Genomic DNA, 115,343 nt, shown 5'->3' with positions numbered 1-115,343 from the left:
CCGAAGGGGCGGTGCTGGACATCCAATGGATTCCCATCAGGTGCCGCTGCCGGGACTGCGGGGCCGAGTACCAATCGGACCAGCTGGACCTCACCTGCCCCCGATGCGGCATCTTAAGCGGCCAGATAATCGACGGCCGGGAGATGTTCATCGACAGCATCGAAATCGATAATTGAATTCACCGCATATGACCGAGATCAAGATCCTGAAAAATATCCTGGACCAGAACCGCCACCGGGCGGATGAGAACCGGGCAGTGTTCCAAAAACACGGCATCCTGGCGCTTAATTTCATCGCCTCGCCCGGGGCCGGCAAGACCACCCTGCTGGAGAAGACCATCTCCGGTCTGAAGGGCAGACTGGGGTTTGCGGTGATCGAGGGCGATATCACCGGCGACTACGACGCCCGGCGGCTGGCGGCCCTGGGCATTCCGGTGGTGCAGATAAACACCGAGGGCGGCTGCCACCTGGATGCCGGGATGGTGCACCGGGCCTTTCAGGATTTTCAGCTTGATAAGACGGATATCCTGGCGGTGGAGAACGTGGGCAACCTGGTCTGTCCGGCCGAATTCGACCTGGGCGAGGCTTTTAAGGTGGTGGTGCTCTCGGTGCCGGAGGGCGACGACAAGCCGGCCAAATATCCCCTGATCTTCTCCGAGGCCGGGGCGGTGATTTTTTCCAAGATTGACCTGCTGGAAGCGGTGAACTTCGATCTAGAGAAGGCCCGGGCCGACGTCCGGAGGATAAACCGGGAGGCTCCCATCTTCAAACTGTCGGCCGCCACCGGGCAGGGCATGGCGGAATGGGTGGACTGGCTGGCCGCCAGGGCCGCTGAACAGGGGAAATCCAAAACGGGATGAGACGGTGAACAGATATATCGATATTATCGGCGGCGGGCCGGCCGGGATGATGGCGGCCATCATCGCCGCCGGGAAAGGCGGCCGGGTGCGGCTCTGGGAGAAGAACGGCTCCTTGGGCCGCAAACTTTTAGCCACCGGCAACGGGCGCTGTAACTTTGCCAATCAGAACATCTCCTTGGATAACTTTCACGGCGGCCACCTGCAACTGGCCGGCGGCATCCTTGATAATTTCAAAGTGAAGAACACTCTGGAATTTTTCGAGGGCCTGGGACTGTCGTTTTATGCCGACAGCCGGGGGAGGTATTTCCCCCGCAGCAACGAGGCTTCCGCGGTGCTGTTCTGCCTGGAGCAGGAGATGGAACGGCTGGGGGTGGAGGTCAACCTGCGGTCCGAGATCGTGGCCCTGGGGAGGGTTTCCTCCGGCTGGGAGGTCCGCCAAAGGGGGCCTGGGCATGGATCCGCTGCGGTGATCCTGGCCTGCGGCGGGGCGGCCAGTCCGCAGTTCGGCTCCACCGGGCAGGGCTACGAGATGGCATCGAAACTTAACCATGCCATCGTCGCCCCGGAGCCGGCCCTGGTGCCGCTGATGCTGGCCGGGAACTGGTTCCATAAGCTCCAGGGATTGAGGATGGACCTCAGGCTGACCATCAGCCGGGGCGGCCAGACAGTTTTTGAGATCGTCGATGAAGGATTGTTCACCCACTACGGGCTGTCCGGACCGCTGGCCCTGAAGGCCAGCCGAATGATGAAAGGTCCGGGACTTGAGTGCCGGCTCAATTTCCTGCCCTATACCAATCAAACAGAGGTCATCACCCAACTGAGGGCCAGAAGGGAAAAACTGGCTTCCCGTCTGACCAGGGATTTTTTGACCGGACTGCTGCCGGAGAAGCTGGGACTGGTCATGATGATCCAAAGCAAATTGAACCTCGATGCGTCATGCCGGGAGATATCGGATGAACAATTGCCGGTGCTGCTGGAAAATCTCTGCCGCTGGCCGGTTCAGATAAATGGCCCGCGGCCTTTCCAGGAGGCCCAGGTCACGGCCGGCGGGGTGGACTGCCGGCAGGTTTTCCCGGGAACGTTGATGTCCAAAAAGGCTCCCGGGCTGTTCTTCTGCGGGGAAGTGCTGGATGTGGACGGGGATACCGGCGGCTACAACCTCCAGTGGTCCTGGAGCTCGGGATATGCGGCCGGGAAGGCCGCGGCCGAGTACGTGATCAAGAAGCAGTAAATCCTATTGATCTATTATCGCTCCGGGAATATAATAAAACATGTATCATCTAGTTAAAAATATCTTTGCCGCATCTTTTAAAAGGATTTCGACATCACCCCGGCTGGGGCTGTGCCTGCTGATCATGTCCCTTGGGGCGCCAGCTGCCCGGATATCTGGGGCATCTTTCCGGCCCGTTGAGATCGACACCACGCTGACCCTGAAGCAGATCGCCCGCCGGAACCAGGTCCCGGCGGAGAAACTGCTGAAATACCTTAATTTGGATCCCCGGCAGGGATCAGCCAGGCCGATGCAGGCAGATTGCAGTATTGCCCAGATTGAAAAAGCCGTGGTAAATATCCGCTCGTTGAATGCCAACCAGGCTTCCAACCACTGGTTCTTTGCCCTGGCCAAGTTTGCCAAATGGGCCTTAAAATTAATCGCTAAGGTGTTTATAGAGTAATGAGAAAAATCAGCCTTGTCGTTATCCTGCTTATCGCCGCGGGGACGGCCCGATCGGCCCCCCAAATAGACCTGGTCTATCCTCCGGAGGGAGCCGATATCGGGCCGGTCTCCTGGTCGTTCATAATGGGATCGGTAACTCCCGGCAGCCAGCTTTCGGTCAACGGCCGCAAGGTGGAGGTCTACAAGACAGGGGCCTTTCTGGCCTACATCCCGTTCGATCCGGGAGAATTCATCATCCAGCTGTCGGCTTTGGATGCCTCGGGCATCGCCACCCTGGATCGCAAGGTGAAGGTGGCTGCGGGCAAAAAGAACATCCGGCCTGACAGCCTGTGCATCCTGCACGGCTCGATCAACCCCAATTACAGATTGAGCCTGCCGGCAGGAGATCGTCTTTATGTCTCATTCCAGGGGACACCCGGCGGCAAGGCCAGCTTCTCGGTGGGCCGGAACATAGGTATCCCGATGCTGGAACAGAATGCCGCCACCGAGGCCGATGACAAGGTCCTGGCCTTTTCCGATTCATCCATCGCCGACACCGCGGTGGTGCCCGGCATCTACGGCGGATCCTGTCTGATAAGGGGAGATGAGGGCTGGGAAAGCCGGCGAATATATTTTTACCTGGTTGACCGGGAAGGAAATTCCGTAATTGATTCCACCGGGCCAATTCTCAGCAATTGGGACGATGCCCGCCAGGTCTTTGCCAAAGTGAAGGATTCCCTTGCGGTGCTCAAGACCGCCCCGGACCTGGGCTATGAGATGTTCCTGCCCCGGGGAACGATCCTGCAGATAAGCGGGATCCACGATCAGTATTACCGGCTGAAGCTTTCGGAGGCCAAGGAGGCCTGGGTCAAACAGAACTCGTTGGAACTGTTTCCGGCGGGGAAAATATTCCCTGCCGCCAAGCTGGCTTTGGTCAAGACAGCCAGGGAACCCCGCGGCAGCCTACTGAGCATCTTGCTGTCACGGCCTTCGGTCCATCAGGTCTTTCCCGGAGCCGATGGACGGAGTCTGAAGATGGTGCTTTACGATGTCCGGGCCGACATGGACTGGGTGCGCTACGATCCGGCCGACGGTTTTGTCAACGATATCCGCTGGAGGCAGGTTGACAGCCGGACGGTGGAGCTGGAGGTGTCTCTGGCCGGCAAATTGTGGGGCTATAGCACTGCCTATCAGAACAACAACCTGGTGCTGTCTTTAAAGGCCCCGCCGGCCATCAACCATAAACTCCCATTCAAAAATTTAAAAATAGCCCTGGATCCCGGGCACTCCCCGGACAACGGCGCAGTGGGCCCCTTGAGAACTTTGGAGAAGGACATCAACTGGCAGATCAGCCAGCGGCTGGGCCGGATGCTGAAGAAGGAGGGGGCCTCGGTTCTCTACACCCGGGAGGGGTCTGAGGGGGCCGGCATCTACCAGCGCCCCAGCCGGGCGGCTGGCTGGAAGGCGGATATTTTGATCAGCATCCACAACAACGCCTCGCCGGACGGAGCCAATCCGCTGTTGAACAGCGGATATTCCACCTATTACTACCAGCCTTACAGCCGGGGGCTGGCCGAGACGGTCCACCGTCAGTTTCAGAAGACGCTTCCGCTTAACGACCACGGGCTGTTCTACGGCAACCTGGTGCTGTGCCGGGCCACCGAATTTCCCTCCATCCTGGTGGAGCCGGCTTTCATCATCGTCCCCCGCGAGGAAGCCCTTTTATTGGACGAAGTTTTCCAGGAGAGGATCGCCAGGGCCATCTTTATCGGGATGAAAGAATTTCTTTTGAAAGTAAAATGACCTCCCCTTAATACCCTCCTTGATCAAGGAGGGGAAGGGGTGGTCATAAATAGCATCTAACCTCAATTTCTTAAATGATTATGACCGATCAGACCGAAATATTTCCCGACAGATCGGCCGAGGCCAAATCCGTCCCCCTGGCCGACCGGATGCGGCCCCGCACCCTGGACGAGGTGGTGGGGCAGGAGCATCTGATCGGGCCCGGACGGGTGCTGCGCAAGATCCTGGAATCCGGCGAGGTGCCGTCGCTGATCTTCTGGGGTCCGCCCGGATCCGGCAAGACCACCCTGGCCCGGATCATCGCCAGCTCGGTCAAGGCCAATTTTCTGGAGTTCTCGGCGGTGATCTCCGGCATCAAGGAGATCAAGGAGGTCATCAAGCAGGCCGAGGCCAAGCGCAGCCACCAGGGCCAGCGCACCATCCTTTTCGTGGATGAGATCCACCGTTTCAACAAGGCCCAGCAGGACGCCTTTCTGCCCTACGTGGAGCGGGGGACCATCGTGCTGATAGGGGCCACCACCGAGAACCCATCCTTCGAGGTGATCTCGGCCCTGCTGTCCCGCAGCAAGGTGCTGATCTTAAAAGGCCTGGGCGAGGAGGACATCAAGGGCATCCTGGAGCGGGCCCTGACCGTTGAGAAGGGATTGGCCGAGCTCCATCCGGCGGCCGATGCCAAGGCCCTGGAATTCATCGCCCAGTCCTCCTACGGCGACGCCCGCACCGCCCTCAACGCCCTGGAGCTGGCGGTCAGCACCGTCAAGCCGGACCAGGACGGGAAGAGAACGGTGACCCTGGCCGATGCCGAGGAGGCCATGCAGAGGAAATCCCTGCTGTACGACAAGGCCGGGGAGGAGCATTACAACCTGATCTCGGCCCTGCACAAATCCCTGCGGGACTCCGATCCCGACGGCTCATTATACTGGCTGGCCCGGATGCTGGCCTCGGGCGAGGACCCGTTGTATGTGGCCCGGCGGATGATCCGCTTCGCCACCGAGGACATCGGCAACGCCGATCCCAACGCCTTGCTGATAGCCAACCAGGCCAAGGAGGCCTATCATTTTCTGGGCACGCCGGAGGGCGAGCTGGCCCTGGCCCAGGCGGTGATCTACCTGGCCCTGGCCCCCAAGAGCAACGCGGTCTACAAGGCCTATGGGTCGGTGATGCGGGAGATAGACCGTTCCGGCTCCCTGCCGGTCCCGTTGGTGATCCGCAACGCCGTCACCAAGCTGATGAAGGAGGTGGGCTACGGGGCCGGCTACCGCTACGCCCACGATGAGCCCGACGCCAAGCTGGACCAGCAGCACCTGCCGGATGAGATCAGGGACAAGAAATTCTACTTCCCCACCGAGCGGGGCTGGGAGGGCCGGAAGAAAAAGGAAGGCGGCAATAAATAAATGTAAAAGTTTAATTCATCCTTTGGGTTGACATTGGGCCTTTCAGTGTTTATAATTGATTCAGGAAGTAACCATTACATAAATATAAAATGAGGTAACTATTCATGGGTAAAAGCTCAATAGTGCGATTACTTTTGGTCGTGGCGATACTGTCATCAACGATCGGACTGTTGTTTGCCATGCCGCCCCGGGAAGGGATCCAGGAGCCCGAAGCCCTGAAGGCCATGCGCCTGAAAGGCATGGACAGTCCGGAACGGGGCCTGATCTTTCAGCTGAGGGATATCAAAGGCTCCGATGCCAAGATCGCAGGCAGCCGGGAGTATCCGGTGATCATGGGTTATTTCACCGATCTGGCGGCCATCAACACCCAGGCCGAATTCCAGGGCATGCTGTTCAACACCGGGACCAACAACAAATCGGTCAACAACTACTACCGCGACATGTCCTACAATACCATGAGCTGTTCCGGCGCGGTCGACAACTGGCGCACCAGCAACAACACCGTCGCCTATTATTCTGCAGGTTCTGGTCTTAATGGTGGTACCACAGCCAACACCTACGAATTCATCATCAAGACCCTGGCCCATGCCGATTCATTCGTCAACTTCGCCGATTCCAGCTACGACCAGAACCACGACGGGTATGTAGACGTGCTGTGGGTGGTCCACGCCGGCAAGGGGGCAGAAGAAGGCGCCACCGCCATCTGGTCACACAGCTTTTATTTATCGGGCTTTGGCAGTGGGGCCACCTATTATACCACCGGCGACATTAGCCCCTTCACCGGCAATCCGGTCCGGATCAACGAATATATCATCATGCCGGAGAGGACCAACTACGCCGACGGCAACGGCGGCACCACCGAGATGATCGGCTGCGGAGTATTCTGCCACGAGTTCGGGCATGCCCTGGGCCTGCCCGACCTTTATGATACTGATAATTACGATTACGGCGCCGGCTCGGGCATCGGCAAATTTTCGCTGATGGCCGGCGGTTCCTGGGGCGGCAACGGCACCACCAATGCCCGCCCGGTGTCCTTGGATGTCTGGTGCCGGCGGTTCCTGGGCTGGGCCAGCCCCACCCTGGTCACTGCCAACAATCTTTATACCGTCAACAACATAATGACCACCGCCGCCAACAGCAGCTATAAGCTGGCCTTTTTGGGCACCGATACCACCAAGCAGTTCTGGCTGGTGGAGAACCGCTATGAACTTGGCATGGGTCCGGTCAGCAGCGTACGTTGGGACTCCCTGCTGCCGTCAACCTCGCCGGGCGGTTTGGCCATCTATCATATCGACAGCACCTATACTACCAGCACCTATTTGAGCAACAATACGGTCAATAACAAATACACCAGTGGCGGGGTGGCCAGGCCGTACGGAGTGGCCGCGGAGGAAACGGACATGAGCACCCCCGGGTACTCCTCGGAACTCTGGACCGGCACCAACGACGGCGATGCGGCCGACTATTGGACCAGCGGCACCCAGGCCAGCTTCGACAGCTCCGGCACCGCCTACCCGGTCAGCTATTACAACGGTGCCACCTCCACCACCGGCGGCGCCCATGCCGGGGTGGCGGTGCGCCAGATCCCGGCCGGCTCATCGGCCATGACCTGCAGCCTGATCGTCAAGCCGGAAGGCGCTCCCACCGGGCCGGCCATGGCCCTGGACCACACCTATTATGATGTCAACGTTCCCCAGAACGACAGCCTGGACCAGACCCTGGTGATCGGCAACACCGGCGGTATGGATCTGGACTGGAACCTGACATATTTAAATACCGGCATTGGAAGTTACGACAATGCTGACAATGGTGATGCCATAGGAAATGGCGGCACAACCTTTACCACCGCAATCCTGCTGACCAGCACCGAATTAGCTTCTTATTACGAAACCTATGAACTATATGCCGTAAAGGCTTTGATCATCCTGCCCATTACCAATGTGACCGTTAAAGTGTGGCAGGGCGGGACCACCTCTCCGACTACTGAAATATATTCCGCTGATGTTACTGCGTTGACAGCCGACGGATGGAACACCTACCAGCTACCCTCGCCGATAACCCTTCAGACCGGCATCAATTACTGGGTAGGGTACAGCGTGGGGCATGTCAATGGCGAATTCCCGGCGTCGGTGGATAACGGCCCGGCCATAGACGGCAAGGGGGATTGGGTCGAAGCCGGCGGTTGGGCGGAATTGCAAACCTACGCACTTGACTACAATTGGAACCTTAAGGCCATGCTGGGCAAAAAGCTGGCCGACTGGATCACCATCGATCCCACCTCGGGAACAGTGGCCGCGGCCGGCAATAGCAATGTCACCTTCAGCTTTAATGCTACGGGATTATCCTTGGGCACTTACAGCGACACGGTCTGCCTGGCCAGCAACGATCTGGCCAACAACCCCAAGAAGATCCCGGTCTCCATGACCGTGGGCGCCTCCGGGGTAAGCGGCAAACCGCAGGCCGGGAACCCCGCAGTCTTCGCCCTGCACAACGCCTGGCCCAATCCGGCCCGGGGGCAGGTCAACTTCAGGTACCAGCTGCCCAGGGCCGCCCAGGTGGACATCAAGGTCTACAATGTGCTGGGCCAGACGGTCAAGAGCTTCGACCGGGGCCTGCAGGAGCCGGGTCACTACTCGCTGAAATGGAGCGATGCCAATGTGGCCGAGGGGGTCTATTTTGTCAGACTGCAGGCCGGGAATTACCGGGCCACCAGGAAATTCGTGGTGGTGCAGTAGATCATAGGAAAAACCCAGGGCGAAGTGTCTTCACTTCGCCCTTTTTTCATTTGACAGGGGGCTTTTTTTAAAGTAAACTTAATACTTCAAATTTTGCTTATCATTTTGATCGGGGCACAAGGTATAGGGCGGCAAGTGTTCACCCGTTCGGCTTGCTTGGTATTGCTGCTTTCTCAGGGTGACAAATCATGTCATCCCGGGGAATCTCCGAGGTAACACAGGTTGAAGGATGGATCACAGTCCCCCATTCAATATTCAGGGCAAGTTAGATTACTCAGGGTGACAAAACGAATGTCATCAAAAATAAAATTTTGAAACATATAGAGTTATGAAGAAGAAAGTAAAGTTCATATTTGTGACCGGCGGGGTGGTCAGCTCGCTGGGCAAGGGCATCGCCTCGGCCTCGCTGGGCTACCTGCTGAAGGCCCGGGGCCTGAAGGTCAACATCCAGAAGTTCGACCCCTACCTGAATGTCGATCCCGGGACCATGAGCCCCTTCCAGCACGGGGAGGTGTTCGTCACCGACGACGGGGCGGAGACCGATCTGGACCTGGGCCATTACGAGAGGTTCATCGACCGGCCCCTGACCCGGGACAACAACCTGACCTCCGGGCAGATCTACGAATCCATCATCACCAAGGAACGGAGGGGCGATTACCTGGGCAAGACCGTCCAGGTGGTGCCGCACGTCACCAACGAGATCAAGGCCCGGATCCACAAGCTGGCCGAAAGCGGCGACGTCGACGTGCTGATCACCGAGATCGGCGGCACGGTGGGCGACATCGAGAGCCTGCCGTTCATCGAGGCCATCAGGCAGTTCCGGCTGGACGTGGGGCGGGAGAACTGCGCCTATATCCACCTGACCCTGGTGCCGTATATCCACGCCTCCGGCGAGCTTAAGACCAAGCCCACCCAGCATTCGGTCAACAAACTGCGGGAGATCGGCATCCAGCCGGACATCATCATCTGCCGGACCGAGCAGCCCCTGGACAAGGAGCTCAAGGAGAAGATCGGCCTGTTCTGCAACGTCTCGGCCGAGTCGGTGATCGAGGCCATCGACGTGGAGAGCATCTACGAGGTGGCCCTCAGATTCCACAACGATGGATTGGATGAGATCGTGGCCCATCTGCTGGGGGCCGGTTTTCACAAGCCGGACCTGTCCGCCTGGAGCCAGATGATCGAAAAACACAAGAATCCCGAATCCGAAGTGCGGGTGGCCATCTGCGGCAAGTATGTCGACCTGCACGACGCCTACAAGAGCATCATAGAATCATTCGTCCATGCCGGCATCGCCAACCGGGCCAAGGTCAACCTGGACTGGATAGATACCGAAAGCCTGGCCCCGGAGAATGTATCCCAACGCTTCGATAACTGCCACGGCATCCTGGTCTGCCCCGGCTTCGGCGAAAGGGGCATCGAGGGCAAGATCCTGGCGGCCCGGCACGCCCGGGAAAAGAAAATGCCGTATTTCGGCATCTGCCTGGGGATGCAGGTGGCCACCATCGAGTTTGCCCGCAACGTCTGCGGCATGAAGCAGGCCCATTCCACCGAGTTCGACGACAAGACCCCGCATCCGGTGATAGACTACCTGCCGGAACAGAGGAACATCAGCAACCTGGGCGGGACCATGCGGCTGGGGGCCTACCCCTGCGTCATCACGCCCGGCACCAAGGCCCATCAGGCCTACCAGACAGAACAGGTGTCGGAACGCCACCGCCACCGCTACGAGGTCAACAACAGCTATGTGGCAAAATTGGAGGAGAAGGGCATGGTGTTCTGCGGCCGGTCGCCGGACGGGATGCTGGTGGAGATGGTGGAGCTGAAGGACCATCCCTGGTTCCTGGGATGCCAGTTCCATCCCGAGTTCAAGTCCCGGCCCATGAAGCCACAACCCCTGTTCCGCGATTTCATCAAAGCGACCAAGGAATACCGGGACGGGAAAAAATAATTTCATGGGCTGAGAGATCAGCCCATTTTTAACAGCCAACCCGTTTCAAAGGGACAAACATGAAAAAAATTCCAAAGTTATTCTGGGTACTGGTGCTGTCCAGTCTGCTGGCACTGGCTGGCTTGAGCTTCTTCATCGTCAAACAGCGGGAGATGGTACTGGATCAGGCCCAAAAGATCACCCAGGCCGGAGAGGCCGAAAGCCTTGACCGGGCGGAGGGCGACATCAAGGGGATGAAGTTCATCACCAGGGAACAGCGGCTGGGGCTGTATACCATGCTGGCCGGCCGTTTCGCCCAGATAGGCAACCAGCCGAGGATGTATGAGGTCTTCGAGTCCGTTCTGAAGATGGACCCCGAGAATGCCGAGGTGCTCAACAATCTTTCCTATGAGTGGGCCAAGCAGGGGATCAACCTGGAACAGGCCGAGCAATACTCCAGAAAAGCGGCGGCCCTGGCCCACAAGAGATCATCCGGCCAGAAGCCGGCCGGCCTGTCGCGGGAACGCTGGGAAAACATCCTCCGGATGGAGAGGGGAAATTATCTGGACACCTACGGCTGGGTGCTGTACCAAAAAGGAAAATATAATTCGGCCCTGGGGGAGCTGCGGAAAGCCTTCAAACTGGCAGAGGACCCGACCATCCAGTATCACTTGGGGATGGCATTATACCGGACGGGCGATTTGGACGGGGCCATAGAGAACCTGGCCGCCAGCCTGGCCGGACGGCTGGAGGACCCGGCCAAGACCAAAGCCGAGCTGGAGGCCGTCTATAAGGAAAGATACCGGACCCTGAAAGGATTGGACAAAATTTTGCAGCAGGCGGCGGAGAAAACCTTGGCCCGCCAGCAGGCCGAGGATGAGGCCGACGCCGCCAGAATAGTCGGCCGGCCGGCCCCCGACTTCAGCCTGCCGGACCTGGACGACCAGCCCTATCAGCTTTCCCAGTTCCGGGACCGGGTGGTGATCCTTGATTTTTGGGCCACCTGGTGCGGTCCCTGCAAGCTGGCCATGCCGCTGATCGACCAGGTCTTCCTGGAATACCAGGGGAAAGGCCTGGTGGTGCTGGGCATCAACCTGGAGGGCCGGGACAAGAACCAGTTGGTGAAACAGTTCGTAGAGAGGTCGGGTCATCAGTTCGTCATTTTGCAGGGCGGGATGATGGGCGTCGGCATCGACCGGGTTTACGGCGTGAGCGGGATCCCCACCACCTTTGTGATAGACAAACAGGGGGTCATCAGATACCGGCATATAGGCTACCGCGAGAATCTGGATCAGATGCTGGCCCGCGAAGTCGAGGAGCTTTTGAAGCAGTGATCCCGTGCAGCATTTGATCTATATCGCCCTGGGCGGCATGACCGGGGCTTTGGCCCGTTACGGGCTTTCCCGGCTGGTCCAGCTGTCGGTCAATGAGATATTTCCCTGGGGGACCTTGTTTGTCAATCTTTCCGGCTCTCTGGCCATCGGGGTGTTCTTTGAATTATTCGACCGGGCCATGATCCCCCCCGACCTGAGAAGCTTTATCGCCATCGGTTTTTTGGGGGCCTACACCACCTTCTCCAGCTACTCCCTGGAAACCATCAATCTGCTGCGGGAGGGCGAGATCAGGCTGTGCCTGACCAATGTGCTCCTGAACAATATATTGGGACTATTGTTGGTGGTGGCAGGGATATATGCCGCTAAAACAGTGATCAGATTATTTTAACCAGGGAGGATCGGCGGATGAAACTTCCGGAGCAGGCAGTGCTGTTAAGGGTGTTTATCGGCGAAAACGACAAGCATAACGGCAAGCCTTTGTACGAACAGATAGTGCTCAAGGCCCGCGAATTGAACCTGGCCGGGGCCACGGTCCTTAGGGGCATCCTGGGATTCGGGGCCGACAGCCGGCTTCACAGCGCCAAATTATTGAACCTGTCGGAGGACCTGCCGGTGGTCATCGAGGTGGTGGATACCAAGGAGAATATCGACCGGCTGATGCCCTTCATCGACCAGAACGTAACCGAGGGACTGGTGACCCTGGAGGATATCCGGGTGATAAAATACCGTCACAGCTAAAAACAATGCGCCATATATGTTTTGCAGTTCAAGCCCTGCATTTTGCGGGGCTTTTTTAATGGATTTTCTTTGCTTGATTTTAAACCCGATCTGTGCTATAATACCAAGTTGTTTTATTATAACCGATTGATAAACCTATAGTTGGAGAAATGCCATGATACCCCAGCCCAGGGAGAATATCGGTTCCATCAGCCCTTATATTCCCGGCAAGCCCATCGAAGAAGTGCGCCGTGAACTGGGGCTCAAGGGCAGGATAATAAAACTGGCCTCCAACGAGAATCCATTGGGCCCGTCAAAGCTGGCGGTCAAGGCCATCCGCCAGGCGCTAAAGGAGATCAATCTGTATCCCGATGACGGCTGTTATGCCCTGGGCCAGAGGCTGTCCGATCACCTGGGAGTAAGCGAAAACCAGCTGATATTCGGCAACGGCTCGGTGGATATCATCGAATTTATATTCAAATCCTTCGTGGCGCCTAAAGATCATGTGGTAATGGCCGAGCAATCTTTTGTGATGGGCAAGATAGCGGCCAAAATGACCGATGCCGACCTTACCGAGGTCCCTTTGAAGAATTATACCCCTGATCTGGAGGCCATGGCCCGGGCGGTCATTCCGCAGACCAAGGTGGTCTATATCGCCAATCCCAACAATCCCACCGGAACCATGATCAACCACGACCAGCTCAAGGCTTTTATCAAAGCCGTTCCCGGGAGCTGTGTCATAATATTGGATGAGGCTTATTCCGAATATATAACCCGAAGCGATTTCCCCAGAAGCCTGGAACTGTTAAAGGATCACTCGAATATAATCATCCTGCACACCTTCTCCAAGATATACGGTCTGGCTGGCCTTCGGGTGGGCTATGGCATCGGCCATTCGGATTTGATCGCCTCGATAAGAAAGGTCCGGCTGCCGTTCAATATAAGCTTGTTGTCCCAGGCAGGCTGCCTGGCCGCCTTGGACGACGTCCAGCACCTGGAGCGCAGTCGCCGGGTGAACGATGCCGGCAAGGAATATTTATACCGCCAGTTCGAGAAGATGAAGCTGTCCTATGTCCCGTCGGAGGGTAATTTCATACTTGTCGATCCCCAGCTGGACTCGATGGAGGTCTTCGCCCGCCTGCAGAAGCGAAGCATCATCATCCGGCCGGTCAAGAACTACGGGCTGCCCACCGCCTTGAGGGTCACCATCGGGTCCGAGAAGCAGAATAAAAAGCTGGTGGTGGCTTTGAAAAAGGTCATTAAAGAGGTCCGCCGATCGCAGTAGCGGGCAGGAGAATGGTCATAGCCATTGACGGTCCGGCGGCCTCTGGCAAAAGCACCACCGCCAAGCTGGTGGCTCGGGAGCTGGGATATCTCTATATTGATACCGGGGCCATGTACCGGGCCATGGCTTTGAAAGCTTTTCGGGGAAAGGTGTCTCTGAGCGACAGTGCGGCCGTGGCCAAGTTGGTCGAATCCACCACCATAGACCAAAAGCCCGGCCCGGACGGGATCCGGACAATATTGGACGGCCGGGATGTCAGCCAGGATATCAGGACCCCGGAGATTTCGCGGGCCGCCTCGGATATCTCGGCCATCTCGGTGGTCCGCCAAAGGCTGGTCAAACTACAGCAGGAGATGGGCCGCCAGGGCGGGGTGGTGATGGAGGGCCGGGACATCACCACCGTGGTGTTTCCCGATGCCGATGTCAAGGTGTTCATGAAGGCCGGCATCACCCAGCGGGCCCGGCGCCGGATGGAGGAACTGACAGCCAGGGGCGCCCATTGCCGACTGGAGGATATAGAGAGGCAGATAGCCGAGCGCGACGCCCAGGACAGCCAGAGGGCCGATAGCCCGCTGCTCTGCACCCCCGATTCGCTGGTGATAGACACCTCGGCCCTGAGCATCGGACAGCAGGTGGAGCAGGTGCTGGCGGCCGTCAGGCAGAAAGCGGGGACAGCATGATATGGGACAGCCGGGCTTTTAATTCCCGCTTCTACCGGATGGTCTGGCACAGTCTGAATTTCGGGCTGAGGCATTTTTTGGGACGCCGGGTCACCGGCTGGGAGCATGTTCCGCTCCAAGGGGGCTGCATAATCGCCTCCAACCACATCGCCCTGGTCGATCCTCCGTTTCTGGGCACCGCCGCCCCCCGGGAGGTGACCTTTGTGGCCAAGCAGGAATTGTTCCGATTCTTCCTGCTCCGCTGGCTGATAACATCCCTGAACGCCATGCCGCTCCGGCGCCAGGGCGGGGATGCGGCGGCCATCAAGCTGATCCTGAAGAAGCTGGAGCAGGGCTGGGCGGTGGTGATGTTTCCCGAGGGCACCCGCAGCCGCACCGAAAATTTCCTGCCGGCCAAATCCGGGGTGGGTCTGATAGCCAGGCGCAGCCTGGCCCCGGTGGTGCCGGCTTACATCCAGGGCACCAACCGGAAGCTGTCCCACCTGCTTAAGGGGCGGTATGAACTGCTGGCCAGGTTCGGCCCGCCCATCACCGCCGCCGAGATAGCAAAGTATCCCGACAGCAGGGAGGGGCACCAGCAGATCAGCCAGCTGGTGATGGACCGGATAATCCGGCTGAAAGAGGGCCGATGAAGATAGAGGTTGCCAAAAGGGCCGGTTTCTGTTTCGGGGTCAAGCGGGCGGTCAAGCTGGCTTACGAGACCGCGGCCAAGAGCCGGCAGGCGGTCTGCACCCTGGGGCCCATCATCCATAATCCCCAGGTGGTGAAGGATCTGGAGAGCTGGGGGGTCAAGGCCATAGAAAAGCCGTCCCGGGTAAAAAACGGCGTCCTGATCATCCGCTCCCACGGGGTGCATCCCCGGGTGCTGCAGCAGCTGAGAGCCAAAAAGGGCCTGACCATCATTGATGCCACCTGCCCCTTCGTCACCAAGGCCCAGAAGGCGGCGGCCTGCCTGCGGGACGAAAAACGACAGGTGATCATCATCGGCGAGAAGGAGCACCCCGAGGTGATAGCCCTCAAGGGCTACGCCGGGCGGGATTCGATGGTCTTCAACCACAAATCGGTCAAGGTGGGGCCGCGGATAGGGGTGCTGGCCCAGACCACCCTGTCCACCGACGATTTCGTAAAGGCCCTAAAGTACCTGGGGTCCAAGACCAACGACATCCACCTGATAAACACCATCTGCCGGGCCACCCAGGTGCGCCAGCAGGATACCATGCAGCTGGCCAAGCGCTCGGATCTGATGATCGTGGTGGGCGGCCGGAACTCGGCCAACACCTCCCGGCTGGCCGAAATGTGCCGCAAGGTGGGAAAGCCCACCTACCATGTGGAGACCGAGGACGAGCTGAAAGCCCGATGGTTCTCCAAAGCCGGACTGGTGGGCGTCACCGCCGGGGCCTCCACCCCAGACGCCCTGGTGCGGAAGGTGGTCAGCAGGATAAGGGACATCACGGCCAAGAAAGAGAAACCTGTGAAGGGTTTAAAGGTTCAAAAAGTTCAATAGGGTTAAGAGGTTTATAGTTTTTCGCGCGTTTTGCGGGCAAAAGTGAAAATTTCAAGGCTGGCATTGGTCGGCCTATTCTATACCAAAAGGAGTAACACAAAACATGGTCAAAACCAAAAAGCTTCGTCCGGAGGACGAGAAGGACGAGTTCCTGACGGAGGAGGAATCCCAGGATTCGGGTGAATTCAGGGCCCTGCTGGATGAGTATTTCCATCAGAAAACATTCGAGGAGGGCGAGATCATCACCGGCAGGGTCCTCCGCATCAGCGGGGACTCGGTGATGGTGGACGTGGGTCTTAAATCAGAGGGGATCGTTCCCCTGATGGAGCTGTCGGATCCGGAGTCCATCAAGCCGGGCGACGTGCTGGATCTTTACCTGGAGACGATGGAGAACGAGGAGGGCCAGATGGTGCTCTCCAAATCCAAGGCCGATTTCATCCGGGTGTGGGACAAGGCCAAGGAGTATCTGGACAACGAATCGCAGATCGAGGGCAAGGTGGTCAAGCGGATCAAGGGCGGCCTGATAGTGGACCTGATGGGGGTGGATGCCTTCCTGCCCGGTTCCCAGATAGGCCTGCGGCCGCTGGAGACCATGGACAGCCTGCTAGGCCAATTTGTCCCCCTGAAGATCGTCAAGATCAACAAGAAACGCCGCAACATAGTGGTCTCCCGCCGGGCGGTGCTGGACGCCGAGCGCGACAAGCTGCGCACCGCCATCCTGGCCGAGATCGACAAGGGACAGCTGCGCGAGGGCATCGTCAAGAACATCACCGACTTCGGGGTGTTCATCGACCTGGGCGGGCTGGACGGCCTGCTGCACATCACCGACATGTCCTGGGGCCGCATCAACCACCCCTCGGAGCTGGTCAAGCTGGGCGAACGGCTCAAGGTCAAGATCCTGGAATACGACCGCGAGAAATCCCGGGTCTCCCTGGGCCTCAAGCAGCTGACCCCGCATCCCTGGGAGGATATCGAGACCAAGTTCCCGGTGGGGGCCACCATCAAGGGCAAGATCGTATCCATCGTGGATTACGGGGCCTTCATCGAGCTGGAGAAGGGGGTGGAGGGTTTGATCCACATCTCCGAGATGTCCTGGACCAAGCAGGTCAAGCATCCCTCCAAACTGGTCTCCATCGGGGCCGAGGTGGACGCGGTGGTGCTGAAGATAGACAAGAACGAGCAGAAGATATCTTTGGGTCTGCGCCAGCTGGAGCCGGATCCCTGGGACACCATCGAGCAGAGATATCCCATCGGCTGCAAGGTCAGCGGCAAGGTCCGCAACATCACCAATTTCGGGGTGTTCGTGGAGCTGGATGAGGGCATCGACGGTCTGATCCACATCTCCGACATCTCCTGGACCAAGCGCATCAAGCATCCCAGCGAGGTGGTCAAGAAGGGCGACAGCATCGACATCATGGTAACCAACATAGACAAGGACAACCGCCGGATCTCCCTGGGCATCAAACAGCTGGAGGACGATCCCTGGGCCGACATCGGCAGCAAGTTCTCCATCGGGCAGGACCTCAAGTGCAAGGTCAACCGCCCGCTGGAGCGGGGCCTGCTGGTTGACATGGATCACGGCTTCGAGGGATTCGTGCCGGTCTCCGAGCTGGAGGGGATCACCGAGGACAAGCTGGCCGAGACCTTCAAGGGCGGCGAGGAGCTGGACCTCAAGATCATCGAGATCGACTCCTCCAACCGCCGGATAGCCCTGTCCCAGAAGATCCTCAAGGCCGAGCAGGAGTCCGGGGAGATCAAGCCTTACCTTAAGGCCGAACAGTCTTCGACCGGCACGGCCTTCGGCGATGCCTTGAACCAGGCCATCAAAGGCAAGAAGGAAGAGAAGAAAGAAGACGAAAAGGGTGGGGAAGAAAAGCCCGAGGCCACCGCGTAAACAGACCTAACCCCCAACCCCCTTCCCCACGAGGGAAGGGGGTTTTATTTATTCCTGTCTTCCGTGTCATTCCTGCGAAGGCGGGAATCCATGCCCGTGCCGGGCCCAATATTGTAGGAGAGGATTTGAAACCCACCCTACCTGCATGCCCGGCTGGTTGACCGCCCCCAACCCCCTCCGATGCGGAGGGGGAATTTTATTCCCCTCTTGCATTTTCCCTGACTATTTGCGATAATACCCCAAATGCCGGAAAAGACACAAAATACTTATCCCCGCCGGAGATCCCAGCCGGTCAAGGTGGGGAATCTGGCCATCGGCGGCAACGCCCCGGTGTCCATCCAGTCCATGACCAACACCGACCCCTGCGATGTTAAGGCCACATTGGCCCAGATCAAAAAACTGGAGAAGGCCGGGTGTCAGATCGTCCGCCTGGCGGTGCCGGATAAAAAGTCTGCCACCGCCCTGGTCCGTATCCGGCAGGGGACAAAGATGCCGCTGGTGGCCGATATCCACTTTGATCACCGCCTGGCCCTGATCGCCCTGGATGCCGGGGTGGACAAACTGCGGATCAACCCAGGAAATATCGGCTCCAAAGATAAGATCAGACAGGTGGTCAAGGCTGCGGCCGGCAAAAAGGTTCCCATCCGCATCGGGGTCAACGCCGGCTCGCTGGAGAAGGATATTCTGGCCCGGGACGGCCATCCCACCGCCCGGGGCATGGTGGACAGCGCCCTGCGGCACGCCCGGATACTGGAGGACCTGGGGTTTGACGATATCGTGATCTCCCTCAAAGGCTCGGATGTGCCCATGACCATCGAGGCTTATAGGAAAATTTCCCCCATGGTTCCCTATCCTCTGCATCTTGGCATCACCGAGGCCGGGACCCCGGCCGCCGGGGCCATCCGCTCGGCGGTGGGCATGGGAACCATTTTGGCCGAGGGCATCGGTGACACCATCCGGGTGTCGCTGTCCGGGGATCCGGTCAAGGAGATCCCGGTGGCCCGGGAGATCGTTCAGTCATTGGGGCTGGGGACCTTTGGCCCGGTGGTCCATGCCTGTCCCACCTGCGGCCGCTGCAAAATAGACGTGGCCGGGATCGCCGCTCAGGTGGAGCGGAGAATAGCCGGGATAAAGAAACCGCTGAAGATAGCGGTGATGGGCTGTGCGGTCAACGGGCCGGGCGAGGCCCGGGAGGCCGACCTGGGGATCGCCGGCGGAGACGGATTGGGCCTGCTGTTCCAAAAGGGCAAGATCATCTCCAAGGTCAAAGAGAAGGACATGGTGAGCCAGTTGGTGACGTTAGCCAAAAAAATGAAATGAATTATTTTGGACGCTGATAAACGCTGATTTCCGGGATCTTATTACAATAAATAAAACAGCGGGAATCTGCGAAAATCTGCGTCCTATGAACTCCGGTATATTCGGATTGTTAATCAGGAGTGTTCGATGAAGAAAAAAGGGCTGTTCATAACCCTGATCGCGGTTGCGGTGCTGATGTTCGCCGTCATCTTCGTAGGCGCCATCGTGATGGCGGTCTCCAATGAAGGTCATATGGAACTTTCCTACGGGAAATCGGTGGGGCTGGTGGAGATAGTCGGTCCGATAGTCTCCTCCGATAACGCCGTCCGGCAGATAAAGAAATACCGCGACAATAACTCCGTCAAGGCCATCGTGGTCCGGCTGGAGACCCCGGGCGGCGGGGTGGCCGCTTCCCAGGAGATATATGAGGCCCTCCGAAACGCCCGGACCAAAAAACCGGTGGTCTGCTCCATGGGTGAGGTGGCGGCCTCCGGCGGGTATTATATCGCCTGCGGCTGCGACTCCATCGTGGCCAACCCCGGCACCCTCACCGGCTCCATCGGGGTAATTTTAAGCTACGCCGTGTTGGAGGAGCTGTTCCGCAAGATCGGCATCGGCTACGAGGTGATCAAAGCCGGGGCGGTCAAGGATCTGGCCTCGCCATTCCGCCAGATGACGCCCCAGGAGCGGGCCCTGTTGCAGTCGATGATCGACGATGTGCACCTGCAGTTCATGGAGGCGGTATCGGAAGGGCGCGGCATTCCGCTGGACTCGGTAAAGCTATTTGCCGACGGCCGGGTCTTCTCCGGCCGGCAGGCCTATAATCTTAAACTGGTTGACCGGCTGGGAACCCAGGACGATGCGGTGATAATGGCCGGCACCATGGCCGGGCTCAAGGAAACCCCCAAGGTGATCAGGGAGAGGAAACGCCGGCCGTCGATATTGGACCTGCTGACCGAAAGCGCCGAGACCCTGTCCGATCTGAACCGATCCTCCCGGACCAAGCTGGAGTACCGGCTGGGGAACTAGGCTGAAAAGGGATCTTCTTGACAGGCGGGGCCGAAAACTGGTAAAATCAGCTTATTGATATTTGAGGCGGCTTAGCCAAGTGGTAAGGCGACGGTCTGCAAAACCGTTATTCAGCGGTTCGAACCCGCTAGCCGCCTCCAGTTAAATGGATATAAATAAAGTGGGTCATTCCCGCGAAGGCGGGAATCCATGTTCCGACTGGATACCTGCTTTCGCAGGTATGACAAAATGCAAGTAGACGAGTACGAAACAAAATGCCGGGGTGGCGGAACTGGTAGACGCAAGGGACTTAAAATCCCTCGTTCCTCAAGAACGTGTCGGTTCGATTCCGACCCTCGGTACCAGTACAAGGCAGGACTGCTGAAAAGCATCCTGCCTTTTTGATTTAAAATTTATAATATTCATTCATTTTAAAACAAGTGTTTGACATAGAGGATTAATTTTGTTATATTTAGAATATGAATAAGTTTGCAATGTCTCTAGTAGCAATATTACTGCTTTTGGGTTGTACATCGTATGTCAAAGAAAAGGCGCCGGTAAGCAGAAGGATAACAAGGAGGAAATTGCCAGCCGTAGTAGCACTTGATACATCAGAGTATCAATGTTTTTTATTCTATGAAACCATCAGGGTGAAAATCAAGATGAGCTATGATGCTGTTTCCAGGTTTGCATCTGCGGATACAATAGGTGATAAAGAAAGGATAAAATTTGCAAAGCGTTACAGGGATACCATTAAAACATTGATGGACCAAAAGATCGATTCTGTCAATTTGGCTAAATTTAAAAAAAGAAATTTTTATAAATATTCTGTATTGGTATTAGAAAGTCTTTTAGATGAAGGAGCCGTGAAGATATTTGATGCATATAATAAGGAGTATGCGGACAGCATTTATATATCGCAGTATACCGAAATGTATGACCAGTTTTGCGGTGTATCGGGGCGGAGGTTTAGCCTGAAAGGCAATAGGATGATATATGAAACGGTCGATATGGTTCACTAAAACGCAAACGATTCCGACCCTCGGTACCAGTACAAGGCAGGACTGCTTAAGCAGTCCTGCCTTTTTTACCCCGCCCATATTCCCTCCCCTCGAGGGGAGGGAAGCCGTAAGGCAGGGAGAGGTTAATAAAAAAGGACAGGCTTTTAAAGCCTGTCCTGATATTTACTGGAGCGGGCGATGGGATTCGAACCCACGACGTCTACCTTGGCAAGGTAGCACTCTAGCCACTGAGTTACGCCCGCAATCAACGGTAATTATATATAAATATCCGGCGGGTGTCAAGGGTTTTGTTATATACCACACAGGAGCAGAAAATAAATTTAAACTTGCGTTTTGGCGATATTAAGGTTAAACTTAGGCAAATATAACGATCGATAACAGATATGAAAAACCCCAGTCCAAATATCAAGGACCGCTTGCTATGGCAGCTTCAGGAACGGGTCAAGGAACTGACCGCTTTGCATAAAGCTTCGGCCATCCTGCAAAACGACCGGAAGAGTGTTGAGAATATCCTCGGGGAATTCATCAAAATACTGCCGGCGGCCTGGCAGTACCCCCGGGATACCGCCGCCCGGATAGTGGCCGGGGATCTAAGCCTCGCCACTCCGAACTATGCGGCCACCCGGTGGAAACAATCCAGCTTCTTCGGCATTGGCGGCGGGGAAAAAGGCCGGATAGAGGTTTACTATCTGATCAAGCAAAAGGCAGCATTTGAGGGACCGTTCCTCAAAGAGGAACGGCAGTTGATTGATTCGCTGGCCAAAATGCTGCATGCTTTTTACCAGAAGAGGTCGGCCCAGCAGGCTATTCACGATGCCCTGGATCATCTGGAAGAGAAGGTCGTCAAACGGACCTCTTTGCTGAACGATGCCAACCTCAAACTTAAAGCTGAAATTGCCGAGCGCAAGCGGACGGAGCAGACGGTCAAAAGATATCAGCAGAAGCTGAAAAAACTTGCTTCGGAGTTGACGCTGACCGAAGAGAGGGAAAGGCGGGCCATTGCCTCCGACCTGCACGACCATATCGGCCAGGCCCTGGCTATGATCCGGGTGAAACTTAAGAACCTGGAGGGCAACGCGGTCTTCAGCGGGGCGGAAAGGGATCTGGAGGAGATCCGGATGCTGCTGGAGCAGACCATTAGCTACACCAGGAACCTGACCTTTGAATTAAGCCCGCCGGTGCTGTACGATCTGGGGTTTGAGGCCGGGCTGGAGTGGCTGGCCGAGCAGACCCGCCGAAAATACGGGAAAGCGGTCGAACTGTCATGCCCCGGCCCAAAGCTGCAGCTGCCTGAAGATCTGAAGGTCACCTTGTTCCGGTCGGTTCGCGAGCTGATGATCAACATCATCAAACATGCCGGGGCCGATAACATTTCGATCGTCTTGACAAACTCCGGCGGGAGGCTGACCATCGAAGTCTCCGACGACGGGATAGGGCTGGTTGAAAAAGGAGCCGGGGAAACGGCGGAACCCGGAGGCTTCGGCCTGTTCAGCATCCGGGAGCAATTGGGTTGTTTCGGAGGCCGGCTGAGCTTGGCAGCGCTTCCGGGCCGCGGCACCAAGGCGGTCATCATCTGCCGGACGAACGGAAAGGGGGTGGGATGACGCTTAAGATCATCATTGCCGACGACCACAAGATCGTGCGGGAGGGCTTGAAAACCCTGCTGGAAAAACAATCCGGGATAAAGGTGGTGGCGGAGACCAGCGACGGGCTGGCGGTGGTCAAACTGGCCCAGGAGCACCTGCCCGACCTGGTGATCATGGACATAACCATGCCGGGGCTGAACGGGATAGGGGCGACCCGGAGGGTTAAGGAAATCTGCCCGGCAGCAAAGATAATGATCTTATCCATGCATGCTGACCGCCGCTATGTGGTGGAAGCCCTCAAGGCCGGGGCCAGGGGCTATCTGCTAAAGGACTCGGCCTTTGAGGAACTCATTCAGGCGATAAAATCCATTGTTAAGGGAAAGATATATTTAAGTTCCGATATCACCGATGTCCTGGTCCGGGACTATCTCATCAAGGAGCGCGATGCCGACCCCGGCGTTTATTCGCTATTATCGGCCAGGGAAAGAGAGGTATTGCAGCTGCTGGCCGAGGGAAAGAGCACCAGACAGACGGCCGATAAGCTGTCCATCAGCGTCAAGACGGTGGAGACCCACCGCCAGCAGCTGATGCAAAAGCTCAATCTTCACGGCATCGCCGAACTGACCAAATATGCCGTCAGGGAAGGCTTGACGACCTTGTGATCGCTGGCGACCGCAGGATCTCCCGGCCCTGTTGACAGGGGCCGGGATTTTCATGCTGGCTATTATCAGGTTTTGCGAAGCCCTTTTTCAGGGATATCCCTATGGCAGAATCCCCCGGCATATTTTAAACTGTAGCCAGTGATCAACAAACCATCAAAACGATAAGGAGCAAAATATGTTCGATACTGGCAATACCGGGTTCATGCTGGTGGCCACCAGTCTGGTCATGTTGATGACCCCCGGACTGGCATTCTTTTACGGCGGTCTGGTGGGCCGCAAGAACGTGCTGGCGATCATGCTTCAGAGTTTTGTGTCCATGGGGTGGACCTCGGTCCTGTGGTTCGCTTTCGGTTATTCCATGTGCTTTTCCGGCACCATGGCCGGGGGAACCGATATCGCGGGGATAATCGGCAATTTCAACATGGCCTTCTTCAAGGGGATCGACGTCATGACCCCTCTGGCCGGAAACAACATCCCGCTGTTCGTCTTCATTGCCTACCAGATGATGTTTGCCATCATCACCCCGGCGCTGATAACCGGGGCTTTTACCAATCGCATCCGTTTCGTTCCTTACCTGATGTTCCTGACGGTCTGGCTGATTTTCGTTTATTTCCCGATGGTCCATATGATCTGGGGCGGCGGCCTTCTGCAAAGCTGGGGGGTGCTGGATTTCGCCGGCGGAATAGTGGTGCATGCCATAGCCGGGATGGCGGCCCTGGCCTCGGTGTTCTACGTGGGGCGCCGCCGGGTGGCCGAGCGCGGCCCTCACAGCATCCCGCTGGTGGCCCTGGGAACCGGCCTGCTGTGGTTCGGATGGTACGGCTTCAACGCCGGAAGCGAATTGCGGGTGGATCAGATCACTTCGCTGGCTTTTTTGAACACCGATACCGCCGCGTCATTCGCCGCCATCACCTGGCTGATAATGGCCTGGATCTTTGAAAAGAAACCGAAGCTCTTGGGTCTGCTGACCGGATCGATCGCCGGGCTGGCCACCATAACCCCGGCCGCCGGCTATGTCACCGTCCAGACAGCAGCCATGATAGGCATCATTGCCGGGATGGTATGCTACGGCGCCATAAACCTTAAAAACAAGCTGGGCTGGGATGATTCCCTGGATGTCTGGGGGGTTCACGGCGTCGGCGGGACCATCGGTGTCCTCCTGCTGGGATTGTTCGCCACCACTACGGTTAATGCCAACGGGGCCAACGGATGGTTCTACGGCAATCCCGGGTTTTTTGTCAAGCAGACCGTGGCCGTGGTGGGCGCTTCGATATATGCTTTTCTTTTCTCCTACTTGGCATTGATCGTCATCAACAAGTTTTCACCGGTTAGAACCACCGAGGCCGAAGAGATGAACGGCCTTGATGCCAGTTTGCATGGCGAGGAAGCATACATTCACGATTAATAAACGAATTCTTCGGTTATTTAAAGAGGTTGTTAAGGCAGCCTCTTTTTTATTTCCCTTGAAAATCCTGTTCAATTCTGATACAATAAAAGGGCCTTGTTTACCGTCAATTAAAATCATCAATATATAATTTCAGGAGGTCCACTATGCCAGAAATCAGGGTCGATGAGACCCGCTGCAAAGGATGTGAACTATGCACCAAGGCCTGTCCCAAAAGCTGCATAGAGATGTCCGATACCTTCAGCGTCACCGGTTATTACCCGGCCAAGCTGGCCAAAACTGAGTGCTGCATAGGCTGCGGCCTGTGCGCCCAGATATGCCCCGATCTGGCCATCGCCGTGTGGAAGTGAAGCGTTGAAAATCCTTACCCACACCGTCTTTGTTAAAGTAAAACTTTTAGGAGAAAATAAATGGGTGAAAAGATCTTAATGAAGGGCAATGAAGCCCTGGCCGAGGGCGCGGTCCTGGCCGGGTGCCGCTTCTTTTCCGGGTATCCCATCACTCCGCAGAACGAGGTGCCGGAGTATATGTCCTGGCGCCTTCCCGAAGCGGGCGGGACATTTGTCCAGGCCGAATCCGAGGTGTCGGCCATCAATATGATCTACGGAGCTGCGGCCACCGGGATCCGCACCATGACCTCGTCCTCCAGCCCGGGCATCAGCCTCAAACAGGAGGGGATCTCCTACTGCGCCGGGGCCGACCTGCCGATATTCTTCGCCAACGTGGTCCGGGGAGGCCCGGGGCTGGGCAACATCGCCGCCTCCCAGGGCGACTACTATCAGTCGGTCAAGGGCGGCGGACACGGCGATTACCACACCATCGTGCTGGCCCCCAACTCGGTGGACGAGATGGGCAATTTCCCCAAGAAATGCTACGAACTGGCCGAAAAATACCGGATGCCGGCCATGATCCTGGCCGATGGCATCCTGGGGCAGATGATGGAACCAGTGGAATTCAAATTCACGCCGGTGGATCCGTCAACCTTAAAGAAACCCGATTGGTCCCTGGGCAACGCCGCCGGAAGAAAGAAGAGGATCGTCCGTTCCTACGATCTCCGGGAGGGGGAATTGGAGAAGATGAACTGGGCCCGGGCCAAAAAATTCCAGGAGATCGAGGACCGCGAGGTCCAGTTCGAGGAAAAGAACATCCAGGACGCCCGGCTGGTGCTGGTGGCCTACGGCACCTCCTCCCGCATTGCCGCAGCCGCCATGAAGATGGCCCGCGACAAGGGGCTCAAGGTCGGGCTGTTCCGGCCCATCACCCTGTGGCCGTTCCCCAAGAAACAGCTGGCCAAATTGGCCCAACGGGTGGAGAATTTCCTGGTGGTGGAAATGAGCCAGGGACAGTTCGTGGACGATGTTCGTCTGGCCGTCAATGGAACTGCCCAGGTCGATCTCTACGCCCGGCCGGCCGGGATCCCCTCGGGCGAGGAAGTGTTCGCCGTGGTGGAGAAGCTTTACAGGAGCATCAAGCCGACGCTGACGGCTAAAAAAGCTGAAAAGACCAAACCGGCCCAAAAGGCCAAAACCCCCAAGAAGGCCAGGCCGACAAAGAAGCCCAAGCCGGTTAAAAAAGCCAAAGCAATCAATAAGAAAACGGTGAAAATAAAGACTGCCAAAAAATCGACCAAGAAAGGAGGGCGTAGATAATGGAGCTTGTCAATAAAAAGCCATCCAGCCTGGTCGACATTAAAATGCATTACTGCCCGGGCTGCGGCCACGGGATAGTGCATAGGCTGATCGCCGAAGTGATGGACGAACTGGGTATCCGGGAAAGGACCGTAGGGGTGGCCCCGGTGGGCTGCGCGGTGTTCTCCGACGATTATTTCAACTGCGACATGATCCAGGGGCCGCATGGCCGCGGCCCGGCCATCGCCACCGGCATCAAACGCTCCCAGCCCGGCTGCATCGTGTTCTCCTACCAGGGGGACGGCGATCTGGCCTCCATCGGAATGGCCGAAACGGTCCATTCGGCGGCCCGCTCCGAGAACATCACCATAATCTTCATCAACAACGCCATCTACGGCATGACCGGCGGACAGATGGCCCCCACCACTCTGGTGGGCCAGACGGCCACCACCTGTCCCAAGGGGCGCGATCCCAAGGTCAACGGCTACCCTATCAAGGTCTGCGAACTGCTGTCCCAGCTGGAGGGAGCCAGATATCTTGAGCGGACCGCGGTCAGCAGCGCCCAGGGAGTGATCAAGACCAAGAAGGCCATCAAAAAGGCCTTTCAGAATCAGGTCGAGGGAAAAGGCTTTTCGCTGGTGGAGATACTGTCCATGTGCCCCACCAACTGGGGAATGACCTCCCTGCAGGGAGCAAAATTTGTGGACGAGAAGATGATGCCGTTGTATCCGCTGGGCGTGTTCCGCTCCACGGAGCAGGAAGGAGGGCAGAAATAATGTATCAAGGAATTAGAATCTCCGGTTTCGGCGGACAGGGCGTGATCTCGGCCGGCATCCTGCTGGCCCAGGCCGGCCTGCTGGAGAGCAAGAACGTCTCCTGGTTCCCGGCCTACGGGGCCGAGATGCGCGGCGGCACCGCCAATTGCTCGGTGGTCATCGCCTCCGAAGAGGTTTCCAGCCCGGTGGTCTCCCGCCCCGACACCGTCATCGTGATGAACGAACCGTCCCTGGCCAAGTTCGAGCCGTTGATAAAACCCGGCGGATTGCTGATCATCAACAGTTCGCTGGTAAATTCCCGGCCCAAACGGTCCGACATCAAGGTGGCCTACGTGCCCTGCAACAAGATCGCCGAGGAGATCGGCACCACCAAGATCGCCAACATGGTGGCCCTGGGGGCCTATGCCGGGCTGACCGGAGCATTATCGGTCGAATCCATTGCCAAGGCCCTGGGCAAGGTCTTCAAGCGGGCCAAACCGGAGATGTTGGAGCTTAATATCAAGGCCCTTAAAAAGGGCGCGGAAACAAGGATATAAGGAAATTTCAAGAACAAGCGGGTTTTATCAACCCGCTTGTTCTGCAATACCCCTAAAATGAAATTATCAAGATTCAAAGACAATATCATTCTTACCATTTCCGATGCTACAGCCGTCCGGCAGGGCTGCAGTTTTTATCCTTTTTCCGTTCATAACCGGCGGACCGAGGTCCTGGCCAAGACCGGTGATTGGAATGAGGCAGAGTCCCAGTATTCAAAGATACTTGAGATGGTGCGGAGAGCCGGCACCGGAGATATGATAGCCGAGATAACAAACCACTTGGGATTTCTGCTGATGCAGAGGGGCCGGTTCCAGGAGGCTTTGCCTTTATATCAGGAGTCCCTGGATATAAGCGAGAAAGAAGGATACCGGCACCAGGTCTGTACTACCATGGGAAACCTGGGAAACCTCTACCGCAACACCGGAGATTACCAAAAGGCCGGCCGGTTTTTCGACCAAGCCCTGCATCAAGCCAGGCAGCTTGGTGACCGGCAGTCGATGAGCATCATCCAGGGCAACATGGGCCTGATGTACTGGTATATGGGAGAGCATGACAGGGCCATGGAGTGCAATGAGCAGAAGATGAAGATCGATCTGGAGGATAACAATCTGCAGTTGATCGGCACCGATTATGCTAACCTGGGAGGCATCCATTTCTCCAGGGGCGATTATGACCTGGCGGAGGAATGCTACCAAAAGCAGATAACCATTGCCAAACAGATCGGCGATAAATACTCGCTTAGGGTGGGCCTCAACAACCTGGCCGCCATATACGACCACCGAGAGGATTACGAAAAAGCCCTAGCCTGCTATTACCAAAGCCTGGATATCGCCAGGGAGATGGGGAACTTGGGCGGCGAGAGGGTGGTGAACAACAACATCGGAAAGGTCCTTTCGTACCGGGGGGATTTCGGCCAGGCCCTGTCCCTGGTCGGCAAGAGCCTGGATATAGCCCGCCAGATGGGCGACCGCAGGGGAGAGGCGATAGTCTGTTTTACCAGGGGAAATATTCTGGCAGATAAAGGGGAGTACCGGCTTGCAATGGATGATTACACCGCAGCCAGGAATATGTTCGAGGAACTTTTGGTCAAGGAATACCTGTGCGAATGCCTGGGGGATATGGCCAAGTCTACCCTGGCCCTGGGCGAGAAAGCACTAGCCATGGAATATGTCAGCCAGGCACGCCAGCTGGCCGAATCTATGAACCGCCAGGAATACCTGGCCGGACTGTCCAAAACCGAAGCCGAGATACGCCTGGCTACGGGAGAAATGTCCCGGGAAGACTATGAGTCGGCATTAGAGCCGCTGGTCAAGGCAGCTTCCATCAAGATACAGGCCGAGATGCTTTATCGGCTGTACCGGGTGACAGGGAAAAACAGGTATGGAAAGGAAGCCAAGGGCATCATTCTTTCCCGTCCCGGCTGGCAGTTCCGGAAGGATTACCGGGAGTGGATGAAGGAACTGGAAAGCATTTCATTGGAATAATGTCGGAAAGGATCAAATGATGAACGAAAACAAGCTGCAGAGGGAACAGATCATCAAGACCGTGGTTGACGCCCTGGAACCGTTGAATTATGTCCACACCCTGTGGCAGGGCGGGGCGGCGGCCTTCGGCCGGGTGGACCAGTGGAGCGACATAGACTTCATGGTCATCGCCGACCGGGAAGCCATAACAAAGGTCTTTGAGGCTGTCGAATCTGCATGGGATAAGATGATCGGCATCGAAAAAACATTTGAAGTGCCGCAGCCCACTTCCCACGGGTTCTTTCAGAAATTCTACAGGTTGAAGAATACCAGCCCCTTCCTATTGATCGATTTTGCCGTGGGGGACCTTGATAAGCCTGACAAGTTCCTGGAGCCGGAGATCCACGGCAATCCCATCGTCCATTTCGACCGGAAGAACATAATCGCCTCCCAGCCGCTGGACAGGGAAAAATTCCGGAAGAATATGATGTTGGTCCTGGAACGCAACAAGGCCAAGATGGATATCTTTGAATTGTTCTTCGACAAGGAATTCAACCGGGGGAATTACGTGGACGCTTTCGATTTTTATTACAACTTCGCCCTGGGCGGACTGCTGGCGGTCCTGCGGATGAAGCATTCACCATATCATTACACCTTCAGGACAAAATATATCAATTACGACCTGCCGCCTGAAGTGGTGAAAAGGCTGGAGGACCTCTGTTTTGTAAAAGACCCGGAGGATATGAAAATAAAGTATCGACAGGTAAGGGATTGGTTCCAATCGGCCATTAAGGAAGTGAAATAATAAAAACGGGCGCTGATTTCAGCGCCCGTTTTCTGTTCGCCCCCGGAGTTACCTCCGGCCCTTGCCGGATTTCTTGTTATCTTTGTCTTTCTTGTCCTGGTCGTCCTTCAGGTTCTGCTTTTCTGCCTTGTTATCCTTCTTCATCTCTTTTTTGTCCTGCTTCTTCTCCCAGCGCTTCTCCTTTTCCCACTGCTTCCAGTTCTTCTTGACTTCATTGTATTTGAAGCCGGAATGGTCTATGGCCATCTTGCGCCACTGGGGGGAGAGTTTGAAGAACGGGGCCGGGACATACTTGTCCTTGCGGTATTTCCAGGGACCGTTGTAATGGTGGGCCCGGTACCAGCGGTTATGGTGAAACCGCCACCAGTATCCGCCGTAGTAGAAGAAGTCATGCTCGTAGCCGTAGATGAAATAGATGTAGGTCCCGGGTATCACCGCCATCACCGGTTCGTCCTTGATCTGAACCAAAGGCAGGTTAATGTTGATCTTGACGTCGGTATCGGCCAGCAAGCCAGGTGTCCCAAGAGAGCCAAGCAACAATAGGGCAATAAGGGCCAATTTTGTTTTCATTTCCGTTCTCCTTTCAATTTATAATGATAGCCAGCGAATATGCTTTTGTCAAGCTTTTGTTTAATAAATATTAGAGTACTTGGCCGGGAATCAGGTTCCGGGGCTACCCTTAATAATAAGGCTAACTTTATTGTTTGACATAGCTTGCAAAATCTGTTAAATTTACGACATGACGATGAATCTGCCCAATATCCTCACCCTGAGCCGGCTGATTATCAGTCCGGTCTTCATGGCCCTGCTGCTGGTGGACAATGTCTATTCCCGGCTGGGAGCCCTGGCCCTTTTCATCCTGGCTTCGGTCACCGACCTGCTGGACGGATATCTGGCCCGCAAGAACGGCCAGCAGACCGATTTCGGGAAGTTCATGGATCCGGTGGCCGACAAGTTCCTGATCGCCCTGGCCCTGATCTCGTTCGTGGCGCTGAAGTCGGCCAGCACCTGGATGGTGATGGTCATAATAGGGCGGGAGTTCCTGATAATGGGCCTGAGAACCCTGGTGGCCTACCGCCGCGAGGTTATGGAATCAAGCTTTTTGGCCAAGGCCAAAACTTTCTGCCAGATGGCCTCGGTGTTCGGGATCCTGCTGTACATCTGTCTGAACGATTGCGTGGATGCCGGTTTCTTAAGCCTCTCATGGCAGTTCCTGGCCGATTTGAAATTCTCCTTCGATGCCCTGCTGTTCCTGGCCATGCTTTTAACCCTGCTGTCCGGGGTGGATTATGTGATCAAGAACCGCTGGCTGATCCTGGGGCTTTTCAAGGACAATATGTAGAAAAATGATAAAAACAAAAGATAAAATCGCTTTGATATTGGCCTCCGGTTTCGGCTCGGGTTATTCCCCGGTGGCTCCGGGCACCGCCGGGAGCCTGCTGGCTCTGGTCATCTGGTGGCTGGTGCCGCCTTTTTTGTGGGTAAGGGCATCATTGCTGGTTCTGACCCTGCTCCTTGGGGTCTGGTCGGCCACCCGGGCCGAGAGAAAATGGGGGCACGACAACGGCAGGATAGTGATCGACGAGGTGGCCGGGATGTGGATATCCCTTTTATTCCTCCCCAAGTCAATCCTGATCTATTTGATAGCCTTTCTGCTATTCCGGACTATGGATATAATAAAGCCGCTGGGGGCCAGGCAGATCCAAAAGCTTTCCGGCGGCTGGGGGGTGGTGGCCGACGATGTGCTGGCCGGGATCTACGCCAATCTGCTGGGGCAGATCGTGGTGATCCTATTCTGGCCGGCATATTATGTACCCTTGCTAACAATTAAATCCATGTTATTTTGGTTGCATGGTTCATGAAAGCCTCCATTATCACTATAGGCAACGAGATCCTGTCCGGAATGACCCTCGATACCAATTCGTCATATCTTGCCAGGGAGTTGGGAACGATAGGCATCCCGGTGGTTCTCAAAATATCCGTCGGCGACCGGGGCGAAGACATCCTGCGGGCCTTCAAACAGGCATTGGCTGAAACCAATATCGTCCTGTGCACCGGCGGGCTGGGGCCGACCAGCGATGATATCACCAAAAAGGTCGCGGCCAAGCTTTTTGACTCAAAGCTTAAGCTCGATAAAAAGACCTTGGATCACATCCGGTCCCGCTTTGCCAAGCGGGGAATAGAGATGCCGGCCTGCAACCGGGGGCAGGCCATGGTGCCGGACAGGGCCGCAGTTCTGTTCAACCCCGAAGGCACCGCCCCGGGTTTGTTGTTCAAAAGAGGGAAAAAGATATTGGTCCTGATGCCCGGCGTGCCCCGCGAGATGAAAGCCATCTTTGTCGGATATTTAAAGGAACGGCTGGGGGCCTTGAGCCGTGGGATGAAGATCATTATGCTGACCATGAGGACCACCGGAATATCCGAGTCGGCCATAGCGGAGAAACTGGACCAGTTCGAGAAGGGCCTGGTCAAAGGAATTTTAGCCTACCTGCCGACCCACTTAGGGGTCGATTTGAGGCTGACTGTATCCGGAAAAGACTCAAATCTGCTGAATACAAGGCTGATCGAGTTGTCTAGTCATATCCGCCGGCTTTTGGGTGATGTGATCTACGGGCATGATGAGGAGACCATGGAGCAGGCGGTCGGCCTCCTGCTGAAGGAAAAGAAGCTGACCCTGACCACCGCCGAATCATGCTCCGGCGGGTTGATCGCCGACCGGATCACCGATATTTCCGGGTCATCCGATTATTTTCTGGGTTCGGTCATCGCCTACAGCAATGTTCTCAAGGGAAAAATGCTGGGGGTAAAATCGCAGACCCTGCGTTTGCACGGCGCGGTCAGCCGGGAGACGGCGCTCGAGATGGCCAGCGGGGTGCGGGGCCGGCTGGGCAGCGACTTGGGTCTGGCCGTAACCGGCATAGCCGGGCCGGCCGGAGGGACCGACAAAAAACCGGTGGGTTTGGTGTTTATGGCAGTGGCCGGTCCCAAAGGGACGGTGGTTGAGGAACGAAGGTTCCTGGGGCAGCGACGGCATATCAAGGAATCGTCCGCCCAGGCGGCTCTGAACATGCTGAGAATGTATCTCCTCAAATGTTAAACTGGATTCCCGCATATGCGGGAATGACGTCAATAAAAAAATGATTGAGAGAAAATAATGGAGGGTAAATGCCCAAAGAGATAAGCATATCGCATCTGGTCAAATCCGAGGACCTGAACCATCACGGCACCCTATTCGCCGGGAGGATGGCCGAATGGATGGTGGAGGGATGCTTCATCGCCGCCTCCAAGCTGGTGGGAAAGCCGGAGGACGTGGTCTGCGTCCAGATCCACGGCATGACCTTCCACCGTTCAGCCACCAAGGGAGATATCATCGAATTGCGGTCCAAGGTGGCCTGCCTGGGCAGCAAGAGCATCACGGTCTGGGGCAAGGTGCTGGTCAATGAGAGTGTCCAGCCGGCCGTTACCGGGATGGCCACCTTCGTGACGGTCGATAAGCAGGGCCAGCCCTATGCCCACGGGCTGTCGTTATCTGAGGAATATATTCAGCAGAACACAGAAATATACGAATTGGCCATGAGGATGAAAACCAGGAATTAGACAACATTCCCTCTCCCACTGGGGGAGATGCCGGGAGGGGTCAAACCGTGGATCCCCGATTTCTCGGGAATGACAGGCGCATATGAATATAAGCAAAACAATCCGCTGTTTTATAGCCTTGGAACTGCCGCCCGATATTCGATCCATTTTGGGGGAAATCATCGGGCAGTTGAAATCTTCCGGGGCCGATGTCAAATGGGTGGACCCGGCCAATATCCATTTGACCCTTATATTCCTGGGCGAGATCCCGGAGGCCAATGTCCTGCGGGCTGGGCTGGCGCTCAATGTGCTGAAGGGGAAATTTAAGGCGATTGATTCGGGCCTGGGCGGGCTGGGGGCCTTCCCCTCGGTGGACAGGCCCAAGGTGATCTGGGCTGGGCTGTCGCAGGGCGCGGAAGAGATAAAAGAAATTTATCGCCAGGTGGAAAAACTGACGGCCGATATCTCCCAGGAGGAGAAGGCCCGGGAGTTCAGCCCGCATCTGACACTGGGCCGGGTGCGTTCGAACAAGAACCTCATGCAATTGAAGGAAGCGGTGAAACAGGCCAATATTCTAAAAAAAGGTTTTGAGATAAACCGTCTTGTCTTGATGAAAAGCACCTTGACCCGGGAGGGGGCTATATATACTGAGCTGAATGGGATAGAGTTGAATTAAATAAGGGAGAAAGAGATGAGTAAAAGGGATATCCTTGAGCTGGCCATTAGGATAATTGGCCTTTGGCTTATTTCAAATATTGTGATCTATATGCCTGGCATGATAAGCTTGTTTGTATTAACTCCGCCAGAATTTATATCTGAAACAAACCGCGAATTGACGAAAATACTCTCTGGTTTATATGCAATAGGTTCAACCACATTTGCATTATTTTTGTTTTATCATGCATCTAAAATAGCAAGCAAATTTTATCCTGAAAAAGAAGATGTTGCGAGTGTATTAGTAACCAAAGATAAAAAAGATTTGTTTAAGTATAGTTTGAAAATCATGGGTGCTTATTTAACGGTTACAAATATTACTTCAATATTGCAAGCTTTGCCGACGATATTAAGAGCAGGAACGATATTTGATTTTTTAATACTATACCTTCTTCCTCCGTTAATAGGTTTTGCCTTGGGTATCTACCTACTAATAAGCGGAGAAGTATTTGTTAAATTGGCATATAGAGACAATAAAGCTACCATTGCTAAACCACAAGATTAATGTTAAAATCATAAGTTGCGCAATATTAAACTGACCATAGAGTACGACGGGACTGATTTTGCCGGGTGGCAGTTCCAGCCCGGCCAGCGGACGGTTCAGGGCCTGTTGGAGGAAAAGCTTTCCTCCATGCTGGAGGAGAAGATCTCCGTCCTCGGCTCCGGGCGGACCGATGCCGGGGTTCACGCCGCAGGGCAGGTGGCCAATTTCAAGACCTCCCGCGACATTCCCTTAAAGGCCTTTGACGAAGGTCTGAACTCCCTGCTTCCCCGCGATGTGGCCATCATCAAGGCCGAGGAGGTGGCTGAAAATTTCCACGCCCGCTTCGATGCCCAGAGCCGGCGCTACCAGTACCAGATGATCTTCCGGCGCTCACCGCTGTGGGAGCGCTACGCCTGGCGGATGACATATAGGGCTGATCCGGCCATCCTGCAAGATCTGGCGGGGCAGATACTGGGGCAGCACGATTTCACCGCCTTTGCCTCGGCCCAGGCCGAGGTCAACAACTTCATCTGCCGGGTGGAGAAGGCCGGGTGGAGCTTTGCCGACGACAGGTGGACCTTCGAGATCAGGGCCAATCGTTTTTTGCACAACATGGTCCGCATACTGGTCGGAACGATGATAGACATGGCCCGCGGGCAGATGGATCACAAAGATCTCTCCAATATCCTGGTTGCCAAGGACCGGACCCTGGCCGGCAAGACCGCTCCGGCCTGCGGCCTGTGCTTGATGGAGGTATATTACTGATGCAGGTGTTCATCAATGAATCGGCCTTTTGGGGCCTGCTGGTCTCGGCCATCGAGGTCTACAAAAAGGAATCGTACGGGCTGCTGCTGGGCCACCGGGACGGCGACATGTTCATGGTGGTCAACGCCATCGCCTGCCAGAAGGCCGAGCGGCACGCCACCTGGGTCAAGGCCAGGGACAAATCGTACGCCCGGATAGTGAATTTTTTCGAGAATCTGCCAAATCTGTACATCGTGGGCGATTTCCATTCCCATCCCCGGCACAACACCGCGCTGAGCGAGGACGATCTTTACGGCATGAGCCCGGGACATGTCTACATCGTGATGGAGATCAAGGACAAGGCCAAGGATAAATACTGGAGCTACAACGAGGACGGCACCCTGTCCGGCACCACCGACAACTGGTTCATCAAGATAGCCGCCTATTACATCGACCCCGATTCCTACAAACACCGGATGGCCGACGTGCTGTGCCCCTTCGCCATCGGTTTCAACATCAAACCCAGGACACCATCGAGATGATAGAAAAAAAGCTTATAAAGATCGAAGAGCGCTACCGGGAACTGGAAAAACTGATCAGCGATCCGGCCATCATATCCGATCAGCAGAAATACCGAGACTTTTCCCGTGAGTATCGTCAGGCTGCACCGATAATCGCCAAGTATAACGAGTATCGGGATACTTCCAAACAGCTGGAGGATGACCGGGCTCTGGCGGCCGAGGGCGGCGACAAGGAGCTGACGGAGATGGCCCAGGCCGAGATCCCGGAACTGGAGGCCAGGCACAAAAATCTTACCGAGGAGCTGAAAAAACTGCTGGTGCCCAAGGACCCCAGCGATTTCAAGAACGCCATCATCGAGATCCGGGCCGGGACCGGCGGCGAGGAGGCTGCCATATTCGCCGGTGACCTTTACCGGATGTACGTCCGGTATGCCGAGCGCAAGGGATTCAAGATAGAAATCATGAATTCCAATCCCACCCAGCTGGGCGGCTTCAAGGAAGTGATCTTCACCGTGCAGGGCGAGGGAACCTACGGGCATTATAAATACGAAAGCGGGGTGCACCGGGTCCAAAGGGTGCCGCGCACCGAAGCCTCGGGCCGGCTGCACACTTCGGCGGCCACCGTGGCGGTCCTGCCCGAGGCCGAGGAGGTTGATCTGCAGATAAATGCCAGCGACCTGAGGGTGGACACCTTCTGCTCCTCCGGGGCCGGCGGGCAGTGCGTCAACACCACCTACTCGGCGGTGCGGATCACCCACCTCCCCAGCGGACTGGTGGTCTCCTGCCAGGATGAGCGTTCCCAGATCAAGAACCGGGCCAAGGCCATGACCGTGCTGCGTTCCCGCCTGCTGGAAAAGATGGAAGAAGAGCGGAATGCCAAGCTGGCCAAAGAGAGAAAATCGCAGGTGAAGTCCGGCGATCGCAGCGAAAAGATCCGCACCTACAACTTCCCCCAGAACCGGGTGACCGACCACCGCATCGGGCTGACCCTCTACAACCTGGACGGGGTGATGGACGGACAGATAGACGAGATCATCAACGGCCTGACCAATGCCGAGCAGGCCGAGGTGCTGGAAGTGGCGGAGGAGGATTGATCCGACAAACAAAATCAGAAGACGGTCGCAGATGACCATCGGCGAACTTTTAAATTACGGTTTCGACCGCCTCTCACAGGCTGACATCCCTGACGCGGTCTTGGAAGCCGAACTGTTGCTGGAATACGCCGTGGGCAAGGAGCGGGTTTATCTTCATTTAAACCGCAATCAGAATGTATCCGAAGCCGTTCAGGAAAAATACCGTTCTAATGTCACTGACCGTTGCCAGCGGAGGCCCCTGCAGTATATCATCGGCCAGACCGAATTTTACGGTCTGAAATTCCAGTCCGACAAGCGGGCCCTTATCCCCCGGCCCGAGACCGAGATCCTGGTGGAGGAGGTGCTGGAACACTGGCAGCCGGGGTTTCTTTCCATTTTGGATATCGGAACAGGCAGTGGCATCATCGCCATTGCTTTGGCAAAGCATCTGGCTTCGGCCATGGTAACAGCCACCGATTATAGCCCGGAGGCTCTGGACCTGGCCCAAGAGAATATCAAGCTTCACGGTCTGGAAAGCAGGGTGTCTTTGGTGCAGGCCGATCTTTTCCCCGAGGGAAACGAAAAGTTTGACTGCATAGTGTCCAACCCGCCATATATCCCATCCGGCCAGGTAGCCGGACTCCAGCCCGAGGTCAGTCTTTGTGAACCGGCCATGTCCCTGGACGGAGGGCCCGACGGGCTGGAATTCTACCGCCGGATAGCCGGAGATGTGGCCGACCGTCTCAATCATCCGGGGTTTGTCGCCCTGGAGGTCGGAATGGGGCAGGCGGAACTGGTGTCCCAGATGATGAGCCGGGCGCTTCCGGCCTCCGAAATATTCATCAAAAAAGATCTGGCCGGGATAGATAGGGTGGTGCTGTTGAAAATGCATTAACCCCAAGGGATAAAATGTCTTGACAATAGTAATATTTTACAGTATCATTATTTTTTATCGTCAATAATCCATAAATAACAACCAATTTCGGTCAGATGAGAATAGACAAGCATCCCATCCTGGAATTCAAAAAAGGGGCCAAGATAAAATTTTATTTCGAAGGGCAGCCGGTTGAAGGATACCAAGGAGAACCCATTGCCGCTGCTCTGCATGCCGCCGGGATCAAGGTGCTGCGCCACAGCGTAAAACTGGACAGACCCCGGGGCTTTTTTTGTGCGGTGGGCAAGTGCTCCTCCTGCCTGATGGAGGTGGATGGGGTGCCCAATGTCTTCTCCTGCGTCACCCCCATCCGCGAGGGCATGCAGGTCAGGCGCCAGAAGGGCCGGGGCCGGATCGCCATAAACTGAATCAATGCTACTCTACGGCTTTTAAGGATCCATGACAAATACAGACTTCCTTATCATCGGTGGCGGCCCGGCCGGGCTGATGGCGGCCCTGTCGGCCTCGGAGTTCGGCCTGGAACCGCTGATCATAGACGAGAACCAGGCCATCGGGGGCCAGCTGATCAAGCAGACCCACATGTTCTTCGGCTCCAAGGCCGAGCGGGCCGGAACCCGGGGTTTTGAGATCGGGCTGGAGCTGGAGCAGGAGATTGGTAAGCGTAGCATCCGGATAGAACGCCAGGCCTCGGCGGTGGGATATTATCCCGACGGGACGGTGGCGGTGCTGCAGAACGAAAAAGTGACACCGCTCAAGCCCAAGGCCGTTCTGGTGGCCACCGGAGCCTCGGAGAATTTCGTCTCCTTTCCCGGCAGCGACCTGCCCGGGGTCTACGGGGCCGGGGCGGTGCAGACCCTGATGAACGTCTACGGCATCAAACCGGGCCACCGCGTGCTGATGGTGGGCTCCGGCAACATCGGCCTTATCGTTTCCTACCAGCTGATGCAGGCCGGGGTTCAGGTAAAAGCCATCATCGAGGGCCTGCCCAAGATCGGGGGGTATCTGGTGCACGCCTCCAAGATCGCCCGGGCGGGGGTGCCCATTTTAACCCGCCACACCATCCTCAACGCTTTGGGGGAGGATATGGTCAGCGGGGCGGTGATATCAAAAATTGACGATAAATGGCAGACCATAGAGGGCACCCAGCAGACCCTGGAGGTGGACACCATCTGCCTGGCGGTGGGGCTTTCCCCCTTGACCGAACTTTTATGGCAGGCCGGCTGCCAGATGAACTATATTCCGGAACTGGGGGGCCAGGTGGCCTGGCACGACGATCTGATGATGACCACGGTTCCGGGCATCTTCACCGCCGGCGATGTCACCGGGATCGAGGAGGCCTCCACCGCCATGCTGGAGGGCGAGCTGGCCGGTTTGGGGGCGGTCAAATTTCTCAAGGGCGATTCAAAAGATCTCCAAAGCCGGATAAACGACACCGCCTGCCGTTTGGCTGGTCTGCGTGCCGGACCGTTCGGGCAGAAGGCCCGGGAGGGGAAGTGCAAGCTGGCGGAGTGCAAACGGTAATATCAAGCTTCAAGTGGAAAGTATAAAGTAATGCTCAGCGATAAACTCACCTCTTGCGGAATTGCCGACCAATCGGATATTCAGACCTCCTGGCCCTCCCAAGAAAGAATGAAGAAAGGGCCGGTGGTCATCGTGGAATGCTTTCAGGAGATACCCTGCAACCCCTGCGAGACCAGCTGCCCCCGCCAGGCCATATCGGTGGGCGATAATATCAACGCCCTGCCCCAGGTGGATCACCACAAATGCAACGGCTGTACCGTCTGCGTCTCCCGTTGTCCCGGGCTGGCCATCTTCGTCATAGATGTTGCATATTCGGATGCCGAAAGCGCCGTCACCATGCCCTACGAGTTTCTGCCCCTGCCGGAGAAGGGCGACCTGGTAGCTGCCCTGGACCGTGAAGGAAAGGAATGCTGCCGGGCCAAAGTAATCAAAGTGGTGAACACCAAGGCCCAGGGGAAGACCCCGCTGGTGACCCTGGCGGTGCCCAAAGGCATGGAAACGGATGTAAGGTCCTTTAAACTGGCCTCCTGATGCCTCTTGCCACCAAGCCAAGCAGTGAATTGTAATATGTGAAGAGTGATCTTGTGTCTTAGTGCCTTGGTGTCGGATTTTGTAGAATATAAAATATAAACCCACAAATATAAAAGGGACGTTATGCCCAAGATCAAATACGCAATCCTGCTGATGTTGTTCCTGCTTCCGGCCCTGGCCCCGGCCCTGGAACCGCCGACCGATGTCAAGCTGACAGACGCTCCCAATGATGACGGCTCCATCGTGATCATGGAATGGCAACCATCCCCCTCGGAAAATGAGCCGGGGTTCATGGGCTACAATATCGAGCGGTCCATGCTGCCCAACGACTCCTTCCAGATGATCGCCTGGGTCCCCAAGGGGGCCGTCGAGCACGAGGACAATTCCGTCGAGGCCATCGGCCGGAACCATTATTATAAGGTGGTGGCCATCAACCAGAACGGCGACAGCGCCGTCAGCGCCGTAGCCGGGCCGATAGCCACCACCCAGAGCTGGTTCAACACCGGCAAGCTGAACACCCTGTTCGGCACCTTCCTTTTCATCGCCATCACCCTTTTGTACATCTACTGGGCCCGCAAGGGCAAGCTGTTCATCCGGCGCATCTCCGGACTGGATGCGGTGGAGGAGGCCATCGGCCGGGCCACCGAGATGGGGCGGCCGATACTTTACTGCAACGGCATCGGCCTGATAGATTCCATATCCACCGTGGCTTCCCTGAACATCCTGGGGCAGGTGGCCAAGAAGACCGCCGAGTACGACACCCCGCTGACCGTCCCCACCGCCGACCCGGTGGTGCATGCGGTGGCCCGGGAGATGGTCAAGGAGGGCTATAAGAGCGTGGGCCGTCCCGATCTGTTCAAGGAGGACTCGGTATACTTCATCACCCAGGACCAGATGGGATACGCCGCGGCCCTGGCCGGGATCATGGTCCGGGAGAAGCCGGCCACCAACTTCTTTATGGGTTATTATGCGGCCGAATCCCTGGTGCTGGCCGAATCGGGCGCCGCCACCGGGGCCATCCAGATAGCCGGGACCGACCAGATCTCCCAGCTGCCGTTCTTCATCACCGCCTGCGATTACACCCTGATCGGCGAGGAGCTGTATGCCGCCTCGGCCTACCTGTCCAAGGAGCCGCTGCTGGTGGGAAGCCTGAAGGGCCAGGATGCCTGCAAGCTGATCATCATCCTGTTCGTCCTGCTGGGAACCCTGGCGGCCCTGATCTTCCGCTCGGATCTCATTTATAGTTTATTCAGCATTCACTAAAAGGTAGAGGAATATGAAAAAAAATATACCCATGGCCATAGTCTTCGTGCTGGGGGTGGCCTTCATCATCCAGTTCTTCATTCCCAGCCGGCCCTCCCAGGTGGCCTTCAATACCATGATCGAATGGGACTTGATCATCTATGTTTTCGCATCGGTGATCGCGGTGGACAGCCTGGTGCGGCACCACATCCTGAAGATCTCCCGCAAGAGCCGGGGCTGGGGATACAGCCTGGTCTATCTGGGGGCGGCGGTGTTCATGATCCTGGCGGCGGTGTTCAGCGGCACCCGGGAGGGCAGCTTTTATATGAAGGTGTTCAATTACGCCCTGGCCCCCATGCAGGCCACCATGTTCGCCATCCTGGCCTTCTACATGGCCTCGGCCAGCTACCGGGCCTTCCGGGCCAAGTCCACCGAGGCCACCATGCTGCTGATCTCGGCCTTCATCGTGATGCTGGGGCTGATCCCGCAGGGGGCCGCCATTTGGAGCGGGCTGCCCAAACTCTCGGAGTGGCTGATGCTGGTGCCCAATATGGCCGCCAAACGGGGCATCACCTTCGGCATCGGGCTGGGCATCACCGCCACCTCCCTGAAGATCATCCTGGGCATCGAACGCAACTGGATGGGAGGGCACTGATATGCTGAAGTTTTTGGCCAAGTTCGGCAAGCTTGATCGCCGGATCGTATTCGCCCTGCTGCTGGCGGCCATCCTGATCCCGCTGCTGTTCAGCGTCAAATCACGCTTTTATGTGGATGCCGCCACCAGGAGCATCTATGATTATGTCGACCATATCGAGCCCAACGGCCGGCCCTTGATGATCTCCTTCGATTACGACCCCCAGGTGGCCGCCGAGCTGGATCCCATGGCCCGGGCGGTGCTGCGGCATTGTTTTGCCCGGGGGGTCAAAGTGGTCGGCCTGTCCCTGGCTCCGCAGGGCGACGCCATCGGGGAGGGAATCATGACCAAGGTGGCCGAGGAATACGGCAAGAAGAACGGGACCGACTACTGCTATTTTGGTTATCGTCCCGGCATGACCATCATCATGCTGCAGATGGGGGTCAACGTAAAAAAAGCCCTGCCCCTGGACTATTATCAGACACCCTACGACAGCCTGCCCATGATGCATAATATCCATAATTATGACGATATAGCCCTGGTCCTTTCTTTGGCCGGCTCAACCTATCCCTACAGCTGGATAATTTTTGCCGGTACCAAGTTCAAGGTAAAAATTGCCGCCGGACAGACGGCGGTGATGGCCCCGGACAATTACCCCTTCCTGCAGACCGGCCAGCTGGTGGGCCAGCTGGGAGGGATGAAGGGCGGGGCGGAGTACGAACAGCTGATAGTCGAGGCCGGTTATTATCATAAATCGGACATTGCCAGCAAGGCCATGAGCGCCATCGCCTATTCGCATTTGCTGATCATCCTGCTGATCATCCTGGGCAACATCGGATATTTCATCTCCAAAAAGATCGAACAGAAAAAGTGACCCGGCTACCATAGAAATATTTAAATCAAGGATATAAAAGATGAGCACAAATATCTGGGTATGGATAGCGGCCCTTTTAAGCCTGGCCATTTTCTCATATCTTTACAAGGATAACCCGGCCTTCAGATTCGCCGAACACCTTTTCACCGGCCTCTCGGTGGGTTATTTCATCGTTCTGTACTGGAACAATTACACCCTGCCCTACATAGTCACCCCCCTGGCCAACCATCGTTGGCTGACCCTGATCCCCATGGCCATCGGGATGATGTATTTTTTCCGCTTCATTCCCAAACTGAACCACCTGATACTGATCCCCATTGCCATCAGCCTGGGGTTCTGGAACGGCATGTCCATTCCGCTGACCTTTGAGGCGGACGTGCTCAAACAGATCCAGGGCACCATGGTCAACACCTCCATGCTCACCAACATCTGGGATCCCCAGAAGGGCCTGATGGTGGGCCTGCTGGTGATGGTGGGTGTCATCAGCACCATCACCTATTTCTACTTCTCCCGGGAGCACAAGGGGCCTATCAAGGTGACCGCCAATGTCGGCATCTGGTTCGTGATGATCGGCTTCGGAGCCACCTTCGGCTACACCGTCATGGCCCGGGTATCCCTGCTGATCGCCCGGATGCAGTTCCTGTTCACCGATTGGATACATTTGATAAAATAAGCCGGGCAAAGGGCATAAAGGATATAATTGTTTACAATCAGCTAAAACTATTAAACGGAGAAAATTGATGAGGCTTAAAATTACCGGGCTGTTGGTGTTATGTTGGGCGGCGGCCTTGGCCGCTTCACCAACCAGCCCGCCGGCATCCCAGGTCCCGTTGACGGCGGCGGCCATTGCCCCGCCGTCCGACATCAAGGCCGCCGACACTCCCAACGACGCCGGACATGCCATCACCGTTAGCTGGCAGGCGTCGCCGGACGAGGTCAGCAAAATGGTCGAGGGCTATGAGGTCCTGCGGTCGGAGACCCCGGAGGGGGGATTTATCAAGGTGGGTTATGTGCCATACGGTTTCACCAGTTATGACGACCAGGATGTCCCGGACAACGGGAAGGATTATTTCTACCAGATCAAGGCGGTGGGCCGGGAGAGCCAGGCCCTGAGCCTGGTGTCTGCTTCGGCCAGGTCTGCGGAGCAGTGGTTCAACACCATGCGCATCAATGCCCTGGTCAGCTGCATCCTGTTCACCATCATAGTGATCATATTCATCAGCCGGGCCAAGAGCGGCCAGAGCCTGTTCATCCGCCGCATCGCCGGGCTGGCGGCGGTGGAGGAGGCGGTGGGCCGGGCCACCGAGATGGGGCGCCCCATCCTTTACGTGCCGGGGCTGTCATCCATCTCCGACGTGGCCACCATCGCCGCCCTGAACATCCTGGGACAGGTGGCCAAGAAGACCGCCGAATACGACACCCCGCTGCTGGTGCCCAACCGCGACCCGGTGGTGTTCACCGTGGCCCAGGAGATCGTCAAGGAGGCCTACAACGAGATCGGGCGCCCCGACGCCTACAACCACGATTCGGTGTTCTACCTGACCGACAGCCAGATGGGCTTCGCCTCGGGGGTGGACGGGATCATGGCCCGGGAAAAGCCGGCCACCAATTTCTTCCTGGGCATGTTCTGGGCCGAATCCCTGATCCTGGCCGAGACCGGGGCCGAGACCGGGGCCATCCAGATCGCCGGGACCGATGCGGTGCACCAGCTGCCGTTCTTCATCACCGCCTGCGACTACACCCTGATCGGCGAGGAGCTGTACGCCGCCTCGGCCTACCTCTCCCGGGAACCGATGCTGCTGGGCACCCTCAAGGGCCAGGACTGGAGCAAGGCGGTCATCGTGATGCTGCTGATCGTGGGACTGGCCGTCTCGCTGATCAACCCCGGCATCCGGAACATCATCCTGCAAATGCTAAGGGTAGGTTAAGGAGAGAAAATGAAAAGACAGATACCTTTGATAATCGTCCTGACGCTGGGGATATTCTTCTTCATCCAGTTCTTCGTTCCCAGCCAGGTTTCCACCAATATTTACCAGATCACCCTGCAGTGGACCATTGTCATCAGCGCCTTTGCCATCGTGCTGGCCGTCGGCAGCCTGTTCAACCACCACATGCTGAAGATCAAAAGGCGGAAGCCGCACTGGTGGAACAGCATCGTGACCCTGGCGGCCCTGGTGGTGATGGCCCTGCTGGGCATCCTGGGGCGCTGGAGGGGCCTGGAGAAGCTGGGCGACCTGTACCACACCCTGTTCCTCTATGTCCAGGCCCCCATGGACTCGGCCATGTTCGCCATACTGGCCTTCTATATGGCCTCGGCCGCCTACCGGGCCTTCCGGGCCCGTTCCCAGGAGGCGGCCCTGCTGCTGATCTCCGGCTTCATAGTGATGCTGGGGGTGATCCCCTTCGGGTCCATGATCTGGTCCAGGATACCGGACATCGCCGAGTGGATACTGATGGTCCCCAATATGGCCGCCAAGCGCGGCATCCTGTTCGGGGTGGGCCTGGGAATGACGGCCACCTCGCTTAAGATAATTTTGGGCATTGAACGCAGCTGGCTGGGAGGGGGAGGCAAATGAAGATATTAGAGAATCTGACCAAGATAAACCGCCGGTACATCTTCCTGCTGGTGGCCCTGGCGGTGATCTTTCCCCTGGTGATACCCATGAAACTGCCCACCATCCCGGGGAAATATACCATCAAACTGTACGATTTCATCGACCAGATACCTCCCCAGAGCCAGCCGATATTGATAGCGGCCGATTACAGCCCCTCCATGATGCCCGAGCTGCAGCCGATGCTGGAGGCGGTCATCCGGCACTGTTTCGCCAAGGGCATCAGGATAGTGGTGCTGACCCTGGATCCCAACGGGGCGGTGCTTTCGGAAACGGCCCTGCAAAAGATCGCCCCGGAATACGGGGCCGTCAACGGCCGGGATTACGCCTTTCTGGGCTTCAAGCCCGGCTCCTCAATCGTGATGATGTCCATCGGAGAAAATTTCCGCCAGGCGTTCCCCACCGATTTTTACGGCACCCCGCTGGACAGCCTGCCGATGATGAACGGCATCCGCAACTACGCCGATGTCCCGCTGGTGCTCTCCATCGCCGGCAGCGCCATCACCCAGGGCTGGATAAACTATGCCCATACCCGCTATCATGCCAACGTGGGGGCCGGCTGCACCGCGGTCAGCACCGCCGACTACTATCCCTTCCTGCAGGCCGGCCAGCTGGTGGGCCTGCTGAACGGCATGAAGGGGGCCAGCGAGTATGAATATCTGAACAAAAAGAACGGCTATTCCAGCGCCGCTCCGGTGGCCACCAAGGGGATGAATGCTGTTTCCATAGTCCACCTGCTGTTGATGCTGTTCATCATCCTGGGCAATATCGGCTATCTGGTGACCCGGCACAACCAGAGCAAGAAGTAAGGAGAGACAAATGACATTTTCAAACAATCCCTGGGTGTGGGTGGCGGCCATACTGACCCTGTGCATCTTCTCCTTTTTATACAAGGAGAATCCCTTCTACCGCTTTGCCGAGCACCTCTTCGTGGGCATCTCGGCCGGGTACGGGGTGGCCATCTACTGGAACAACGCCATAGTGCCCAACCTGTATGTCCCGGTCTTCCTGCAGCATAACCTCTGGTTCATAATCCCGGGCCTGATAGGCCTGCTGTTCTTTTTCCGTTTCAGCTCCAAGACCGGCTGGCTGATCCTGATCCCACTGGCGGTGCTGCTGGGGACCGGCAGCGGCATGAGCCTGGCACCCACCTTTCAGACCGATATCCTGAAACAGATGCAGAGCGCCATCGGCGATGCCACAAATCTCCAGCTGGGCGGCTGGGGCCTGGTGTGGGGCCTGGTCACCTTTATCGGAGTGCTGACCACCCTCAGCTATTTCTTCTTCTCCCGGGAGCAGAAGGGGGCCCTTAAAATTTCGGCCAACATCGGCATCTGGTTCATCATGATCGGCTTCGGGGCTTCTTTCGGCAACACCGTGATGGGGCGGATCTCCCTGCTGATCGGCCGGGTGCAGTTCCTGCTGACCGACTGGATACATTTGATCAAGTAACTGACCTCTTCCTCGATCCCTCTCCTAATGCTTTAGGAGAGGGAAGGGTGAGGTCATAATAGTGAAAAGTATGGCAAGCAATACCGACAAAATAATCTGCCGCTGCGAGGATATCACCGAGTCCCAGGTCCTGGAAGCGATCGAAAAGGGCGCAACTACCGCCGATGAGGTCAAGCGCCTGACCCGGGCCGGCATGGGCCATTGTCAGGGGCGGACCTGCCGCCGGCTGGTCAACCAGCTGCTGGCCCGCCGGCTGGGGCAGCGGCCGGAGGATCAGAAGCCGGTCACTCAGCGCTCCCCGCTGCAGCCCATCTCGCTGAAAACCCTGGCGGATTCATGAAAGTGCCTCAGAACGCCGACATCATAATCATCGGTGGAGGTATCGTCGGAGCGGCCACCGGATACCACCTGGCCCGGGCAGGATATAGGGTCCGGCTGATCGAGAAGGGCTTCCTGTGCGCCGGCTCCACCGGACGCTGCATAGGCGGCATCCGCCAGCAGTTCACCTCCCAGGGGTCCATCAGGCTGATGCTGGAGAGCGTTAGGCATTTCAGCTCCATGAAAGAGGAACTGGGGGTGGATGTCCACTGGCATCCCGGCGGATATCTGTTCCTGGCCCACAGCCCGGAGAAGAAGGAAGCTTTCCTGGCTAATATTGCCGTTCAGCAGAGTTTCGGCCTGAAGGATGTCCGCTGGGTGGATGCCTACCAGGCCGGGCAGGTTGCACCGGGGCTGAACATCGACGGCCTGCTGGGCGGATCCTACTGCCCGTCCGACGGACAGGCCTATCCCTTTGCGGTGGTCGCCGGCTACGCCGAAAGGATCAGATCCTGCGGCGGCTTGGTAAACACCTTCACCGAGGTGACGGCCATAATGCAGGGCGGAGGCCGGGTCAAGGGGGTCAAAACCGCCCAGGGGACCGAATATCATGCCGATATCGTCATCAACGCCGCCGGGCCCTGGGCCAGGGAGGTCGGGCAAATGGCCGGAATAGAGGTGCCGGTGGAACCGGAGCGGCACGAGGCCCTGATAACCGAGGGGGTGGAATATCTGAACATCCCCATGCTGGTGGATTACCGGGCCGATGGCGGCTATTTCCAGCAGTTCCGCCACAACGGGCAGTTCATCGGCTGCTACTCGCCGGTTCCCAACGTTCCGGGACATTCCACCGATTCCAGCTATGAATTTTTGTCGGAGATGCCCAAACGGATGCTCAAGCTGGTTCCCGCCCTGGGCCCGGTCAAGGTCATCCGCCAATGGTCGGGAAGCTACGAGAACACCCCCGACGGCAACCCCATCCTGGACCGCTCGCCCCTGGAGGGCTTCTATGTCATCGCCGGAATGTGCGGGCATGGCTTCATGCTGGGTCCGGCCATCGGGCGGCAGGCGGCCGACTTCATAAAGAGCGGGGCAAAAGAGCCGCCCATCGCCGAATTCGCCCTGCAACGCGAGTTCTCCCGCCAGGAGGCGATGAAGTAATTATAAGAGGCTTGAATTTTAAAGGAGAAAAAATGGACGCTCTAATTAAATTGATAGGGGCCAATGCCCGCCGGATCCGCAAGGCCAAGGGCATCTCCCAGCAGAAGCTGGGGGAGAAGGCAGGATTCGATTACCGCTATATCGGTTTCATCGAACAGGCCCGGGTTAATCCCACCATCAAGACCCTGGAGAAGGTGGCCTCCGCCCTGAACGTCACGGTTCGCGATCTCTTTCCGGCCAACTCGGAAGTTGAAGCCAATAAAAAAGGGCTGCCGGCCAAGATCAGCGACCGCGAAAGGATCCTCTCCATAATTATGCGGGATCTGAACAAAGCGGACAATATAAAATTGAAGCAGCTGCGCCGCATCATCAAGATCACTGTCGGCACCAAGGATTAGGAGGTCCCCGGGCGGCAGACGGTAAAAATTTAGGGGGTTCAGAATGATACTGGCCGGGTCCCTGGAAAAATTCAAAGCCTTGGAACTGAAGATGTCCGAGGTATACCTGTGGTGTTCCATCAGCTTCGAGGACCTGGAACTCCGGCAATTCTTTGCCGACATGTCCGACGAGGAACTGTCGCATGCCAGGGCCCTGGAGAACATCAGCCGGATCCCGGCGCTCAAGGATGTCAATTTCGACATCCCGGATTACCTTCCGGAGAGGATCGGACAAAAGATGACCCAGACCTTCGCCCGGCTGAAAAAGGAAAAAGGACTGGATGGGATATTCCTGCTGCTGGCGGAGCTGGAGAACAGCGAGATCAACCAGGCCTTCGACAGCATACTGCAGGGCGTCAACCATGCCGGGATCCAGCAGATAGACCATCTGAACGCCAATACCCGGCGCCACATCCTGATGCTGGCCCGGCAGGCGGAAAAACTGGGCCTGGCGGAGGATGTCCGCAACAAGATAGGCCAGATCTCAGTGACCGACCGGGATTATTTCAAGCTGTTCATTCCCTAAGGAACGAGGAAGGAGAGAATCATGCCAAATCAACCGTTAAAGGTGATGCGGGTGTACCGCCGGGACCTGAGCGGTCTGTTGAACGACATGACCGACCAGACCCAGCCCTTTTATCTGGTGGAGGAGGAGACCCTGTGGCATCCCAACTGTGATGTATATGAGACCGACGAGGAACTGGTCATCAAACTGGATCTGGCCGGCATCTCCAAGGATGATATCAATATCACCTTCGTCCCCGGGGCGATAGCCATCAGGGGCTCCCGGATGGACAACGCCGGCCAGGACCAGAAACGCTTCTACCACAAGATAGAGATAACCCAGGGCTGGTTCGAGAAGATAATCCGCCTGCCGGAGACGGTCAGCGACAAGGTCAAGAGCTCGGTCTACAAGGACGGGATGCTGGATATCAGGATCTCCAAGGAAAAAGCCAGGACCGTGGAGATAAAGATTGAATGAGCCCCCGGGGGCCGGTCATCCGCCGCCAGGGGACGGAACTTAAACCACAACCCAACCATTGAATAGGTATTGAATGCCCGAAGAATCCAAGGAAATAAAAATACCGGGAGAGCTTCCCATCCTGCCGCTCAAGGGGCAGGTTATCTTTCCCTATCTGATAGTCCCCCTGGTCATCTCCAACGAGAAGATGATCAAGCTCACCGACGAGACCCTGCTGGGAAACAAGATCATCGGCCTGTGCACCCAGCTGAGGCAGGATACCGACGAGCCCAAGGAGGACGAGATCTACCCCATCGGCACCGCGGCCCTGATCATCAAGATGCTCCGGTTCCCGGACGGCAGCATCAGGATACTGGTGCAGGGGCTTAACCGGATCAAGATAACCAAATTCGTCCAGAGCGAGCCCTACCTCATGGCCAAGGTGGAGGTGCTCAAGGAGAAGGGCCGCAAGAGCATCGAGGCCGAGGCCCTGATGCGTAACGTGGTGTCCCTGTTCCAGAAGATCATCTCCCTGGCGCCCTACCTGCCGGACGAACTGCAGGCGGTCTCCCTGAACATCGAGGACAGCGGCAAGATGGCCGACCTGATCGCCTCCAACCTCAACCTGACCATCGCCGAGCGCCAGCAGATACTGGAGACCATCGATCCCAAGGACCGGCTGCAGAAGCTTATCCCGCTGCTGTCCAAGGAGCTCTCCATCCTGGAACTGGGGGACAAGATCCGGAACCAGGTCAAGACCGAGATGGACAAGGACCAGCGCGATTATTTTCTGCGGGAGCAGATGAAGGCCATTCAGCGGGAGCTGGGCGAGGGCGACGAGCATTCGCTGGAGGTGGGAAATCTGCGCAAGAAGGTGGAGAAGGCCAACTTAAGCCCCGAGGCCCTGAAGGCGGCCCATGAGGAGCTGGACCGGCTGGCCCGGATGCCGCCCCACGCCGCCGAGTACACCGTGGCCCGCACCTATATCGACTGGCTGGTGAAGCTTCCCTGGAGCGTCTCCACCACCGACAGCCTGGACGTGGCGGCCGCCCGGAAGATACTGGACGAGGATCATTACGACCTGGAGAAGGTCAAGGACCGGATCATCGAATATCTGGCGGTCCGCAAGCTAAAGGGGGACGCCAAGGGCCCCATCCTGTGCTTCGTGGGCCCTCCGGGGGTGGGCAAGACCTCCTTGGGCCGCTCCATCGCCCGGGCCCTGGGCCGCAAATTCTACCGCATCTCGCTGGGGGGGATCCGGGACGAGGCCGAGATCCGGGGCTTCCGCCGCACCTATATCGGCTCGATGCCGGGCCGCATAATCCAGGGGCTGAAGCACACCGAGACCAACAACCCGGTGTTCATGCTGGACGAGGTGGACAAGATCGGGCTGGATTTCCGGGGCGACCCGTCAGCCGCCCTCCTGGAGGTGCTGGACCCCGAACAGAATTTCTCCTTTGCCGACCATTACCTGGATGTGCCGTTCGACCTCTCCAAGGTGATGTTCATCACCACCGCCAATGTGATGGATCCCATACCCTCGGCCCTCAAGGACCGGATGGAGGTGCTGGAATTGCCGGGCTACATCGAGGAGGAGAAACTGCACATTGCCCTGAAATACCTGGTTCCCAGGCAGATCAAGGAGAACGGCCTGACCGATGGCCACATCAAATTCAGCGATCGGTCCATCAGCCAGATAATCTCCCAGTACACCCGCGAGGCCGGGGTCAGGAACCTGGAACGGGAGATCGCCACCATCTGCCGCAAGGTGGCCAAAGACGTGGCCTCCGGGGATAAAACCCAAAAGGCCGTCACCCCCCAGAGCCTGCACAAGTATCTGGGACCCCAGAAGGTGTTCCCGGAGGTGGCCGAGCGGACCGGAGAGGTGGGCATGGCCACCGGTCTGGCCTGGACCCCGGTGGGGGGGGAGATACTTTTTATCGAGGCCACCAAGATGCTGGGCAAGAAGGGCCTCAGCCTGACCGGCTCCCTGGGCGAGGTGATGAAGGAATCCGCCCAAGCCGCCCTGTCCTACATCCGGGCCAAATCCAAGATCTATAAGATAGATCCCCGTTTTTTTGAAAAATTCGACATCCACATCCACGTGCCGTCCGGAGCCATCCCCAAGGACGGGCCCTCGGCCGGGGTGACCATGGCCACCGCCCTGATATCCCTGCTGACCGACCGGCCGGTGAAGGCCAACCTGGCCATGACCGGCGAGATCACCCTGAGGGGCAAGGTGATGCCGGTGGGCGGCATCAAGGAGAAGGTGATCGCCGCCAAAAGGGCCGGCATCAGGGAGATCATCATGCCGGAGCAGAACCGGAAGGACCTGGAGGAGGTGCCGGACCATGTGCGAAAGAATCTGAAATTCCATTTTGTCAGCAACATCGAGAGCGTGGCCCAAATAGCCTTCGGGCCGAAGATCCGGAAAGGCAGATGAATTGAGCCTGTTCACCGCCCTGGCCATAAGCCTGTCCCGGCGCTACGGCCGCCAAAAGCCGGTGGATTTCACCGGGGTTCTTAAAAAGCCCGGCAGGATCCTGTGCTTCCCGGCCCAGGACGACGGCGAACTGCTGTGCGCCGTCCCGGCCATCCGGGCCCTGCGCAGGCATTACCGGGACAGCCTGATCGCTCTGCTGATCGACGAGGACAAGCGCGGGCTGTGGCATTTTGACAACGAGGTGGACGAGGTGATAGATTTCCGCCCCCGGCTGATCGACGGCCTGGCCTCCGGGGAATCCCGCCGGCTGAAGAAGATATTCCGCCAGCGCCGGTTCGACCTGCTGCTGGACCTGAACTACCGCCCCATGGAGCAGCTGTCATACCTGTTCTTCCGCTCCGGGATAGCGGTGCGGTGCGGCCAGGAGACCGGACGGGACCACCCCTTCAAGAATTTCATCATCAAGGCCGGGACCCTTTCGGCCGACGAGGTACTCCGCAGTCTGGACATAATAAAACCCCTGGGGGCGCAGGTTTCGGGACATCACCCGGCCTGGCCCAAGCTGGTGGGTCTGGAGGGCAAAAGGGAGTTCCGGGAAAGGCTCAAGGAGGAGGGCCTGAAAAAAGGCCAGGCGGTGCTGGCCCTGGACGGCAGCCATTGGAGGAGGAGCAACTTTGAAAAGATTTTGAGGACCCTGGCCAAAAACCCCCAACTCAAATTGATCGTGATAAACCCCGATGGGAAAATGCCGCAGCAGGCCCTGAACGGCCAGACGGTGATGAGCTCGCCATCTTCGGCCGAAACGGCCGAGGCCATGTCACAGGCCCGGGGCTTCATCGGCTCCAAGAACGACGTCTTTTCCATAGCCTATATGCTCAAGGTGCCCAGCCTGATCACCGCCCCGCCCCGCAGCCGCGGGCTTCCCCTGGCGGGGGAATTGCTGCAGATCCGGCACGGCAAGATCCCCTTCGAGATCAGCGATCAGGAGCTGGCAATTTTCCTGCAAAAAATATTTTAAAATTCCTATTGACAAACACCGCTCCGAAATTGTATCATAATGCTATGCCAATCTTTGAGTTTGAATGCAGCAGGTGTAACCATAAATTTGAACAGCTGATGCGCCTCTCGGAAAGCAAACCCGCCTGCCCGGATTGTGGCAGCGCCCAGACAGAAAAGATATTTTCCACCTTTGGTTGCAAGACCGAGAGGGGTTTCGTTTCGGCCGGAAAATCCGGAGGATGCGGCGGATGTTCATCTCATAATTGTTCCAGTTGTAACTAAGGAGGGTTCACAAATGACTAAGGCTGATCTGGTGAAGTTGGTTTGCGATAAAACCGGGGTTACCCAGCGGGATGCCAAGATCGTGGTCGATTCCTTTCTGGACGTCATCACCCTGACATTGAGCGAGGGCAAGAACATCGAGATCAGGGGATTCGGGCGTTTCAAGGTCAAGGAGCGCAAACCCCGTCTGGCCCGCAATCCCAGGCGCCCCACCGAGACGGTCCAGATACCCGCCAGGTTGGTCCCCATATTCCAGCCTTCCAACGAGCTGAAGGCCCAGGTTTCCAAGAAGTAAATAATAATAAAATATGATAAATCAGAAGGAGGTTTGCAATTTAAATGCCTTGCGGTAAGAAAAAGAAGAAACACAAGATAGCGACCCATAAGCGCAAAAAACGACTGAGAGCCAACCGGCACAAGAAGAAATTGCGTTAGAGCTTAATGGCTATTCCCAAAGGGAATAGCCATTTTTATTTATAATTTTGACATGGTGTAAATTGGATCAATTGGCGGATCCCCCGGGCCGGCTGGTGCAGCAGACCTGGGCTTAACCGGTATCGATCAGGCGGTGGTGTATGATTCCAATATATCTCACAAGGACACAAAGGCGCCGAGAACTTTTTCTGAAAATGAAACTGGATTGCTTACGCTTTTATCTTGGGCCGCCACGAGTGCCAAAGCTTTAGCGGAGGCGGTCCTTTGCCAGCCGCACAGTCATTTCGCAATGAGGTGGCGGATGCGCCATAGATCAGGAAGACAAAACATATGGCCGGCGAAGCGAACCATCGAACGAAATCGCTAGTGTCTGGGTGACCTGGTGAGAGGAAAAATTGATTGATCCCAATCTATATATAATACTTGACTTTTTAGTCCGGTTGCGATAATATATTGCCATTGAAATCACCAACCGAACAATAACAACCAAACAACATTAAGGAGTTCTGTCATGAAGAAAATGGCTCTGGTCCTGGTGGCCCTGGTTGCCTTGGGTTCCCTGTCATTCGCCCAGAAGGGCGCAATGTCCATCGGGGGCGATCTGGGTTTGTTCCTGCCGTTGGGAGATATGGGTGAATATTATTCGATGGGCTTCGGCATCTGCCCGACCTTTGATTATGTAATGAATGAAAAACTTTCATTAACCGGTACCATCGGTTATGTCTCTTGGGGTTCAAAAGAAGAGGTTGACGGCTGGGAATACAGCTTCTCGGATATTCCCCTAAAAGCAGGCGCCAAGTATTATTTCGGCGGCGGCACAGGCATCAAACCCTACGGCATCGGCGAACTGGGTTTCCACATGCTGACCGCTTCTGTCAAAGGGGAGATTTTGGGCTATTCCTTTGATGAATCAGCCAGTGAGACCAAATTGGGTCTGGGCTTCGGCGCCGGTTTCGAATATCCCATGAACGAAAAGATGGCTTTAAACGTTCTGGGTGAGTACGAGACCATCATGACCGAGGGAGATGCCTTCAACAATTTCGTCATCAAGGCCGGGATCAAATACGATCTCAAGTAGAACAAAAGGTTTAAGCCCCGCCAAGGCGGGGCTTTTTTGTTTTAAACCATACCGTCTAAGCACAAGTCTAATCTATTGAATATCAACCATGCCTGAATCCTTAATGAATGCCATACAAGAAGTTAAAGCCGGAAATACCAGCTCTTTCAATGAGATCATTCGGGCTCATCAGCAGGGCATCTATCGGCTATGCTACCGTCTTACCGGCAACGTCGAGGATGCCAAGGACCTCACCCAGGAGGTGTTCATCAAGGCCTTAAAGGGCATTGGCTCGTTCAGGGGGGAGAGCGACATCAGAACCTGGCTCTATAGGATAGCCATCAACACCGGCTCCACCTGGCGCAAGAAGAACCTCAACCAGCCCCTGTCCTTTGAGGTGACCGGAGAGGTGGCCGACAGCAGGTCCCGTGATGTACTTTTACAAAGGAAGATTTCCGAGGCGGTGGATGCACTGCCTTACAAGCAAAGATCGGTTTTCGTGATGCATCACTACCAGGGATACAAGCACGATGAGATCGCCAGGATCACCGACCGGTCCCCGGGGAGCGTCAAGGCCAATTATTTTCAGGCGGTCCAGAAGCTGAAGGGTAAGCTGAAAGATTTTGTGGAATATCAGGATGATCAATGATACCGTTAAACCTTCAGACGGTTTCACAAATGCAAATAATGGAAAGGCAATCATATAACTTATTAAAGTCGATGAATAAAATGAGCAACAAAAATAAAATATTATCCGATCTGGAATTGTCCGCAATTCTAGACAGGTGGCAGGTGGAGATGCCCGACCAGCAGTTCTTTATCAACCTGCCGGCCGTGGTCCAGCAGACCGCCCTGAAACCGGCCAAGCCTTGGTGGAGCGCCGTCCTTGCCCCCATGCCGGTAACATCCTTTGTTATGGCTGCCGCCCTGGCGTTCGGAATAGCAATGATCAGTTCCCGGATATCGTCCGACAACAGGATCTCTTTGACGGCGGCCCACTGGGCTTCGGAGAATTACGGCTGGTCAAATATAGATGAAGCCTTGGAAGCGGTGGCCGAGGATATCCCGGTCTCTCAGAACAACTCCCACGAGAAATATCTTTCCACCCTGCAGAAGGGGACCTATCTCTACGGGACGGACAATGCCGCCCAGCTGCTGGATGAACTGTCCGAAACCGAAATGGAGTATATCCTTTCGGAACTGCAGAATACAAGGAGCTGAAAATGAGAAAAACAATGTTGATGCTGTTCCTGCTGTTTACATCCCTGCCGGCCATGGGCCAGACCCGGATGACGGTCATGCTCCAGGAGTACGACAGCCTGTGCCCCCCGGAATGCCCGCCGCCGCCCGAGCACCGGGAACGACGGATGCTGGAGGCGGTGAGGGTGACCCGGATGACCGAAATGCTGAAGCTCTCCAACCAGCAGATATCCAAGTTCTTCCCCAAGCTCAAACAGATGGAGGAGGATCAGCGGGAGGTGCGCCGCAAACACCGGACGCTGGTGGCCCAGCTTGAAGATCTGATGATCAGGAAAGCCAAGGACCAAGAGCTGAAGGCCAAGCTGGATTCCCTTGACCAGCTACAGAAGGAGACCATAAAGAACATGGAGAAGGTCCACCAGGAGCTGGATGCCATGCTTACCATCCAGCAGCGGGCCATGTGGAGGATCTTCGACCAGAACTTTGACGAGGAGATCCGCCAGATGGTGATCCAGGTCAAGGAGAAAAGGTACCGCCGGGTGAGGCAGCAATAAATCCCACCCAAGGGCCAGCTACTGGAGAAAGATTAAACCTTTGGACCGCCGGTGCGGTCCAATCAGGAAACAACAGCAGAAAACAATAACCATAAAACCAAAGGAGAACCGATGAAAAAAGCAATCCTGTTGATGGTGCCGGCCCTGATGCTGGCGGCCAGCGCCATGGCCCAGTGCCCCGGCGGCGGGGAGAAGAACATCCGGATCGAGAAGCGCATCGAAAGGGATGGGCATGGTATGATGAATGAAGGCCGGGGGATGGGCCGGGGGCAATGGTGGGAGAATCCCGTGATCGCCAAGGAGATCGGTTTGACCGAAGCCCAGGCAAAAAAGATCGACGACATGGCCACCGCTCAACGTAAAGAGACCATCAAAATGAACGCCGACCTGAAGATCGCCAAAATAGAGCTGCAGGACCTGTTTGATGAAGTGGGAAACGAGGGGGCCATCAGAAAAAAGGCGGCCGAGGTCTCCAAGCTGCAGGAAAAGATCTATAACGCCCGCATCGAGCATCGCCTGGCCATGAACAAAGTGCTGACCGCCGAACAGCAGAAGAAGATGAAATCCATCAAGCCGGGGATGATGAATAAGGTCATGATCAAAGATGATTGCGACGGCTGCGACAAGAAATAAAAATAACCGGTTTATAAATGGGATGCCTTCAGGGCATCCCATTTTTTTATTGACAGCCGCTATGGGTTGTGATATTCTGTTATGCTATGAAGCGCAAATGGTTAAAATACGAGAGGGAGACCCGACTGGCCGGGTTTCTCATAGTTACAATACTTTTGGTAATGAATATCGCCACAGTGTTTATGTTGAACAACACGCGTGATCATTACAAATTGCAGCTTAAACTAAGGCTTGATTTTGCTGCCGATATTGCCAGCCGGCAATTGCTGGGAATCGACCCTGTCAATAATGATGCGGCACGGGAAAGAATTCGCGAGATTGCTGATTATAGCGGGTTCAAGGAGATTGGAATAATAGATGATAAAGGCACCTGGAAGTTTAGTACCAGCGCGTATCGAATGCAGTTCTCGAAAGGACCAACCGAAAGGCCTTTCATCTTTCCACAGATTTCCGATAATAAACTGGGTAGGCTCGGGAAACCATACAAATTGGGCAACTCGTCATATATAGATTATATTTACGGCAAAAAAATAAACCAGAGCCATTTGATTATAATTGCGCCGGCTGATTATCTGTCTGCTTTGGAAACTGCCGAATGGGTTTTGAATTTTAGCCTGCTGATAATAGGCGGGCTGGTCTTTGTATTCCTTTATTTTTATTTAAGGAATATATTTTCTCCTTTCCAAAAGATGGCCCAAAGCGCAAAAAATGAGTTGTGCGATAAGGGTATTGTATTTGATTCGGATGTGGAATTGGTGATGGATACCTATCATAAAATGATCGGCGAGTTAAAGGAAAAAGGCAAGAAACTGGGAGAACTATATGGTCTGGAAAAGATCCGGGCAGATAATTTGGAACATTACAGTCGGCAGGTTCTTGATAATATCGACAAGGGGATAATCACCCTGGGCAACAAAGGATCGATCATATCGTTCAATAAGGCTGCAACGATAATCCTCGGAGAGGATGGTATAAGGGAAATAAACAACCTGATCTCCACCATTGATTTCGGCCAAGCCGTGACAAAAGAAATCGAAGGGGTCGGAGGACGGAAAATCATCATTCAGGTCGAAGTGAGCAGGTTCAAGGAGTTGGGAGGGAAAAATGTCGGCCACATTATTGTCGTCTCCGATATCACCGAAGCCCGGAGACTGGAGGAACTGGCGGGATATTCCGAGCGGTCAGATCTGATAAACAGCTCGGCACAAAACCTTTTAACCAAAATAAGTCCCATACTGGAGGAGCTTAAGGATAATATATCCGAGACAGCGGCGGATAAAAAAATATACGCCAATTTGAGTGCGATAGAAAGTTGTCTAAATGAGTATGGACGGATATTCAGCCTGGAAAAAACAGCGCCTTCAGATAAGTGCTCTACTGATATAATCTACCGATCTGATGCAATGAAAAATGTTCTGCAGCTCGCCGCCAAGGTGGCCGGCACCGACAGCAATGTATTGATCGCAGGGGAAAGCGGAACTGGAAAGGAGCTTATTGCCAAGGAGATCCACCGGATGAGCTCCAGGGCCAACGGCCCTTTTATAGCCCTCAATTGCGCCGCCTTGCCGGAAACTCTTTTGGAATCCGAGTTGTTTGGCTACGTAAAGGGGGCTTTTACCGGAGCCAGCCGCGATAAACCGGGTTTATTCAGGATTGCCGAGCAGGGCAGTTTTTTCCTGGACGAAGTCAGCGAACTCTCATTAGCGCTGCAAGCAAAGATCCTCAGAGTAATTCAGGAGAGGGAGATCGTTCCGGTCGGTGGTACCAAGCCTGGCAAAGTCGATGTGCGTCTGATAGCCGCTACCAACCAAAAACTGGAGGAACTGGTGGCAAAGGGATTATTTCGGCAGGATCTGTTTTATCGGCTTAATGTATTCCCCATTTTGATCCCTGCTTTGCGAGAGCGAAGCGATGATATTGAACCGCTGGTCAATCATTTTATTGCGAAATATTCCCTAAAACAGCGCAAACAAGTAACTGGGATCAATGCTGCAGCGTTAAAGATCATGACAAATCAAAACTGGCCGGGCAATGTACGGCAGCTGGAGAACGCAGTCGAAAGAGCCGTGATAATGGCTGGAGGCCACCACCTTGAGCCGAAGGATATTGAATTTCTGATTTCCCAGATAATTGGCCAGGACACGGATTGTGAAGGTATCGAAGGCGGATTATTGGCTGTTTCCGGCCGGGCCGCAGCGGAGGCAGAATCGGGATTGATAAAGAAAGTACTGGGCGAAGTCAACGGTAATAAAAGCGAGGCCGCCAGGAGGTTGAAAATCAGTTATCGTGTAATGCTTAAAAAGATAAAGGATTATGGACTGAAATAATGTTTTAATTGGTGTGTTTGAGTACCATCTGTTACTTTAAAGTAATAGTTTACAAGAGTTATCTGTAACGATCGTCGGTATGGGAAATTAACAAGCTATTGCGAATAAATGGATAAGGAAATATATTTTACTTCGGCATGCTAATTGCATAAATCTATAATTGAGGAGAGCGAAGATGAATAGAAAAGGCTTTACATTAATCGAACTAATGGTGGTAATTTTGATAATTGGCATTGCTGCCGGATTTTCGGTGCCCAATCTAATTGGCTCATTACCCCTTGCCCGACTTAACAATTCTGCAGATGATCTAAAGGGTCAGCTAATGGTAGCCAAATCGAAGGCCATAAGCGGGGGTGTGCCCTATATTGCGATATTTACCCAAAATGGCACCAGTTTTCAGGTAGTTAAGGATTTAAATAGCAACGAAACTGTCGATTCCGGAGAACCTACCGTATCAATTGCTTTCACCAGAGATATAACAAGCGACTCTATCCCCGCCGGCAATCCTTCGGTAATAATATTTTCTCCCAGGGGTGACGCCTCAACTTCCGGGGGGGTGCGGCTGACTAATACCCGCAACGCAAAGATCAGAATTCATGTTGTTCCGTCCGGCTCTATAATAAAGCAAAAATAGGGAGTTAATTACAATGAAGAATATAGTTAATAAAAATTTTAAACGCCAGGGCGGAATGAGCATGGTCGAACTGCTGGTGGCCATTACAATTTTAGCGATTGGGTTGCTTTCAATTGCCGGGTTGGTGCCTATGTCCATGCGGACCATTACCAACATGCGGTTAAAAACCAGGGGTGTGGAATATATGCAACAGCAAATGGAAATCCTAAAGAGAACCGGTTTTGCTGGCCTTCCAACCTCGGCGGGAGTTGGAACTGTTTTCACCTCAGCGGTCATAAATCCATCCCAGGATAATCAATACCGCTTATGGTGGCGGGTCACTGCCGACGTCAATGGGGAGATATATATTCGCCAGGTAACGGTCCTTACCACCTGGGGCCCGTCGTTTCGCGATACTCTGCACATAGAAAGTTTCTTCAGCCGGTAACATTTCAAAACAAGGAGTAGGGCTATGTCGCATAAGAATAAGATCAGAGGCTTCACTTTGATCGAAACCATGATAGCATTGGTAATGTTTTCTTTCATTGTTGCGGCCGTTATTCAGATATTCATCAGCAGTCAAAAGACAAAAAGGGACACTGAACTTGTTACCGAGGCCCAGCAAACTGCCAGGATTCTGCTCGATATGATTGCCGAGGATGTCCGTTCGGCCGGATATGGCGCCAATTCGATCGCCGGGCACACCCCTATTGGTTATGCCGGCCCTTATGACCTGATGATCAATGCCAATTTTGCGCCCTATCCCGATAACCCCGACAGCCACGGCACTCCACTGGCAATAAATCCCACTGCGCTACCCTTGCCGGGCAACGGACTGTATGCCGGCTCGGTGTACAGCGATGGCGCCGAGACCATAAGGTATTCTTTTGACTCTAACAATGATGGTCTTGTGACCGTCGATGATCGGGGGGATGATCTTGAGGAAAGGCTAACACCCAATACAAATTTGTATTGCCTGGCCCGCCAGGTGTTCGGCTATAATCCAACCACCACATCAAACGGAGGGACCGTGCTCCCGGTGGGATTGGTCAGGGTCAGCACTTCCAGCGGCGTGGTCCCGATGTTCACCTACTATTATTACGACCAGACCGTTACAAGGGACCGGCTGTGGGGGGATGCCAATGGGGACAGCGTACTGACCGGCGCCGAACTTACCAGCGTTGGTCCTATTACCAGCGCCACTATATTGAAAAACATCACCAAGGTCGGCATCAATGTCCAAGCACAAACCAGCCGGCCCAACAGCAAAGGGGCATATGTTGAGGTCAGCCTCAATACTATAATTACCATAACCAGGAACAAGCCGATAATCGACGGCAAGACGATTTTCGGCCGAGTGGCGGTGGATGCCAATCATAACAACCAGGTCGATCTTGGCGAAGCCGGGGTGGATAGTGTAAAAGTAGAACTAAGCGACGGCCAGGTCCAGTATACTACCGGCGGCGGCAATTACTCATTCAGCGTGGCACCCAAGATCATCCAGATCAAGGTGACTTTGCCGGAGATCGTTTGCGGCGCCACGGCCGGCTATAAACCCGTAGGGGTATTGGATACCATAGTGGACGCCACCAGCGCGAATATCGAGAAAAATTTCCCGGTTGAGACTTATGTGCCGGGCTTTTTGCGGGGCCACGTTTACGAGGACCTGAATAACAGCGGGGGGTTCGACGATGGCGAGGGAATACTGGGGGCCGCCGTCAATCTGGTCAACTCGGCCAAAGTGGTATATTCCGACGCCACCGGCCTGTATTGCGCGGCGGTGGAGCCCCGGACCACCGATGTGGTGTGTTCCCCCCCCGATGTGATATACGTCCCTGTCACCCCCAGCGCCGGCGACACCACCATCACCATCACCGCCGGCAGCTACACCGATGTTGACTTCAGATATCGGCAGGCCGGGCAGGCCTTCATCGGCGGGAAAGTGTTCAAGGACGCCAACCCGCTTAAAACCTTTGAGGGCGAGCCGGGCATAGGTGGTGTGATAATTACTGCTTATACCATGGATGATATGATCCCGGTAGGGCAGGATACCACCGACGACAACGGCGATTTCCTGTTCATGGTCCCTGAGAACGACGCCTCAAATATGTATTTTGTGGAGGAGACAGATTCCGCCGGATGGATATCCACCACCCCAAATTTCAAGTATATCGGCCTGATCGCCGAAGGCGACACCATAGACACCCTGCATTTTGGAGACATCAAACTTCAGGCCATTACCATCAACGCGGTAAATGTGATGTGTATGACGGTGAACGATTTTTATGAATACGAAGGCGGCCTGACCACCCATCTCTATGACGAAGACATCGTTCTGGGCACCATGTACAACGCCACCGGAAACATTTTGGGCTGGTTCGATAAATGCAACGATGGTGCGGTCACCGATATCAATAATTTGTTCTCCACCAATGCCGATTACACCCGGACCACCAATATCCTGGCCAATATCAGCGCCATGGCCAGCGACACCATGAATCGCAGGGTAACGACCAATAATTCCGGATCCAGCGGAACCATTACCGACCCCAATTATAAAAATTCCCGCACCCGAAAGGATCTGGTGATCGGGCTGGATAATACCGGGGTAAGCACACCCTCCTATAACCTGGTGGTCTGGCCCACCATAGACGAGGACTCCTCTACCGGCAAATGGGGGCAGGCCCAGTATCCCAGCGTATTGGACCTAAAATACAACAGCACGCCCAAATATTATTTAATGGCTCAGGACGCCAATTACGTGGTCAACAGCATCGCCTTGGGCGACTTCGGAGGCGACGGGTTCCCGGATATAGTGGCGGGCTTCAGCACTGCCCAGGGGGCCAACAGCGGCGGCTTTAACCTGTGGCTCAACAAACAGATCGCGACCTCAAAGAACAAGGTGGGGCTGGAGATACGTGATTTCAGGGACACCTGCCAATGGACGCCGGCATTGAATTTGGGTGCGGTAAAGGCGGTAGCCTCCTGTTATCGGCTTTTCGGAACCTATACCGACCTGGTGGTCGGCACCCGGACCAGCGACGGAGCGGGCCGGATAATAGTATACCAGGGCAATTTCGCCTTCCCCTGGTTCACCCAATACGATGTCTATGATCCAGAGGGAGAGGTGGTGTCGCTGAAGACGATAGATATAAATAACGACGGGCTGAAGGATATCGTTTCGGCGGTCAAAACCGCCGACGGCAAGGGCAAACTGCAGGTCTGGCTGCAGGGGACCGATCAAAGATTCGGGCAGCTGGTCTTATCCACCAGGTATCCCAACTACTGGATTATTTTGAGCCAGGGCGAGCCCACCTCCATGGCGACCGATTTCATGAAATGGTCCAGCAGCATCTATCCCCACATCGTGGTCGGCATAAAATCCGGCAGTTATTCTGGGATGACCCTGCTGTTCGATTGCTTCGGAGGGGTGCTGGTGAACAATGGGAACGACATCTCCGAGGGGATGTTCAACGGCGAGGTGGCGGCCGTCACCATAGGCGATTTTAACCAGGATGGCGTCAGGGACGTGGCCATAGCCGAAAAGAAATCGGCCACCGAGGGCCACTTGGTCATCTTTTTCCCGGATGTAAACTAATTATCATATAAAGGAGTGTACAATGCTTAGCGCACTAAAAAAAGAAAAAGGCATAGCCCTGGTGATCGCCATGATGTTGCTGCTGGTGATGTCGGTAATGGTGGCCGGGTTCATGCTGACCATCACCACCGAGCAGAAACTGGGCGGCAACCAGAACACCTATACTTCGGCGCTCAATGCCGCCGAAGCAGGCATCAGCGAGCTTTCGGCCCGGCTGAGCCTTACCGGATCCAGCCCCTATTACATCGGAGAGGGCGACGTGGTCCATCCCGACTGGCAGGCCCGGATAGTGAACAACACCAGCATTCCCACGGCGCCGGCCAACTCCAACATCGACTATTATTCCTCCCTGCAGGCCTCGCTGAACGACACCCTTCAGCTGCCCTATACCGTCAGCACGGTAAACACCGCCGATTCGGTTTATGTCCTGACCGCGCGTTACAAGACCGAGATCAACGGCACGGACACCACGATCTATTACTACAACCACGCCACCGGGGAACGGATTGCGGTCGCCTCTCCCTACGGGGCGCCCAACGACAAATCAACCCCCATCTGGGTCATCAGGTCCACCGGTATCAGGGGGAATGTGCGCCGCAGTCTGGAGGTCGAGGTCTCCAAGATCCTTTTTGACTGCAATGTCAAGGCCAGCCTGCAGACCAATGCCGATATATTTTTCAGAGGGCGGGGAGGGGTCTGCGGGCACAATCACCCCGTCAGCCTGTGGCATTCAACCGGGCAGCCGGACGCCGGGGCTTCGCTTACCGGCGGTGGCGGCCTGCCATATTGTCACAGCCCCCGTGGACTTTATGAACTATGCAACCCGCCATCGGTTACCGATGACGATGCTGGCTGTTTGCCCGGCATCGCCACTTCTCCAGGGGCTACCCTGAAAGGCCCGCAGGGAGGGGCGGTATCCAATGGCGAGCCCCCAACTGCCGGCAATGTGACCTACCAGCCTATCTGGAACATGCTGGGCTTTGCTGATTCTATTAGTATGAAGACCGCTTACGGATTTTTGCCGGCCATTACCGATCCCACCACTGTATCCCCGACCGATTTTCAGGGCAAAGCCCTGGAATTTGATTGCGATGTCGACATATCAGCACTTAATTTGACGGCCAATCCTTCCGGAATATGGTGGCTCAAAAAAGGCTTTAAGGCCGCCGGGGGAAATAATGTATATTTCAAAGGCATATTCGTGGTCGAGGGCGGGATGCATATCTCCGGCCAATTCTGGGTTCTGGGGGCCATGGTCTGCAACGGGGATATCGTATTGGGCAACCCGAGCGGCGGTCCCAACCCGGTCAACTTGACCGGGCAAATAGATGTCCTTTATTCCAGCGAAGCCATTCAGGATGTTTTATCCCAAACCAGCTCATCGGCCGGTCTGAAGCAGCTTTCCTGGCGGGAAGTGAACATTCACTAAGCTATTTTTTATAAAAGCCGCCCTGATACTTTGGGGCGGCTTTTGGCTTTGTTTTCATTTGACTTTTATTTTCAGATATCTTATACTTAACAAGTTAGTTTTATTGCAACTTACAAAAATAATTTTCAACAAATTAAATGGCCAGATCCATCACCGGCGGCTGGCATTGGCCGGCCAAAATGTTCTGCTATAAAAAGCCCATAGAAAATCCCGACCGGCCGGATTTTCTGACCATCCCCCTGTGGCACGGAGGCAAGGCCTCGGTCTTTCCCGGTGACTGGGTCCATGCCTACGACGCCATCGGCTATGATTCGAAGGGCCTTCCGGTATATGCCCCGCTGGCCGGGCAGGTGGAGAGGATCGAGGACTTTCCCGACCTGGTGGCCCGGCCCAGGAATTTTGATTTCCCCCGGCTGACCGTTCATCTTCAGGTGTCCCAGGCCCAGCACCAGCCGAAAGTTGTGCTGGAGGCCTTTCCCCGGTTCTGGGAGAGGACCCGGGGCGATCTGGGCCACCGGATATGGGAGGCCGGGATCAGGGACCTGCAGGAGCCGCCGGATACGGACCTGCTGATATTCAACGGCCTGAGCCTGGAGCCGCCGGTATCCGGCAACATCCGCCTGCTGAAAGAGGCCCCGGAGAAGCTGATAGAGGGGATGCGGATATTGATGCAGCTCCACCGTTCGGTGCGGGGGCGGGTGGTCATTTCATCCGACATGCCGGACCTGATAGAACGGATGAAGGTGCTGTTGACCAGCGCGGTGAACCTTTCGGTGGAAGTCGTGGAGCCCAAATATCCCCAGGGCCATGCCGGCCTGCTGCAGGATAATTTCCCGGGATCCCAGAGCTCCAGGGTCTACGGTCTGGAGGAGGTGTGGAACATCCGGCAGGCGGTGATCGAGGGATGGCCGATGACCACCAAGCTGTGCACCGTCTGGGACCAGACCTCCGGGCAGTCGGCCAATGTCCGGCTGCCGCTGGGAACTACCCTGGAGCAGGTGTTCAAGCGCGACCTGTCGCGCTACCGGAACATCAAGCTGATCCTGGGCGGGCTGATGACCGGCCAGAGCTATTACAGCCCGAAGATGCCGGTGACCCCGGACACCGACGGGGTGATCATGATGAAGGACGACATTTCCTGGGAGGACAGCCTGTGCATCAACTGCGGTGAATGCTCCAACATCTGCCCCCGGAACTTGAGCCCCCAATGCCTGTATGCCGCGGTGGGTGATGGCCGGACGGAAAAATATTCCGCCCTGGGCCTGGAAAAATGCCTGGAGTGCGGACTGTGCAGCTTCGTCTGCCCGTCGCGGCTGCATCTGCTGCACCAGATCAAGGTGGGCAAGTCGATGGGGAAGGCAAACTTTGAGCCTTTTGCATGACAGAGAGGCAAAGGCCTTGAACGGTTAAGGGGCTCATCGAAAGTGATTAATATTTTAACTTAAAGGTTCGCTGCGTAAATGTTCAACGTATCGTTGTGGCCCCATATCCGCACCCGCTTTGACTGGAAGCAGCTGGGCTTCCGCAGTTTCATAGCCCTGCTGCCGCTGGCCGGGTTCGGCCTCTATCTGTGGGGCTGGGGCCTGGCCTCAAGGCTGTTGTTGTCCCTGTTCCTGGGGCTGGTCTGGCACATCTATGCTTTGAAAAAAGGCCGCCGGAAAAGATCGGATCTTTGGTTCGTCAACGACGCCATCCTGATCTGCCTGCTGATCCCGGCCGGCATCAGCCTGATAATTCCGGCCGGGCTGACGGCGGCCTGCGGCTTGCTGCGAACCTACGTCAGGGACCGGGAGTACGCCTATCCCCTGAACTTCCCCCTGGTGCTGGCGCTGCTGGTCCTGGCGGGGGGCGATTATTTCGGCGGGGGGTCAGGCCTGGCCAATCTCGCCGGGCGGGGGGCGGTTTTCAGCGGCCGGCTGTATTTCATCTCCGGCTGGCTGCCGGTGGGACTGACCATTATGTTCTCGTTTTTATTCCTCCACCGGCTTTACAAATGGAGGATATTGCTGGCCGGCCTGCTGATGCCCCTGGCTTTCCTCTATCTGCAATACCGGGCTGACGGGGGGCTGGATATATTTCAATTGTCCTGGACGGCCAACCTGTTCCTGTTCTCGCTGGGGGTGCTGGGAGCCGACCAGATGTCAACCCCGGCCCGGCACTGGGGGCAGTATTGGTACGGAATGCTCTGCGGCATTCTGATATTCCTGTTCTCCTTAAAGGGCCTGATGCTGGAGGGGATCCTTTTTGCTCCCGTCATCGCCGGGCTGGCCACGCCCCTGCTGGACAAGATTGGCGGGGTGGCTATGCGGGCGGCTGAAACATTCAACCTGCCCGTCGACCCCGGGGTTTGACGCCTTTAAGTTGAACGGTAGACTATGCGTAACCATTCAACCACAAAAGGCACCCATGACACAAAATTGATGGGAAAGAAATATTGAAGGGTTGTTGTATTATAGGGATGTGTTGATAAAGATGCAACACAAGAAAATTATTTTGTGCCTTATGTGGCTAATACCGGCCCCGTGTTCAATGGTTTAAAATAAACTTAGTAATTATATTCAACGTATTATTTTGAGAGGAGCATGAAAATGGCGGAGGGTGAAAAAGCAAAAGCCTTGGATCTGGCGGTATCGCAGATCGAAAAACAATTCGGCAAGGGTGCCATCATGAAATGGGGCAGCCGCGATGCCGGGGTCAACGTGGAGGTGATACCCACCGGCTCCATATCGCTGGACTATGCCCTGGGGGTGGGCGGGGTGCCCCGCGGCAGGGTGGTGGAGATCTACGGCCCCGAGGCCTCGGGCAAGACCACCCTGGCCCTGTCGATAGTGGCCCAGGCCCAGAAGAAGGGCGGCACCGCCGCCTATATCGACGCCGAGCATGCCCTGGATTCCAAATACGCCCGGGCCCTGGGGGTGGACGTGGACAACCTGCTGATCTCCCAGCCCGACACCGGCGAGGACGCCCTGGAGATCACCGAGACCCTGGTCCGCAGCAACGCCATGGACGTGATCGTGATCGATTCGGTGGCGGCCCTGGTGCCCAAGGCCGAGATCGAGGGCGACATGGGCGATTCCCACATGGGCCTGCAGGCCCGGCTGATGTCCCAGGCCCTGCGCAAGCTGACGGCAGTGGCCAACCGCTCCAAGACCTGCATCGTGTTCATCAACCAGATCCGGATGAAGATCGGGGTGATGTTCGGTAACCCCGAGACCACCCCGGGCGGCCTGGCCTTAAAATTCCACGCCTCGGTGCGGATGGACATCCGCCGGATAGAGACCATCAAGCAGGGCGAGCAGATGATCGGCAACCGGGTGCGGGTCAAGGTGGTCAAGAACAAGATGGCCCCGCCCTTCCGGACCACCGAGTTCGAGATCATCTTCGGCGAGGGCATCTCCTATGTCGGCGACCTGATGGACCTGGCGGTGGAGAACAACATCATCGAGAAGGCCGGGGCCTGGTTCTCCTACAAGGGCGAGCGGCTGGGCCAGGGCCGGGACAACATCAAGGCCATGCTCAAGCAGAATCCCGACCTGCTGGAGAAGATAGAGATCGACCTCAAGGCCAAGCTCGATCCGCCGGCCGGGCAGAAGGCGGAGGGCCAGGAGCCGGAGAAAGAGGAGAAGGAAGAGCCCAAGAAACGGGGGCGGAAATAAAGCGCACATTATTCGTGATAGACCACCCCAAAATCCCCTCCTTGATCAAGGAGGGGATAAGGGGAGGTAAGGTCTGCGGGAATAAACCATGGATATAAACAAGGCCCGGAATTATGCCCTGCGGCTGCTGGAGCTACGCGGACGCTCGGTCAAAGACGTCAGGGACAAGCTTAAGGTAAAAGGCGCCTCCCCCGGGGATATCGATCTGGTGATAGACGACCTGCTGTCGCTGGGGCTGTTGGACGATGAGAAGTTCGCCCGGGACTGGATCGAGAACCGGCAGCACTTTCGGCCCACCGGCGTGGTCCGTTTGCGGCAGGAGCTCTTTGCCAAGGGGATAGACCGGGAGATAGTTGATCAGGCCGTCAGGGAGTATAAAATCAATTCGGATGAGTTCCCGGCGGCCCTGGATCTGGCCCGGAGAAAGATGAAGCTTTACCGCAAGCTTGATTCCGATACTGCCAAGCGGCGGCTGGCGGGGTTTCTGGCCCGCCGGGGGTACGAAGCCTCGATAGTCTCAAAAGTGCTGAAGGAACTGCTGAAGGAAAATAATTCAGAATGATTCAAACCACCTTCAGGCGCTGGCTAAAGCTAATGACTGCGGTGCGTGACTCCGATGCCGATTCGGTGGAGCGTTACTCCCCGGGCGAGGAGACCACCAACGCCATCCTGCACGGGGTGGGACTGGGGCTGGCCATTGCGGCCCTAGCGGTGCTGGTGGTGCTGGCCAGTCTGTCCGGGAACGCCTGGTACATCGTCAGCTTCAGCATCTACGGGGCGACGTTGGTGTTGCTGTATCTGTCGTCCACCCTGTACCACGGTTTTTACGCCGGGCGGGCCAAGCAGTTGTTCCGGATCTTCGACCACTCGGCCATATTCCTTCTGATAGCCGGAACCTACACCCCGATCGCGTTGATCACCCTGCACGGCCGGCTGGGTTGGACCGTGTTCGACGTGGTGTGGGGCATCGCTGTTCTGGGCATAGTGGGCAAGGCCTTCTGGACCCACAAATTCGTGTTCATGTCCACCTTGCTGTACATTGCCATGGGATGGCTGGTGGTGGTGGTGATAAAACCGGTGCTGGAGAATCTGAACACGGTCAGCCTGGTGTTCCTGGGGGTGGGAGGGCTGTTCTACACGCTGGGGACGGTTTTCTACCTGTGGCGCAGATTGAAATACCACCACGCGGTCTGGCACCTGTTCGTGCTGGCCGGGAGCATCTGCCACTTTTTTACCATACTGTTTTTGCTGCCCAAATAGACAAGACCCTATCGAAAAAATATCAAATCATAATATCATGCAAACATCAGATCAAATACGCCGATCATTCCTGGATTTCTTCAGATCTAAAGGCCACACCATCGTGCCGTCGGATTCGGTGGTGCCCCAGGACGATCCCACCTTGCTGTTCACCAATGCCGGGATGAACCAGTTCAAGAAGATCTTCCTGGGCTTGGAGGACCGGGGCTACAAGCGGGTGGCCGACAGCCAGAAGGTGTTGAGGGTCTCCGGTAAGCACAACGACCTGGAGGAGGTGGGGCGGGACCACACCCATCACACCTTCTTCGAGATGCTGGGCAACTGGTCCTTCGGAGACTATTACAAGAAGGAGGCCATCTCCTGGGCCTGGGAACTGCTGACCGCTGTCTGGAAACTGCCCCAGGAAAAACTCTACGCCACGGTCTATGTCAACGATGAAGAGGCTTTTGGTTTCTGGAAGGATCTGACCGATATCGACCCTTCGCACATCAGCCGCCACGGCGAGAAGGACAATTTTTGGGAGATGGGCGAGACCGGCCCCTGCGGCCCCTGCTCCGAGATACACATGGACATGGGGGAAGGCACCTGTACCAAGGCCGGCGAGGACGGGCATGTCTGCGGGGTGAACGTGGACGGCTGCGGGCGGTTCGTGGAGATCTGGAACCTGGTGTTCATCCAGTACGACCGGGGGCCGGACGGAAATCTGACCGAACTGCCCAGCAGGCACGTGGACACCGGAATGGGCTTTGAGCGAATCGTCCGGGTGCTGCAGAAGAAAAATTCCAACTATGACACTGACCTGTTTTATCCGGTCATCAAGGCGGTGGAGAAGATATCCGGGATAACCTACGGCCAGGGGCAGACCGATGTTTCCTTCCGGGTGGTCGCCGACCACATAAGAGCCCTGGTCTTCACCATCGGGGACGGGGTGCTGCCGTCCAACGAGGGGCGGGGATATGTCATCCGGCGGATCCTGCGGCGGGCCGCCCGGCACGGGCGCCTGCTGGGACTGACCGAGCCTTTCCTGCACCATCTGGTGCCGGGCGTCATAGAGATCATGGGCCAGGCCTATCCCGACCTTAAGCCCCGGACCGAGCACATTGCCATGGTGGTCAGAAACGAGGAGGAGAATTTCGTCTCCACCGTGGCGCTGGGGCTGACCAAACTGCTGGAATCGGCCGCGGCCATCACCCCGCCCAACAAAAAGGCCATCCCCGGCGAGGTGCTGTTCAAGCTCTACGACACCTTCGGCTTTCCCATAGACCTGGCCCAGGAGATCGCCGCGGAACAGGGCCTGACCCTGGACCTGGAGGGGTTCAACCAGGCCATGGAACAGCAGAAGGAGAGGGCCCGGGCGGCCCGGGGCGAGGTGGCGTTCACCGCTGCCAAGGAGGTTGAATATCCATCCTGCATTTTTGTGGGATACGACAGGCTTCAGGGAAACACCAGGATCACCGGAATCTATCGCAAAGAACTCAAACTGGAGTCCGCCGAAAAGGGGGAGACCGTCGACCTCACCCTGGAGAACACCCCCTTCTATGCCGAGGGCGGAGGGCAGGCCGGCGACGTGGGCATCATTGAAAACTCAAACTGCCGGATCAAGGTGCTCAATACCGTCAAGGCTTTCAACGCTTCGACCATCCACCGGGCGGAGATAGTTTCCGGCACTATCAAGGTCAAAGACGAGGTCACCGCCTCGGTCGACCAAGCAGCCAGGCTTAGCACCGCCCGGCATCACACCGCCACCCATCTTCTGCAGGCGGCCCTGCAGCAGGTGGTGGGCAAGCATGTCCAGCAGCAGGGCTCGATGGTCGGTCCGGAGCGACTGCGCTTTGACTTCACCAATTTTGCCGCCCTGGATCCGATGCAATTGGAAGAGGTGGAACACCTGGTGAACCGAAAGATCATGGACAACATTCCGGTGACCGACCGGCACATGAAGCTGGCCGAGGCCCAGAAGACCGGGGCCATGGCCCTGTTCGGGGAGAAATACGGGGAGGAGGTCCGGGTGATATCCTGCGGGGATTTCTCCAAGGAACTATGCGGCGGGACCCACGTCAAGCACAGCGGCGAGCTGGGGCTGTTCAAGATAGTCAGGGAGGAGGCCATCGCCTCCGGAGTGCGGCGGATCGAGGCCGTGACCGGCGAGGCCGCCTACCGCCTCGCCAAACAGGACCAGCTGTTGGTGTCCGAGATCCAGGACCGTCTTAAGGCCAACCGCGAGGACATCGTCAAAAAGCTCAATGCCCAGATGGAGGAGCTGAAAGCACTGGAGAAGGCAAAGAAAGATGCGGCGAAACTTCAACAGGGCGGAATGATAGAAGCCTTGGTTCAAGAGGTTAAAAAGGATCAAGAGGTTCAATTGCTGGTCAAATTGCTGGATGGTCTTTCCCAGGAAGACATGCGGGAGATGGCCGACAAACTGCGGATGAAACTTCCGGGCGGAGTGATCATTCTGGCCAGTACGGACGAAAGCAAGTTCGGGTTCACCATCGCGGTGGGCGATGAGCTGGTTAAAGCCAAGAAGTTCATGGCCGGGGACCTCGCCAAGCAGGTCGCCGCGATCACCGGCGGCAAAGGCGGCGGTCGGCCCCAGCTGGCCCAGGTGGGCGGCAAGGATGACGGCAAACTGAAGGAATATATGGGACAGATCGGAAGTTTATTCAACGGCCAAGCATGATAGTAATCCAAAAAAATCTCTGCGGGAACTGCGGCCTGTGCTCGGGTGTCTGCCCGGCGCTGGCCATTGTCCTGCACGGCTGGGGACTGGAGATAGACCAGGATAAATGCATCTCCTGCGGGAAATGCGGCACAGTCTGCCCCACCGGGGCGCTGACCTCACCAACCTGACCCCCGGCCTACTTCGTCGGGAAGAGTAAATATTCTCATCAGTCCAGGCTCTTCCCCGCAGGGGAAGGAGATCAATCGAGAAGGTCGAAAGGAAAGTTATGTTTTACGAATATCTTTTAAAAACCGCCAAGGCCAAGGGAGCGGCTTTTGTGGTGCTGGTGGATCCCGACAAGGTCAAGCCGGCCCAGGCAGCCAAACTGGGGGCGGTCTTCCAGAAGGAAGGGGTGGACGCCGTATTTCTGGGCACCAGCCTGCTGATGTCGGATCAGATCGGCCTGGTTGCCAGGGCCCTGAAAAGAAATTTCAAACGGCCGATAGCGATCTTTCCCGGCAGCGCCTACCAGGTGACCAAAGAGGCCGACGCCCTGCTGTATCTTTCGCTGATCAGCGGACGCAACGCCAATCTGTTGATCGAGGAGCAGGTCAAGGCCGCGCCGATGGTCAAACGCTCCGGGCTGGAGGTGGTCCCCACCGGCTACATGCTGGTGGAATCCGGACGTCTGACCTCGGCCAACTATATGAGCCATTCCATCCCCATCCCGCACGACAAGCCGGACATCGCCATGGCCCATGCCCTGGCGGCCAGATATCTTGGCATGAAGCTCATCTACATGGACGCCGGCAGCGGCGCCCTTTCTCCGGTGTCGGAGAAGATGATCGGCGGGGTGGCCAGATATGCCGGCCTGCCGGTGGTGGTGGGCGGGGGGATCAAGGATCCCGAGACCGCCGGGACAAAGGCCCGGGCCGGGGCCACGGCAGTGGTCATAGGGAATGTGCTGGAAGGGAAAATCAAAAACGATATCATAAATAAGTTTGCCAGAATGATCCACTATAAGGAGAAAAAATGAAAGGCGTAATATTGGCCGGAGGGCTGGGCACTCGCCTGCGTCCCCTGACCAGCATCACCAACAAACATCTGCTGCCGGTGTATGACCGTCCCATGATCTATTATCCCATCCAGACCCTGGTGCAGGCAGGCATCAATGACATCATGCTGGTGACCGGCGGCAACGCGGCCGGCGATTTCCTGCGCCTGCTGGGCAATGGCGAGGAGTTCGGGCTGAAGCACATCAACTACACCTATCAGAAGCGCGAGGGCGGGATCGCCGAGGCTCTGGGGCTGTGCCGCCATTTTGTGGGCCATGACAAGGTGGTGGTGATGCTGGGCGACAACATCCTGGACGGATCCATCAAAAAGGCGGTGGGCGATTTTCAGAAACAGGAATCCGGTGCCAAGATATTCCTGAAGACGGTGGCCAACCCCCGGGAATACGGGGTGGCGGAGGTCAAGGGCCGGCTGGTGAAGAACATCGTGGAGAAACCCAGGAACCCCAAGAGCAATTACGCCGTGATCGGCATCTACATGTACGACTCCCAAGTGTGGGACATCCTGAAGACCCTGAAGCCGTCGGGCCGGGGCGAGTTGGAGATCACCGACGTCAACAACGCCTTCATCAAGAAAGGCCAGATGACCTACGAGATCATCAAGGGCTGGTGGGGCGACGCCGGTTCGTCCATCGAGGACCTGTGGGTGGTCAACCAGTTCATCGGGCAAAGGGCCAGGAATAAAAAATGAAGATTTTAGTCACCGGGGCCAAAGGGATGCTGGGCGCCGACCTGTGCCGAGAGGTGGCTGGCGGCCACCAGGTGACCGGCATAGATGTTCAGGAGGTTGATCTGGTCAGCGCAGATGCGGTCGAAAGGCTTGTCGGGTACGATCCCGAGATCATTCTGCACTGCGCCGCCATGACCAACGTGGACGGCTGCGAAAAAGATCCCGCTGCCGCCTATGCCGTCAACGGACTGGGTACCAGAAATGTAGCTTTGGCCTCCCGGCAGCTAGATATCCCCATGCTGTACGTCAGCACCGACTTTGTGTTCGACGGCAAAAAAGGCGAGCCCTATTGCGAATGGGATGAGCCGAGGCCGTTGGGGCATTACGGAAGATCCAAACTGGACGGCGAGAATTCCGTCAGGGAGCTGTTGAAAAAATTCTACATCGTCCGCACCTCCTGGCTGTATGGTAAGCAGGGCCGCAATTTCATCAGCACCATCCTGGCTAAGGCAAAAGAGGCCGGAACGATAAAGGTGGTCAATGACCAGGTGGGATCGCCCACCTATGTCCGGGACCTGTGCCGGGCCATTGCCCGCCTGATCGCCAGCGACAAATACGGCACCTACCACCTGTCAAACTCGGGAGCCTGCAGCTGGTACGATCTTGCCAGGAAGGCGGTGGAAATGTCCGGGATCAAGTCCGAGGTGTTGCCCATTGCTTCCTCTGAATATCCCACCCCGACCACCCGACCTTCGTATTCCGTGTTGCGGAATTTTTGCTGGGAAAGGACCTTCGGGGAAACATTGAGGCCCTGGGAGGAAGGCTTAAGGGACTATCTCAAGGAAACCGGGGAGATCAAATAATACTTAAGGATACATGAAAAATATGAATATCACCTCGGCTCAATTGCGGCGGGAAATGCTGAAAAGCGCCCAGGCCCTCATCGATACGGCGGAAAGCTCTGCGGGCGATATAATCAAAGCGGCCGATATAATCGCCGGGGCATTCAAAAAAGGCGGAAAGCTTTTGATCTGCGGGAACGGGGGCAGCGCCGCCGACAGCCAGCACATCGCGGCCGAGATGGTGGTCCGCTTTCTAAAAGAGAGAAAGGCCCTGCCGGCCATGGCCCTGACCGCCGACAGCTCCATCATCACCTCGGAGGCCAACGACCATGGCTTCGACACCGTCTTCTCCCGACAGGTGGAGGCATTGGGGAAAAAGGGGGATGTGCTGCTGGCCATCACCACCAGCGGCCGGTCGCCCAATGTCATCGAAGCGGCCAAAGCCGCCAAGAAAAAGGGGCTGGCCGTTATCGGGCTGACCGGGCCGGCTTCCGGTGCGTTGGGAAAATATTGCCGGGTATGCATAAAGGCTGCGGGAGATAAAACATTCCGGATCCAGGAATCCATGCTGATGGCCGAGCATGCCATCTGCGATCTGGTGGAGAAGGATTTTGCAAGATAAATGAAGATCACCGGAAATAAACATAAGATATTCAGAAACCTGGATATCAGGATAGTCTCCCTGGTGCTGGCGGTCACCCTGTGGCTGTACGCCTCCACCGAAAGGTATTATAAACTTGCCTTCCATTGCCCGGTGGAGGTCAAAAATATCCCCCCGGGGCATTCCCTGGCCCGGTGCCTGCCCCCGGTTACCTGCGATATCGAGGCCAGGGGTAAGGACCTGGTCGCCTTTCAGTTCAAAAAACCGGCGGTGGTGATCGATGCCGAGAACCGCCAGATCAAAAAATTCAAGGTCAAGCTTACCCCGGATCATCTGGTGCTGCCTTTCCGGCTTAAGATCCGGTCGGTCCAGTTCCTGGAACAGGAAATGGAGGTCAATCTGGACCGCCAAACCGAGAAATTGGTGAGCATCCTGCTCGACCTGGTGGGCGACCCGGCGGACGGTTTGGTGCTCTCCGACAGCATCCGGTATGAACCGGCTTCGGCTCTGTTAAAGGGCCCGGCCCGGCAGCTGGAGATGCTGGATGCCGTTTATTCGGCCCCCATAAGAATCGATGGCTTCTCGGTGGGAACATTGGTGAGATCGGCCTTGCTGCTGCCGGATTCCTGCCTGTTCGCAGTCAGCCCCGAATCCATCGATGTGTTCCTTCGGTTTGAGAAGAGCGGGGAGCGGGTGTTCAAGAACATACCGCTAGCGGTGATCAACCGGAGCAGTGATTACCTGGTCAGCTTCGCCCCCGGCGCCATAGATCTGGTGGTGTCCGGCCCCCGGAACGTTCTGGACGCCGCCAAACAATCCGACCTGAAAATTGTGCTTGACCTGAAGGATCTTCCTCCGGGCAAGCACCAGCTGCAGGCCACCATCGAGCTTCCGGACAAGCTGGTGCTGATCGCCGCCAGTCCCCGGGATTTCGAGGTCAACATCCGATGATGGTGCTGGGGATCGAGAGTTCATGCGACGAGACCTCGGCCGGCCTGGTGCAGGACGGGGAGATCGTGTTAAGCAATGTGATCCATTCCCAGCTGATCCACCAGCAATACGGCGGGGTGGTGCCGGAGCTGGCAGCCCGGGACCATCTGAACCGGGTGTCCCAGGTGGCGGAGGAGGCTTTGACCAAAGCCGGGGCTGACCATGGCCGGCTCGACCTGATAGCGGTGACCAACAGGCCCGGCCTGGCCGGGGCCCTGCTGGTGGGATATAGCTACGCCCAGGGACTGGCCCTGAGCCTGGGGAAACCATTGGTTCCGGTTAATCACGTGGCCGGCCATATCTATTCCGCTTTTCTGAGCCGGCCGGACCTGAAGCTGCCGCTGCTGGCCCTGGCGGTCTCCGGCGGGCATACCTCGCTGTTTTTCATGGACCGCGATCACGGGATATCCCTGATGGGCCAGACCCTGGACGATGCCGCCGGCGAGGCCTTTGACAAGTGCGCCAAGATGATGGGGCTGGGCTATCCCGGCGGTCCGCTGATCGAGCGGCAGGCGGCGGCCAATAAGCTCAAGCCGGTGAAATTTCCCCGGGCCCTGCTGGGGCAGGGCAGCCTGGATTTCTCCTTCTCCGGCCTGAAGACGGCGGTGCTTAATCATCTGCAGGGCCGGGGAAAGGGTGCTGTTTCCGATCAGGAACTTTCCGCCATCTGCGCCGGCTTTCAGGAGGCGGTGTTCGAGGTGCTGGTGGAAAAGCTTCGAAGGGCGTCCTGCCTGACGAACTGCCATACCATGGCGGTAGTGGGCGGGGTGGCCTCCAACCGGGCCCTCCGTGAAAAAATGGCTTGGTTCGGCAGCCAGGAGGGCCATGAGGTGATCATTCCCGATCCCGAGCTTTGCACCGACAATGCCGCCATGATCGCCTGCTGCGGCTATCATCTATACCGGAATTCGCCTGACAAACAGTTCGAATATAAAGTGAGCGCCAGGGCGGTTTGGCCAAGATATCAAACTTAATGAACTGGCCGCCTTTGCTGCTGGCCTCGGCCTCGCCCCGCCGCAAAGCATTGCTGGAGGGGCTGGGGGCGGATATCATCATCAAACCGGCCGAAGTGGACGAGGGGAACTGCGGTTTTTCCGACCCCCAAAAGATAGCGGAATACCTGGCCGAGCTAAAGGCCCGGTTTCTGGGAAAGAAACGGCGGACATCTTCAGCCTCCCGCCTGATACTGGGGGCGGATACGGTGGTGGCCTACCGCCACCATGTTCTGGGAAAACCGGTCGATGAAAAGGATGCCCGGCGGATGATCAAAATATTGTCCGGCCGGTGGCACCAGGTTTATACCGGCCTCTGTCTGTATGATCCCCACAGCCAGATCGAGCTCATTGGCCATGAGATGACCAGGGTCAAGTTCCGCCAGCTGTCCCTTTGGGAGATAAAAAGATATGCCGCCACCGGTGAGCCGATGGACAAGGCCGGGGCCTACGGCATCCAAGGCCTGGGGTCGCTGCTGGTGGAGAGGATAGACGGCTGCTATTTCAACGTGATGGGGCTGCCCCTGGTCAAACTGAATGCCATGATACAGAGAATGGAAATATTGAAATGCAAAAAGTCCTCGCCTGGCGGAACGGCACGGTAAGATTACTGGACCAACGGCGGCTCCCGCTGAGGGCCGAATACCTGGTCTGCCGGAAAGTGGAGGACCTGGCCCTGGCCATCGAGGGCCTGGCGGTCCGGGGCGCCCCGCTGATCGGGATCGCCGGGGCCTACGGCCTGGTGCTGGGCATCTGGCGCTCCGGAGCCGAGAATATCTCGGCCGATTTCCGGAAGAGTTATCTGAGGATAAAAAAGACCCGGCCCACCGCGGTCAATATTTTCTGGGCCCTGGACAGGATGGAGGCCCGGTTCAATTCACTGATCATGTCCGGCGGCCCGGCCGAGGCCATCAAGAAGAAGCTGCTGCAGGCCGCCAGGGGCATCCATGCTGAAGATGCCGTGACCTGCGGCCTGATCGGAAGGCAGGGGGCAAGTTTGTTGGGAAAGGACTCGGTGATAATCACCCACTGCAACACCGGGGCCCTGGCCACCGGGGGCATCGGCACCGCCCTGGGCATCATCTCCACCGCCTACAAAATGGGCAGGGTAGGATCCGTCTATGTCGATGAGACCCGGCCCCTGCTGCAGGGGGCCCGGCTGACGGCCTGGGAGCTGGCCCGGCTGAAGATCCCTGCCGTTCTGATCTGCGACAACATGGCGGCCTCTCTGATGGCGTCTGGTAAGATCGACTGCGCCATAGTGGGGGCCGACCGCATATGCGCCAACGGGGATTTTGCCAACAAGATAGGCACCTACAGTCTGGCGGTCAACGCCCGGCATCACGGGGTACCCTTCTATGTGGCCGCGCCGCTTTCGACCTTCGACCGGTCGTTGAAGGACGGCAGCCGGATACCCATCGAGCAGAGAAACCCGGATGAGGTCAGAAGGTTCGGCCAATGCCGCGCCGCACCCGGTAAGATGGCTGTTTTCAACCCGTCCTTCGATGTCACCCCCGGCAAGCTGGTCAGCGCCATCATCACCGAAAAGGGTGTCATCCGGCCGCCCTTCGGCAGGTCAATCAAAGCGATATCCGGCTGATCATGGGCCGGCAATATAAGGCGAAAAATGTTGACAAACCAGGCCGGTAAGCATATAATATCACTATAACTTAGATTTTATGCCTTCCGGTTGATGCCGCCTATCAATTTGCAAATTTAAGGGAGTTAAGGATATGGCCCAGGAAAATGTAAAACTTTCTCCGGAGATCGAACAGCTCAGCGAAAAACTGCAGGCTGACCCCAAATCGAGGGTCTTTGCCCAGCTGGCCGACGCTTATCGTAAATCGGATCTTCTGGATGAAGCGATAGACACTGCCAAAAGAGGCCTGGAGAACCACCCCAATTACGCCATCGCCCATCTGATACTGGGCCGCTGCTATCTGGCCAAGGGAATGTACGCCCTGGCCCGGGAGGAGTTCGAGCTGACCATCAAGAACGACATGCAGAACCTGGTGGGCTATAAACTGCTGGGCGAGACCTACGAAAAACAGAACATGTATCCCGAGGCCCTGAAATATTACCAGATGGTCCTGGACCTGGAGCCGGCCGATGCCGAGTTGTCGGAAAAGACCGCCAAGCTTAAAAGCTTGATGCAGACCGAGCCGCAGGCCGAGGCTGCGCCGCCCCAGCCGGAGCCAGCCGCCCCGCCGGCGGCCGAGGTCGTCGAAACCGCACCAGCTGAAACCGCCATGGCCGGGCCGGTAATTTCCCCGGCTGAGCCGGCGCCCCAAGCGTTTGTTCAGGAGATGCCCGTCATGCCCGAGGTGCTGCAGGCTGAAGCGGAGCCGGCCGCCGAGGAGGGATCGCCGGAGATCGCTTTGCCGCCAGTGTTGGCCGAGGAGCCGGCCGCCGAGGTTGCCATTGCTGATCAGCCGACTGCGGTTGAAGAAGAAACCAAGTCGGAAACCACCCAGGTCCCGCCGGCTGAAGCAGAGGTTCCCTCCGCTGCCGCTGAACCGGCGGAGGAGCCCCGGCCGGAAGCCACCGAGGCCGAATCCCAGGGACCCACCAGCACCCTGGCCGAGATCTATGTTCAGCAGGGCTTTCTGGAGAAGGCCATAGATATCTACAAGGAACTGGTCTCCGCCCAGCCGGATAACGAGGAATACAAGAACCGGATGGATGAGCTTTTGGAGAAGGCCTACCCGGAAGATGCCCCGGCCCTGGAGGCGCCAATTGAAGCGGCGGCGGGAAAGACCCCGGAGAAGCCTGCTCCGGCGGTGACCGAAGGTGAAATGCCGGCGCCGGCCGAGGATCCCTTTGCCCAGCTGTTCGGTTCATCGGATAAAAAGCAAGAACCTGCGGTCCAACCGGTCATTCCCGAAACATCTGCGCCGGCTCCCGCCCAGGAGACAACCCCTGAACCGGCCGTCTCTCCGGCGGCCCAGGAGAAAGCCCCGGAACCGACCGGGGATGCTTCGGGCATGGATTTCGGCGCCCTGTTCAACGATGCCGGGACATCCCCAGCCGTTCCGGAGGAGACCGCACCAGCCGCCGGGACCGCCAAGCCTGCGCCCGAAGACAAATCCGGGGAGAAAGCCGGCAACGCCGATGACACCGTAAGCAGTTTTCAGTCCTGGCTGTCCCAGATCCAAAAGTAGCAATATCCCCGTCCAGGCAAATTTTAAAATGCCCCGGGGCGGTCCTCCGTCTCTGATGAAATATTTAGGAGTTGCGCTCAATGGCCAACAACCGTATCGATAGCATTAAAAAAACCCTGGGTCTGAAGAAACTGGACGCCATGCTGTTCACCAATCTGATTAACATCAGGTACCTGGCGGGATATTCCGGCAGCTCCGGGATGCTGCTGGTGAATTCCCGGGGGGCGGACTTTCTGACCGACTTCAGATACCAGGAACAGTCGGCCAGGGAGGTCAAAAATGCCAGGACCACTATCATAGCAAGCAGCCTGCTGGAGGAGCTCATCCGCCTGCCGGCCTTTGTAAGGTCCAGAAAGATCGGCATCGAGGATCAGAACCTGAGCTATGCCCAGTTCCTGCAGCTGCAGAAGCTGGCGCCCGGGAAGAAATTCATCCCGGCCAGCGGGATGGCCGAAAATCTGCGCCAGGTGAAGACCGGCGATGAGATCCGGAATATCGCCCGGGCCGCCCAGATAGCCGATCAGGCCTTTGCCGGGATAGTGAAGTTCATCAAGCCCGGCCTGACCGAAAAGATGATCGCCTCCCAGCTGGACCACACCCTCAAGCTGCTGGGGGCCGACAACCCCTCCTTCGACAGCATTGTGGGCTCGGGCCCCAACGGGGCGCTGCCCCATGCCCAGCCCAGCGACCGCAAGGTGAGAAAAGGCGATTTTATCGTGCTGGATTTCGGGGCCATCCACCGGGGCTATCACTCCGACATGACCCGGACGGTGTGCCTGGGCAAACCATCCGAAAAGCACCTTAAAATATACGATATCGTCACCCAAGCTCAGGCTGTCGGGCTGAGGGCGGTCAGGGCCGGAGTCAGGGGTCGGGAGGCCGATGCGGCCGCCCGCAAAATCATCAATGATGCCGGCTACGGGAAATATTACGGTCACGGCCTGGGCCACGGCGTGGGCCTGGCGGTCCACGAGGCCCCCGGGGTGGGCATGAAAGCCGAGAACCTCCTGCCGGATAACTCCGTGGTCACCGTAGAGCCGGGCATCTACCTGCCGGGGTGGGGCGGGGTCCGGATCGAGGACCTGGTGGTGGTGGCCAAGGGGGACTGCCGGATATTGAGCCGATCGACCAAAAAACTGATAATCATCAAAGCATAGAACGCATATAATCAAGGAGGTAGGTTTTGGCATCCACAGCAGATTTCAGGACCGGCATGGCGCTGAATATAGACGGGGTTTTGTTCTACCTGGTGGAGTTCCAGCACGTCAAGCCCGGGAAGGGCGGGGCTTTCGTCCGGACAAAATTAAAGAACGTCAAGACCGGCGCGGTGATCGAACGCACCTACCGCTCCGGGGAATCGATAACCGAGGTCCGGCTGGAGCGCCGCAAGATGCAGTATCTGTACAACGACGGCTCGACCTATAATTTCATGGATTCCCAGTCCTACGAGCAGATGGAGCTGCCCGAGGAGATGGTCCATGACATCAGGCTTTACTTCAAGGAGAACATGGAGGTCCAGGTGCTGATGAACAAGGAGGAGGTCATCGGGGTGGAGGTGCCCATGTCGGTGGAATTGAAGGTGGTCCAGACCGATCCCGGCTTCAAGGGCGACACCGCCTCATCGGTCACCAAACCGGCCACCCTGGAATCGGGCCTGGTGGCGCAGGTCCCGCTGTTCATCAATGAGGGGAATGTGCTCAAAATTGACACCCGGACCGGAAAATATTTGGAAAGAGTGTGATAGAAGATGGATCTTAAAAGAACCTTGGAGCGGATGGTCAAGGAGAACGCCTCGGACCTGCATCTCAAGGCCGGCCTGCCGCCGGTGCTGAGGATCGACGGGTTCCTGCGCCCCCTGGAGGAGCCCCCCCTGTCTCCGGAGGAGCTGCGCCAGGTGGCCCTGCAGCTGATGCCCAAGGACCAGCAGCAGCTGTTCGCCGACGAGAAGGAGCTGGATTTCTCCATGGGGGTGGCCGGCCTGGGGCGCTTCCGGGTGAATGTTTACATGCAGCGGGGCTCGGTGGCCCTGGCCATGCGGGCCATTCCCTTCAACATCAAGAAGGTCGACGAGCTGATGCTGCCGCCGATAACCAAGGAGCTGGCCCTCAGCAACCGGGGGCTGCTGCTGGTGACCGGGACCACCGGCTCGGGCAAGTCCACCACCCTGGCCTCGATGCTGGAGTTCATCAACGAGACCGAGAACCGCAACATCATCACGGTGGAGGACCCCATCGAGTTCATCTTCCGGGACAAGAAATCCCTGATCAGCCAGCGGGAGATAGGCACCGATACCAAGACCTTCGCCGCCGCCCTGAAGCATGTGCTGCGGCAGGATCCGGATGTGATATTGATCGGGGAGATCCGGGACAAGACCACCCTGGCCACCGCGCTGCAGGCGGCCGATACCGGACACATGGTGTTCAGCACCCTGCACACCCTTAACGCCCCGGAGACCATCAACCGAATCATCTCCTTCTTCCCGCCGCACCAGCACGAGCACGTCCGGGTGCTGCTTTCGGCCACCCTGGTGGGGGTGATCTCTCTCCGGCTGCTGCCCCGGGCCGACGGCAAGGGGCGGGTCCCGGCGGTGGAGGTGATGATCAACAACCAGACCATCAGGGATTATTTGCTGGACCCCATCAAGACCATGGATATCCCCCAGCTGATCCAGGAGGGAAGCTCCCAATACGGCATGCAGTCCTTCGACCAGTCGATCATGAAGCATTACCGGGACGGGCTGATCACCTACGAGACCGCCATCCAGAGCGTCACCAACCCCGACGAGTTCAAGCTCCGCCTGCGGGGCATCGAGTCCACCGATTCCCGGGGCTGGGAAACCTTCGATCCGTCAACCACCAAGAAATAAAAAACAGTGCAGATAGACGTAATTTTAACCCCCTCCGAGCTGAACGACATCAACCTGTCGGGCCGTTCGGCCACGGTGATCGATGTGCTCCGGGCCACCACCACCATGGTGGCCGCCCTGGATGCCGGATGCCGGGACATCATTCCCTGCCCCAGCGTGGAGGAGGCCACCCGGCTGGCCGAGACCCTGGGCCGGGAGAACGTGATCCTGTGCGGGGAGCGCGATGGCAACAAGATCAACGGCTTCGACCTGGGGAACTCCCCCCTGGAATTCACCGAGCCGGTGGTCAAGAACAAGACCCTGCTGATGTCCACCACCAACGGCACCTCGGTCATCTCCCGGGCCAAGCCGGCGGCGGTGCTTTCCATCGCCGGTTTTCTGAACGCCGGGGCGGTGGCCGGATTTCTGGCCTCCGGCGGCAGCGACATCCTGCTGATCTGCTCGGGAAAACTGGGGCGCTTCTCCCTGGAGGATATGCTGTGCGCCGGGCTGCTGGCCGGGCTGGTCTGGGAAGCAAACCCGGAGGCCATCCTTACCGACGGCGCCAGAATGGCCGTCTCCCTTTACAAGAAGGAGGGGAAATCCCTGCTGAAGGCCTTCAAGCAGAGCCAGCATGGCGGTTATCTGGTCTCCTTAGGCTACCTGGAGGACCTGAAATACGCCTCCCAGCTGGATATATCCAGAACCGTGCCGGTATTCAAGGACGGCCGGATAATGAAATCATAACGAAAAGCACTTGATGAAAGCGGATAGCAAGACAAAAAAAGAGGCTAAAATAAGCCGCAGCCGGGAGATCTTCGGGCTGTCGGTGATGATCCTGGGCCTGTTCCTGCTGGTGGGCCTGGTTTCTTTTTCCGGGAGCGACAGCCACCAATGGCGCCAGGACTGGACCCGGGCCAATTGGGGCGGGCCGCTGGGCGATATGCTGGCCTATGGCGCCGTCCATCTGCTGGGCTACGCCGGCTTCCTGCTAAGCGCGCTGCTGCTGATCTGGGGATGGATCTGGCTGAGGCACAAGCCCCTGGGCCGCTCCATGATCAACAGCCTGCTTTTCCTGACCTTCACCCTGTTGTGCCTGGCCACCCTCGGGCTGCTGCAGGTTCCTTACTATACCGGTTATTTAGCCGGGGGAGGGGTGGCGGGCACCTTTTTATCCGAGCTGACCCGCAGTACCTTCGGCCCGGTGGGAGGCTGGCTGATAATATCCGGCCTTTTCCTGATCCTGCTGCTGGTGGGCACCGAGGTCAATTTTCAGCACTGGCTCAACATCGCGGTCAAGCCGGTCAAGGACGGGCTAAAAAAGGCCCAGGAGGCGCCCAGGGAATTGACCTTTAAAAAGAGGCCGGCAGCTAAGAACGAGAATTCGGAGCCGGAAACGCCGGTTGAAGAACCGGACCAGCCGGTCAAGCCGGTCCGGGCCAAGGAACCGGCCAAGCCCAGGGCCGAATCCAAACCCCGGCTCACCAAGCTGGGCAACGATTATCAGGCCCGTCTGCTGGCGCTGTTGGAGGACGATCGGGACAAGGCCGAGGTCGAGGAGGAGGACAAGACCGAGATCCTGCTGGAGAAACTCAAGGAATTCGGCATCGAGGGCGAGATCACCGACCGCTACACCGGCCCGGTGGTCACCCGATACGAGTTCAAGCCGGCCCCCGGGGTCAAGGTCAACCAAATATCCAACCTGTCCGACGACCTGGCCCTGGCCATGCAGGCCCACCGCATCCGCATCCTGGCCCCCATCCCCGGCAAGGGGGTGGTGGGCATAGAGATACCCAATATGCATCGCAAGCTGGTGATGCTGAAGGACCTCTTTTTGTCCGGCAATTTCAGGACCCAGGAGGGGCCGCTGACCATGGCCTTGGGCAAGACCATCACCGGAGAATCCTTTTCGGCCGATCTGTCGGAGATGCCGCATTTGCTGATCGCCGGCTCCACCGGGTCGGGCAAGAGCGTCTGCCTTAACACCATCATCACCAGCCTGCTGTACCTGTGCACCCCGGAGGACCTGCACTTCATCATGATCGATCCCAAGCGGATCGAACTGTCCATCTATCGCGGCATACCGCATCTGCAGTTCCAGTACAAGGTGGAGAATACCGGCGATAAGCCGATATCCCGGACCATCGAGGGGGTGGTCACCGATTCTCAGGAGGTGGTGCAGGTGTTCCGCCTGGCGGTAAGCGAGATGGATTCCCGGTACCGGGTGCTGGCCAAGGAGGGATGCCGCAATATCAGTGATTATAACCGCAAGTCCGACAAAAAGATGTCGTACCTGCTTATAGTTATAGATGAACTGGCTGATCTGATGCTTTCCCGCGAAGCCTCGGAGATAGAGAGCCGGATCGCCAAGCTGGCCCAGATGTCGCGGGCGGTGGGGATACACCTGATCCTGGCCACCCAGCGGCCATCGGTGGATGTCATCACCGGGGTGATCAAGGCCAATTTCCCGGCCCGGATCGCCTTTCAGGTGGCCTCCAAGACCGACTCCCGCACGGTGCTGGATGCCAACGGGGCCGAGACCCTGCTGGGCAGGGGAGATATGCTTTACATGCCGCCGGGCAAGGCCGAGCCCCAGAGGCTGCACGGGCCGTTCATCTCCACCGCCGAAACCGAAAAAGTGGTCAGTTTCATCAAGCAATGGTACGGGGTCACCGAGGGGCAGGACCAATCGGCCCCGGAGAGCCAGCCCGAGAATAACAATGCCGAATACAGCATGGAGGTGGCTCTGCCTCCCGAGGGTTCGGCCGGGGAGGACGGCCAGGACGAGCTTTTCGAGGAGGCCAAGGCCCTGGTGGTCAGGCACCAGCAGGGATCGGTATCGCTGCTGCAGCGCCGGCTTAAGGTGGGCTATTCCCGGGCGGCCAGGCTGATAGACCAGCTGGAGGCCGCCAGCGTGGTGGGCCCCTTCGATGGAAGCAAGGCCCGCGAAGTATTAATCAAAGACCAGGAGGCTGACTGATGAAAAAAACGGCTGTTCTCTGGGCTGCCTTACTGCTGATCTCCGGGATGTCCTGGGCCCAGGAGGCGGAGGCCATCATGGCCCAGGTCAGGGCCAGGTACAAGAACGTCTCCGATTTCAAGGCCGACCTGGAATTGATCTCCTGCACTTCGGCCACCGGCACCTGCCACCGCTTCCAGGGCAGGGTGGAGATGAAACGCCCCAACAAACTGAGGATGGACATCAAGAAGCCGGAGGTTCAGCAGGTGGTCTGCGACGGAAAGAGCCTGTGGCTGTTCCTGGAGAAGGACAAGCAGGTGATCCGGACCAATATCGAGGAGACCAGGGATTTTCTGGTGCTGCTGAACCCCCTGGACAAATTGCTGACCGGAAAGGTCAAGAACAGCTGCAAGACCAATGGCAATCATCAGTGCTGGCTGGATATTCCGGAGTTCAAGGACCTGTTCAAGGAGGTCAAGATCATCGTGGACAAGATGACCTACGAGATCACCGGGATAGACGTGGTGGACCATGACGACAATTCCAGCGAGTATATCTTTACGAAGATCAAGACCAATTCCGGCATCAAGGACGACCGTTTCCAGTTTGTGGTGCCCAAGAATGCCAAGCTGATCGACGCCAATTGATAAATACCAGCGTATAGCGAATAGGGTATAGCGGACAGTTAACAGTTTAGAATTCACAGTTCTCCTTTTACAATTTACAGTTCACGGTTCACGGTTCACACTAACATCTAATAACTAATATCTAACAACTGATCATGAGCCAGAGTTCATTCGATATCGTATCCAAGATCGACGCCCAGGAGATGAAGAACGCCGTGGTGATGGCCCAGAAGGAGATGATCGGGCGGTTCGATTTCAAGGGCGCCAACTGCCAGATCGACCTGGGCCCCGAGAAGATCACCCTGCTGGCCAGCGACGAGTTCAAGCGCAAGAGCATGCTGGATATCCTTTACGGCAAGATGGTCAAGCGCGGGCTGTCGGTAAAATGCCTGGAGCTGGGACCGGTGGATACCGCCGCCAAGGGCATGATCCGCCAGGAGCTGAACCTGGTGCAGGGCATTCCCATGGACAAGGCCAAGGAGATGGTCAAGCGGATCAAGGCCAGCGGCATCAGGGTCCAGGCCCAGATCCAGGACCAGCAGGTGCGGGTCTCCGGAAAGGACAAGGACGACCTGCAGAAGGTGATCGCCTTGTTCCGGGAGGACGACCTGGGGCTGGCCCTGCAATACACCAATTATAGGACGACATAGGCCGACCTCATCCCTGCCCCTCTCCAAATGAATTTGGAGAGGGGATTTTTGTATGCCCGTATACCGTAGGAGCGATTGGCAAATCGCCCTGACCCACATGTCCGCCTAACATGTCATTCCTGCGAAGGCAGGAATCCAGGTCTGTATTATTGCGATTTATCGTAGGGGCACGATGCATCGTGCCCCTACATGCATGTCCGGCTGAATACACGGCGCGCCGTGTCCGAAACGCCCAAACCAACAGGATGGCCCAATATCGTAGGGGAGGGTTTGAAACCTTCCCTACAGACAGGTCCGGGAGGACGGAGGGTGAATTTTATTCTCCCCTTGCATTTTACCCCTCTATCTGCGATAATATTTCATCCATCCCCCTGCAACACTAATAATTAGATCATATGAAAAAACCCACCCATCTCACCGTGGAATACGTGCTGGAGGTGCTCCTCAAAAAGGGGAAGATCACCCAGGACCAGCACCAGGATGTCCAGATCAAGGGCAACGCCCAGCGGGCCAAGCTCCAGAAATACCAGGAGACCAACGCCAGCCGGAGGCAGTACCAGGCCGCCAACATCATCACCCCGGCCGAGATCATCTCCTCGTTCAACCTGCTGATACCCGACGGCAGCGGGCGCCTGCTGTCCGAGGACGACATCACCCGGGCGGTGGCCGAGGAATCAGGCATGGAGTATAAAAAGATCGACCCCTTGAAGCTCAAACTGGACGTGGTCACCTCGCACATCTCCAAGCCCTACGCCATGCGGCACCTGGTGGTGCCCATAGAGGAGAACAATACCCTGGTGACCCTGGCGGTGGTGGATCCCTATAACCTGGACCACATCGAGAGCCTGCAGATCGCCAAGAACATCAAGGTCAGCCTGGTGCTGGCCTCCAAGACCGATGTGCTGAAGATCATCCGGGAGTTCTACGGCTTTAGGGCCTCGGTCCAGGCGGCCGAGTCCGAGCGGATCACCTCCACCGAGCTGGGAAATTTGGAGCAGTACATCAAGCTGCGGGGCCAGGACGAGATCGAGGCCAACGACCAGCACATCACCAGCGCGGTGGAATACCTGATGCACTACGCCTTCGACCAGCGGGCCAGCGACATTCACATCGAGCCCAAGCGGGAGAAATCCTACGTCCGCCTGCGGATCGACGGGGTGATGCACTACATCTACACCATCCCCCGGGCCCTGCACGCCCCGATACTTTCACGGATAAAGATCATGTCCCGGATGAACATCGCCGAGAAGCGGCGGCCCCAGGACGGCCGGATCAAGACCAGCTACGGCGGCAAGGAGATGGAGCTGAGGGTGTCCACCATCCCGGTGGCCTTCGGCGAAAAGGTGGTGATCCGGATCTTCGACCCCGAGGTGCTGATGCAGGACCTGGACCAGCTGGGATTCTACCCCCGGGAATATCAATTATACAACGCCTTCATCCACCGGCCCAACGGCATTATCCTGGTGACCGGGCCCACCGGCAGCGGCAAGACCACCACCCTGTACTCCTCGCTCAAATCGCTGTCCTCGCCGGACGTCAACATCATCACGGTGGAGGACCCCATCGAGATGGTGATCGAGGACTTCAACCAGATAGGGGTCCAGCACACCGCCGGGGTGTCCTTCGCCAACATCCTGCCCTACATCCTGCGCCAGGACCCCGACATCATCATGGTGGGCGAGATCCGGGACAAGGAGACCGCCGACCATGCCATCCAGTCGGCCCTCACCGGGCACCTGGTGCTGACCACCCTGCACACCAACGACTCGCCCTCGGCCATCATCCGGCTGATGGACATCGGCATCCCGTATTACCTGATCGCCTCCACCGTGGTGGGGATAGTGGCCCAGCGTCTGGTGCGCAAGATCTGCCCCCACTGCCGCGCCATCCGGGAGGTGGGGCCGGACGATCCCGAGAACAAACTGCTGGAGGAGAAGGTATCCAAGCTGTATTACGGCGAGGGCTGCAGCGAGTGCCGCAACACCGGCTACAAGGGGCGCACTGGCATCTTCGAGGTGATGGAGATGACCGAGAACGTAAAAGCAGCCCTGACCCGCACCGTCACCATCAACAAATTGAACAGGGCCATCGCCGCCGACGGCATGATGGACCTCAAGCAGGTGGCCCTGCGCAAGATGATCGAGGGGGTGACCACCTACGAGGAGGTCTACTCCGTCTCGGGGTAGACCACACCCTCACTCCCTCCCCGCAGCGGGGAGGGAAGCCGTCGGGCAGGGAGAGGTCAGAGACACAAAGGCACAGAGACTTTTATTCTTTTAACTTTCGACTTTGAACTTTCAACTATCGTTCGTCATTGCGAGTATGGCATCGAAGCATAGCGACGAAGCAATCCACGGGCTTTAACCGCAAAGGCGCAAAGAACGCTAATGGATCGGGCCTATGGGTTAAGTGTTGAATTCCCTTAAACAGTAAACTTTGCGAACTTGGCGTCTTGGCGGTGTTTGAATTCTCAAGGACTGCAATCAATCGCCGGGATTAGTAATAGGAGTTTTTATGCAAGAACTGAAGAACCCGCTGAAGCCTGAAGTTTACACCGAAAGGGTCCGCCCCCGCGAGGAGGACATCCGGGGCCCGTATTTCCGGGACCAGACCGCCATCATCCATTCCATGCCCTTCCGGCGGCTGAAGCACAAGACCCAGGTGTTCTTCTCCCCGGACAACGACCATGTCTGCACCCGGATGGAGCACACCCTGCACGTGGCCACCATCGCCTCGGCCATCTGCCGGGCCTTCGGCCTGGACGTGGACCTGGCCCAGGCCATCGCCTTCGGGCACGACCTGGGGCACGCCCCGTTCGGGCACCGGGGGGAGGAGGTGCTGCAGGATCTGCTCAAGGACCAGGGAGGATTCCACCACGAGCTGTACGCCCTGCGGGTGGTGGACCAGCTGGCCAACGACGGGGCTGGGCTCAACCTCACCTACGGGGTGCGGGACGGGATCATCTGCCACTGCGGCGAGAAGTACGAAAAGGAGATCTCCCCCCGGAATGACAAGGTGGAACTGGAAGGCATCAAGAAACTGGGGATCTATCCGGCCTCATACGAGGGGGCCATAGTCCGGATGGCCGACAAGGTCTCCTACCTGGGACGCGACCTGGAGGACGCCATCCGGGCCGGGCTGGTGGACGAGGACCAGGTGCCGTCCGGCATCAAGCAGAAGCTGGGGCGCAAGAACGGCGAGATCATCGACACCCTGGTCAAGGACATCATCACCCAGACCCAGCGCACCGGGCGCATCTCGCTGTCCGAGGAGAACCACCAGCTGATGAAGGCCCTGTACGATTTCAACATGAAGAACATCTACACCTCGCCGCCCTTGGAGGAATACGGGCTGTTCAGCGAGAAGATCCTGAGGACCCTGTTCGAGGAGCTGACCAGCGTCTACCAAAGATACGGGGAGGACAACGAGCGCTACGCCCATGACCCGGTCCCGCTGTTCCGCCGCTTCGGCCGGCACCTGGAAAAGTATCATGACATTTATAAAAAGGAAAAGACCCCGGCCCCGGTGATAGTGGGCGATTACATCGCCGGTATGACCGACGATTACGCCCTGAAGTGCATTCACGAAGTGTTCATCCCCGAGCCGTTGAAGTTCGACATTCCCCGGGGGATGCATGAAGCTTAACGACGATCATTTTTGTTTTGCCTGCGGGAGCAATAACCCCGACGGGCTTCAAATTAAATTCTCCTATCCCCAGGCCGGGCAGTGCCGGGCGGAATTCGTTCCCCCGGCAAAATTCCAGGGCTGGCAGGGGATACTGCACGGCGGAATAGTCTCAACGCTGCTGGACGAGGCCCTGGCCCACGCCGTAGGCGGCTCTGAGGGCGGAGGCGGGGCCTCCGGAGCGGTCACCGCCGAGCTGACAGTCAGATTTAAAAAACCGGTCAAGATAGGAGAATCGGTGATCCTGGCCGGTCGGGTGCTAAACGACAAGGGCCGGATGGTGGAGGCCGGATCGGAGATAACCGACCGGCAGGGGAATATCCTGGCCAGCGCCAGCGGGAAACTGGTAAGACCGGCCAAGAGGTGATTATTTGCCACAAAGACACCAAGGCACAAAACATTTTTACTTTTAGCGAACTCACGTGTCATTGCGAGGACTGCACCGAAGCATAGCGGCGAAGCAATCTCCAGTTGTCATTCCTGTGAAGCTTGTCCTCGCGAAGGCGGGGAGCAGGAATCCAGGCTTTGACCTCACCCCGACCACTTCGGTAGAAAAATGATGGGGGTATTCTCAGTGCAGGCTCTCTCCAAATAAATCTGGAGAGGGAGTAGTCATTGCGAGGTGCCTTCTAAGATCGACAAACGAAGCAATCCGAGGGATTTAAACCACAAAGAGCACAGATGCTTTTCGCTTTTGCCGGTCTGCCGTGTCATTCCTGCGAAAGCAGGAATCCAGAGAACTTGGCACTTACTTTTCTGTAGGCCAGAAAAGTAACAAAAGAGCCTTACCCGCCCAGCAATTTCCGGTGGCAGGTATATCCACGGACTAAATTCCTAGACCAGGGCGAGGTGATAATCGCTGCAATGAATTCTTAACGTCCGTTTCAGCCAAAGCAAAATTGCTGAAGGCGGGGACCCGGGAAATTGGTCGGTCCGGCCAAGAAGTGAATCCTCTCATCAAATTTTCGACACGCCAATGATATGTCATTCCCGCGTAGGCGGGAATCCATAAAAGATCATATTTCTTATCATAATGAATGAAAATATCGTCACTCGTTCGGTTTGTTAGGCATGCGGCTATGCTCAGGGTGACACGCAAAAATAAACGAGTTAAAATATGAACAAGAAAATCTCTTTCTGCGGGCTGGACTGCACAGCCTGTCCGGCTTACATCGCCCGGTACGCCGACGATCCCGAACTGCGGCGGAAGACCGCCGCCACCTGGTCCCAGATCTACGGCGCCGACATCAAGCCGGAGGATATCTTCTGCGACGGGTGTACCTCCGAAGGGACCCTTTTATTTGGGCATTGCCGCGTCTGCCAGATCCGGGAGTGCGGCCGGGCCAAAGAATTGGAGAGCTGTGCCCACTGCCCGGAATACGCCTGCGTCAGGCTGAATGAATTCTTCGGGATGGTCCCGGAGGCCAGGCAGGTGCTGGATGATATCCGAAAAACCCTGAAATGAGATACGACCTGGAATTCATCTCCGATGCCGAGATCTACCGGAAGGTGATACTGCAGGAGATCCCGGCCGCCCAAAAGTTCCTGTGGATGGGCACCTCCGACCTGAAGGACCTTTACATCGACCAGGGGAAAAAGAAGGTCCCCTTTCTAAAACTTCTCTCGCAACTGGCAAAAGACAATGTGTCCATCCGGTTGATCCACGCCAAGGAGCCGGGCCCCAACTTCAGGAAGGATTTCGACCGGTATCCCAACCTGATCAGCGGCATGGAAAAACTGTTGTGCCCCCGGATACATTTCAAGTCGGTGATAGTGGACGGCAAATTCGCCTATTCCGGCAGCGCCAACCTGACCGGGGCCGGGATGGGCGCCAAGTGCGACGGTAAGCGCAATTTCGAATCCGGCATAATCACCAGGGATCCGGCCCTGGTGGGGCTGGTCATGAAGCAGTTTGACGAGTTATGGATGGGGCAGCCTTGTTCCGCCTGCAAACGAAAGAAATATTGTTTTGAATACCGGGAAATGTCATGAAGCATACCTTGATCCGGGCAATGCCTGATAGATTCACCCAGCAGGAATGGCTGGACTTCTATGATCTCCGGGGAAAATTAGAGTTGCAGGGCAACAATAGATACCTGCCCGAAACCCTGGAACAATTCAAAAAAGCCTACCTGGACAGGATGGATCCGGAGGCCGGCTATGTGTTATCCCTGGTCCTCCGCCAAGGGAGCCTCAACGGTTGGCTGTCGTTTCAGATAACCGGAAAGGGGACAACCTTTGAACAGGTGCGAATGGCTTTCGATTATCTGGGAGATTCCGTTCCGCCGGACCTGATAATACTGTTGGCCGGGGAGATCAACGGTTATTCATCCCAACACGATTCCGTGACCTTCGGTTCGGCCGGGAAGCTGAATGAACAGCTGGCTGCAGCCTTCAAAGGCGTTATCAAGCGAAACGTCAACCGATATGTCTTAGAGATTGCCAAAGCCGATATCGGGAGCATAAATGAATGGCTGGAAACCATTCCGGGGAAAAACAAGGATCTGCGCTTGGAATTCCATCAGATCATTCCTGAAATACATCTGGAAGAGTATTGCAAATTATTCACGGTCCTGCTAAAGGAAATGCCGCCCGACCCCATAGCCGATGACTATCAGGTGACCCCGGATGAGATCAGAAAGGCGTATGAGGAAGACAAACAAAAGAACCGGATCGTCTACAGCTATCTGTTGTTTGCCGGTGACCGGCAGATGGTAGCCATGAGCAACGTAGCCATAGATAGGAACAATCCCCGGTCGATTTATCAGTTCATGACCGGGGTGCGCCGTGATTACCGGGGCCGGCAGTTGGGCAAATGGCTCAAAGCGGCGATGTACAAAAAGCTGGTGAATGATTTCCCTGGCCTGGTGGAGATCCGGACCGATACCAATCCCATAAATAAATTTATGGATGGCATAAATAAGGACATGGGATACGAATTCAAATTCTCCTCCCGTGATTATCTGGTCAAAAAAAGCGATCTGAACGTATTCTTAACTTCCGATGCTGTCCAATAACGTCCATATCATCTCCCTGGGCTGTCCCAAGAACCGCATCGACACCGAGGCCGTGATGGGCCAGCTGGCGCAGAAGGGATACCGCTTCACCAATGACATCAATGACGCCGGGACGGTGATCGTCAACACCTGCGGGTTCCTGCAGGAGGCGGTGGAGGAAGGGCTGGCCGAGATATCGGCCCTGGCAATGAAAAAAGAGAACCTGGGGTTCCGGCTGGTGGTCACCGGCTGTCTGGTCCAGAGGATGGGCCGGTCATTGAAAAAAGAGATCCCGGAGATAGACGGCCTGGTGGGCGTTCACGGTTACATCAATATCCTGGCGGCGCTGGAAGACGGCAGGAAAAATTCCATCCCGGCCAAGGCCGGCAATTACTCTGCGCAATTCTATCAAAACCGCCTGGTCAGCACCGGGCCGGGCTGGGCCTATTTGCGGATAGCCGACGGCTGCGACAACCGCTGCTCCTACTGTCTGATACCGTCCATCAGGGGAAGATTCCGCAGCCGTCCGCTGCCGGAGATCATCCGGGAGGCCAAAATCCTGGTCAGCCGGGGGGTGAGGGAGATCAACCTGATCGCCCAGGACACCACCGCCTACGGTTCGGATATCTACGGCCGGCGCAGCCTTCCCCGTTTGCTGAAAGCATTGGCCCGAATAGATGGCCTGGAATGGATCCGCATCCTCTACACCCATCCGGCCCATATCGACGATGAGCTGATAGACATAATTGCCCGGGAGAAGAAGATAGTAAAATACCTGGATATCCCGCTGCAGCATGTATCCGACCGGCTTCTGGCGAAAATGGGACGAAAGGTGACGAAGCAGAGAATAATCGGACTGCTCCACAAACTTCGCGCCAAAATTCCCGGGATAATCCTGCGCACCACCTTCATCATCGGGTTCCCCGGAGAGAGGGCGGAGGATTTCTCCGAACTGCATGATTTTGCCGGTGAGATGAAACTGGACCGGGTGGGGGTCTTCGCGTATTCCCGAGAGCCGGGGACCAGGGCCGCCAAGATGACTGGTCAGGTCTCCGAAAAAATAAAATTCCAACGGTTGGATTCTTTGATGCGATTGCAGCAAAAGGTTTCTTCTGCCAAAAATCGGTTAAGAGTGGGTCAACCTGTTTTGGTTATCATTGAAGGACGGATGACGAAGGGTGATAACAATATCCCATTCAAGTCCGGTTATCAATACTTCGGACGGAGCGATGGCGAGGCCCCGGAGATAGACGGCAAGATATATATCCGCTGTTCCCGCCCCCTGGTTCCGGGCAGAATTTATCAGGCCGCCCTGGAGAAGGCCTGGGCTTATGATCTGGGCGGATTCATCATAAAATAATATGACAGGCAAAAGATGTTTCAGGGAATTATAATCTTCATCCTGGGGCTGTTGTTCGGCTCCTTCGCCAATGTCTGCATCTGGCGGATACCCCGCAAAGAGGAGATCGTCTTCACTCCTTCGCATTGCCCCAAGTGTTTGACCGGGATCAAATGGTACGACAATATTCCGGTGATCAGTTTCCTGCTGTTGGGCCGGAAATGCCGCAGCTGCCAGGCCGAGATATCATGGCGCTATCCGCTGGTGGAGCTATTGAGCGCGCTTTTATTCCTGGGGGTCTATCTTAAATTCGGGGCCGATTGGAAACTGGCGGGGTATATACCCTTCGTCTGGGCCATGCTGGTTATCTCGGCCATAGACCTCGAACACTACATCATCCCCGATGTCTTTTCCCTCTCCGGTCTGGCTATGGGTCTTCTATTGGCGGCCCTGGCTACCTTCGGACTTCCGGTGGACCAAACGGTATTCGGCCGGGGGGATGTCCTGTCGCTGTGGCCCTTGGCGGACAGCGCCATCGGCGTGGTGCTGGGGGGTGGATTCCTTTGGCTGGCGGCCTGGCTGGGGGAAAAGGTGTTCAAACAGGAGGCCATGGGCGGGGGGGACATCAAGCTGGCGGCCATGATCGGGGCCTTTTTCGGCTGGAAGGCCGTGCTGGTAAGTTTCTTCCTGGCCTTCCTGACCGGATCGGTTGTCGGTGTGCTGCTGATCCTATTGGGCCGGGCTAAAAAAAGTGAAGCTCCGAAAGGAATAAAGCCCAAGGCCATGGTTCCCTTCGGGCCGTTTTTGGCCTGGGGCGCCATCCTGTCCCTTTTCTGGGGCAGGGAATTGCTGGGGTTTTATTTAAGCCTTTTCGGGATGTAAAAAGCAATCTAACCCCTTGACAAATAACCCAATTTAGATTATAGTTAGGGTAGATTAAATGGAGATCATATAAGTATCTTAAAGTCAGTGACCCTGGTTTAAATATTTAGCACTTGGAGGTATTTACCAACTTAAAGTTGATAAATATCACGTTTCGGCATATAAATATTTAAACGACACTGGCTTTTACTGTTATCTTAACTCCACAAAAGCCGGGTCTCTTAACGGGATACCGGTTTTTATTATTATTGAAAATATGATAAAAAAGATCACATATATCCTGATGCTGATCATGGCGGCCTGCGGCCCGCTTAGGGCGGAGACCAGGTTGGTTTCGGCCGATGCCTACTCCGCCCTCATCGAATACAGCATGGAACAGCCGGAGTTCAAGCTTAATGTCGATGGGGAGCAGACCATATTTCTGCCCGGCTGCCAGACGGCTGAGGAGCCCGGCGCGCCGGCTACGTTGGAGCACCCGATCAGCCTGGGTGTTCCGGAAGGGGCCCGGGTCAAGGTGCAGGTCATATCCGTTGAATCGGAGGATATCCGCGATTTTTCTCTGGCCCCGGTCCCCGCACTGGTATCATCTGAGCAGCCCGGCTTGGGCGAATATAAAAACATCAAAAACCCTTCGATCTACGGCCGGGCGGGCATGTTTCCCGGGGCAATTGCCATCCTGGCGTCGGTCGAAAGGCTGCGGCAATATAACATCGCCGGAATAAAGATGAGCCCGGTCCAATACGATCCGTTGGCGGGCGTATTAAGGCTGAACAAAAGAATTTTGGTCAGGGTCAGCTGGGATATTGCCGGGCGGGATAACCATCCCCGGCCGGATCCGGCGTTTGCCCCGGTATTCTCAAAACTGCTGATCAATTATCCCCAGTGCCGCAACTGGAAGATCTCGGAAAAGACCATCAAATCAAAAGCGGCCGACCCCTTTGACGGCCATTCCGTCTGGTACAAATTATCGGTGCTGCAGGAGGGCGTCTACCGCCTGGATTATGAGTATCTGCTGCGCAACGGCATCGACCCGGCGGTCATCGATCCCCGGACCATCAAGATCTTCTCCGGCGGCTCGGCGGCCCTGCCCAAGGACCGGAACATCGCCGCGCCGGACACCATGAAACAGGTGGCCATATTGGTCCGGGGGCAGGAGGACGGGCGGTTCGACCAGGGCGATCAGATAATATTCTACGGGCAGGACCTGTCGGGCTGGCACAAGAATTCAAAATTGGCCACCCCGCAGTTCTTCAACCCCTACGCCGACACCAACTGCTATTGGCTGACCTGGGGCGGCGGTAACGGTTTGCGCATGCAGGTCAGAAATTGCGAACCCGGCCCGGGAAACCTGCAACCGTTACAGTCTTTTGCCGATACTTTGCATTTTGAACAGGACAAGTTCAATCCCTTCAATTCCGGCGAGTTCTATTACTGGGCCAATATGCGAAGGGCCACTTCGGAAAACAGCCGGACATATTCGTATGACCTGGCCACCCCCGGGGTACAAGGAACAAACGGGAAGTTGCGCATATCACTAAGGGCCGGCATATATTCCAAGCATCATTTTGTATGGGGATTGAATGGGCTAACCACTAAAGATTTATCGTGGACCGGCAGTCCTGGACCGACAGCCGATGGTGGTCACGAGCCGATCAGCAGCAGGGAATTGACCGATTCAACGAGTATCGATAATCTGCAGGATGCAACCAACGCTCTGACAATAAGACTTTTAAAGGAAGATGCGGATACTACCGATGCCATATATTTCAACTGGGCGGAATTAGCCTACTCACGCAAATATCAGGCCTACAAAGGTGACCTTAAGTTCCGAGCTGATTCTTCGGGCCAATATGTTAACCGTTTCTATCTGACCGGGTTCAATTCCGACAGCTGCCAATTGCTGGATATCTCTGATCCCGAGGCCCCGAAGTCTCTGCAGACCTCAAAGATGTTTCCGGCCTATATTCAGTTTGACGATGGGTGGAAAAAAGACAATAAATATTGCGCTTCCGCAGCTTCTGTCTGGCTTAAACCGAGCAGAATTGAGGCCTATGATCCAAATCGTTTGAGAGAATCATTGGCCGATGTTAAATATCTTATCATCGCTGCCGATCAGTTTTGGCCCCAGGCCCAGGCACTGTTGAACCATCATAAAAACAAGTTGGAGCAGCAACCGGCCCGGGCGGTAAAACTTTCATGGATATACAATGAGTTCGGCTTTGGTCTCAGCGACCCGGCGGCCATCCGCAACTTTCTTAAATATATTTATACAAACTCCGGCGGAACCAGCCCGGTCTGGTGCGTTCTTTTTGGAAACGGCACCTACGACTACCGGCATATCGACCGTTCCATCGCCAATTCCAATCTGGTGCCCGCCCATCAAGAGGATGTTCTTTATTTTATGCTGAAGGAGTATCAACTGCATTCCCACGATGACTGGTACGCATATTTTACCACCGGCCTGTATCCCCAGTTCTCCATCGCCCGCCTGCCGGCAGCCAACAGCGAGGAGGCCTGGGCGGTGGTAAATAAAACGATCAATTACGATTCACCCAACACCTTTTATCCCTGGCGGTCTCAGGCATTGTTGGTAGCTGATGATGATGATAAGAACGCAACTGAAACATTATACGGATACTTGCCGGAAATATATTCTGTTCAGAAGGTATATGGGATCAGCTATCCCCTGGAGGGTGATTACAAGCCCAAAGCCAGGGCCGATCTTAACAAATTCTGGAATGAAGGAGCGGGTATAATCAATTTTATCGGCCATGGCGCCTGGTGGACCTGGGGCCACGAGTGGTACTTTCGTGATACCGATATACCCTATCTGGCAAACGACAGCCGTCTGCCATTGGTGATAACCGCTTCCTGCGGCGTCTCCCGTTTCGACAATCCCTATTACAAGTGCATCAATTCCCTGGTGGTCACCAAGGCCTCCGGCGGGGCCGTAGCCTCCTTTGGAAGCACCCGTGAAGGGTTTGTGGGGCGTAATGAAAACTTGAACTATAATTTATATCACGCTCTATTTGACTCGCTTTATGACTTGGGAACATCCGTGTTATACGCTAAGTTTATTTCGGTCGATCCTATCAACAATGAGTGCTACACTTTGTTGGGCGACCCCGGGATCAGGTTCAGCCAGCCCCAAAACCCGATTGATATCACCATCAGCTCCGACACCCTTTACAATCAGGGGCGATATAATATCAGCGGGATTGTTCAGGCTTCCGGGAATTTTTCGGGCAGGGTGATGCTGGAGTTGAGGGATATCCCTCATTTGAACACCGATTTTAACTTTCTGCTTCCCGGGGACATCGTCTTCCGGGGGGAGTTCCCGGTGGTCAATGACAGCTTTCAAACAGTCGTCAACATACCGGACCAGCTGCATACCGGTCCGGTTTCGGGAGCCGGGATCCGGGCCTATGCCTGGAATTCATCGGTGGATGCCGCCGGGGTTACCTCCGACACCATCTGGATAGGCGGGGTAGACCCCGATCCCGACACCACTTATCAGGATACTTCCGCCCCGAAGATAACGGTATACGCCGGGGGGCTGGCCTTGAAGCAGAACGATTACCTGCCCAGCCAGGCCAGGTTCCGGGTGGAGATATCGGATAGAAGCGGCATCAACATCGCCCCCGGCGTCTCCAAATACGGCGAGATAAAATTCACCATTATAAAAGACGGAAAACAATTGATCTCAACCGATATCGCCAAGGATTTTATCTACAGCCTTTCCAACGATACCCTGGCAACGGGCGCGGCGGAGTACGCCTATAATTTTATCACCAGCGGCAAATATACCGTCCGGGTGGAAGCCTATGATACCAGGCTGAGGAAGGGACTGTGGGAAAATGCGATCAATGTGGAGACCGAACTGAAGGTATCCTCGATATACAATTTTCCCAATCCCCTGAAGGACGGGACCTATTTTACTTTCATGCTTTCCCAGCCGGGGGATGTGGTCATCAGAATATTCACCGTGGCCGGGAACCTGATCCGGGAGATCCCCGCCAAGAACCTGAACGCCGGTTACAACCAGGTGCATTGGAACGGAAGGGACGACCGGGGAAGCATCCCGGCCAACGGGGTGTATCTTTATAAGATAACCGCCCGGGAGGACGGCCTGGAAAACTCCGGGTTCGGAAAATTAGTGATAATGCGTTAATGGAACAAGATAAACTTTAGGGGAGTTCATTCAATGTTGTTTAAAAGATCAACCGGCATCGTTATGCTGTTGGCCGTGATGTTCCTTGGTTTGGCAACCGGCCCGGCTTACGCCATATCCGAGGGCGGGGCCATCTTCCTTTTGATCCGTCCCGGGGCCAGGCCCAGCGGTATGGGCAGCGCCTTCGCCGCCATCTCCGACGACGCCACCGCCACCTATTTCAACCCGGCCGGGCTGGCCTTTTTGATGCCGGATGCGGTCCAGTATTTCCAGGAGGATGATATCAAGGATTGGGCGGTCTTGGTGTCCAACCTGCAGGAGAAGGACGCCTTCTATCTGTTCCAGCAGCCGGACCTGCTCGATCCCGCATCCATCATCCTGCAGGCCGGGCAGTCGCCCCTGCTGACCGCGGGGGATATTGCCGATTGGAACAAGCTGGGCGAATTGCTGCGTGATTCCACCAGGGACAGCCGGGCTTACCGGCTGGTATCCGGGTGGCTGGACAGCACCGCCCGGGCCGCCATCTTCAACTCCGACAGCGTGATGACCCTGCAGGATAGATGGACCGTATTATACCGCCTGAACAAACAGATATCGTCCGACCGGGATATCTATCGCCGGTCGGTTTTGGATGGAATGGAAACCCCGCCAACCGTCCGGGAGCTGGTACTGACCGGTAAATATTCCCGGGATAAAAATGAGCTGGCCTCCCGGGATTTTGCCGATCCCCTGGGACTGGTCCAGCAACTGGTGGCGGCCGATGATCCCCTGTCCCGATACCTCTGGGGCAGGCTTGCTTCGCGCAGCAGGACCGTTCTGAAAAACGGCTTGCCGGCTGATTCGGCGGCGGCTGTCCTGGCGGCGGAGTTCAGCAAAATAATCAAGGGGAGACTTTACCAGCCCGCCAGATTGGCTAACGTGGTGTTGTCTGATGCCCTGAAAGAAAGATCGGCGGCCGGCCTCAAAGGCGAAGACCTGGCATTATTCAATATGCAACTATTGGAGGCCGCCTATCCCCGGCAGATATCCCTGACGGTCGATCACCGGAAGATAGGCCCGGATAACTCGATCAAGCTGAACCGAACCCTGCTGGAAAGCTACCTGCCGGAGATCATCAAACCTTACGCCCAGAGAATGGGGAAAGACTCCCTGTCGTTGTATATCGTCAATAAGATCGGGGAACCGGGCTGGGAAAGCCTGAAGAAATATCAGGGCCAGCAGGCAATGACCCCGGAGGAGGAGACCGGCGTTCTGGAATTCATGAATACCGTCATCAACGGCTATGAAACCGGGGAAGCCGGACAGAAGGACAACCTGCCGGCCTTAAAGGCAAAACGGGAGGCCCTGGAAATCCTGTTTCCGTCCGACCTGGCCTCATACCGCAAAAAAACCCTGGCTTCGCCCCAGATGCATATCAGAAGCTTGCTGGCTTCTGAATTCATCGCCATCTGCGACAGATACCGGACCAACAAGGTTGTCAGCCGGGAGGACAAGGAATCGCTGCTGGGAGGGCTGAACCAGCTGCTGGCCAACCGGGCTTTATATAGAGCCGAATATTTCAAAAATGAAGACCTGGATCCGGCGGCCCGGGGCTACATCCAGGAGGGGATCGATTATCTGAGCATTGAAGATCTTACCGCCTTGAACCGGAAACTGCTGGAATCGGCCCTGCCCGGCTCGCTGAAAAGAAAGGTGGAGCCCACTCCGCATTACGCCACCATGATGCATTCCCCCTGGCTTTCCGAGATCTGGAGCGATGTGGGGGACATGTATTATGAGTTCATCGCCTATGCCCAGCCGGTAAAGGACTGGGGGGTCTTCGGCGGGAATGTGGTCTTTCTCTCGGAAGGGACCAACCAGCGGATAGATGAAAATGAACATGTCCTGGGGACCTTCTCCAGCTACGAATTCTCGCCCACCCTCACCTATGCCAACAAAATATACAGCAACCTGGCCGGCGGGATCAACCTGAAGCTGATCTATTCGCACCTGGCGCCCTTCGGGGCTCCGGGCGAGCAGGGAAAGGGGATCGCCACCACCTGGGCGGTGGACCTGGGGCTGCTTTATCACGGGCCGTTCGACGGTCTGGCCCTGGGCCTGAACGTCCAGAACATCGGGCCCAAGCTCACCTATATCGACGCCCAGGAGGCCGATCCCCTGTCCCGCAACCTCAGGGTCGGCACGGCTTACGACATCCTGGACGGCAAATACTCCAAACTGACCGCGGCCTGGGACTTCACCAAGACCATCGTCGACCTTTCCCCCGACCGGCCGTGGAAGGAAGAGCTCCAGGACGTGGTCCACCATCTGGGGATGGAGTACTGGTACCTGGGCCCGGCCAGCCTGGCCCTGCGGGCCGGCTATGTACTGGACGAAGTGGGACACATCAAGGGACCCACCTACGGCGCCGGGGTGGGATTCCGCAAGATACAATTTGACTTTGCCATGGAGCCGGGCGGCGACCTGCAGAATTTCAACAAGAAATTCTCGCTGTCGGCGGTGTTTTAAAATCATTCAAATCTATGAATCGGGGGAGGCATCTTGAGGTTTTCATTTAATTACATAATCAGGCCAGCCTTGATAACGGCATTGCTGGCCGGCAGTCTGCAGGGTGATGAGTTGAGGGGCCTGAAGGAGACCTGGAAGAGCTCCATGACCATTGCCGAACAGATCAAACAGCAGCCCAGGGGCTACCGGGACGCCGTCTCCACCCGCGATATCCTGGGCGGGATCCGGGCCGCCAAGGCAAAAAAGGGCATCAAGGCCGCCACCCCCGACACCATCAGGGTGCTGGTGATCAAGGCCCAGTTCCAGCTGGACAGCGACATCAATACCACCGGGAACGGGCATTTCGACTATGCCGGCAACGGGGAGCCGGTCTACACCAACAACGATCCGGCCCAGGGGCACAACCTCTATTACGAGCCGCCCCACGACAGCACCTATATCCACAACCAGATGCTGGCCATGCGCAATTACTACCGGGCGGTCTCCTACGGGAAACTCCATATCGAGTTCGAGCAGTTTCCCAAGGGCGATACCGCCGCCTATACCCTGCCGCACCAGATGTCATTCTACAGCGACTATTACAACAACTGGGACAATTGGGGAGCCGGGCTGTATTTCCTGTTCCGGGACGCCATCGTGGCGGCCGACCAGGATCCGGCCAACATTTCCTTCCGCGATTACCAATCATATATGATCATTCATGCCGGCTCCTGCTGGCAGACCGATCCCTGGGGGGCCGACATCCCCTCGGTGTTCATCTCTTTGGGCGACCAGCCGCTGATCGCCAATGCCGGGCTGGATACCATCTACGACGGCATACTGGACGCCGCCACCCAGAGCCAGGACGGCATGGTGCTGGGGTCGCAGGGCGAGTTCGCCCACGAGTTCGGCCACCAGCTGGGCCTGCCGGACCTTTACGACTACACCTACGAGTCGGCCGGGCTGGGGGAGTGGGAGCTGATGTCCTGGGGCTCCTTCAACATGAACGCCTATGTGCCGCCGCATCTTTCGGCCTGGTGCAAGGTGTTTCTGGGCTGGGCCGAACCCATCGAGCTCAAGCCGGGGGACGACAGCGAGCAGGTCTTTGCCTGGGTGGCCAAGGATCCCAGGGCCATCGTCAAGATCCCCATCAACTCCCACGAGTATTATCTGATCGAGAACCGCCGGGCCTGGGCCAACCCCAATGATCAGGTAATTTATCAAGATTCGATATACGGCTACGGATCGGACAGCAGTGCCGTCAGGGTTTGGCGAAACGGAGTGCTGGTGAAGGTGGATGATTACGATATGTCACTGCCCTTCGACCTGGGCAAAGGCGGCCTGCTGGTCTATCATGTGGACGATGACCTGATCCGGCAGCGCTGGTATGACAACAGCCTGATGACCGGCAATGTAAAGGCCATTTATCTGCTGGAGGCCGACCACATCCAGGACCTGCGGCACTGGGTCAGCTCGCCTTATTCCACCATCGCCAGCCCCTACGATGCCTATTTCAGGGGCAACAACGACCGGCTGGATGACGCCAGCGATCCGGCCAGCCTGGCCAACGACGGCTCTTCCACCCATATCTCCATCTACAATATCTCTCTTCCGGGGGATACCATGAAGGCCCGGGTGAAGGTGGGCTGGTCGGTGCCGGGCTTCCCGGCGGTGCTGGGGGATACGGTGGACTGGAACAGCGCCAATTACCTGACCATGCATCCCGGCACCGATTCATCCTATAAGGCGGTGCTGGCCGCCGGGGTGCTGGGCAGATTGTACGCCTGGAAGGCTGATGGTTCAGGGCTGTTCAACCAGGAGCGCGATACGGTGTTGGCCGGATACGACACGATAAGCATCCGGGCCGAGATCGCCCGGGTCAAGGAAGGCAGTTATGTTTATTCCTCACCGGCGGTGGCGGATATAAATCTGGATGGTGTGCCCGAGGTGTTCATCACCTCGTCATATTCCATGACCGAGGGTCAGGTATCCGGGTTCAGCCTGATCCCCCAGCCGGATACAGTTCTATCTGACATGGGCAATCCCTATGTGGTTTACCACGCCACGCCAATGCCGGGATTTCCGGTCAATGTTTCTGCGCCAATATATTCCTCGGTGGCCCTGGGCGATGTCACCGGCGACGACACCCTGGAGGTGATCGCGGCCGGCGATGATATGAAACTTCATGTCTGGGACCATCGAGGGAATATGCTGACGGGCTTTCCATATGATCTGGCTATGGAGACCCGTTCCACTCCGGCCCTGGCGGATATTGACCCAGCTTCGCCCGGCAAGGAGATCATCGTTCTTTCCGGCGACAGCCGGGTGTTCGTCTTCAAGGGGAACGGCGGATTGGTGGCGGGATTCCCGGCATTAAAGCCCTGGGCCGATATGGTCAGCTCCTCCCCGGCGGTGGGAGATATCGACCGGGACGGAAACCCCGATATCATCTGTTGCACCAACAAGGGCATCTCCGCGGTCAACCGCGCCGGCAAGATGTTAAAGGGTTGGCCTATTGATTTTACCGGGCTGTACTATACGATTATTTCCTCTCCGGCCTTGGGCGACATCGACGGGGACGGATATCTGGAACTGGCGGTGGCCATCAACAATAAACTCCATGTTTACAACTATAACGGCACTGCGGTGGAGGGATTCCCGGTGGAGGTGTCTTCATCACAATTGGTGCAGTCCTCTCCGGTAATGGCCGATGTGGACGGGGACCGTCTGCCGGAGATCGTGATCGGCTCCCCGGACAATGCGGTGATGGCCTTCAACCATGACGGTACCAACGCGGCCGGCTTCCCATTGACCCTGGGGGGTCGCACCTATTCCACGCCTTTGGCCTTCGATCTGGACGGCGATACCACCGGCACCGAACTGGCCATCGGCTGCGATGACGGAATGGTTTATGCCTGGAGCCTGCCGTCGGCCTTCTCCATCCAAACCAGCCACTGGACCGGGTTCCATAACGACCAGGCCAACTCCGGATACTTGAATTGGGACCTTTCCCGGCATCCGCTGAAGATTTCGGATAAACTGCTGGCCAACGCCTATGTGTACCCCAATCCGGCCCGGGGGAATTTTGCCAAGATACGATTCTCCCTGAACGCTCAAGCCAGCGTGAATATCAAGGTTTTCAACCTGGCCGGGGACCTGGTCCAGGAATTCAGCCAGCCGGGGTTTGCCGGAACCGAGAACGAAATATTGTGGAAACTGGGCAACCTGGCCTTCGGTGTCTACCTGATCCGGCTGGAGGCGGTATCCACTAACGACACCCAATATCAGATATTGAAAGCGGCGGTGATACGATGACGAAGCATTCTATCTATACATTTATGCTGGCGGTATTTCTGGCCGGCAGCCTGCCGGCGGCGGGGAATGCGGTTGAAGGTGATAAGCCAAGGCCCGATAGCCTGAGAATCAATGAGGTTGAGATCAGGCCTTCGGTTGCACCCCTTCCCGAGGATCCCAACAGCCAAACTGAAAGAATACGAGTCCCGAAGAAATCCTTAAAAAAAGCTTTCTTCATGTCTCTGGTCCTTCCGGGAGCCGGCGAGTATTATGCCGGGGCCAGGACCCAGGCCAAGGTTTTTTTGGGGGCCGAGGCCATGATCTGGTCCTTCGCCGCCTTCTCCAAATTTCAGGGGGAGATGTGGAAGCGTGACTACCGCAACTTTGCCGCCCAGCAGGCCGGGGCCAACCCGGAAAAGACCGAGGATATCTACTATCAGAATATCTATGAATACCCCAGCAGTTACTGGTACAACGAGGATATCTGGGCCGAGGCCCGGATGATCTACCCCGATGACCCCCAGGCCCAGGAAACCTATGTGGCCGGCCTGCTATACGGGTCCCCCGATGACTGGGCCTGGCAGACCCAGGCTGATTGGTATCAATACCGGGGCCTGCGGGTCAGGAGCCAGGAGGCATTGCACCGGATAAGCTACTCCTACGGGGCCGCCATTTTGAACCACCTTCTTTCGGCGGTCAATGCCGCCCGTTTGACCAAGCGATACAACAAAAACCGGCTGAAAAGGGCGGAGCACGGGGAGAGCTGGCAGTTTAAGTTCCTGACCACCCGCAGCTGCGATATCGGGGTGGCCCTGGGAAAAAGTTTTTAAATTCAGCGATAAACCAAAAATCCTCCCACCTGTGGATGCAGCCTCGGAGGATTTTTTGGTTGTTGGGGATCGAACATCATGAAGCCAAAAAAATATCTGCTGGTCTTCGGCCTGGCGGCCCTTTCCTGCACCGCCTATATCGACCCGCCGAGGCCCTCGGCAAGGATGAATGAACGGACGGTTGATATCGCACTGCACTATCCGCTCCAGATCATCTCCCAGGTCTCCTCACTGGCCGCCGACCGATCGGGCAATGCCTGTTATACCCAGGCGGCCGGCTGGGTTCTGGCCTCGGCCGGCTGGGACGGAACGGAACTATTCCGTTCCGATCTGTCCCAGCCCCGGGATGTTCTAATAGCGGGCGGGGCTGACTGCTATTGGCTGATGAACAACCTGGACCGGAAGATCAAGTGCTTCGACCGGGAAGGACAGCAGTTGTCCGAAGCCGGCTTTTCCGGCATCTCGGCAACGACCGGCGCCGCCACCATCTCCGGTGACATCTATCTGCTGGACGGCAGCAACGCCCAGGTCAAGGTGGTTGACCGGTCAGGATACGACCTGCGGAGTTTTCACATCGAGCTGTCCGGCGGGGGAGTTTTCCGTCCCGGCTCGATCTCGGTTGATGCCTCCCGGAACATTATGGCCCTGGCCGATTCGCGCAGCGGGATCATCATTTTCTATAATCTTTACGGGGCCAGGCACAGCACCCTGCAGATAACGGTGGGGAACCATCCCCAGGCGGTGGGCTTTGATTACCTGGGGCGGCTGTGGGTCTGCCAGCCGGAACAGGGGATGGTCGGGGTGTATGTTTATGAGGGCGAACAGTGGGTCAAACAGTTGGGGGTTCCCTTCCGGAGGCCCTATGCCGTAGCCCTGAGCCCGTTCGGCAGAGGAATTGTGGCCGAGGATGGAAGCCTGACCTTCGTCAAGTTTTAGCTCTATGCGGACCAGCACGGCCATAACCATCGCTGTCCTGGGCCTGTGGCTGGGTTATTCCGGGGCGGAGAGCATCTCACCGATCCGGAAAAGCATCATGCTGGCCGGCGACCCCGCCCTGAATGAATACCGGCTGGGGGCGCCCTTTATTTTTGCCGGCAGCGACAGCGCCCTGGTGGGGGGGAAGCTCCTGCTGCGCAATCTGGATTACGTCATCGATTACAACCAGGGAACCATCTACCTGGCATCGCCCCTGGCCAGGGGGGATACTCTCAATGTTATTTATTCGGCCCTGCCTCTGCAGATACCGCCGCACAGACAGCATCTGCAGTTATTCCCCGATACCTTTGGACTGATTCCCTTGCCGGCTTCGGGCCGGCCGGCCGGATCCGACAGCCTGAGCCAATGGCTGCAGGCCAGGGACGGACAGCTGAGATTCGGCGGCAGCAAATCAGTGGGAATAAGCCTGGGCAGCGGGAGGGACCTGTCGCTGGACCAGTCCCTGAACGTCAGGGTCAACGGGCGCCTGGGAGAGGACCTGGAGGTGAACGCCCTGCTGTCCGACCAGGGAATGCCGGTCAGCGGCAGCACCCAGGAGCTGAGCCAGATCGACAAGATATTCATCCGGGCCAACTCCTCCAACTGGTCGGCCGTGGTGGGCGATTACGACCTGTCGTACCACCGCCAGCAGCTGCTTAACGTCCAGCGCCAGTTGCAGGGGCTGGATGCGGCCTTCTCCTACCGGTCCAATTCCCTGGGGTTCTCGGTGTCCAGCGCCAAGGGGAAGCCGGGCTATGTCCGTTTCTCCGGCCGGGACGGGATACAGGGTCCTTACCAGCTTACGGTGCCGGAAGGGTCCAATTTCTTCCGGGTGCTGGCCAACAGCGACCGGATCTGGCTGGACGGGACGCTGTTGCAGCGGGGCAGCGACCGCGATTATACCCTGGACTATGACCGGGGACAGATATTGTTCACCCCCCGCCGGATGATCACCGATGATTCCAGGATCACCGCCGAGTTCGAATACTCGCTGGAGAGCTTTTCCCGAAACCTGTATTTTGTCAGCAGCGACCTGTATGCCGGGAAGAATCTGCTGATAAGCAGCGCCTATTACCAGGAATCCGACGACCCCAAACAACCGTCAGCCGGGGAGATGAACGATGTCTGGAGATCGGTTTTAACCGAGGCCGGGGACGATACCACAAAGCTTTGGGGCGACGGCGGGTCTTTGGCCGACAGCGGCACCGGGGACTACGATAAACCGGACTCCGTCTACCTGTATGCCGGAAGGGGTTTGGGCCAATATGCCGTGTCCTTCACCTGGATGGGTTCGGGAAAAGGGGATTACCTCTATGACAGTGTCCTGGGGGCTTTTGTCTATGCCGGTCAGGGGAAAGGCGACTACGCGGCTCTGAAAAGATATCCCCGTCCCGAAGAATTCCGATCGCTGGGACTGCAGCTGAATACCCTTTGGGAGGGGGGGCGGCTGGCGGTCAACGGGGCCAGGACCTGGAAGGATCTGAACACCCTGTCGGCGCAGGATGACGGCGACAATGCCGGCGACGGCGGCAGGTACGATCTGCTCTGGCGCCGGGACACCCTGGGCTGGGGCGGTTTTGAAGTATCCGGCCGGGGCATATCATACGGCAGCGATTTCCGGCCGGAGCTGGGCCTGGCCGAGGGCGATTTCGAGAGCCGTTGGGGGCTGGGGGGCTGGACCGGCCTCAAGAAAAATGATCCCCTGGAGGGGCAGCGTTCCCAGGAATATAAGGCCGGCTACTGGCCGGCCGGATATCTTAAGGTCGGCGGGGGTTGGGGACGGCTCAATCTGAGGGACGGGTTGTGGCTGCGCAAGTATCAGGGGTCCACCAGCTTCAAGCCCTGGCCGGCCCTGAGCGTATCCTATGATTACCGGAAGACCCTGCTGGGCCGGGCCTGGATCGACAGCCTGCTGTCTTCGGCCGGACGGCAGGAGCACCGGACAGAGGCTGATCTCTCCCGGGGAATTGTCAGTTACCAGGCCGGTGGCAGCAATACTTTGGACGATATCCATTATCACAGCGGGGCCTCTTCGGGAGGCCGGATAATGGAAGGCTTCCTGGGGTTTGCCTGCCGCCCCAAAAAACTTGACTGGGGCAGCCGCTATTCCCGGCGCGAGGACCTGTCGCGTGACAGTCTGGGGCAGGTCTGGCAGGGAACCAGCCATACCGATCAGGTCAGCAGTTTTCTGAAGTATGGCGCCGGGGGATCGCTGGCCTTGAGCCTGGATCACACCTACCGCAGCAAGGTCCTTCGGCCGAACTCCCCGGGACAGGGCCAGAAAAGCAACCTGGGACTGCTGAGGGTGGATCACTCCGCCTGGCAGCAGTCCCTTCGAACCGGATTGGATTACAGCCTCAATGCCACCGAGGCCCGCCTCTTGAAGGAGGTGTATGTCAAGGTGCCGGACCGGGCCGGGGATTACAGCTACGATTCCCTTTCCGGAGCCTACTATCCCGACACCGCCGGGAACTACCTGAAACAGATACTGGAGGAGGGGCCGTCCAGCCGGGCCAGCGAGATCTCGGCCAGAAGCTATCTGCAGTTCAACCCGGGGCAGTACTTTTCTCCGGCCTGGTGGACCGGTTTCCGGCTGGACCTGGCGGCTCTTTCGGCAGTAAAATCCCTGAGAAAATTAAACCCCGCCCTGCTGGCCACCCTGCCGTCGCTGGAAAGCCATCCCCGGGATATTTCCGGGTCGATGGAGCTTTCGGGGGATGTCGGCTATTATGCCGGGGGCGGCTGGAACACCAGGCTGCTGTACCGCTGGCGCAGGGACCGCGACAACCAGACCCTGTCCGCCGCCACGGTGCGCCGCAGCAATCAGCGGAAAGCCGAGTTAGGGTATCCCCTGAATGACAGGACCCGGTTATCGTTCTTTTTTTCATCGAATATAACGGAGGCCTACAACGAGCTGGTGGGCCTGGAAAGCAGCGTCCGGCTTGATTTTACGGGGACTGATATATTGCATAGCCTCAGCCGGCAGCTTGATCTGAACGCCAGGCTGGAGGCCGGAAGAGAGAGGACCCAGCGATATAACCTGGCGGTGCCGGTCACAAATTTCCAGCATTGGTCGTTGTCCCCCGGCCTGTCCCGGAAGTTGTCTCTGTCCGGACAGCTTAGGCTGGAGGCCGGGGCGACCTACCGGAAGGCCGACCAGTTTTGGGAAAACATTCCGCCGGAGTTCCGCTACACCCGCCCCCTGGACTGGACCAAGACCTGGCGGGCAACTTACGATTACCGCATGAACAGCTATTTCACCATATCCGCTTCCTATGACGGCCGGAAAGAATCCGGGAGCAGAACCTCTCACAACGGAAGGATGGAGGTCAGGGCTTATTTTTAAAATGAGAGCATACATTCTGCCGGCGGCCATGGTGCTGACCCTGGCTTCGGCGGCCTGGCCGGCGGTGATCCGGCGGATGGATTATGACGGGCAGTCTCCGTTCAGCCCAAAGCAGATGAATGCCATTATCGGCTTTCAATCGGGAACCGGCCTGTCTTCGGAAAGCTTGGCGGCGGGGTTGAACAAACTGCTGGCGGAATTGAACCGGGCCGGATGTTTTCTGGCCGGGCTGGAGATGGAGTATTCGCCCGACAGCACCCAGGCCAAAGTAAAGATAACCAACGGCATCATTCCCAGGGCCGGAAATATAATAATCACCGGCAACAGCTATCTGGGTCGGAATTACCTGGAAAGCCAGCTATCTGTCCGGCCGAAGGGTACTCTTTCGGAAGGCCAGATACTAAGTGACATTGCGGCGCTGTCCCTGGTATACGCCGATAACGGGTTCCCCCATGCCAGAATAGCGGTCGGGGATTTCTCCCTGTCCGGCAGCCGGCTGGATTACAGTTACCAGATCGTGGAAGGCTCCCGGGTAAACATAGATAAGATCAGGTTTTCCGGCAATCTCCAGACCAAAGAGTATGCTTTGCTGAGATTATCGGGCCTGGCTCCGGGAGTGGTGTTCAACCGGAAAAACATTGAAAAGGGACGGGCCAGACTCATCAAGAGCGGGCTTTTCCGGACGGTGTCCGAGCCAGTTCTGACCGCCGGCGACCGGGCGGGATCCGAGAACCTGCTGATCGCCCTGGAGGAAGGGCGTTACAACAATATCTTCGGTGCCCTGGGATACAACCGTGATCAGACCCGGCAGAACGGCTGGCTGACCGGCAGCCTTGACATGGCCTTCTCCAATCTGGGCGGGGTCGGGCGCCGGGCCAAGATCAGCTGGCAGCGCCTGCGCCAGGAGAACAGCCGGCTGTCGGCCGAATTCTCCACCCCCTGGATATTCTCCCTGAACCTGGGCCTTACCGCCGCGGTCAGCCACCGCATAGAGGACTCCACCTACACCCAAAGCTCGGGCAGGTTGATGGCGGATCTTCCGGCCGGAGAGCATTTCACCGCCGGAGCGGGGGCCGAGGCGGTGAGGGTGGTGCCGGGGTCGGCCCAGCTTATCGGGCGGAACATCAAATACAACTCGCTGTGGTCTCTGGAGGCCGATTACCGGGACGGGTCTGTCAGCCCCCGGGGCTTCTGGTCAAAATTAGAGATCGAATATGGCCGCAAGAGATATTATAACCCCTCGGTTCAATTGACGGTCTCCCGGGTCAAACTGGACGCCAGCCAGGTCCGGGATATTTTCAAACGGCAGGCCCTTTCGGCGGTCGCCCATCTCCGGGCGGTGATCTCCAGCGAAAAGCCCGTTCCCCGGCCGGACCAGTTCTCCATGGGGGGGGCCGCCTCCCTGCGGGGCTACTGGGAGGAGCAGTTCATCGCCAACCAGCTGGCCTGGGGCAATCTGGAATACCGCTATTTGCCGGACCGCCGTTTGGAGCTGTTCCCCTTCTATGACCTGGGCTATTACTATGATCCGGAAAGGGGGCTGCGGGGCTACCGCTCCGGATACGGTGCCGGCTTCCGGATGGACAGCGCCCTGGGCTGGATCAGCCTGGTCTACGGGCTGGGGCGGGGTGACGGTTGGGGACAGGGCAAGGTCCATGTCAGCCTGAACAGCGATTTCTAGGCGGTTGACAAACCCGGGCATTTTAAGTATAATCAAACCCGATGTCAGGTCACCAGTCGCTTTCGTTCATCATCAGGAACGAAGGTTTTTTAATTAATGCAGGAGCGCTAAAATGAAGCTGTTCATAGATACCGCCAACGTGTCCGAGATCAAAGAAGCCGCCAGCTGGGGGATCATCGACGGGGTGACCACCAATCCCAGCCTGATCGCCAAGGAGGGGCGCGATTTCGCCCAGGTGGTCAAGGAGATCTGCGACATAGTGGACGGGCCGGTGTCGGCCGAGGTGCTAAGCCCCGATGCCCCCGGCATGCTGAAGGAGGCCCAGCCGCTGATCAAGATCCACCCCAATGTGGCCGTCAAGATACCGATGACCCTGGAGGGGCTGAAGGCGGTCAAGGAACTTTCGGCCCAGGGCATCAAGACGCACATCACCCTGGTATTTTCGGCCAACCAGGCCCTGCTGGCGGCCAAGGCCGGGGCCACCTTCATCAGCCCCTTCGTGGGCCGGCTGGATGATGTCTCGGAGTACGGCATCGGCCTGATAGAGGAGATCGTCCAGATCTACGGAAACTACGATCTGCCCACCCAGGTGCTGGCGGCCAGCATCCGGACGCCCCTGCATGTGCTGGACTGCGCCAAGATAGGGGCCCACATCGCCACGGTGCCTTTCAACGTGCTGAAGATGCTGGCCCAGCATCCCCTGACCGATATCGGGATCAAGAAATTCAACGACGACTGGGCCAAGGCAAAGAAATAAAAGATGACCCTCCCGCAGTTAAAAATAATAGCCCGACAGATACGCCGGGATATAATCGAGATGACCTATCAGGCGGGCTCCGGGCATCCCGGCGGTTCGCTTTCGGCGGCCGACATCCTGGCGGTCCTGTATTTCGACATCATGAAACACGATCCCAAGAATCCCGTATGGCAAAAGCGGGACCGGTTCTTTTTATCCAAGGGCCACGCCTGCCCGGTGCTGTATGCCGCCTTGGCCGAAGCGGATTACTTTTCAAAAAAGCATCTGGCCGCCTTCCGGCATCTGGGTTCTGTCTTGCAGGGGCATCCCCACCGTTTGAAGACGCCGGGAGTGGAGATGTCCAGCGGCTCGCTGGGACAGGGATTGTCCATTGCCGCCGGAACGGCGCTGGGGTTGAAAATGGACGGCAGTAAATCAAAGGTTTTTTGCCTGATGGGCGACGGCGAATTGCAGGAGGGACAGATCTGGGAGGCGGCCATGGCCGCCGGACATTTCAAGCTGAATAATCTTATCGGCATTGTGGATTACAACAACCTGCAGATAGACGGTCCGGTGGAGAAGGTGATGGGCCTGGCCCCGCTGGCCGACAAATGGCGGTCCTTCCGCTGGAACGTCAT

The 115,343-nt window shown here is 56.7% G+C and carries 108 protein-coding genes and 3 tRNA genes (2 of these 111 running past the window's edge); 109 read left to right on the top strand and 2 right to left on the bottom strand.

The window, feature by feature from the left end:
- The 21 genes from hypA to RDU76_06965 all read left to right on the top strand — a co-directional run.
- Window positions 1-176: the 3' portion of a hydrogenase maturation nickel metallochaperone HypA gene (gene hypA / locus RDU76_07065; GenBank protein ID MDQ7798686.1), read on the top strand. Its footprint begins 169 nt before the window's first position; the window shows 176 of its 345 coding nt (coding positions 170-345); the start codon falls outside the window, past its left edge; it ends in the stop codon at window positions 174-176.
- 11 nt (window positions 177-187) lie between these two features.
- Window positions 188-859, top strand: coding sequence for a hydrogenase nickel incorporation protein HypB (hypB, locus tag RDU76_07060; GenBank protein ID MDQ7798685.1), 672 nt, complete (start codon window positions 188-190; stop codon window positions 857-859).
- Window positions 860-863: 4 nt separating this feature from the next.
- Entirely contained in the window at window positions 864-2,090 is a 1,227-nt protein-coding gene (locus RDU76_07055; GenBank protein ID MDQ7798684.1) for an NAD(P)/FAD-dependent oxidoreductase, read from the top strand.
- 40 nt (window positions 2,091-2,130) lie between these two features.
- Window positions 2,131-2,532: a hypothetical protein gene (locus RDU76_07050; GenBank protein ID MDQ7798683.1), complete on the top strand. Its 402-nt coding sequence runs from the start codon at window positions 2,131-2,133 to the stop codon at window positions 2,530-2,532.
- Window positions 2,532-4,316, top strand: a complete 1,785-nt coding sequence (locus RDU76_07045; GenBank protein ID MDQ7798682.1) for an N-acetylmuramoyl-L-alanine amidase — start codon at window positions 2,532-2,534, stop codon at window positions 4,314-4,316. Before RDU76_07050 ends, RDU76_07045 begins: the two co-directional genes overlap by 1 nt.
- Before the next feature lie 80 nt (window positions 4,317-4,396).
- Entirely contained in the window at window positions 4,397-5,710 is a 1,314-nt protein-coding gene (locus tag RDU76_07040) for a replication-associated recombination protein A (GenBank protein ID MDQ7798681.1), read from the top strand.
- A 104-nt stretch (window positions 5,711-5,814) separates the two neighbouring features.
- A complete protein-coding gene (locus RDU76_07035) occupies window positions 5,815-8,445 on the top strand; it encodes a M6 family metalloprotease domain-containing protein (protein MDQ7798680.1) in 2,631 nt (876 codons plus the stop codon).
- Between the two features lie 328 nt (window positions 8,446-8,773).
- Window positions 8,774-10,393, top strand: a complete 1,620-nt coding sequence (locus RDU76_07030) for a CTP synthase (protein MDQ7798679.1) — start codon at window positions 8,774-8,776, stop codon at window positions 10,391-10,393.
- Window positions 10,394-10,452: 59 nt separating this feature from the next.
- Entirely contained in the window at window positions 10,453-11,706 is a 1,254-nt protein-coding gene (locus tag RDU76_07025) for a redoxin domain-containing protein (GenBank protein MDQ7798678.1), read from the top strand.
- 4 nt (window positions 11,707-11,710) lie between these two features.
- Entirely contained in the window at window positions 11,711-12,094 is a 384-nt protein-coding gene (crcB, locus tag RDU76_07020; protein ID MDQ7798677.1) for a fluoride efflux transporter CrcB, read from the top strand.
- 17 nt (window positions 12,095-12,111) lie between these two features.
- On the top strand, window positions 12,112-12,444 hold the full coding sequence (locus RDU76_07015; GenBank protein MDQ7798676.1) for a DUF190 domain-containing protein: 333 nt from the start codon (window positions 12,112-12,114) through the stop codon (window positions 12,442-12,444).
- Between the two features lie 154 nt (window positions 12,445-12,598).
- Window positions 12,599-13,708, top strand: a complete 1,110-nt coding sequence (hisC, locus tag RDU76_07010) for a histidinol-phosphate transaminase (protein MDQ7798675.1) — start codon at window positions 12,599-12,601, stop codon at window positions 13,706-13,708.
- Window positions 13,709-13,719: 11 nt separating this feature from the next.
- Window positions 13,720-14,388, top strand: coding sequence for a (d)CMP kinase (gene cmk / locus RDU76_07005; protein MDQ7798674.1), 669 nt, complete (start codon window positions 13,720-13,722; stop codon window positions 14,386-14,388).
- Window positions 14,385-15,020: a lysophospholipid acyltransferase family protein gene (locus tag RDU76_07000; GenBank protein ID MDQ7798673.1), complete on the top strand. Its 636-nt coding sequence runs from the start codon at window positions 14,385-14,387 to the stop codon at window positions 15,018-15,020. The genes cmk and RDU76_07000 overlap by 4 nt, the downstream gene beginning before the upstream one ends.
- A complete protein-coding gene (gene ispH / locus RDU76_06995) occupies window positions 15,017-15,892 on the top strand; it encodes a 4-hydroxy-3-methylbut-2-enyl diphosphate reductase (GenBank protein ID MDQ7798672.1) in 876 nt (291 codons plus the stop codon). The genes RDU76_07000 and ispH overlap by 4 nt, the downstream gene beginning before the upstream one ends.
- A 103-nt stretch (window positions 15,893-15,995) precedes the next feature.
- Entirely contained in the window at window positions 15,996-17,786 is a 1,791-nt protein-coding gene (gene rpsA / locus RDU76_06990; GenBank protein MDQ7798671.1) for a 30S ribosomal protein S1, read from the top strand.
- 243 nt (window positions 17,787-18,029) lie between these two features.
- Window positions 18,030-19,106, top strand: coding sequence for a flavodoxin-dependent (E)-4-hydroxy-3-methylbut-2-enyl-diphosphate synthase (gene ispG / locus RDU76_06985; protein MDQ7798670.1), 1,077 nt, complete (start codon window positions 18,030-18,032; stop codon window positions 19,104-19,106).
- A gap of 126 nt (window positions 19,107-19,232) precedes the next feature.
- Window positions 19,233-20,114 (top strand): signal peptide peptidase SppA, encoded by an 882-nt coding sequence (sppA, locus tag RDU76_06980; GenBank protein MDQ7798669.1) that lies wholly within the window; start codon window positions 19,233-19,235, stop codon window positions 20,112-20,114.
- Window positions 20,115-20,179: 65 nt separating this feature from the next.
- Window positions 20,180-20,254, top strand: a tRNA-Cys gene (locus RDU76_06975).
- 116 nt (window positions 20,255-20,370) lie between these two features.
- Window positions 20,371-20,458: transfer RNA gene (locus RDU76_06970), tRNA-Leu, on the top strand.
- Window positions 20,459-20,587: 129 nt separating this feature from the next.
- Window positions 20,588-21,115, top strand: a complete 528-nt coding sequence (locus tag RDU76_06965) for a hypothetical protein (protein ID MDQ7798668.1) — start codon at window positions 20,588-20,590, stop codon at window positions 21,113-21,115.
- 166 nt (window positions 21,116-21,281) lie between these two features.
- On the opposite strand, the gene RDU76_06960 is transcribed toward RDU76_06965, so the two are convergent.
- Window positions 21,282-21,357: transfer RNA gene (locus RDU76_06960), tRNA-Gly, on the bottom strand.
- Window positions 21,358-21,498: 141 nt separating this feature from the next.
- Between RDU76_06960 and RDU76_06955 the strand changes: the two genes are divergently transcribed.
- The 9 genes from RDU76_06955 to RDU76_06915 all read left to right on the top strand — a co-directional run bounded on the left by RDU76_06955 (window position 21,499) and on the right by RDU76_06915 (window position 29,977).
- Window positions 21,499-22,719, top strand: coding sequence for a sensor histidine kinase (locus RDU76_06955; protein ID MDQ7798667.1), 1,221 nt, complete (start codon window positions 21,499-21,501; stop codon window positions 22,717-22,719).
- Complete coding sequence (locus tag RDU76_06950; GenBank protein MDQ7798666.1) at window positions 22,716-23,363, top strand: response regulator transcription factor; 648 nt, start codon at window positions 22,716-22,718, stop codon at window positions 23,361-23,363. The genes RDU76_06955 and RDU76_06950 overlap by 4 nt, the downstream gene beginning before the upstream one ends.
- A gap of 175 nt (window positions 23,364-23,538) precedes the next feature.
- A complete protein-coding gene (locus RDU76_06945; protein MDQ7798665.1) occupies window positions 23,539-24,768 on the top strand; it encodes an ammonium transporter in 1,230 nt (409 codons plus the stop codon).
- Between the two features lie 146 nt (window positions 24,769-24,914).
- Complete coding sequence (locus RDU76_06940) at window positions 24,915-25,118, top strand: 4Fe-4S binding protein (protein MDQ7798664.1); 204 nt, start codon at window positions 24,915-24,917, stop codon at window positions 25,116-25,118.
- A gap of 60 nt (window positions 25,119-25,178) precedes the next feature.
- Window positions 25,179-26,417, top strand: a complete 1,239-nt coding sequence (locus RDU76_06935; protein MDQ7798663.1) for a 3-methyl-2-oxobutanoate dehydrogenase subunit VorB — start codon at window positions 25,179-25,181, stop codon at window positions 26,415-26,417.
- Entirely contained in the window at window positions 26,417-27,172 is a 756-nt protein-coding gene (locus RDU76_06930) for a thiamine pyrophosphate-dependent enzyme (GenBank protein MDQ7798662.1), read from the top strand. Before RDU76_06935 ends, RDU76_06930 begins: the two co-directional genes overlap by 1 nt.
- Entirely contained in the window at window positions 27,172-27,708 is a 537-nt protein-coding gene (locus tag RDU76_06925; protein MDQ7798661.1) for a 2-oxoacid:acceptor oxidoreductase family protein, read from the top strand. Before RDU76_06930 ends, RDU76_06925 begins: the two co-directional genes overlap by 1 nt.
- 57 nt (window positions 27,709-27,765) lie before the next feature.
- Window positions 27,766-29,193, top strand: a complete 1,428-nt coding sequence (locus RDU76_06920) for a tetratricopeptide repeat protein (GenBank protein ID MDQ7798660.1) — start codon at window positions 27,766-27,768, stop codon at window positions 29,191-29,193.
- A 16-nt stretch (window positions 29,194-29,209) separates the two neighbouring features.
- Entirely contained in the window at window positions 29,210-29,977 is a 768-nt protein-coding gene (locus tag RDU76_06915; GenBank protein ID MDQ7798659.1) for a hypothetical protein, read from the top strand.
- Window positions 29,978-30,025: 48 nt separating this feature from the next.
- On the opposite strand, the gene RDU76_06910 is transcribed toward RDU76_06915, so the two are convergent.
- Complete coding sequence (locus RDU76_06910) at window positions 30,026-30,547, bottom strand: hypothetical protein (protein MDQ7798658.1); 522 nt, start codon at window positions 30,545-30,547, stop codon at window positions 30,026-30,028.
- Window positions 30,548-30,722: 175 nt separating this feature from the next.
- Between RDU76_06910 and pgsA the strand changes: the two genes are divergently transcribed.
- The 79 genes from pgsA to RDU76_06515 all read left to right on the top strand — a co-directional run.
- Entirely contained in the window at window positions 30,723-31,319 is a 597-nt protein-coding gene (gene pgsA / locus RDU76_06905; protein ID MDQ7798657.1) for a CDP-diacylglycerol--glycerol-3-phosphate 3-phosphatidyltransferase, read from the top strand.
- Between the two features lie 4 nt (window positions 31,320-31,323).
- Window positions 31,324-31,839: a phosphatidylglycerophosphatase A gene (locus RDU76_06900; GenBank protein ID MDQ7798656.1), complete on the top strand. Its 516-nt coding sequence runs from the start codon at window positions 31,324-31,326 to the stop codon at window positions 31,837-31,839.
- On the top strand, window positions 31,836-33,074 hold the full coding sequence (locus tag RDU76_06895) for a competence/damage-inducible protein A (protein MDQ7798655.1): 1,239 nt from the start codon (window positions 31,836-31,838) through the stop codon (window positions 33,072-33,074). Before RDU76_06900 ends, RDU76_06895 begins: the two co-directional genes overlap by 4 nt.
- A 68-nt stretch (window positions 33,075-33,142) precedes the next feature.
- The gene (locus RDU76_06890) at window positions 33,143-33,574 is read left to right on the top strand and encodes a hotdog domain-containing protein (protein MDQ7798654.1); all 432 of its coding nucleotides are present in this window, start codon (window positions 33,143-33,145) and stop codon (window positions 33,572-33,574) included.
- Window positions 33,575-33,656: 82 nt separating this feature from the next.
- Window positions 33,657-34,229 carry an RNA 2',3'-cyclic phosphodiesterase gene (gene thpR, locus RDU76_06885; GenBank protein MDQ7798653.1) on the top strand — a complete coding sequence of 191 codons (573 nt, stop codon included), beginning with the start codon at window positions 33,657-33,659 and terminating at the stop codon, window positions 34,227-34,229.
- 15 nt (window positions 34,230-34,244) lie between these two features.
- Window positions 34,245-34,772 carry a hypothetical protein gene (locus tag RDU76_06880; GenBank protein MDQ7798652.1) on the top strand — a complete coding sequence of 176 codons (528 nt, stop codon included), beginning with the start codon at window positions 34,245-34,247 and terminating at the stop codon, window positions 34,770-34,772.
- A gap of 15 nt (window positions 34,773-34,787) precedes the next feature.
- Window positions 34,788-35,516: a tRNA pseudouridine(38-40) synthase TruA gene (truA, locus tag RDU76_06875; protein ID MDQ7798651.1), complete on the top strand. Its 729-nt coding sequence runs from the start codon at window positions 34,788-34,790 to the stop codon at window positions 35,514-35,516.
- Window positions 35,516-36,037: a Mov34/MPN/PAD-1 family protein gene (locus tag RDU76_06870; GenBank protein ID MDQ7798650.1), complete on the top strand. Its 522-nt coding sequence runs from the start codon at window positions 35,516-35,518 to the stop codon at window positions 36,035-36,037. The genes truA and RDU76_06870 overlap by 1 nt, the downstream gene beginning before the upstream one ends.
- A complete protein-coding gene (gene prfA / locus RDU76_06865; protein MDQ7798649.1) occupies window positions 36,034-37,110 on the top strand; it encodes a peptide chain release factor 1 in 1,077 nt (358 codons plus the stop codon). The genes RDU76_06870 and prfA overlap by 4 nt, the downstream gene beginning before the upstream one ends.
- Before the next feature lie 31 nt (window positions 37,111-37,141).
- Window positions 37,142-37,984 (top strand): peptide chain release factor N(5)-glutamine methyltransferase, encoded by an 843-nt coding sequence (gene prmC / locus RDU76_06860; protein ID MDQ7798648.1) that lies wholly within the window; start codon window positions 37,142-37,144, stop codon window positions 37,982-37,984.
- Between the two features lie 95 nt (window positions 37,985-38,079).
- A complete protein-coding gene (locus RDU76_06855; GenBank protein ID MDQ7798647.1) occupies window positions 38,080-38,391 on the top strand; it encodes a (2Fe-2S)-binding protein in 312 nt (103 codons plus the stop codon).
- A gap of 31 nt (window positions 38,392-38,422) precedes the next feature.
- Complete coding sequence (locus RDU76_06850; GenBank protein ID MDQ7798646.1) at window positions 38,423-39,505, top strand: FAD-dependent oxidoreductase; 1,083 nt, start codon at window positions 38,423-38,425, stop codon at window positions 39,503-39,505.
- A gap of 108 nt (window positions 39,506-39,613) precedes the next feature.
- Window positions 39,614-40,036, top strand: coding sequence for a 4Fe-4S binding protein (locus RDU76_06845; GenBank protein MDQ7798645.1), 423 nt, complete (start codon window positions 39,614-39,616; stop codon window positions 40,034-40,036).
- Between the two features lie 123 nt (window positions 40,037-40,159).
- Complete coding sequence (locus tag RDU76_06840) at window positions 40,160-41,299, top strand: fibronectin type III domain-containing protein (protein MDQ7798644.1); 1,140 nt, start codon at window positions 40,160-40,162, stop codon at window positions 41,297-41,299.
- 13 nt (window positions 41,300-41,312) lie between these two features.
- Entirely contained in the window at window positions 41,313-41,933 is a 621-nt protein-coding gene (locus tag RDU76_06835) for a hypothetical protein (protein ID MDQ7798643.1), read from the top strand.
- A gap of 1 nt (window position 41,934) precedes the next feature.
- Entirely contained in the window at window positions 41,935-42,786 is an 852-nt protein-coding gene (locus tag RDU76_06830) for a hypothetical protein (protein ID MDQ7798642.1), read from the top strand.
- 40 nt (window positions 42,787-42,826) lie between these two features.
- Window positions 42,827-43,459 (top strand): hypothetical protein, encoded by a 633-nt coding sequence (locus RDU76_06825; protein ID MDQ7798641.1) that lies wholly within the window; start codon window positions 42,827-42,829, stop codon window positions 43,457-43,459.
- 67 nt (window positions 43,460-43,526) lie between these two features.
- Window positions 43,527-44,714: a fibronectin type III domain-containing protein gene (locus tag RDU76_06820; protein MDQ7798640.1), complete on the top strand. Its 1,188-nt coding sequence runs from the start codon at window positions 43,527-43,529 to the stop codon at window positions 44,712-44,714.
- 9 nt (window positions 44,715-44,723) lie between these two features.
- Entirely contained in the window at window positions 44,724-45,362 is a 639-nt protein-coding gene (locus RDU76_06815) for a hypothetical protein (protein MDQ7798639.1), read from the top strand.
- The gene (locus RDU76_06810; GenBank protein MDQ7798638.1) at window positions 45,359-46,207 is read left to right on the top strand and encodes a hypothetical protein; all 849 of its coding nucleotides are present in this window, start codon (window positions 45,359-45,361) and stop codon (window positions 46,205-46,207) included. The genes RDU76_06815 and RDU76_06810 overlap by 4 nt, the downstream gene beginning before the upstream one ends.
- A 10-nt stretch (window positions 46,208-46,217) precedes the next feature.
- Complete coding sequence (locus tag RDU76_06805) at window positions 46,218-46,850, top strand: hypothetical protein (GenBank protein ID MDQ7798637.1); 633 nt, start codon at window positions 46,218-46,220, stop codon at window positions 46,848-46,850.
- A 70-nt stretch (window positions 46,851-46,920) separates the two neighbouring features.
- Window positions 46,921-47,190, top strand: coding sequence for a (2Fe-2S)-binding protein (locus RDU76_06800; protein MDQ7798636.1), 270 nt, complete (start codon window positions 46,921-46,923; stop codon window positions 47,188-47,190).
- A complete protein-coding gene (locus tag RDU76_06795) occupies window positions 47,187-48,329 on the top strand; it encodes an FAD-binding oxidoreductase (GenBank protein ID MDQ7798635.1) in 1,143 nt (380 codons plus the stop codon). The genes RDU76_06800 and RDU76_06795 overlap by 4 nt, the downstream gene beginning before the upstream one ends.
- Window positions 48,330-48,361: 32 nt before the next feature.
- The gene (locus RDU76_06790) at window positions 48,362-48,727 is read left to right on the top strand and encodes a helix-turn-helix transcriptional regulator (GenBank protein ID MDQ7798634.1); all 366 of its coding nucleotides are present in this window, start codon (window positions 48,362-48,364) and stop codon (window positions 48,725-48,727) included.
- 43 nt (window positions 48,728-48,770) lie between these two features.
- The gene (locus RDU76_06785) at window positions 48,771-49,292 is read left to right on the top strand and encodes a hypothetical protein (protein MDQ7798633.1); all 522 of its coding nucleotides are present in this window, start codon (window positions 48,771-48,773) and stop codon (window positions 49,290-49,292) included.
- 21 nt (window positions 49,293-49,313) lie between these two features.
- Window positions 49,314-49,748, top strand: coding sequence for an Hsp20/alpha crystallin family protein (locus RDU76_06780; GenBank protein MDQ7798632.1), 435 nt, complete (start codon window positions 49,314-49,316; stop codon window positions 49,746-49,748).
- A gap of 73 nt (window positions 49,749-49,821) precedes the next feature.
- A complete protein-coding gene (gene lon, locus RDU76_06775; GenBank protein ID MDQ7798631.1) occupies window positions 49,822-52,170 on the top strand; it encodes an endopeptidase La in 2,349 nt (782 codons plus the stop codon).
- A gap of 1 nt (window position 52,171) precedes the next feature.
- Window positions 52,172-53,188, top strand: a complete 1,017-nt coding sequence (locus tag RDU76_06770) for a hypothetical protein (protein ID MDQ7798630.1) — start codon at window positions 52,172-52,174, stop codon at window positions 53,186-53,188.
- A 276-nt stretch (window positions 53,189-53,464) separates the two neighbouring features.
- Window positions 53,465-53,746 (top strand): HU family DNA-binding protein, encoded by a 282-nt coding sequence (locus RDU76_06765; GenBank protein MDQ7798629.1) that lies wholly within the window; start codon window positions 53,465-53,467, stop codon window positions 53,744-53,746.
- A gap of 651 nt (window positions 53,747-54,397) precedes the next feature.
- Entirely contained in the window at window positions 54,398-54,964 is a 567-nt protein-coding gene (locus RDU76_06760) for an outer membrane beta-barrel protein (protein ID MDQ7798628.1), read from the top strand.
- A gap of 88 nt (window positions 54,965-55,052) precedes the next feature.
- The gene (locus RDU76_06755) at window positions 55,053-55,592 is read left to right on the top strand and encodes an RNA polymerase sigma factor (GenBank protein ID MDQ7798627.1); all 540 of its coding nucleotides are present in this window, start codon (window positions 55,053-55,055) and stop codon (window positions 55,590-55,592) included.
- A gap of 80 nt (window positions 55,593-55,672) precedes the next feature.
- Window positions 55,673-56,164, top strand: a complete 492-nt coding sequence (locus RDU76_06750) for a hypothetical protein (GenBank protein ID MDQ7798626.1) — start codon at window positions 55,673-55,675, stop codon at window positions 56,162-56,164.
- 2 nt (window positions 56,165-56,166) lie between these two features.
- The gene (locus RDU76_06745; GenBank protein MDQ7798625.1) at window positions 56,167-56,697 is read left to right on the top strand and encodes a hypothetical protein; all 531 of its coding nucleotides are present in this window, start codon (window positions 56,167-56,169) and stop codon (window positions 56,695-56,697) included.
- Window positions 56,698-56,808: 111 nt separating this feature from the next.
- Window positions 56,809-57,330: a Spy/CpxP family protein refolding chaperone gene (locus RDU76_06740; protein MDQ7798624.1), complete on the top strand. Its 522-nt coding sequence runs from the start codon at window positions 56,809-56,811 to the stop codon at window positions 57,328-57,330.
- A gap of 86 nt (window positions 57,331-57,416) precedes the next feature.
- Window positions 57,417-59,657: a sigma 54-interacting transcriptional regulator gene (locus tag RDU76_06735; protein MDQ7798623.1), complete on the top strand. Its 2,241-nt coding sequence runs from the start codon at window positions 57,417-57,419 to the stop codon at window positions 59,655-59,657.
- A 175-nt stretch (window positions 59,658-59,832) separates the two neighbouring features.
- Window positions 59,833-60,291, top strand: a complete 459-nt coding sequence (locus RDU76_06730) for a GspH/FimT family pseudopilin (protein MDQ7798622.1) — start codon at window positions 59,833-59,835, stop codon at window positions 60,289-60,291.
- 13 nt (window positions 60,292-60,304) lie between these two features.
- Window positions 60,305-60,718: a type II secretion system protein gene (locus tag RDU76_06725; protein ID MDQ7798621.1), complete on the top strand. Its 414-nt coding sequence runs from the start codon at window positions 60,305-60,307 to the stop codon at window positions 60,716-60,718.
- A gap of 24 nt (window positions 60,719-60,742) precedes the next feature.
- Window positions 60,743-63,868: a prepilin-type N-terminal cleavage/methylation domain-containing protein gene (locus RDU76_06720; GenBank protein ID MDQ7798620.1), complete on the top strand. Its 3,126-nt coding sequence runs from the start codon at window positions 60,743-60,745 to the stop codon at window positions 63,866-63,868.
- A 22-nt stretch (window positions 63,869-63,890) separates the two neighbouring features.
- A complete protein-coding gene (locus RDU76_06715; GenBank protein MDQ7798619.1) occupies window positions 63,891-65,297 on the top strand; it encodes a pilus assembly PilX N-terminal domain-containing protein in 1,407 nt (468 codons plus the stop codon).
- 137 nt (window positions 65,298-65,434) lie between these two features.
- Window positions 65,435-66,679 (top strand): 4Fe-4S binding protein, encoded by a 1,245-nt coding sequence (locus RDU76_06710; GenBank protein MDQ7798618.1) that lies wholly within the window; start codon window positions 65,435-65,437, stop codon window positions 66,677-66,679.
- Between the two features lie 78 nt (window positions 66,680-66,757).
- Window positions 66,758-67,648: an RnfABCDGE type electron transport complex subunit D gene (locus RDU76_06705; GenBank protein MDQ7798617.1), complete on the top strand. Its 891-nt coding sequence runs from the start codon at window positions 66,758-66,760 to the stop codon at window positions 67,646-67,648.
- 237 nt (window positions 67,649-67,885) lie between these two features.
- Window positions 67,886-68,953 (top strand): recombinase RecA, encoded by a 1,068-nt coding sequence (recA, locus tag RDU76_06700; GenBank protein ID MDQ7798616.1) that lies wholly within the window; start codon window positions 67,886-67,888, stop codon window positions 68,951-68,953.
- 88 nt (window positions 68,954-69,041) lie between these two features.
- On the top strand, window positions 69,042-69,515 hold the full coding sequence (locus RDU76_06695; protein MDQ7798615.1) for a regulatory protein RecX: 474 nt from the start codon (window positions 69,042-69,044) through the stop codon (window positions 69,513-69,515).
- Window positions 69,516-69,547: 32 nt separating this feature from the next.
- Window positions 69,548-70,213, top strand: coding sequence for a hemolysin III family protein (locus RDU76_06690; GenBank protein MDQ7798614.1), 666 nt, complete (start codon window positions 69,548-69,550; stop codon window positions 70,211-70,213).
- A 37-nt stretch (window positions 70,214-70,250) separates the two neighbouring features.
- The gene (alaS, locus tag RDU76_06685) at window positions 70,251-72,893 is read left to right on the top strand and encodes an alanine--tRNA ligase (protein ID MDQ7798613.1); all 2,643 of its coding nucleotides are present in this window, start codon (window positions 70,251-70,253) and stop codon (window positions 72,891-72,893) included.
- Complete coding sequence (locus RDU76_06680; protein ID MDQ7798612.1) at window positions 72,890-73,063, top strand: 4Fe-4S binding protein; 174 nt, start codon at window positions 72,890-72,892, stop codon at window positions 73,061-73,063. Before alaS ends, RDU76_06680 begins: the two co-directional genes overlap by 4 nt.
- Before the next feature lie 98 nt (window positions 73,064-73,161).
- Window positions 73,162-73,911: a geranylgeranylglyceryl/heptaprenylglyceryl phosphate synthase gene (locus RDU76_06675; protein ID MDQ7798611.1), complete on the top strand. Its 750-nt coding sequence runs from the start codon at window positions 73,162-73,164 to the stop codon at window positions 73,909-73,911.
- The gene (locus tag RDU76_06670; GenBank protein ID MDQ7798610.1) at window positions 73,908-74,639 is read left to right on the top strand and encodes a sugar phosphate nucleotidyltransferase; all 732 of its coding nucleotides are present in this window, start codon (window positions 73,908-73,910) and stop codon (window positions 74,637-74,639) included. The genes RDU76_06675 and RDU76_06670 overlap by 4 nt, the downstream gene beginning before the upstream one ends.
- Window positions 74,636-75,481, top strand: coding sequence for a dTDP-4-dehydrorhamnose reductase (rfbD, locus tag RDU76_06665; GenBank protein MDQ7798609.1), 846 nt, complete (start codon window positions 74,636-74,638; stop codon window positions 75,479-75,481). Before RDU76_06670 ends, rfbD begins: the two co-directional genes overlap by 4 nt.
- 13 nt (window positions 75,482-75,494) lie before the next feature.
- Entirely contained in the window at window positions 75,495-76,082 is a 588-nt protein-coding gene (locus tag RDU76_06660; GenBank protein MDQ7798608.1) for an SIS domain-containing protein, read from the top strand.
- Window positions 76,083-77,012 carry a hypothetical protein gene (locus RDU76_06655; GenBank protein MDQ7798607.1) on the top strand — a complete coding sequence of 310 codons (930 nt, stop codon included), beginning with the start codon at window positions 76,083-76,085 and terminating at the stop codon, window positions 77,010-77,012.
- A complete protein-coding gene (tsaD, locus tag RDU76_06650; protein ID MDQ7798606.1) occupies window positions 77,009-78,025 on the top strand; it encodes a tRNA (adenosine(37)-N6)-threonylcarbamoyltransferase complex transferase subunit TsaD in 1,017 nt (338 codons plus the stop codon). The genes RDU76_06655 and tsaD overlap by 4 nt, the downstream gene beginning before the upstream one ends.
- Complete coding sequence (locus tag RDU76_06645; GenBank protein MDQ7798605.1) at window positions 78,025-78,648, top strand: Maf family protein; 624 nt, start codon at window positions 78,025-78,027, stop codon at window positions 78,646-78,648. The genes tsaD and RDU76_06645 overlap by 1 nt, the downstream gene beginning before the upstream one ends.
- Window positions 78,612-79,643, top strand: a complete 1,032-nt coding sequence (gene mtnA, locus RDU76_06640) for an S-methyl-5-thioribose-1-phosphate isomerase (GenBank protein MDQ7798604.1) — start codon at window positions 78,612-78,614, stop codon at window positions 79,641-79,643. The genes RDU76_06645 and mtnA overlap by 37 nt, the downstream gene beginning before the upstream one ends.
- A gap of 133 nt (window positions 79,644-79,776) precedes the next feature.
- Complete coding sequence (locus RDU76_06635; GenBank protein MDQ7798603.1) at window positions 79,777-81,204, top strand: tetratricopeptide repeat protein; 1,428 nt, start codon at window positions 79,777-79,779, stop codon at window positions 81,202-81,204.
- Between the two features lie 80 nt (window positions 81,205-81,284).
- Window positions 81,285-82,361 (top strand): Xaa-Pro peptidase family protein, encoded by a 1,077-nt coding sequence (locus RDU76_06630; protein ID MDQ7798602.1) that lies wholly within the window; start codon window positions 81,285-81,287, stop codon window positions 82,359-82,361.
- 26 nt (window positions 82,362-82,387) lie between these two features.
- Entirely contained in the window at window positions 82,388-82,945 is a 558-nt protein-coding gene (efp, locus tag RDU76_06625) for an elongation factor P (protein ID MDQ7798601.1), read from the top strand.
- A gap of 6 nt (window positions 82,946-82,951) precedes the next feature.
- The gene (locus RDU76_06620) at window positions 82,952-84,070 is read left to right on the top strand and encodes a type IV pilus twitching motility protein PilT (GenBank protein MDQ7798600.1); all 1,119 of its coding nucleotides are present in this window, start codon (window positions 82,952-82,954) and stop codon (window positions 84,068-84,070) included.
- Between the two features lie 6 nt (window positions 84,071-84,076).
- Window positions 84,077-84,796, top strand: a complete 720-nt coding sequence (locus RDU76_06615; protein MDQ7798599.1) for a 2-phosphosulfolactate phosphatase — start codon at window positions 84,077-84,079, stop codon at window positions 84,794-84,796.
- Window positions 84,797-84,809: 13 nt separating this feature from the next.
- Window positions 84,810-87,029, top strand: coding sequence for a DNA translocase FtsK 4TM domain-containing protein (locus RDU76_06610; GenBank protein ID MDQ7798598.1), 2,220 nt, complete (start codon window positions 84,810-84,812; stop codon window positions 87,027-87,029).
- Window positions 87,029-87,655, top strand: a complete 627-nt coding sequence (gene lolA / locus RDU76_06605) for an outer membrane lipoprotein chaperone LolA (protein MDQ7798597.1) — start codon at window positions 87,029-87,031, stop codon at window positions 87,653-87,655. The genes RDU76_06610 and lolA overlap by 1 nt, the downstream gene beginning before the upstream one ends.
- Before the next feature lie 134 nt (window positions 87,656-87,789).
- On the top strand, window positions 87,790-88,284 hold the full coding sequence (locus RDU76_06600) for a YajQ family cyclic di-GMP-binding protein (GenBank protein MDQ7798596.1): 495 nt from the start codon (window positions 87,790-87,792) through the stop codon (window positions 88,282-88,284).
- 395 nt (window positions 88,285-88,679) lie between these two features.
- Window positions 88,680-90,470 carry a GspE/PulE family protein gene (locus RDU76_06595; GenBank protein ID MDQ7798595.1) on the top strand — a complete coding sequence of 597 codons (1,791 nt, stop codon included), beginning with the start codon at window positions 88,680-88,682 and terminating at the stop codon, window positions 90,468-90,470.
- Window positions 90,471-90,798: 328 nt separating this feature from the next.
- Window positions 90,799-91,929 carry an HD domain-containing protein gene (locus RDU76_06590; GenBank protein ID MDQ7798594.1) on the top strand — a complete coding sequence of 377 codons (1,131 nt, stop codon included), beginning with the start codon at window positions 90,799-90,801 and terminating at the stop codon, window positions 91,927-91,929.
- Complete coding sequence (locus RDU76_06585; protein MDQ7798593.1) at window positions 91,919-92,335, top strand: PaaI family thioesterase; 417 nt, start codon at window positions 91,919-91,921, stop codon at window positions 92,333-92,335. The genes RDU76_06590 and RDU76_06585 overlap by 11 nt, the downstream gene beginning before the upstream one ends.
- 750 nt (window positions 92,336-93,085) lie before the next feature.
- On the top strand, window positions 93,086-93,433 hold the full coding sequence (locus RDU76_06580) for a DUF3795 domain-containing protein (GenBank protein MDQ7798592.1): 348 nt from the start codon (window positions 93,086-93,088) through the stop codon (window positions 93,431-93,433).
- On the top strand, window positions 93,430-93,960 hold the full coding sequence (locus RDU76_06575; protein ID MDQ7798591.1) for a phospholipase D-like domain-containing protein: 531 nt from the start codon (window positions 93,430-93,432) through the stop codon (window positions 93,958-93,960). The genes RDU76_06580 and RDU76_06575 overlap by 4 nt, the downstream gene beginning before the upstream one ends.
- The gene (locus RDU76_06570) at window positions 93,957-94,985 is read left to right on the top strand and encodes a hypothetical protein (protein ID MDQ7798590.1); all 1,029 of its coding nucleotides are present in this window, start codon (window positions 93,957-93,959) and stop codon (window positions 94,983-94,985) included. Before RDU76_06575 ends, RDU76_06570 begins: the two co-directional genes overlap by 4 nt.
- A complete protein-coding gene (rimO, locus tag RDU76_06565; GenBank protein MDQ7798589.1) occupies window positions 94,972-96,324 on the top strand; it encodes a 30S ribosomal protein S12 methylthiotransferase RimO in 1,353 nt (450 codons plus the stop codon). Before RDU76_06570 ends, rimO begins: the two co-directional genes overlap by 14 nt.
- Window positions 96,325-96,339: 15 nt before the next feature.
- Entirely contained in the window at window positions 96,340-97,185 is an 846-nt protein-coding gene (locus RDU76_06560) for a prepilin peptidase (protein MDQ7798588.1), read from the top strand.
- A 256-nt stretch (window positions 97,186-97,441) separates the two neighbouring features.
- Window positions 97,442-101,356 carry a type IX secretion system sortase PorU gene (porU, locus tag RDU76_06555; protein ID MDQ7798587.1) on the top strand — a complete coding sequence of 1,305 codons (3,915 nt, stop codon included), beginning with the start codon at window positions 97,442-97,444 and terminating at the stop codon, window positions 101,354-101,356.
- A gap of 33 nt (window positions 101,357-101,389) precedes the next feature.
- Window positions 101,390-103,864 carry a PorV/PorQ family protein gene (locus RDU76_06550; GenBank protein MDQ7798586.1) on the top strand — a complete coding sequence of 825 codons (2,475 nt, stop codon included), beginning with the start codon at window positions 101,390-101,392 and terminating at the stop codon, window positions 103,862-103,864.
- 33 nt (window positions 103,865-103,897) lie between these two features.
- Complete coding sequence (locus RDU76_06545; protein MDQ7798585.1) at window positions 103,898-107,158, top strand: FG-GAP-like repeat-containing protein; 3,261 nt, start codon at window positions 103,898-103,900, stop codon at window positions 107,156-107,158.
- On the top strand, window positions 107,155-107,967 hold the full coding sequence (locus RDU76_06540) for a hypothetical protein (GenBank protein MDQ7798584.1): 813 nt from the start codon (window positions 107,155-107,157) through the stop codon (window positions 107,965-107,967). The genes RDU76_06545 and RDU76_06540 overlap by 4 nt, the downstream gene beginning before the upstream one ends.
- Before the next feature lie 78 nt (window positions 107,968-108,045).
- Entirely contained in the window at window positions 108,046-108,903 is an 858-nt protein-coding gene (locus tag RDU76_06535; GenBank protein ID MDQ7798583.1) for a hypothetical protein, read from the top strand.
- A 4-nt stretch (window positions 108,904-108,907) separates the two neighbouring features.
- The gene (locus RDU76_06530) at window positions 108,908-112,288 is read left to right on the top strand and encodes a hypothetical protein (protein ID MDQ7798582.1); all 3,381 of its coding nucleotides are present in this window, start codon (window positions 108,908-108,910) and stop codon (window positions 112,286-112,288) included.
- Between the two features lies 1 nt (window position 112,289).
- Window positions 112,290-113,969: a POTRA domain-containing protein gene (locus RDU76_06525; protein ID MDQ7798581.1), complete on the top strand. Its 1,680-nt coding sequence runs from the start codon at window positions 112,290-112,292 to the stop codon at window positions 113,967-113,969.
- A gap of 112 nt (window positions 113,970-114,081) precedes the next feature.
- Window positions 114,082-114,726 carry a fructose-6-phosphate aldolase gene (gene fsa / locus RDU76_06520; GenBank protein MDQ7798580.1) on the top strand — a complete coding sequence of 215 codons (645 nt, stop codon included), beginning with the start codon at window positions 114,082-114,084 and terminating at the stop codon, window positions 114,724-114,726.
- A 3-nt stretch (window positions 114,727-114,729) separates the two neighbouring features.
- Window positions 114,730-115,343: the 5' portion of a transketolase gene (locus tag RDU76_06515; protein ID MDQ7798579.1), read on the top strand. The gene runs 199 nt beyond the window's last position; 614 of the gene's 813 nt are visible here — the first part of the coding sequence; it begins with the start codon at window positions 114,730-114,732; the stop codon falls past the right edge of the window.

Source organism: Candidatus Edwardsbacteria bacterium, assembly GCA_031082425.1.
Lineage (GTDB): Bacteria > Edwardsbacteria > AC1 > AC1 > EtOH8 > UBA2226.
Note: the sequence above shows the minus strand (reverse complement) of the source record. Positions and strands in the feature narration are given on the sequence as shown.

What these genes read in the sequence shown, in the direction of transcription:
- hypB (MDQ7798685.1), top strand. Translation starts at nt 188, where the DNA reads ATGACCGAGATCAAGATCCTGAAAAATATCCTGGACCAGAACCGCCAC.
- RDU76_07050 (MDQ7798683.1), top strand. Translation starts at nt 2,131, where the DNA reads ATGTATCATCTAGTTAAAAATATCTTTGCCGCATCTTTTAAAAGGATT.
- RDU76_07045 (MDQ7798682.1), top strand. Translation starts at nt 2,532, where the DNA reads ATGAGAAAAATCAGCCTTGTCGTTATCCTGCTTATCGCCGCGGGGACG.
- RDU76_07040 (MDQ7798681.1), top strand. Translation starts at nt 4,397, where the DNA reads ATGACCGATCAGACCGAAATATTTCCCGACAGATCGGCCGAGGCCAAA.
- RDU76_07035 (MDQ7798680.1), top strand. Translation starts at nt 5,815, where the DNA reads ATGGGTAAAAGCTCAATAGTGCGATTACTTTTGGTCGTGGCGATACTG.
- RDU76_07030 (MDQ7798679.1), top strand. Translation starts at nt 8,774, where the DNA reads ATGAAGAAGAAAGTAAAGTTCATATTTGTGACCGGCGGGGTGGTCAGC.
- RDU76_07025 (MDQ7798678.1), top strand. Translation starts at nt 10,453, where the DNA reads ATGAAAAAAATTCCAAAGTTATTCTGGGTACTGGTGCTGTCCAGTCTG.
- RDU76_07015 (MDQ7798676.1), top strand. Translation starts at nt 12,112, where the DNA reads ATGAAACTTCCGGAGCAGGCAGTGCTGTTAAGGGTGTTTATCGGCGAA.
- hisC (MDQ7798675.1), top strand. Translation starts at nt 12,599, where the DNA reads ATGATACCCCAGCCCAGGGAGAATATCGGTTCCATCAGCCCTTATATT.
- cmk (MDQ7798674.1), top strand. Translation starts at nt 13,720, where the DNA reads ATGGTCATAGCCATTGACGGTCCGGCGGCCTCTGGCAAAAGCACCACC.
- RDU76_07000 (MDQ7798673.1), top strand. Translation starts at nt 14,385, where the DNA reads ATGATATGGGACAGCCGGGCTTTTAATTCCCGCTTCTACCGGATGGTC.
- ispH (MDQ7798672.1), top strand. Translation starts at nt 15,017, where the DNA reads ATGAAGATAGAGGTTGCCAAAAGGGCCGGTTTCTGTTTCGGGGTCAAG.
- rpsA (MDQ7798671.1), top strand. Translation starts at nt 15,996, where the DNA reads ATGGTCAAAACCAAAAAGCTTCGTCCGGAGGACGAGAAGGACGAGTTC.
- ispG (MDQ7798670.1), top strand. Translation starts at nt 18,030, where the DNA reads ATGCCGGAAAAGACACAAAATACTTATCCCCGCCGGAGATCCCAGCCG.
- sppA (MDQ7798669.1), top strand. Translation starts at nt 19,233, where the DNA reads ATGAAGAAAAAAGGGCTGTTCATAACCCTGATCGCGGTTGCGGTGCTG.
- RDU76_06965 (MDQ7798668.1), top strand. Translation starts at nt 20,588, where the DNA reads ATGTCTCTAGTAGCAATATTACTGCTTTTGGGTTGTACATCGTATGTC.
- RDU76_06955 (MDQ7798667.1), top strand. Translation starts at nt 21,499, where the DNA reads ATGAAAAACCCCAGTCCAAATATCAAGGACCGCTTGCTATGGCAGCTT.
- RDU76_06950 (MDQ7798666.1), top strand. Translation starts at nt 22,716, where the DNA reads ATGACGCTTAAGATCATCATTGCCGACGACCACAAGATCGTGCGGGAG.
- RDU76_06945 (MDQ7798665.1), top strand. Translation starts at nt 23,539, where the DNA reads ATGTTCGATACTGGCAATACCGGGTTCATGCTGGTGGCCACCAGTCTG.
- RDU76_06940 (MDQ7798664.1), top strand. Translation starts at nt 24,915, where the DNA reads ATGCCAGAAATCAGGGTCGATGAGACCCGCTGCAAAGGATGTGAACTA.
- RDU76_06935 (MDQ7798663.1), top strand. Translation starts at nt 25,179, where the DNA reads ATGGGTGAAAAGATCTTAATGAAGGGCAATGAAGCCCTGGCCGAGGGC.
- RDU76_06930 (MDQ7798662.1), top strand. Translation starts at nt 26,417, where the DNA reads ATGGAGCTTGTCAATAAAAAGCCATCCAGCCTGGTCGACATTAAAATG.
- RDU76_06925 (MDQ7798661.1), top strand. Translation starts at nt 27,172, where the DNA reads ATGTATCAAGGAATTAGAATCTCCGGTTTCGGCGGACAGGGCGTGATC.
- RDU76_06920 (MDQ7798660.1), top strand. Translation starts at nt 27,766, where the DNA reads ATGAAATTATCAAGATTCAAAGACAATATCATTCTTACCATTTCCGAT.
- RDU76_06915 (MDQ7798659.1), top strand. Translation starts at nt 29,210, where the DNA reads ATGATGAACGAAAACAAGCTGCAGAGGGAACAGATCATCAAGACCGTG.
- RDU76_06910 (MDQ7798658.1), bottom strand. Translation starts at nt 30,547, where the DNA reads ATGAAAACAAAATTGGCCCTTATTGCCCTATTGTTGCTTGGCTCTCTT.
- pgsA (MDQ7798657.1), top strand. Translation starts at nt 30,723, where the DNA reads ATGAATCTGCCCAATATCCTCACCCTGAGCCGGCTGATTATCAGTCCG.
- RDU76_06900 (MDQ7798656.1), top strand. Translation starts at nt 31,324, where the DNA reads ATGATAAAAACAAAAGATAAAATCGCTTTGATATTGGCCTCCGGTTTC.
- RDU76_06895 (MDQ7798655.1), top strand. Translation starts at nt 31,836, where the DNA reads ATGAAAGCCTCCATTATCACTATAGGCAACGAGATCCTGTCCGGAATG.
- RDU76_06890 (MDQ7798654.1), top strand. Translation starts at nt 33,143, where the DNA reads ATGCCCAAAGAGATAAGCATATCGCATCTGGTCAAATCCGAGGACCTG.
- thpR (MDQ7798653.1), top strand. Translation starts at nt 33,657, where the DNA reads ATGAATATAAGCAAAACAATCCGCTGTTTTATAGCCTTGGAACTGCCG.
- RDU76_06880 (MDQ7798652.1), top strand. Translation starts at nt 34,245, where the DNA reads ATGAGTAAAAGGGATATCCTTGAGCTGGCCATTAGGATAATTGGCCTT.
- RDU76_06870 (MDQ7798650.1), top strand. Translation starts at nt 35,516, where the DNA reads ATGCAGGTGTTCATCAATGAATCGGCCTTTTGGGGCCTGCTGGTCTCG.
- prfA (MDQ7798649.1), top strand. Translation starts at nt 36,034, where the DNA reads ATGATAGAAAAAAAGCTTATAAAGATCGAAGAGCGCTACCGGGAACTG.
- prmC (MDQ7798648.1), top strand. Translation starts at nt 37,142, where the DNA reads ATGACCATCGGCGAACTTTTAAATTACGGTTTCGACCGCCTCTCACAG.
- RDU76_06855 (MDQ7798647.1), top strand. Translation starts at nt 38,080, where the DNA reads ATGAGAATAGACAAGCATCCCATCCTGGAATTCAAAAAAGGGGCCAAG.
- RDU76_06850 (MDQ7798646.1), top strand. Translation starts at nt 38,423, where the DNA reads ATGACAAATACAGACTTCCTTATCATCGGTGGCGGCCCGGCCGGGCTG.
- RDU76_06845 (MDQ7798645.1), top strand. Translation starts at nt 39,614, where the DNA reads ATGAAGAAAGGGCCGGTGGTCATCGTGGAATGCTTTCAGGAGATACCC.
- RDU76_06840 (MDQ7798644.1), top strand. Translation starts at nt 40,160, where the DNA reads ATGCCCAAGATCAAATACGCAATCCTGCTGATGTTGTTCCTGCTTCCG.
- RDU76_06835 (MDQ7798643.1), top strand. Translation starts at nt 41,313, where the DNA reads ATGAAAAAAAATATACCCATGGCCATAGTCTTCGTGCTGGGGGTGGCC.
- RDU76_06830 (MDQ7798642.1), top strand. Translation starts at nt 41,935, where the DNA reads ATGCTGAAGTTTTTGGCCAAGTTCGGCAAGCTTGATCGCCGGATCGTA.
- RDU76_06825 (MDQ7798641.1), top strand. Translation starts at nt 42,827, where the DNA reads ATGAGCACAAATATCTGGGTATGGATAGCGGCCCTTTTAAGCCTGGCC.
- RDU76_06820 (MDQ7798640.1), top strand. Translation starts at nt 43,527, where the DNA reads ATGAGGCTTAAAATTACCGGGCTGTTGGTGTTATGTTGGGCGGCGGCC.
- RDU76_06815 (MDQ7798639.1), top strand. Translation starts at nt 44,724, where the DNA reads ATGAAAAGACAGATACCTTTGATAATCGTCCTGACGCTGGGGATATTC.
- RDU76_06810 (MDQ7798638.1), top strand. Translation starts at nt 45,359, where the DNA reads ATGAAGATATTAGAGAATCTGACCAAGATAAACCGCCGGTACATCTTC.
- RDU76_06805 (MDQ7798637.1), top strand. Translation starts at nt 46,218, where the DNA reads ATGACATTTTCAAACAATCCCTGGGTGTGGGTGGCGGCCATACTGACC.
- RDU76_06800 (MDQ7798636.1), top strand. Translation starts at nt 46,921, where the DNA reads ATGGCAAGCAATACCGACAAAATAATCTGCCGCTGCGAGGATATCACC.
- RDU76_06795 (MDQ7798635.1), top strand. Translation starts at nt 47,187, where the DNA reads ATGAAAGTGCCTCAGAACGCCGACATCATAATCATCGGTGGAGGTATC.
- RDU76_06790 (MDQ7798634.1), top strand. Translation starts at nt 48,362, where the DNA reads ATGGACGCTCTAATTAAATTGATAGGGGCCAATGCCCGCCGGATCCGC.
- RDU76_06785 (MDQ7798633.1), top strand. Translation starts at nt 48,771, where the DNA reads ATGATACTGGCCGGGTCCCTGGAAAAATTCAAAGCCTTGGAACTGAAG.
- RDU76_06780 (MDQ7798632.1), top strand. Translation starts at nt 49,314, where the DNA reads ATGCCAAATCAACCGTTAAAGGTGATGCGGGTGTACCGCCGGGACCTG.
- lon (MDQ7798631.1), top strand. Translation starts at nt 49,822, where the DNA reads ATGCCCGAAGAATCCAAGGAAATAAAAATACCGGGAGAGCTTCCCATC.
- RDU76_06765 (MDQ7798629.1), top strand. Translation starts at nt 53,465, where the DNA reads ATGACTAAGGCTGATCTGGTGAAGTTGGTTTGCGATAAAACCGGGGTT.
- RDU76_06760 (MDQ7798628.1), top strand. Translation starts at nt 54,398, where the DNA reads ATGAAGAAAATGGCTCTGGTCCTGGTGGCCCTGGTTGCCTTGGGTTCC.
- RDU76_06755 (MDQ7798627.1), top strand. Translation starts at nt 55,053, where the DNA reads ATGCCTGAATCCTTAATGAATGCCATACAAGAAGTTAAAGCCGGAAAT.
- RDU76_06750 (MDQ7798626.1), top strand. Translation starts at nt 55,673, where the DNA reads ATGAGCAACAAAAATAAAATATTATCCGATCTGGAATTGTCCGCAATT.
- RDU76_06745 (MDQ7798625.1), top strand. Translation starts at nt 56,167, where the DNA reads ATGAGAAAAACAATGTTGATGCTGTTCCTGCTGTTTACATCCCTGCCG.
- RDU76_06740 (MDQ7798624.1), top strand. Translation starts at nt 56,809, where the DNA reads ATGAAAAAAGCAATCCTGTTGATGGTGCCGGCCCTGATGCTGGCGGCC.
- RDU76_06735 (MDQ7798623.1), top strand. Translation starts at nt 57,417, where the DNA reads ATGAAGCGCAAATGGTTAAAATACGAGAGGGAGACCCGACTGGCCGGG.
- RDU76_06730 (MDQ7798622.1), top strand. Translation starts at nt 59,833, where the DNA reads ATGAATAGAAAAGGCTTTACATTAATCGAACTAATGGTGGTAATTTTG.
- RDU76_06725 (MDQ7798621.1), top strand. Translation starts at nt 60,305, where the DNA reads ATGAAGAATATAGTTAATAAAAATTTTAAACGCCAGGGCGGAATGAGC.
- RDU76_06720 (MDQ7798620.1), top strand. Translation starts at nt 60,743, where the DNA reads ATGTCGCATAAGAATAAGATCAGAGGCTTCACTTTGATCGAAACCATG.
- RDU76_06715 (MDQ7798619.1), top strand. Translation starts at nt 63,891, where the DNA reads ATGCTTAGCGCACTAAAAAAAGAAAAAGGCATAGCCCTGGTGATCGCC.
- RDU76_06710 (MDQ7798618.1), top strand. Translation starts at nt 65,435, where the DNA reads ATGGCCAGATCCATCACCGGCGGCTGGCATTGGCCGGCCAAAATGTTC.
- RDU76_06705 (MDQ7798617.1), top strand. Translation starts at nt 66,758, where the DNA reads ATGTTCAACGTATCGTTGTGGCCCCATATCCGCACCCGCTTTGACTGG.
- recA (MDQ7798616.1), top strand. Translation starts at nt 67,886, where the DNA reads ATGGCGGAGGGTGAAAAAGCAAAAGCCTTGGATCTGGCGGTATCGCAG.
- RDU76_06695 (MDQ7798615.1), top strand. Translation starts at nt 69,042, where the DNA reads ATGGATATAAACAAGGCCCGGAATTATGCCCTGCGGCTGCTGGAGCTA.
- RDU76_06690 (MDQ7798614.1), top strand. Translation starts at nt 69,548, where the DNA reads ATGACTGCGGTGCGTGACTCCGATGCCGATTCGGTGGAGCGTTACTCC.
- alaS (MDQ7798613.1), top strand. Translation starts at nt 70,251, where the DNA reads ATGCAAACATCAGATCAAATACGCCGATCATTCCTGGATTTCTTCAGA.
- RDU76_06680 (MDQ7798612.1), top strand. Translation starts at nt 72,890, where the DNA reads ATGATAGTAATCCAAAAAAATCTCTGCGGGAACTGCGGCCTGTGCTCG.
- RDU76_06675 (MDQ7798611.1), top strand. Translation starts at nt 73,162, where the DNA reads ATGTTTTACGAATATCTTTTAAAAACCGCCAAGGCCAAGGGAGCGGCT.
- RDU76_06670 (MDQ7798610.1), top strand. Translation starts at nt 73,908, where the DNA reads ATGAAAGGCGTAATATTGGCCGGAGGGCTGGGCACTCGCCTGCGTCCC.
- rfbD (MDQ7798609.1), top strand. Translation starts at nt 74,636, where the DNA reads ATGAAGATTTTAGTCACCGGGGCCAAAGGGATGCTGGGCGCCGACCTG.
- RDU76_06660 (MDQ7798608.1), top strand. Translation starts at nt 75,495, where the DNA reads ATGAAAAATATGAATATCACCTCGGCTCAATTGCGGCGGGAAATGCTG.
- RDU76_06655 (MDQ7798607.1), top strand. Translation starts at nt 76,083, where the DNA reads ATGAAGATCACCGGAAATAAACATAAGATATTCAGAAACCTGGATATC.
- tsaD (MDQ7798606.1), top strand. Translation starts at nt 77,009, where the DNA reads ATGATGGTGCTGGGGATCGAGAGTTCATGCGACGAGACCTCGGCCGGC.
- RDU76_06645 (MDQ7798605.1), top strand. Translation starts at nt 78,025, where the DNA reads ATGAACTGGCCGCCTTTGCTGCTGGCCTCGGCCTCGCCCCGCCGCAAA.
- mtnA (MDQ7798604.1), top strand. Translation starts at nt 78,612, where the DNA reads ATGCAAAAAGTCCTCGCCTGGCGGAACGGCACGGTAAGATTACTGGAC.
- RDU76_06635 (MDQ7798603.1), top strand. Translation starts at nt 79,777, where the DNA reads ATGGCCCAGGAAAATGTAAAACTTTCTCCGGAGATCGAACAGCTCAGC.
- RDU76_06630 (MDQ7798602.1), top strand. Translation starts at nt 81,285, where the DNA reads ATGGCCAACAACCGTATCGATAGCATTAAAAAAACCCTGGGTCTGAAG.
- RDU76_06620 (MDQ7798600.1), top strand. Translation starts at nt 82,952, where the DNA reads ATGGATCTTAAAAGAACCTTGGAGCGGATGGTCAAGGAGAACGCCTCG.
- RDU76_06610 (MDQ7798598.1), top strand. Translation starts at nt 84,810, where the DNA reads ATGAAAGCGGATAGCAAGACAAAAAAAGAGGCTAAAATAAGCCGCAGC.
- lolA (MDQ7798597.1), top strand. Translation starts at nt 87,029, where the DNA reads ATGAAAAAAACGGCTGTTCTCTGGGCTGCCTTACTGCTGATCTCCGGG.
- RDU76_06600 (MDQ7798596.1), top strand. Translation starts at nt 87,790, where the DNA reads ATGAGCCAGAGTTCATTCGATATCGTATCCAAGATCGACGCCCAGGAG.
- RDU76_06595 (MDQ7798595.1), top strand. Translation starts at nt 88,680, where the DNA reads ATGAAAAAACCCACCCATCTCACCGTGGAATACGTGCTGGAGGTGCTC.
- RDU76_06590 (MDQ7798594.1), top strand. Translation starts at nt 90,799, where the DNA reads ATGCAAGAACTGAAGAACCCGCTGAAGCCTGAAGTTTACACCGAAAGG.
- RDU76_06585 (MDQ7798593.1), top strand. Translation starts at nt 91,919, where the DNA reads ATGAAGCTTAACGACGATCATTTTTGTTTTGCCTGCGGGAGCAATAAC.
- RDU76_06580 (MDQ7798592.1), top strand. Translation starts at nt 93,086, where the DNA reads ATGAACAAGAAAATCTCTTTCTGCGGGCTGGACTGCACAGCCTGTCCG.
- RDU76_06575 (MDQ7798591.1), top strand. Translation starts at nt 93,430, where the DNA reads ATGAGATACGACCTGGAATTCATCTCCGATGCCGAGATCTACCGGAAG.
- RDU76_06570 (MDQ7798590.1), top strand. Translation starts at nt 93,957, where the DNA reads ATGAAGCATACCTTGATCCGGGCAATGCCTGATAGATTCACCCAGCAG.
- rimO (MDQ7798589.1), top strand. Translation starts at nt 94,972, where the DNA reads ATGCTGTCCAATAACGTCCATATCATCTCCCTGGGCTGTCCCAAGAAC.
- RDU76_06560 (MDQ7798588.1), top strand. Translation starts at nt 96,340, where the DNA reads ATGTTTCAGGGAATTATAATCTTCATCCTGGGGCTGTTGTTCGGCTCC.
- porU (MDQ7798587.1), top strand. Translation starts at nt 97,442, where the DNA reads ATGATAAAAAAGATCACATATATCCTGATGCTGATCATGGCGGCCTGC.
- RDU76_06550 (MDQ7798586.1), top strand. Translation starts at nt 101,390, where the DNA reads ATGTTGTTTAAAAGATCAACCGGCATCGTTATGCTGTTGGCCGTGATG.
- RDU76_06540 (MDQ7798584.1), top strand. Translation starts at nt 107,155, where the DNA reads ATGACGAAGCATTCTATCTATACATTTATGCTGGCGGTATTTCTGGCC.
- RDU76_06535 (MDQ7798583.1), top strand. Translation starts at nt 108,046, where the DNA reads ATGAAGCCAAAAAAATATCTGCTGGTCTTCGGCCTGGCGGCCCTTTCC.
- RDU76_06530 (MDQ7798582.1), top strand. Translation starts at nt 108,908, where the DNA reads ATGCGGACCAGCACGGCCATAACCATCGCTGTCCTGGGCCTGTGGCTG.
- RDU76_06525 (MDQ7798581.1), top strand. Translation starts at nt 112,290, where the DNA reads ATGAGAGCATACATTCTGCCGGCGGCCATGGTGCTGACCCTGGCTTCG.
- fsa (MDQ7798580.1), top strand. Translation starts at nt 114,082, where the DNA reads ATGAAGCTGTTCATAGATACCGCCAACGTGTCCGAGATCAAAGAAGCC.